Origin of the sequence: Komagataeibacter diospyri, from assembly GCF_006538165.1 — a bacterium.
Lineage (GTDB): Bacteria > Pseudomonadota > Alphaproteobacteria > Acetobacterales > Acetobacteraceae > Komagataeibacter > Komagataeibacter diospyri.
The window spans coordinates 115,344-230,686 of the sequence record NZ_BDLU01000014.1; the positions used below are offsets into that span (position 1 = coordinate 115,344).

A 115,343-nucleotide genomic window follows, 5' to 3' on the forward strand; every position below is an offset into this window, starting at 1 on the left:
TTCGTTAAAACCGATATGGCCCGTATGACCGATCCCGAGCAGTTGCAGGTCAATACCGCCCGCGGCGCGGATCGCGGTTTCGTACCGTGCACAGGCGGCTGTTGCATCATCGGTATCACCGGGTGGCAGGTGCGTCTGCGTTGGGGGAATATCCAGATGGCGGAACAGGTGGTGCTGCATATAGGCGCGGTATGAATGCGCCGTCCGCGCAACGAACCCGCAATATTCATCCAGATTGAACGTCGTGCAATTTGCAAGGTTGACTGGTGCATCATGAATGCGACGGACAAGCCTTCCATAAACCTGTTCCATCGTGCGCCCGGTTGCAAGTCCCAGAACGGCAGCAGGGTTATGCGCGCAGCATGTATACAGCATGTCCGCCACATGAGCGCAGGCGCTGGCCTGATCCGGGGTGATGACAAGTTTCATGAATGCCTCCCGCTGGTTGCATGGACCCATGATGGTACAGGCATAAGCCCGGCACAGGTCAGGCGGCCACCGGACAGGCCATTCGGTCCTCCCGTGATCGTGGGTGCGGATAGCGGCAGTCCGCGCACACTGCGTGCGGCAAGAAAGCCGAAACATTGCGCTTCCAGCGTATCACCGTTCCAGCCAAGATGATCCACTGTTTCGACCGGAACCTGCAATGCGGCCTGCAATCCCTGCATGAGCACAGGATTATGTCGCCCACCGCCACAGACATACCAGCGTGTGGGTCTTGCGGGCAGCGGCGTGCGACGGACAGCTTCGATGGTGAAGGCGGCGAGTGTCGCTGCACCATCCACCGGTGTGCAGGCGGCCACCCGATCCAGGGCCATGGCAAATGTCTGGCGATCCAGTGATTTTGGGGCAGGGCGGGCAAAATAGGGGGCAGACAGCAACTGTTCCACAATAGCCCAGTTGACCGTGCCCGCGCGCGCCAGTTGCCCGTCAATATCGCATGCCGTGCCGGTATGGCACAGTGCCCAGTCATCAAGCAGGGCATTGCCCGGTCCGGTGTCACAGGCATGGATCGTACCGTCCGCATCAATAAACGTAACATTTGCAACGCCGCCGATATTCAGCACGGCAACCGGCCCCGGTACGCCATGCAGCAGGGCTGCGTGAAACCACGGCACCAGTGGCGCGCCTTCGCCGCCTGCGGCTACATCGGCGCTACGGAAATCATGGATGACAGCCTGTCCTGTCGCCCGTGACAGCATTTCCGCATCGCCAATCTGCCATGTCCGGTGGCGATCAGGCGCATGCAGGATGGTCTGGCCATGAAAACCGATCAGGTCGATACCCGGCACAAGGGCCTGTAACTGCCGCACCGCGTTGATATGATGACGGGTAATGTCCTGTTCGACCGCTTTCAGTTCGGGATCATCGAAGGACAGGGTGGGCGCTTGGTCCAGGATGCGGCGCGCGCGCTGACGCAAGTCTGCCGTATAGGGCAGGCTGGTATCCGGTCCCAACCCTGTGATCCGCTCACCATCGGTGTGGATCACGGCGGCGTCCACACCGTCAAGTGACGTACCGCTCATAAGACCAATGACCGTAAGCATAGGCTTCATGCCTGATCCTCGACACCCTGAATTTCACCGCGGTATTATAAAGATCAATGCGATGGAATGAAAATGTGACGTAATCATCCTGTTATGCGGGGCAGGGGAGGGCGTCTCTATTTTTGCATGAAGCAGTGTGTAAGGTTCAGCATGCCTGATGTAGATATTCCGCCATGATCTATGTCATGGCCGCCATATTGCGTAGGTTTTCCTGTTATTACTCATGTTCCAAAGGGAGGTCATGCAGATGAGGCACGATCATGAACCCAAAATAGTTTCCGGTGAAAGGAATGGCCACGCTCCTTAAAGGCTTCGAAGAACGTCAGTTTATAGACTAATAAGTATATTAATAGCAATATCACAGCATGCTTTATATACGACTGATCTGTTTATATATTCGTGCCGGTAATGTTCGTTCTGATATAATAATGTAATTATTGTATGTTCCCTGTGGAATAATGGCTGTTATTTGATTCCCTGATCAGGAAGGGATATAAAGAACTTATGCTATACATGCATGAAAAACATATCAGGAATGCTTCAAAATTATAACAACATGTTATTACGTATAATATATACACCTTTATAAATCAGAACATTCCAAGGGGATCGGGATAAATGAAGGGTGTTGTTTTCAATATTCTTGAAGAAGTCGTGGAAAAGAATCACGGCGCAGAAGCATGGGACGAACTGCTTGACGCCGCCAACGTAGGCGGGACCTACACTTCACTTGGCAGTTACCCCGACACGGACATGCTGGCCCTTGTGCAGGCGGCTTCAGCCCATCTGGGCATAACACCGGCAGAACTGCTGCATCGCTTCGGGCGTGACGCCATGCCCATTCTCAAGGAACGCTACCCCGCACTGTTCAATGCGCATCCCAATTCACGCAGCTTCATCCTGAGCGTGAACAGCATCATCCACCCCGAGGTGCTCAAACTCTATCCCGGTGCCATATGTCCGCACTTCCAGATGAAGGAAAATGCGGATGGCACGCTGGATATGACATACAGCTCCCAGCGCCATCTGATCGACCTTGCGCAGGGATTCATACTTGGCGCCGCCGACGTGTTTGGCGAACGGGCGACTGTCGAACGTTTTCCACCCGGTTCGGACAAGGAAAACGTATTGCGGGTAAAATGGCAGTGAGCGCGCATCCTGCACCGGCGGCAGATACGCCGGATTATGAAGCCCTGTACCAGCGCATCCGGCGGCGCTATGAACGTGAACGCATGGTTCGCAAGGAAGCCGAACGCATTGCGGAAGAGGGCCTGAGCCAGCTTTACGCCCGCAACCGCCAGCAGGCCCTGATGGAAGCCGTGGCGGCACAGGCCAATAGCGGTGCGTCGGTGGAGGATATCATACGCTTCGCCTTTACGCAGGCGTGTGAGATGGGGCCATGGTGCATGGCGCTGGCATGGATGCCTGATGCAGCGGGCAACAGCCGCATGTTCAGGCTGGCCGATCGCTTTTCTTCAGGCCATGAACATGCGGCGGCGGGGCGCGCCATGCCTGTGGGCCGGGACAATGTGCTGTTGCCAAGCCTGTGCGCACGCCTGCAGATCGAGACAGGGCCGCTGTGGCTGGTTGGCGAAGGCACGCGCGCAGGCATGCAGACGGTGGTGCTGGTGCCGGTCATGGTTATGGGCCGTATGGCGATCGTGCTGGAATTTGGTGCACGGTCCCGGCAGGAAGACGATCCGTATTCCCTTGCCATGTTCTCCAACATCGGCCGTCAGCTTTCCCATGTGCTGGAGCGCCGTGAAACCGCCGAACGCCTGCAGTACGAAGCCACGCACGACGCCCTGACCGGCCTGCCCAACCGCAAGGCGTTCCTGGCCCGGCTGGACGCCCTCATGACAGGTGACCGGGCTACGGGCCGCGACCATGCCGTCATGTTCATCGATCTGGACAAGTTCAAGCTGGTGAATGACAGCTTTGGCCACCATACGGGTGATCTTTTCCTGATCGAGATTGTAAGCCGCCTGCGCCGGGTGTTCGAGACGGAGCAGGACTGCTTCATGGCCCGTCTGGGGGGGATGAGTTTACCGCCATCATCAGTGTAGCCCGCGATCGTGCGGCGCTGGGGGATATTGGCACGCGAATCTGTCAGGAACTGGAAGGTGAGATGGTGATTGACGGCCATCATCTGCAGCCATCGGCCAGTATCGGTATTGTCACGTCGGACCATGACCACACATCCTCGGCTGACATCGTGCGCGATGCGGACCTGGCGATGTATGAGGCCAAGCGGCGTGGTGGCGACCGGGTCATCCTGTTCACGCCCGACCTGCTGGCACGCATGCACCATGCCCTGATTTTACAGAGCGAACTGCCAGACGCACTGCAACGCAATGAATTCGTGCTGCACTACCAGCCGATAATGGACGTATCCGACGGGCGCGTGACCGGGCATGAAGCGCTGCTGCGCTGGCGTGACCGTCGTGGCGTGCTGCATGACCCGGCAGCCTTCATCCGCAATGCGGAAGAAACGGGGTTGATCGTGCCCATCGGCCACTGGGTGCTGGAACAGGCCATGCACCATGCGGTTGCCTGCAATCAGGCACAGCCTGCGGGGCAGGCCATTGCCGTGCATGTCAACTTGAGCGCCAGCCAGTTGCGTCTGTCCGAACTGCCTGGACAGTTACGCCAACTGCTGGAGCGGACCGGCGCACGCGCCGAATGGATCGTGCTGGAAATAACCGAGGATGCACTTCAGCCGGACATGGATGCCTCGATCCGCTCCCTTTCCGCCCTGCGTGGTGCAGGGACGCGTATTGCCATAAACAGTTTTGGCAGCGGGCAGAGTTCCCTGTCACATCTGGGCATCATGCCGTTTGACATGATCAAGACTGATCGCAGCTTTGTAAAGACCATGGGCACGCATGGTCATACGCAGGACATACTGCGCCTGATCGCTGACCTGGGCCAGCAGCTGGGCAAGGACGTGATTATCGAAGGAGTCGAGACACAGGCGGAACAGCACAGGCTGACCGCGCTGGGTTTCCGTTACATGCAGGGCTTCCATATCGGCCGCCCGGCCTGAGACGGATGCCGGCAGCACCTGTATGGTGTTACCGGCAGGCGGCCTGTGCCTGTGCTCTTTTGTGCGGCCTGAATATGTTGGCCGTGAATTTTCACCATGGCCCTGGGCAGACCCCACCATGTGCCACGTCGGGATTACCTATCCACGGCACACCAGTCGTTAATGGAAAACAGAAGTTTTGGGTGCTGGCTTTTTTGTAAAGCCAGCACCCAAAAACCGCCTGTCATATTCATATGCAGGCAGTTTTGTCATCAGGCTTTCGCAGCGGTCTTCTGGCAGGTTGTCCAAGGATCGAACGCAGGTTGCCATCATGCGCCCTGAGCAGCGTTTCAATCTGATCGGCGGGAATGCCCGAACAGATCATGACGGCACGTTTGACATTGAACCCCGTGGCATCCAGGGCGTGCAGCGCCTGCTGTTCAGTGCTGCCGGTCAGGCTGCGGACCATGCGGCACGCTCTGTCCCGCAGCTTGGCATTGACCACCCGCATGTCAACCATCTGTCCCCGATAGGCATGGCCCATACGGATCATGAGTGTTGTGGAAATCAGGTTAAGGGCGGCTTTCTGCGCGGTGCCAGCCTTCAGCCTTGTTGATCCGGAAATGACTTCCGGCCCCGTTACCACCGCAATGCCCTGTTCCGCCACGTCCAGCAGCCTCCCGCCACGATTGCACGCGATGCCGATGGTCAGGCTGCCGGCAGTACGCGCTGCCATAATCGCGGCACAGGTATAAGGGGTGGACCCACTGGCCGCGATGCCCAGCACCACGTCATCGGGGCCGGGATTATGGGCCAGTATGTCCGTGCGGGCCACGTCCTCGCGGTCCTCGGCTCCTTCCGCTGCCTGATGGACAGCGTCGTTCCCGCCCGCCAGCAGCAGGACAAGGCGTTCCGGCTCCCAGCCAAAGGTGGGAAGCAGTTCCACTCCATCCTGCATGCCGATCCGCCCGGACGTACCCGCACCGACATAGAACAGCCGTCCCCCCGCCAGAAGCCGGGGCAGGGCGCTGTTCACCGCGCGTTCCAGTTCCGGGGTCGTGGCCCGGACGGCGGCGATGGCGCTCATCTGTGATTCCACCAGCGCATCCAGCACCGAACCGACAGGCCAGATGTCCACATCCGCGTAACGGGGGTCCTGCCCTTCTGTCGCGATGGGCGGGGTAGGAATGTTGTGGTTAAGGGTCATGTAACCTGACTTGCTGCAAGTGAATGAAATAAAGGCATCAGCCCCGGGACGGGATCAGCGCAAGGGCCGCGGCTGTCGCAACATCATGGCGCAGGCGCACGACATTGCCGTGACCATCCGGATGCAGGCGACTGGTCAGGATCACGACATAGCTGTCACTGCCCGGATCCAGCCACAGCGACGTGCCGGTAAATCCGGTATGGCCGAAAGACCCCACGGGAAACCTGTCCCCCCGGGCGGAGGAATAATGCGTGGAAATATCCCATCCCAGCCCGCGCAGGTCGGTTTTGCCCTGTGGCTGCCCTGCGGTGGTCATCAGCATGACGGTGTCGCGTTTCAGGGGATAGGCCGATGGTCTGCCTGCACGGCGGTCCAGCAGCGCCTGTGCATACAGACACATGTCGCTGGCCGTGGAAAACAGGCCCGCATGGCCCGCGACCCCGCCCATCCGCCTGGTCGAGGGATCATTGACCTGACCGCGCAGCATACGGCCCCGTTCATCGGTCTGGGTGGGGGCAATGCGCGCGGACCATGTGGCGGGTGGCAGGAACCGTGACTGCCGCAGGTCCAGCGGCGTCAGGAGGAAACGCGTGGCATAGGCATCCAGCGTCATGCCGGACAGTTTTTCCACCAGGAAACCCAGCGTAATGAAATTGATGTCGCTGTAAACGAACCCGCTGCCCGGTGGCTGCGTGGGGGCAGCCTGCATGGTCAGGTCGAAGGCCGCGTCATGTCCCTGCCACGGGTGGGTCAGGTCCAGGTCGGGCGGCAGGCCGGAATAATGGGTCAGCAGATGCCGGATGGTAATGGTGGATTTCCCCGCGGCGGCAAATTGCGGCAGGTAGCGCGAGACAGGATCATCAAGCCTGAACCGGCCCTGTTCCCATAACTGCATGATACAGGGCGCTGTAATGACCGGTTTGGTCAGGGACGCCATGTCGAACACCGTGTCCCATGTCATGGTCTCAGGGGTCGGGGTTACGACGCGTCTGCCGTACACGGCCCGATGCACGACCTGCTGGTCATGGCCTATGGCGCAGACAACGCCGGGTGCTTCCCCCTGTGTCACGGCCAGCTGCAACCGGCGGTCCACATCATGCATGTCCGGGGCAGGTGGCGGCCCGCCATGCGCATGCGGGGCACAGGCGGTCAGGGTCGCGGCACCTGTCAGCATCAGGACATGACGGCGCTTCAGCCGGGGGGCGGCTGGAAAAACATGCATGTTGCAAAAGATCCGTTGAAAGGCGACATGCCAGATGCCTGATCCATAAACGATACCATCATCCCCGCTGCCATGACAACGATCCGTTCCGCCAGACGGGCCGGGGGCAGCAGGCTGCACGAAAGCGGGAAAAGCCCGTCCGGATACGGTGACATGACCGGGTGGACCGGACCTGTGCGCAGGGCGGGGATTAAACCGTTCCGGTTTCGGGCGGTCCGGCTCTTTCATATGGGAATGCTCTGGCCATATGGTGTGCCTTCATGACGTGATGGAACCGGTATGTCCGCAACTGATCTCTCGATTATCTGTATCTATTGCCTGACCCTGCCCTTTGTTGCGTTTGCCCTGTCGGGGCGGCAGGATTCCGTTTCCACCTATGTCGGCGGCAGGCATGATCTGCCATGGTGGGCCATCTGCCTGTCTCTTGTCGCGACGGAAACTTCCACCCTGACCATCATCAGCATACCCGGCATCGCCTATGGCGGCGGCATGGTGTTTGCGGGACTTGGGGTGGGGTATGTCATCGGGCGCGCCCTGGTGGCGTGGCTGTTCCTGCCGCATTATTTTTCCGGACAGGTGGGCAGCGTATATCAGTATCTGGGCCAGCGTTTCGGGCAGGCGATGGAGCGCACCGTATCCGTCACGTTCCTGGTAACGCGCGTACTGGCCGAAGGAATCAGGCTGTTTGCGGGCATGCTGCCGGTTGCGGCCATCCTGTCCGCCATGGATTTCCCGCTGCCACAATGGCTGGTCATGGTGGCGATTGTCGGGCTGACGCTGGGCTACACGATGCTGGGTGGCCTGCGGGCCGTGGTGTGGTCCGATGCGATACAGCTGGTCGTGTACGTGGTGGGGACGGCGGCCTGTATCGTAATGCTGTACCATCATGCAACGGACCTGCAGATCCATATGCTGCGTCATTCCAACAGGTTCCATCTGTTCCATAAATCCCGCCTGTATTTCCTTGATCCCTATACGCCGTACGCCGCCATGATCGGTGGGGCGATCATGGCCATGGCGTCGCACGGCACGGACCAGTTGCTGGTGCAGCGCGTGCTGGCGGCGCGAACGCTGGCGGATGCCAGAAAGGCGCTGGTGGGCAGTGGTGTCGTGGTTGGCTGCCTGTTTGCCATGCTGTCGCTGGTGGGCATGCTGCTATGGGCGCGTAATGACGAACGCCCGCTTGCCGCCATGGGGTTGCCGACGTCGGACGCGCTGTTTCCTGATTTTATCGTGCATGGCCTGCCACAGGGGCTTGCGGGGCTGCTGGTCGCGGGTCTGCTGAGTGCGACGATGGGCTCGCTTTCCGCAACCCTCAATGCCATGACCAGTGCGACATTGCTGGATTTTTCCACGCCCTGCCGAACCATGGCGCGGTGGGTGCGCCTGTCTCCGCTGGGCTTCGCACGGTTGGTGACCGTGCTGTGGGCGGTCGTGCTGGTGCTGGCCGCACTCGGGTTTGCCCACAGCCATGGCCCGGCGGTGGTATTCGGCCTGTCGGTGGCGTCATGTGCCTATGGGCCGATGCTCGGGGCTTTTGCATTCGCCATGTTCAGTCGGCAGGCGGACAGGCGTGACGTGCTGCCCGCGTTCATCGTGACACTGGCGGTCGTGTGCGGCGCCATGGTTTTCTGGCGGCCGTATGGCCATGCCATCGCCTTTACGTGGCTGGTGCCGCTGGGTGGCGCCATCATGCTGGCCTGCGTGTGGTTCATGCGGGGTATCCGGCAGGGACGGGCGTGACCTGACCCCTCCCTGCCGTGCCCGGCCTGTTCAGATCAGTCCGTAGCGTTCCAGCAGGGTGTCCACTTCCGTCCCGTCCGTCAGGCGCCGGATCAGGGTCGAGGCCGGTATCTTTTTCCCGTCGCGCATTTCCGCTGCCGCCTGCACCAGCATGAGCGCGTCATAGACGCTGCCAAACACTTCCGGCACGGCGCGGTCGATATCCAGCAGCGTATAGACTGCCTCCATCGCAGTACGGACGGAATATTCCGTCGTGAACACCGTATCACGCGGCGTTTCGGCAAACTGGCCCAGGAAGGCGAGGTTGACACTACCATCGGGCACGACCTTTGGCCGGTCGCCCACGGCGCGCGGCATGAACTGCGCCGTGATGAAGGGCATCATGCACGGGTGGGTAATCGCGCCCGTGGCCGCCATGTCGTCAATCCCTGTCTCGGGTACGCCCATGTGGAACAGCCATTCGCGGGTGATTTCCTCGCCCGTGCAGTCCTGCATGGGCTTTTTTACGTAATCGCCCGGCACGTTGCTGAACAGGCCATACAGCCATGCCACCATCTGGCCTTTGGGCTGGCCCTTGAAATGCGGCTGGCGGCTGACGACCCAGCTCATCAGCCACGCGGAATCCGCGATCGTGACCGGTCCCCCCGTTACGGTCCGTCCGGAGAAGGGATCACGTCCCGTCACCTTGTGCACAAGGGCCGGGATGCGGGCATCCAGCGTGGTGACGGTGGCGGATTCCCAGCGTGATTTCGTGGTGTCGCCACAAAACACGTCCGGCTGGCCGAAAGCCGGGTCCTGTGCCGCGATGTTGCGCCATAGCTGCCAGACATTGCCCTGCGCGATCGTGGCGTCTATCGGCGCGGGGGTGTGATGGTCACCCCAGCGGGAGTTTTCAACCATGGAGCCATTGGTGACGAACACCAGATCCCGCGCGCCGACTGCGGTGCCACCTGTCGCGCCATTTTCCAGCCAGTCGATATGGGTCGCCACCTTTTTCACACCCGATGTATCGATGCGCACATTGGTCACCTGCACCCCGTGACGAAACACCACGCCCTGATCGGTCAGCCAAGTGGCCAGCGGCAGGCTGAGGGATTCCTGCTGGTTGAAGCGGGTGAATTTCAGCGTATGCAGGTCCTTCAGCCCAAGGATCTGGTGCACGAAGCGGGCAAGGTAGCGCTTCATCTCGATCGCGCTGTGCCATGTCTCGAACGCGAACATGGACCGCCAGAACAGCCAGAAATTCGATTTCATGAAATCCGCGGACAGGACATCGCTGATTGTCCTGCCATTCAGCTTTTCCTCATCCGTCAGGACAAGGGAGATGATTTCGCGCCGCGCTTTCCCAGTCAGCTTCAGGCTGTTGCGCGCGGGCAGGGGCTGCCCGCGTCCGCACATGGCCCGGACCGGGCTGGAGGACGGATCGACGCGGTTGAGGCGATAGAACTCATCCAGCACCGATGCGCCGGGTACCTCCAGCGAGGGGATGGACCGGTACAGATCCCACAGACACTGGAACTGTTCCTCCATTTCCCGGCCGCCACGGATCAGCCAGCCGGTTTCGGCATCACCCGCGCCATCCAGCGCGCCGCCATTGGCGTCCGATGCCTCAAGGATGGTAATTCTTGACGGTGTCATTCCCGCGTCACGGATCAGGAAAGCGGCTGCGGCCATGCCGCCCAGGCCGCCACCGACAATCCAGGCCGAACGGGTGTCGATCCCGACCGGTTTTTCAGGGCGTACGAAGGCTTCGAAGTTACTGTGGGCATATCTCATGGAAGTTCTGCCTCTTTCTGGGACTGTCCGTGGTCCGGCGGATCATGCCGGATACAAAGTTCTGCTGTATGCAGCTGGCTTCTTTGTGACCGTCGTCGTTGAGATGCGTTAATCCGGCATGCCGGCCCGACCTGCATGAACCGTCCGTTCGCGCGGACACGATGAACGCCGGGGGCGGATGGCATGACACAATATGTCAAAAATGATAGTATCAGGACATGGATCAGGAACATGCGGCCCTTAGGACCATGCAGTGGGGCCATCGCAGCCTTGACCGCATGGAACGCCATAAACAGGGCGTTGCCCTGCGCAGGAAGACAATGCGTGCCCACCATGCGCAATGGCATGCGCCCAGGGGGCGGCCCGATCCGGTTGCCCTGCTGGTCGGGCAGGGGGAAAGCCGGATACGGGATCTGCTGCCGGTGCGTTATGGGCGGATGATGGTATCCCCGTTTGCGTTCCTGCGCGGGGCGGCGGTGGTCATGGCGTCCGACCTTGCGCATACGCCCGTGGCGGGGCCACGCGTGCAGGCGTGCGGGGACTGCCATCTGGCCAATTTCGGCAGCTATGCCTCGCCGGAAGGGAGCCCGGTTTTTGATATCAACGATTTTGACGAAACGCTGCCTGCCCCATTCGAATGGGATATAAAGCGCCTTGGCACGTCGCTGGTGCTGGCCGGACGGGAAGGGGGCCTGTCAGAGCGCAAGGCACGTGACCTGGCGGTATCCATGGCGCGGACCTACGCCCGGGAAATGAAGCGTCTTGCCATGCTGTCCCCGCTGGAAGTCTGGGGCAATCCCATCGACCTGTCCGCCGCGATCGCCACGTTTTCAGACCGGCATGTGCGCAGGCGGGCCGAAACCCTGCTGCGGGCACGGATGGAAAGTGCGCGCTGCCATTACGGCCTGATAGATGAGGAGGGTGCCACACCGTCGCTGCGCGAACATGCGCCGCTGGTCATGCGCCTGCCCGCGCATGAAGATACAATCCGCCATGCCTTTGCCCGCTACGTGGCGACACAGCCAGCCGAACTGGCGGTGCTGCTGGACCGATATGCGTTGCATGACGTGATTTTCAAGGTGGTCGGGATTGGCAGTGTCGGCACCTTCTGCGCCATAGGACTGTTTGCCACGCCGGATGGGGAAACACTGCTGCTGCAGATCAAGGAAGCCCAGCAGTCGGTGCTTGCCCCCTTTGCCGGGGCATCGGTGTTTCATAATCAGGGGCAGCGCGTGGTGGTGGGCCAGCGCATCATGCAGGCGGAAACGGACATTTTCCTGGGCTGCACGCATACCCGGTCCGGAACCGACCCTGCGACATCGGACCTGTCCGGGGCGGGGCGGCAGTTTTACATTCGCCGCCTGAAAGATGCCCGGCTGGCCGCCGTCGGGGCAGATGTTACGCCCGAAGGGCTGGCCGATTATGCCCAATTGTACGGCAGGACGCTGGCCCGCGCACATGCGCGTTCGGGGGATAGTGCATTCATTAGCGGTTATCTGGGTAAGGGGAATGTGTTCTCCGATGCCATAGGCTGTTTTTCAACCCATTATGCGGACCAGACAGAAGCGGACTGGACGGTGTTCACAAAGGCGATCAAGGCTGGAAAAATACCGGTTTCCCATGATGGCGGCATCCTTCACCATCCCATATTGCCCGGGCCGCTCCATCCACCGCCCAGACTGCCCCATCCCCCCTGCGGGCCACCATTCCCGTTGTCATAGGCCGCGCGTGCATTGCGGTCCATGCGTGGGTCGCGGTCCGCACAGGCCGCCAGTGATGTAACAAGGGCAAGGGCCACCAGCAGGGTAAACCGCGGGATCATGGTGGGTTTCATGGGGCTTCCGTTATCAACATGCGCCATCATGGGTTGTATGGATAAATACATATCGCATGCAATGATGCATCGGCGGATGCCAGCCATGAAGCTCCAGTCCCGAAAAGGGGGCCTGCGGCAGACTGAATGACATCATGTGCCGGCGAGGCAGGGATGGCTTTCAGGTTGAGGTTATGTTCCAGATCCGGTGACGCATCCCCATATGGGGCAGGGAGAAGCCCGTCCATGAGTCATGACCCGCAGATCTGGCGCTGCAGCCTGCCTGCCCGGGGAGGGCAGGATTGCGGGATACGTGCCGGTTATGCCAGCACATGCTCCGCAGGTCCGTGGTCTGCTGACTGTCTGGCCCGTCTTCAGGCGAATGCTTCATCCCATGTTCCCAGGGTAGCACCTCGGCTGTATTCGGTCGCCCGGTTTTCGAAGAAGTTGGCGTGTTCAACCGCGTTCATCATTTCATCAATCCATGGCAGGGGATTGCTGGGCACGTCATAAATCGGTTCCAGTTCCAGCCCGATCAGGCGACGGTTGGCGATGAAGCGGATGTACTGCTTGACCTCATCTGCCGTCAGGCCATTGACCGGCCCCATACGGAAGGCAAGGTCGATGAAGCGGTCCTCGTTGGTCACGATCTCACGGCAGGCCTGATGGATCGCATCGGCTACTGCGGGCTTGTCGATCTGGTGGCCGAATTCCTGCATGTATGTCTTGAACAGGCGGGTGATGCTTTCAACATGCAGGCTTTCGTCACGCACGGACCATGTCACGACCTGCCCCATGCCCTTCATCAGGTTATGGCGGGGGAAGTTCAGCAGCATGGCAAACGACGCGAAAAGCTGCAGCCCTTCGGTAAAGCCTGCGAATACGGCCATGGACAGGGCGGTGTTGTAGTGATCATCCATGTTGAAGCGTTTGAGGAATTCGTGCTTCGCGGCCATTGCCTCGTATTCAAGGAAGGCAGCGTACTCGGTTTCCGGCATGCCAATGGTGTCCAGCAGGTGACTGTAGGCGGCCTGATGGATGCTTTCCATATTCGTGAATGCCGACAGCATCATGCGCACTTCGGTCGGTTTGAAGCGGGGCATGTACAGGTCGATATAGGCATTCTCCACTTCGGTATCCTGTTGGGTGAACAGGCGGAAGATCTGGGTGACCAGATATTTTTCCGTCTCGGACAGGTTGTTGTTCCAGTCCTTCACATCATCGCCAAGGGGGATTTCCTCGGGCAACCAGTGCAGGGACTGCTGGGTTTTCCATGCCTCGAACGCCCACGGATAACGGAAGGGCTTGTAGACCGGGCTGGGCGAGAGGAGGTTGGGTGTATCTGTGCTCATGATACCCTCCCTATAACGCAAAATCACGGCTGCGTGGCAAGGGTCCTGATCCATGGGTTTGCCTGGAATATGGTGTAGCGTCGGCATGGGCCTGATGGGATTGGGAAATGTCGCCAAAAAACCGCATGATCCGGGGGCGGACGGTGGGAACGCTATCCGGAAATTGCCATTAGCTGCACGGAAATCTTATCGAACGTGGCGGCGATTCTGAACTTTCAGATTTATGTCATTATCAAACATAACATAAATCATATTGACATTCCTGGCGCAGACGCCCTGCCGTGACAGGGATTGAAACAGCGGCCTGCGCCATGCCAGATTATGGGAACAACAGTTAAAACAGCACGTTAGACACGATTGCCTCCTTAAAATACTGCCGCCCGCATTATGGGGATGGCCAGACCATGGAGCCGCTTCATGAACAGTCCCGATATACCGCAAAACCGCCGGATCGTGCTGGCGTCCCGTCCATCGGGGGCACCGACCCCGTCCAATTTCCGCCTGGAATGCGTTCCGGTTCCCAAAATGGGTGCAGGGCAGGTCCTGCTCCGGACGCTGTGGCTGTCGCTGGATCCCTACATGCGTGGCCGTATGAGTGCTGCCCCATCCTATGCCCTACCCGTTGCCGTGGGTGATGTAATGGTGGGCGGGACCGTGGCCCGGGTCGAACAGTCCGGTTTGGAAGGATTCAGCCCCGGCGATATCGTCCTGTCCTATGACGGCTGGCAGGATTATGCCCTTTCCGACGGGAGCGGTCTTACGATCCTGCCTGCTGGCATGTCCCACCCGTCGCGCGCGCTGGGCGTTCTGGGCATGCCCGGCTTTACCGCATGGTATGGCCTGCTGAAAATCGGTGCACCCATAGCCGGCGAAACCGTGGTGGTCGCGGCTGCCAGCGGCCCTGTGGGGGCCGTGGTCGGACAATTGGCCAAATTACATGGCGCGACCGTGGTTGGTGTGGCCGGCGGGGCGGAAAAATGCCGTCGCGTGCGTGAGGAACTGGGATTTGATACCTGCCTCGATCATCGCGCCCCTGATTTTGCGGCACAACTGGCGGCGGCATGCCCCAAGGGCATAGATGTTTATTTTGAAAGTGTGGGCGGTAAGGTTTTTGATGTCGTCCTGCCGCTGCTCAACACATTCGCGCGTGTCCCCGTCTGTGGCCTGATCGCCCATTATAATGATGGCCTCTATGATAATAAGGACGCTGTTCAGGCATCTGACCGCCTGCCGGCCTTCATGGGGCAGATCCTGATCCGCCGCCTGCGGGTGCAGGGATTTATCATCATGGATCACTACAGCGAATTATATGCCGAATTCCTGCACGACATGCAGCCACTTGTCGAAGATGGAAGAATCCGTGTTTTTGAAGATGTCGTGGACGGTCTGGAAAACGCCCCTCAGGCTTTTATCGGCATGTTGGAAGGAAAAAATCAGGGCAAGCTGCTGGTAAAAGTCAGTTCATAAGCCTGAAAGGGCACAATGCGGGGCTGTCTGAAAAAAGCTTCAGGAAAAACTTTGTTATGGTTTCAGACTGATTTTTCAGGCAGTCTCCAAACACCACATGGCACGGAACAGCTCCACCCGTAATTGTCCCGCTCAGTCCCGTGGCGGGGTATAGTCCTGCCATAACCACAACAGGGCTTCGGGCAGGGTCTGCGCAATTGTCGGGCCGTCCACATGCCCCGCATTGCGTGACAGGACAAACTGGTAGTCATATCCTTTCGCGGCCAGAACGCGCGCCATGTTTTCACTGGCCAGCACCCAGTCATGCATGCCATCGGGCATGGCGGGCGCAGGATAGAACAGATCCCGGTCGCCTGCGGCAAACCAGAACCGGATTGGCTTGTGCGCGGCATCAGGCACCAGGGCCGCCCCCGTCTGGTTGCCTGTCGCCGCAGGGCTGCCCGCCCATGGCGAGTGGTACTGCCACGCCCCGCCCGGCATGGCCGGGTCATGCGGCCATTGCTGGTTGGTCAGCGTCGGGGAATAGGCCAGCACGCGCCGGTACAGATCGGGATGGAACCATGCCATGCCAAAGGCAGCGCCCCCGCTGGAACTGACACCCATCGTGGCCCGACCATCGGGATCATGGGTCAGGCTGACGCCCGCGTACTGCTGGGCCATGGGCAGCACCTCACGTTCGACCCATTCGGCATAGATGCCCGATACCGTGTCATATTCCAGCCCCCGTTCGCTGCCCTGCGCATCCTGCCCGCCCGCGCCAATGCCAATGGCGATTATGGGCGGCAGGCGATGACTGTGGATCAGCGCATCCAGCACCGCGAACAGGTCCCGGCCGGGATAAAAACCATCCGTCCCGCCATCGCCAAACACAATGAATGGCGCTTTGGTGCCGGGTTTGTACTGCGCGGGCACATAGACATCCACCTGCCGTACCCATGGGCCGGAATGGCTTGTGGTCAGGCGCAGGTCTGACGGGTCACCGGGGGCGGAATGGGCCGTATAGATCGCGCCGTTGGGGCAGCCATCGGGATCATCGCGCACGATGCCGGAATTGAACAGGACGCTCTGGCTGGAATTCATGGTAAAGGAGACCACGCGTCCATGCGGCGCGGTACGGGCGGCTGCGAATTCGGGTGCCGCCATATGGGTTGGTCCCAGCACGAAATTGCCATTGGCGGTCTGTGACGGGACAGTGCCATCGGCCAGATCACGTGCCGGGGGATAATGGGCATCATGCGGGTCGCGCCGGGGTGGCCCGACATCAGATGCAAGTCCGGACAGGTCTATGAAGAACGGCGCCTGCGGGTGCGTGGTATTGGCGGCAGGCGGCGTGGGGACATGCAGGGACTGACAACCGGCCACGGCATGCGACAGCGGCATGGCAAGCCAGCCTGCGCAGGCCAGCAGGGGCAAGGAAAACCGGATCCTGATGCCCGCTGCCACCCGTCCGTATCCCGTTTCACGCTGTAAATCATTCATACCCCAGTCAAACACGGGTGCCGATTCATGGCTACCCCCGGTTTCCGGGTTATGCGTAAGGTATTCCCGGGTCGTGGCGGGCGGGAAATCGATGTCCGATCCCGGCCATATTCCCCTGTTCGCAATAGGTTGACCAATGCCGTCCGGCGCATGGCCTGATGTATGTCATTGCGGCAAGATACAACCGATCCCATATCAGAAGGGATGATTTTTCATACGATGCAGGAGAAAACTGTTGGCGCGGCGGTCAGTCATATCCCGGTCGCCTGTCGCATGCGGGGGCATCGGTGCAGGTGCCGGCCGGTTCCGTAATTTTTGTATTTACGGCTATTCCCCTGTATTTTAACTTAATAATCAATGGATACCCGGGGCATTATACAGAATGCCCGGTCATCGCCTTGGTGGTATATAAATACTGAACATAGGACAGATAACCATGCCTATTGACCAGATGCGTAAGAACATGTCGGAAAACGCGGGCTTCATCGCGGCCCTGGACCAGAGCGGGGGATCAACACCGGGTGCGCTGCGGCATTACGGCATACCCGACGGCGCCTACAGCACCGATGCCCAGATGTTTGCCCTCATGCATGAAATGCGGGTCAGGGTCATCACGGCTCCCGCCTTTACGGGCAAGCGGATCCTCGCTGCCATCCTGTTCGAGCAGACCATGAACGGACTGGTCAGGGATACACCTGTCCCCACCTATCTGTGGAAGGAAAAGGGCGTTGTTCCCTTCCTGAAGGTGGACAAGGGGCTGGAAGCCGAAGCGGGCGGCGTGCAGATGATGAAGCCCATCCCCAACCTTGAAGCCCTGCTGGACCAGGCGATCAGCAAGGGCGTTTATGGCACGAAGGCGCGTTCAGTCATTCGCCTGCCCGAACGTGAGGGCGTTGCCGCGATCGTGAAGCAGCAGTTCACCCTGGCCGAACAGATCGCCGCACGCGGTCTTGTGCCCATCATGGAACCCGAAGTCCTGATCAAGAGCCCGGACAAGGCGGGGGCGGAAGCCCTGCTGCATGACGAACTGCACCGTGGGCTTGATGCGCTGCCAGGCGACTATCAGGTGATGATCAAGGTCTCGATCCCCGAAAAGGCTGATCTTTACCTTGACCTGATCAAACACCCCCGCGTGCAGCGGGTTGTGGCGCTGTCTGGTGGATACCCGCGTGATGAAGCGTGCCAGCGGCTGGCCGCCAACCATGGCATGATCGCCAGTTTCTCGCGCGCGCTGCTCGAGGACCTGCGTTACACCATGACGGATGCGGAATTTGACGCAGCCCTTGCAAAGTCGATCGACCAGATCTTCAAGGCATCGACCCAGAAAGTCTGATGATCCCATTCCCTGTCCCCATCAATATGGTGGGGCAGGGTAGATGACAGGCGGCTTCCGGTATGAAGGAAGCCGTTTTGCGTTTGCTTCCGGATTCCTTCTGTGGATTAATAACAACGTTTCTGGTGAAGCTGTTATTATTTTCATCCAGTTTTTTTAACAACCATCATTGTCCATTCTCCGCTTTTTTGCAGCAAGGGCAGGCATTATGTCGTGTTCGTTACATCGTGTCGGCTGCAAAAGCGGCTAGGGTTTTCCTGATCTTCGTGGGCGAACCGTTATCCTCTGCCATGACTTATGATCGGATGGGTGTTTTGCATCTCCCGAAACGCCATGAAGAAGCAGGAAACAATCATGTCGGCTGATCCCCTTTTTTCGCTTGCGGGCAGGCGCGCACCTGTCACCGGGGCGTCACGTGGCATCGGGCAGACCCTTGCGCGGGGGCCGGGCCGGTATGGCACAAAAATCGTGCTGAACGGGCACAATCCCGAACGGCTGGCCGCAGCGCGTGCAGGGCTTGAACAGGAAGGGCAGGACGCCGTAACCGCCCATTTGACGTAACCGATCAGGATGCCGTCATCGCAGGTATTGAAAAAATAGAACATGAGTACGGCCCGATAGATATCCTGATCAACAATACGGGCATCCAGCACCGCGCACTGCTGGAACAGTTCAGCCGGGCAGACCGGGATGCGCTGACTGCCACCAGCCTCAACGCGGTTTTTCTTTGTGGGTCAGGCCGTCGCACGCCACATGCTGCCGCGTGGGCGGAGCAGGATCGTCAATATCTGTCCGGTCCAGAGCGAACTGGCCCCGCCCCGGTATCGCGCCCTATACCGCCACCAAGGGCGCGGTCAAAAACCTGACCAGAGGCATGGCGACGGATTGGGCGCGGCATGGGCTGCAGATCAATGGCCTTGCACCAGGTTACTTCAGGACGGAAATGAATGAAAAACTGGCGGTTGTCAGGGAATTCACCCAATGGTTGTGCCAGCGCACGCCCGCAGGGCGGTGCGGCAATGTGGAAGAACTGATCGGTGCGGCGATTTTCCTGTCGTCGGATGCATCCAGTTTTGTAAACGGACATACCCTGATGGTTAATACGGTATGGCTGCATCCATTTGATAAATAAGAACATATTTTGGGTCTGCCTTTTCCCGGCAAGGCGGCGTTCCCTGAAGATTTTTGAAAAAAGCTTCACCAAACATTTTTCATGATTTCAGACCGCCTCTACAATGCCGTGCGATAGGGGGCAATGCCACGCCCCTCATTATCAATATCCACACGGTGCCCGACCATCGGCAGTGCGCGGTGATGGCAGTTTTCACGCGTGCAGGCACGGCAGCCCGGCCCGATGGGAATAATCATGCGCGGGTCATTCAGGTCCAGCCCGGCGGAATAGACAAGATGCCGGGCATCCGCAATCGAACAGCCCAGAACCACAGCCGTAAGGCGCGGGCGATCAAGGTAGGATATACTGTTACGCCCGACGGTCCGCGCGATATTGAGATAAAGCGCGCCATCGGTCGTCTGTGATAGCTGGACCTGCACCTGCTGGGGTGTGCTGAAGGCACGGAAAATATTCCATAGCGGGCAGGGGCCGCCAAAACGGGATTGGGTAAAACGGTTCGCGCTGAAGCTTTTGAGGATATTGCCCGCGATATCCGTCTTGAGGAAGTAGAAGGGAACGCCCTCGCTTCCGGGCCGCTGCATGGTGCTCAGCCGCTGGCAGGCCTGTTCAAAACTGACCCCGAAATGGCGCTGTAACAGTTCAAGGTCATGGCGCACGTCACGGGCGGTCGACCGGAAACGTTCATAGGGTAGCAGCAGCGCGCCGGCGAAATAATTGGTCAGATAAACACGCGCCAGTCCCCGTGCCTCGCTCTCACGCAGGCGGGAACGGCGGATCGTACGTGCAAATACCCCCTGGTGTTCAATCTGCCCGAGCGCCTGTGCCATCCAGAACGTGCTGCTTTCCGACGGGATGATGCGCGACAGGAACAGGGTGCGACGGCGTCGGTCCATATGCCACATCAGGCCGCGCTGTCCCAAAGCGAGGTCGATTTCGGTGCGGATGCCATGCTGGTCCAGAAGGTAGCGGGTCAGTTGTTCGCCCGGGTTGCCTTCATCCAGCCGCATCCGTTCGGCCTGTCGTTCGGCCGTACGGTCCACTTCATCAAAATAGTTGCGCTGGGCCTGTACCCAGTCATTGACGGCTTCGTATGGTTCCACCCGGTCGGGTGCATCGCGCACGTCGCCACGGTGCGGCGGGCCGGAGCCGATCAGGGGGGCGGCCGCCTGTTCCTGTCGCAACAGATAGGCGCGATAGAGCCGGATGAACTGGGCGCACAGATCAGGTGCGACGCGCATGGCGGCCTGAATGCTGTCCAGCCTTACGGCGTCGGTATCGAATACCGGGTCAGTCAGTATTTCGCGCAGTGCCTGTATGCCGCGTGTTTCTTCAGTATCGCTGAAATAATCCACGCCAACGGAAAAAATTTCACACAGCGTATCAAGCAGGGCCAGCGGCAGGGGGCGGGCGTCATGTTCGATCTGGTTCAGGTAGCTGGCGGATATGCCCAGCCTCTGGGCCAGTGCGCTCTGTGTCATGCCGACATGGTTGCGCTGGTGGCGGACGCGCGATCCGGTGAAGGTCTTGGTGGCGGCTTTTTTCATATTTGCAGTCTTTGCAATCCGCTTCGGTGTGTTCACTCTTTTAAACGGCAAAACCTCTTCCGTCCGCAACCGGGATTTGTCACAGTCCGGATCAACAAAAACAAGAGCAGTAAAGACGAACGCCTGGGTCGGGCAAGAATAAACATAATAACTGCCGTTTCAGGCACCCGACATCCCGGCCGTATCCACGTGCACCGTCGCCGTTGACTGACCGCAGCACCCTGCATGGCGCTTTGCGCTTCCATTGAATGACAAGGAACACGACCATGACCCGCATGATGTATGACGATGTTTCCGTTCTGTCAGCCCCCGCCATGGGGCAGGTATTCCCGCGCATGACCGGCAGTGCGGTTTTTCTTGGCGTTCCGGTGCCATCTGCACATGGACAGCGCGTGCTGAACATTTCTGCCCTGTGCGTGGATCGCCATCTGGGCGATCATGCGGACAGGCCCGCCATATCCCGGCAGGGGACCGGTGCGCAGTCCGTATCCTACCGCGACCTGCATGAACGCGTCTGCCGCCTTGCCAACGCCCTGACGGATCAGGGGGTGCAGCGCGGTGACAGGGTCGCGATCCATCTGCCCCTGATGGTGGAAAGTGTGGTGGCCGTCCTTGCATGCATGCGCATCGGTGCGGTGCATGTCGTGCTGCCAGCCATGCCTGGCGCGATGCCTTTACGTGAACGGCTGGTTGATTGCGCCGCGGTTGCCGTGCTGACCGGCAATGAAACCATCCGCGATACCGATCGTGCGCCGCTGAAAGTCACGCTGGATGAGGCATTGGATACCGCGGGTGCCCGCTGTCGTGTAAAACTGGTGCTGGTTGTCACGGCAGGCGATGCGGATATCACGATGAAGCCGGGACGTGACCATCGGCATGATGCCGTCGTGGACTGGTACGAACCGGATTATGCGCCGGAAGTCATGTATGAGGATGACCCGCTGTTCATGCTCTATCCCGCAGGCAGGGCGGGTCGGCGCCACGGCGTAACGTATACGGCTGGAGAATATGGCCGCCTGACATCCTGCACGATGGACATGCTGTTGCCGCCGGGTAATGCGGGCATTCCCGGCGCGCTTGTGGAAATGGCGTGGAATACGGGACAGACCGCCCTTATCGTAGGGGTGCTGGCAAAAGGGGACACCATCATGATCGATGGGTATGCCCGCACGGCTGCAATATCGGGCAATTGATGAAAATAAAAATTTCTGGGCGCTGCCTTTTTTCAAAAAGGCAGCGTTCCCGCGAACTTTCAGAAACTTTCTTGTGATGTGCACAATACCCCAAGAGTAGTCGTTTCAGATGGTCTTTGGTGAAAGTCGCCCACCCTGACCCTGACCATAGCCGCCCTCCGAAAATGACCATCACGTGCCGCTATCGACAGGGCCATCCATATGCCTCACCGGGCACCGTGCCCGGATGCGGATTTATCTGACCTCCCCCATAAACCCGCCAGCACGACGGACGTTATGTCAATCCAGCCAACAATGCCGACAGGAAACAGGCAGATGGCATGAATGCGATTGTCCAGCTTGCGCTTGCCCGTCCCTATACCTTTGTCGTGATGGCGATCCTGATTGCCATGGCGGGCGTGCTGTCAGCCATCCGCACGCCAGAAGACATCTTTCCCGAAATCGGCATTCCCGTCATTGCCGTGGCGTGGACCTACAGCAACCTTTCACCACAGGACATGTCCGGACGCATCGTACTGCCATTCCAGCGTACGCTGACCACGACGGTCAATAATATCGAACATATCGAAGGACAGTCGCTGACAGGCATCGGGGTCATAAAGATATTCTTCCAGCCCGGCACCGATATCCGCATCGCCAATGCGCAGGTCACCGCCATTGCCCAGACAATCCTGCGCCAGCTTCCCGTTGGCACCACGCCACCGCTGATCCTGAACTACAATGCCTCCACCGTGCCGATCGTCCAGCTTGCCCTGTCGGGTGAGGGCATGACCGAACAGCAGTTGTATGATTACGGTTTCAACTTCATCCGCAACCGGCTGGTCACGGTGCCGGGGGCCGCCATTCCCTATCCCTATGGGGGAAAGGTGCGCCAGATCCAGATGGACCTTGACCCGGCCAAGCTGCAGTCACGTGGTGTCTCGGCACAGGACGTGGGTACCGCCCTGACCAGTCAGACACAGATCACGCCCGCGGGTTTCGTCAAGATTGGCGAATACCAGTATAATTTCAGGCTCAATAATGTCCCGCTTTCGGTTGACCTGCTGAACATGCTGCCCGTGCGCACGGTCAATGGCGCGGTTGTGCGCGTGCGTGATGTGGCTCATGTGCGCGACGGGTCAACCCCGCAGCAGAACGTGGTTCATGTGGACGGGCAGCGTTCGGCGCTGATGACGGTGCTGAAATCGGGGGCGACTTCCACCATCGCCATCGTGCAGGGGGTCAAGGCGATGATCCCCGATGCGACACGCGGGCTGCCGAAACAGCTTAAACTGCGCCCTGTCAATGACCAGTCGCTTTTTGTCCGCGCCGCCGTGGACGGGGTGATGCGCGAAGGGGCGATCGCGGCGGGGCTGACCAGTCTCATGATCCTGCTTTTCCTGGGGTCATGGCGGTCGACGCTGATTGTGGCGACATCCATCCCGTTATCGGTCATGGGGGCGATCGCGGCGCTGTCCATGCTGGGGGAAACACTGAATGTCATGACGCTGGGCGGCCTTGCGCTGGCGGTCGGCATTCTGGTGGACGAGGCGACGGTCACGATCGAGAACATCGAACGCCATCTGGAAATGGGCAAGGATGTGCATGCCGCCATCATTGACGGCTCTGCCGAGATCATCGTCCCGGCCTTCCTGTCGCTGATATGCATCTGCATCGTGTTCGTGCCGATGTTCTACCTGCCCGGGGTTGCGGGTTTTCTGTTCGTGCCGATGGCGCTGTCGGTCATGTTCGCCATGGTAATGTCGTTCATCCTGTCACGCACGCTGGTGCCGACCATGGCCATGTTCCTGCTCCGCCCGCATGCGGAAGGAGAACGGAAAAAGGAAAATGTCTTCACACGTTTCCAGCAGGGATTCGAACGACGTTTTGACAGCTTTCGTGACCGTTACGGTGCATTGCTGGAAAGTATTATGGACCATCGTGGCCGGTTCGTGACGGGGTTCGTGTGTTTTTCGGCACTCAGCCTCGGGCTGCTGCCGTTCCTTGGCCGCAATTTCTTTCCGCAGGTCGATGCGGGCACCATGACCCTGCATGTCCGTGGTCCGATCGGCATGCGGATCGAAGAAACATCGGCCCTGTTCCAGCGGATTGAAAAACAGATCCGCCAGCGGCTGCCCGCGGCTGAACTTGATTCCATCGCGGATAATATCGGCCTGCCCACCAGCGCCATCAACACCGCCTATAACGCGTCAGGCACGATCGGGCCGCAGGATGGCGATATCCTTGTGGCGCTGAAGGAAAACCACCGGCCCACCGAACGCTACATCCGCCTGCTGCGCACCGAACTGCCGCGCCTGTTCCCTGAAGCCACCTTTGCCTTCCTGCCGTCCGACATCACCACCCAGATCCTGAATTTTGGCGCGCCCGCACCGATCGACATTCAGGTTTCAGGCCCCGAGCCGGATGAAACGCGGCAGTTTGCCGGGAAGATACTGCGCGCCATACGGCGCATCGATGGGCTGGTCGATGCCCGCATCCAGCAGCCCGGCCATTATCCCGAACTGCGTTTTGACGTGGACCGCACCCGTATCAACCAGCTTGGCCTGACGGAAGGCGATGTCACCAACGCCATCGCGACCTCCATTGCCGGGACCGTGCAGACCGCGCCCCTGTACTGGCTGGACCCCCACAGCATGGTCACATACCCCATTGCGGTGCAGATGCCTGAATACCGGATCAGTTCGCTGGCGGATATCATCGGTCTGCCGGTGACGGGGGCTTCCGCCACGCAGCTACAGGTGCTGGGGGCACTTGGCACGATTACGCGCGATGCGACCTCGCCGGTTGAGGCCCAGTACAACATCCGCTCCCTGATTGATGTATTCGCGGGTGGTGACGGCCGTGATCTGGGGGCGATCGCCAGTGACGTACAGGCGGCACTGCGCCACCTGGACCATGACCGGCCCAAGACGGTCACCGTTACGCTGCGCGGCCAGTACCAGGCCATGACGACGGCGTTTTCGGGCATGGGGTTCGGACTGCTGGGTGCGATCGTGCTGATCTACCTGCTGATCGTCATCAATTTCCAGAGCTGGACCGACCCGTGCATTGTCGTCCTGGCGCTGCCCGGCGCGCTGGCGGGCATATGCTGGATGCTGTTTGCAACGCAGACGCCGCTATCCGTTCCCGCACTGACGGGGGCGATCATGTGCATGGGGGTGGCGACGGCCAATTCCATCCTTGTCATCACTTTCTGCCGTGAACAGCTGGCGGAACATGGCGACGCCGTCCGCGCGGCGCTGGCGGCAGGGCGCACGCGGCTGCGACCCGTCATCATGACGGCGCTGGCCATGGTCATAGGCATGCTGCCCATGGCGCTGGGACTGGGGGAAGGGGGCGAACAGAACGCGCCGCTGGGCCGCGCCGTGATCGGCGGGCTGATATTCGCCACCTGTGCATCGCTGTTCTTCGTGCCGACGCTGTTCGCCATCATCTATGATCGCCGCGCGCGTCATGCGGCGGATGGGGCGCACGCCCATGCCTGATGCTGCGGTCATGCCGCAGTCAGGGCACAAGCCCCGCCTGCGCTGGATCATTATCGGGGCTGCATGCATTTTCGGCATCATCCTTGTGGTGGGAACGCTCGCCCGCATCCATGCCCGCCACCGGCTGCATGCCAGCAACGTGGCGGCGCTGGTGCCCAGTGTCACCGTCGTGCATCCCGGCGGGAAGGCCACTGATACGCTGGTCCTGCCCGCCATCCTGCAGGCATGGTACAGCGCGCCCGTTTATGCACGCACCAATGGCTACCTGCGGCAATGGTATGTCGATATCGGGGACAGGGTGACGGCAGGCCAGCTGCTGGCGGAAATCGATACGCCCGATGTTGACCTGCAGCTTGCCGGGGCGCGGGCGGCGCTGGGTACCCGGACGGCGCAGCGTGACCTTGCGCGTATTACATCGCGCCGGTGGGATCGGCTGAATGCGCAGAATGCGGTATCCCAGCAGGAAACGGACGAACGTCGGGGCAACCTTGCGGCCAGCGAGGCAACGCGCCATGAAGCCGCAGCCGATGTCGAACGGCTTGAAACGCTTTCGGCCTTCAAGCGCATCATCGCCCCCTTTGCCGGTGTGGTGACCAGCCGCGCCACCGATATCGGGGCGCTGATCGTGGCGGGCACGGCAGCCAGCCAGCCGCTTTTTACCGTATCGGACGTGGCCCGGCTGCGGCTGTACGTGCGGGTGCCGCAGGCCTATGCTGCGCGCATGCGGGAGGGTTTTGATGCGCATTTTACGGTGCCGGATTATCACAACCGGCAGTTTGACGCCCACCTGATCCATTCCTCGGACGCGGTTGATTCCCAGTCTGGCACCATGCTGGTCCAGCTGGTCTATGACAATGCGGAAGCCCTGCTCAAACCCGGCGCGTATGCCCAGATTGCCTTCACGTTTCACGGCTCCGGCCCACAGGCACCGCCCAGCGTGCGCATTCCCGCCAGCAGCCTGCTGTTCCGCCGGGACGGGACCACCGTGGCGGTGGTGGATGGACGCAACCATGTCAGGATACGGCCCGTCTCGATCCTGATCGATTTCGGGACGGAGCTTGAGGTCACGGGCGTGGCACCACAGGACAGGGTCATTACCAACCCGCCGGATGATATCGGGGATGGTGACCCCGTCAGACCGCGCGAGGGCGGACATGGCGCCTGACTGGCGTGTGGGGGTCATGCTCCTCATGTCCCTGCTGTGCGGGTGCAACCTGGCTCCGCGGTACAGGAAACCGGCATTACCCGATATTCCCGCCACATTCAGGGAAACCGGGCCATGGACCCCGGCACGGCCCGCGGACGCCATGCAACGTGGCGCGTGGTGGACGGTCATGGGCAATGACGATCTGAACCGTCTGGAAGACGGGATCGAACACGGCAGCCCGCAACTGGCGGCGGCCGTGGCGCGGTATGATCAGGCGCGTGCCCTTGTCCGTCGCGCGCGGGCCGAATTCTTTCCCCAGATCGACGCGACCGCCAGCGCACAACGCGAACGTGCGCTGTTTCCCGCCACGGGCAATTATTACGAATACCGGGATTACGCATCCGGTGGCACCGTATCGTGGGAGCCGGACATATGGGGACGCATCCGTAATCTGGTCAGGGCGGCGCGGGCCAATGCGCAGGCAGGTGCGGCGGATCTGGCAGCGGTCCGGCTCAGTCTGGAAGGGGAACTGGGAGATGACTATTTCCAGTTGCGCGGGCTGGATGCGCGCATCAACCTGCTGCGGCAGACCATGGCGGCCTATGAGGCGGCGCTGGACCTGACCACGAAGCGTTTTGTCGGTGGGGCAGCGAATGAACTGGATGTCGGCCGCGCCCGGACCCAGCTGACCACGACCCAGTCCCGGCTTGAACAGCAGGTGGCCGACCGTGCCCTGATCGAACACGCCATTGCCGTGCTGATCGGTGCGCAGCCTTCGACCTTTTCCATCCCGTCCGCCACCGACCTTCCGCCCGTGCCGGTCATTCCCGTCACGGCCCCGTCCACACTGCTGGAACGCCGGCCGGATGTGGCGGTGGCGGAACGGCATATGGCTGCCGCGAATGCGCGGATCGGAGTCGCGAGGGCTGCATTTTTTCCCAATATCACGCTGGGCGCGAACGCAGGTTCGGAAACCACGACCAGCGCCCTTGCATCGGCCGGGACGGGTATATGGGCGCTGGGTCCGGCGCTGGCGACACTGGCCATATTTGATGGTGGCCGGCGGTTCGCCAACCTGGCCGTAACCCATGCGGAATATGCGCAGGCGGCTGCGGATTACCGGCAGGCGGCGCTGAACGCATTCCGCGAGGTAGAAGACCAGCTGGCCCTGCTGAACCATCTGGCGAACGCCGCCGCACGACAGGATGAGGCCGTGAGTGCCGCCACACGTACCGACCATCTGGCAACCGTCCAGTATCGGGAAGGGGCAGTGGATTACCTTCAGGTCGTCATCGCCCAGACGGCTGAACTGCAGGCACGCGAAGATCTGATTACGGTCAATACGCGACGCCTTGTCAGCGGGATCGACCTTGTCCGCGCCATGGGGGGCGGGTGGCTGAACAGGTGATACTGCCCGCCGTCAGGGAAAACAGGCGGATTTCCGCCGGGTATTACGGGGCAGGGAATATTTTTTAAAAACATATCCCGATATATCTTGACGTAAGATATATCGGAACGTATATCGGTAAGCATGAAACACAGAAACAGACACGCAGGCGGTCGTAACCGCCAGACTTTCTCCCCCGAAGGCATGGCCGGTGGGGGGGAACCCCGCCGCCATCATGGTCGCGGTGGACATCATGGTGGTGGTCGCCGGGGCGGGCGTCACCGGCTGTTCGATTATGGCGAGATGCGGCTTCTGGTCCTCTCCCTGATCGCGGAGAAGCCGACCTACGGCTACGAACTGATCCGTATGATCGAGGAAAAGTTCGGTGGCAGCTACGCCCCCAGCCCCGGCGTGATTTACCCCACGCTGACCTGGCTGGATGAAGCGGGTTACGCCCGGATTGTCGAAGCTGATGGCCGCAAGAACTACCACATTACGCCGGAAGGCGAGGCGTTCCTGAACGCCAGTCGCGCGGCCCTTGATGAAATCCTGTCCCGCGCCGCGACAGGTGCGACAGAGGGCAGGGGCGGCAGGAAGAATGTTCCGATGCCGGTCATGCGGGGCATGGAAAACCTGCGCACGGCGCTGCGCCTGCGGCTGCGTAACGGTGGCCTTGATACGGATGCCGAGGAAAAGATCGCCACCCTGCTGGATGACGCCGCCCGGGCGATCGGGCAGGTCTGAAACCGGTATCGTCCTGGCCGGGTAATCATCAGGTTAGGAAATACTTCCCATAATCCTGCCATGTATTAGGTCTGTTCCGTACAGGAAGACATGGCGTGATTTATGAGTGATCCAGTCCAGGCCACTCAGTTTCCAGAATATACAGCGATATCTGGAATATTTTCCGGAATAATCCTGCCTCATAAATCCTGATGATTTTTGCGCAGGATATTCCTGATGCTTTTTGTTACATCATCCGGCCTTACATTTTTTGTCATATGACACAATGTTTAAACGGTCGAATTAAAGGATATCATATTATGAAGCGTTCCATTCTTTTCGCACTTGCTCTTGGCGCCTCCCTCCCGCTGGCAGCACATGCCCAGTCCGGGGACTGGAATCAGGGTGGTGAACAGGGCGAACATGGTGGTCGTGGTGGCCATGGCCATCACGGTGGTCGCCATGGCGGCGGCGAAGGCGGCCAGGGTGGCGATTCCCAGGGCGGTGACCGCAACGGTGGCGAGCGTGGTGATCGCGGCGGTGAAGGCCGTGGCGAAGGTCGTGGTGACCGCAACGGTGGCTCTGGCGAGCGTGGCGGCTGGGGCGAACATGGCAACCGCGGCGGCGACAGCCAGAACGGCAACCGTGGTGGCGAAAGCCAGAATGGCGGCTGGGGTGAACACGGCGGCGGTGGTCGCGGTGGTGACCACAACGGCGGCTGGAACCAGAACAACAGCTCCAACTGATTTCCGCCCCACAACGGAAGGCCCGGCTTATTGCCGGGCCTTTATTTTATTATGGGCAGGCGTAATCATATCGCACCCATGAAAAGAAATAAGACAGGGGACGGGACCATGCCATCAAGACGGGATTTCATGGGGGGCATGGGTCTTGGCGCGCTTGTGGCGCTGGGTGCGGTTCCTGTACATGCCGCCATGGCCGCGAAGCCTGCTTTTCGTGCAGGAAGCGGGCGGGCGGATATCGTGTTTCCGGCCAGCCAGTTTCCCATTGACGGGTTTACCGGGCAGCATGATCCGCTGGCCGTGCGTGTCCTGCTGCTTGATGACGGGACAACACGGCTTGCCATTGTCGTGGTGGACCTGACATCCATCTTTGATGACCTGATAACCGCGATCAAGGCCACTGTGACGGATGTCGCAGGCATTGCTGCCCCCAATATCATTGTCAGCGCCAGCCACACCTTTTCAGCGCCGCATGTATTCGCGGCGGGGCAGACGCCGCCGGGTACGGATATGAAGGCCAATGCCGCTGCATGGCAGGCAGTCATACAGGCCGCGCGTCAGGCCGCGACGCGGGCCTTTGCAATGCGACAGCCCGCGCGTCTGGGCGCGGGCGTGGGGACAAGCCGGGTCAGCGTGAACCGTGATGTGTGGACACCGTATGGATGGTGGCTGGGCGCGGATGACGCGGGCGATACGGACCCGACCGTAAGCGTGCTGCGCATTGACCGGCTGGATGGCAGGCCGCTGGCGGTCATGACGAATTTTGCCGTGCAGTCCTCGGTCATGGACGGGTCCGTATCCAGCACGGGCGGCAGGCTCATGACGGCGGATCTTGCCGGTGCTGCGATGCGGCATGTCGAGGCGCAGTACGGCCCTGACGCGACTGCCCTGTTCGTGGTGGGGGCGGCAGGCGATCAGGCACCCTATCTTCAGGCCAGCCGTCCCGTCGTGAATGCGGATGGACAGGCAGGCCGGATTGACATTCACGAAGCCGGCTTCGCGATTGTTGACCTGCTGGGCGCGCGCCTTGGCGCACAGATCGTCGATGTGGCGGGGAAGATCAGGACTGCCGATATGCCGACACTCGACATCCGGCGTGAAAACATACAGGTGGCGTCGCAGGCATTCCCGCCACGGACGGGTCGCGCCACGGGGCCTGTCACCACTTTTGCCTATACGGCCGGGTCACCGGTTTCGCTGCCGGTCGTGCTGGTCCGTATTGGCGACCTGGCGCTGGTGGGCGTGCAGCCGGAACTGGCGGCCGGCCTTGGTGCACGGATCCGCGACCATTCGCCCTTTGCGCATACCATGGTGGCGACTATGATCGATGGCGGGGCCAAATACATGCCCGATGCGCGGAGCTATGACCGCTATACCTACGAAGCACGGAGTTCGTCCTTTGCCAAAGGGGCAGGGGAAGCGGCCTGTGCGCAGATCGCGGCGCTGCTGAAGCAGGCCCGGCCCGCCACCCGCTAACGGCTGCCAGCGGGCATGGGGCGCGGGACCATCCGGGTTGACAGGACCGCCCCGCACGATCAGAACCGTGCCGACGGTTCCCCCTGCGGGGGGATTAAAAGGGAACGGAGTGCGGGTTACGATCCAATGCTCCGGCTGTCCCCGCAACTGTAAGCGGTATGTCCTTGCATTACCGGATGTCATGGTCCGGGCCACTGGAAACTGCGGTTTTCCGGGAAGGTTGTGCAGGATGCCACGCCGTGAGCCAGGAGACCTGCCGTCATGATGGTTGCGACCGGGAACTGTCGGGCGGGGTGTCCTGACGGTGTGGTGTCACGGGCCTTCCTGCGGATCGGAAGCCGTGTGGCGACACGCTCTCGTGGCAACGATGATGTGACCGCGAGACCTGAATTCCATGATCCTTTTTCGGAATCTGCTGATTGCTTCTACCACACTGGTAACAATGGGCGCCTGTGTGGCGCGCGCCGATGATCTGTCCAGACGGGACATGCCGCAAAAGCAGCCCGCCAACCAGTATGCTGTCCAGAACAGGAAATCGAAAGCTGTTGTTTCGCTGGACAACACGGGCCTTCCTGAACTGATCAGCGTCAGTGCCGCCCGTCGGTCGACAAAGGTGGATGATATCGGCACCAGCATGACCATCATCACCGAAAAACAGATCCAGACCCAGCAGCGGCGCAGCCTGACTGATATCCTTGCACGCCAGCCGGGCCTGAACGTCGTGCAGACGGGTGGCCCGGGTGGTACCTCGTCCATTTTCATGCGTGGCAATAACGCCAACGAGGTCAAGGTCCGCCTTGATGGCATGGATATCAACGACGGCAGTTCCTCGACCGGCATGTTTGACGCGGGCGCGTTCGTGACCGATGGCATGGGCCGGATCGAGATCCTGCGCGGTCCGCAGAGCGGCCTGTACGGCGCGGACGCCATGGCCGGCGTCATCGATATCACCACAGCGCAGGGGCAGGGACGATTCAGGCCGTTCGTCCGGATCGAAGGCGGGGGGTATGGGACATTCAACCAGACATTCGGCGCGCGCGGCAGCAGGGGGCGATTTCATTATAATGTGGAATTCTCCCATTACCGCATGAACGGCTTCCATAATATTCCGTCCTATATCGAACGCTACTACGGCGCGGACCGGCAGCAGCGCCATGAAGGCAACCGGAATGACAACCGTGGCGTCAATATCCGGCTGGGTTATGATGTCACCCATAATTTTGACCTGGGACTTACGGCGCGGCTGATACAGGACAACAATCATTCCTATTCGGTGTATGACCTGCAGAGCGAAAATCTGTACGGGGATAAAGGCGTGCGGGAACAGACCACCCAGAACGAGGCCATCGTGCGCGGCACGGCGCATCTTGTGTCGTTCCACGGACTGTTCGATCAGGTGCTTGGCCTTGGTTACATGACCAACCGCAACCGCTGGACGGAAACGGGCACAGCTTACGGCAGTCCGATCAGTCCCGACCCTGATTATTACCGTTCCAGCCGGATGAAGGTGGACTGGCACGGCACGTTCAATTTACGGCAGTATGGACAGCTTCTGATCGGGGCCGAACATTTCCACGATACGTTCAATACCAGCCATACGGCGTCCAGCATGTGGGACAGCGGATATGATACATCCGCCAGCATGGATACGACCGCAGGCTACGGGCAGTATCAGGGCAACTGGCACCATATCCTGTATGGCGCGGCCAATATCCGTTACGACGCCAATTCGCGTTATGGCAACCATGTGACATGGCGCGTGGCCCCCGCGATCCATGTGCCGGGAACCGGGACCATCATAAAGGCCAGTGCCGGTTCGGGTTTTCATGGTCCATCGCTGTACCAGCTATTCGCCAGCCAGGTGGGGGCCGGTTATTCCGAAAAAGGCAATCCGGACCTGAAGGCGGAACAGCTGGTCGGTTACGATGCAGGGGTGGAGCAGAAGCTGCTGCATGATAGCCTGAATTTTGGCGCGACATGGTATGACAGCCGCGTCCGGAACCTGATCCAGTCCTCGCTTTCGATTGATTCGGCATACGACTATAATTACTCCTATGCCAATGTGGCAAAGGCACGGATGTACGGTGTGGAAGCATTCGTGAACTGGAAGGCGCTGCGTGGTCTGGAATTTAACCTCAGCTATACCTGGACCCATGCGCGGGATGAAGCAGACCACAACGAACTGCTGCAGCGTCCCCAGCACAAATTCAATTTCAACACGACATGGACCCCCATCCGCGACCTGACATTTTCGGGAAACATCCTGTATACCAGCGGCTGGCGCGGCCTGCCGGTCATTGGCAGCGAGACATGCAGCACATGTGCCAAAGGGCATGGGTATTTTACTATCGACGTGGCCGCAAATTACCAGATCAACCGTTATGTGTCCGTCTACGCCCGCGCCGACAACCTGCTGGACCACCAGTTCGAGGACCCGATCGGCTACCTGCAGCCCGGTCGCGCCGGTTACGGCGGGTTCATGCTGAATTACTGACGTGAAGGGGGTTATGGCGGGCATTGTCGCGGGCCTTCTTGCCTGTGCCCCGATCGTGCGGGCGCAGTCATTGCCGCGCGTGGTGTCGCTGAATGTCTGTACCGACCAGCTGCTTCTGCTGCTGGCCGGACCCGGTCAGATTACGGGAGTGACGCCGCTGGCGCGCGACTGCTGGAATGCCGTATTGTGTGAACAGGCGCGGCAGGTGCCCGTCCTGCGCCCTACGGCGGAAAATGTCGTGGCGTCCCACCCCGATGTCGTGCTGGGCGGGACCTATACGGCAGCCGTCGCCATTCAGGCGGCGCGCGAGCAGGGCGCGCGGGTTATCGTCCTGCCGCCAGCACGGGCACTGGCGGATATTCCCGACCAGATCATGGTGGTGGCGAACGCCATTGGCGCGCGCAGCCGGGGACGGGCACTGGCTGGGGATTTTGCCCGCCGCCTTGCATCCCTTTCAGCCGCTCCCGGCCCCACCGACCCGACAGCGGCAATTTATGCCGCCAATGGTTTTGTCACCCATGCGGGCTCGCTGCCGGACGACGTTCTGGCCCATGCGGGCCTGCGTAATTATGCGACTGTGATGGACCGGCAGGCATCCGCCCGCTTTTCCATGGAATTGCTGATTGCGCATCCACCCGACCTGCTGGTGCTTGACCGTTCGGGGCAGGGCACGTCCCTTGCCCAGTCCATGCTGGACCATCCGGCGCTGAAACAGGCGTTTGCCGGGCCGCACCGTCTAGATCTGCCCTCACGGCTGTGGTTGTGTGGCCTGCCACAGACGCTGGACAGTGTCGCCCTGCTGCATGCCGCCCGCGACAGACTTGGAACCGTCCGGTGAAACCTGCCCGTAGCAACCTGTTACTGAACATCATGCTGCTGGCGGCGGTAGCGGGCCTGTCCGGTGCGTCGCTCATGTGGGGGGAAACCCGCATCATGGCCGTGCATGCGCTGGCGGACCTGCTGGCGGGGCGGCATACCGCAGGGGCGATTATCGTCGGGCAGTTGCGCCTGCCGCGCATGCTTCTTGCCATCATGGTTGGCGGGACGCTGGGCCTGTCGGGGGCGGTGTTGCAGGGATACCTGCGCAATCCGCTGGCCGATCCCGGTATTCTGGGGGTGTCGGGTGGAGCGGCGCTTGGGGCGGTCAGCGTGTTCTATACCGGCCTCATGCAGGTTTCCGTCGCGGCCCTTCCGCTGGGTGGGCTGACGGGTGCGCTGTGTGCGGCAGTCGTGCTGATGGGGCTGGTGGGGCGTGGTGGCACGCTGGTGCTGCTGCTGGCGGGGGCGGCGCTCAGCAGTCTTGCCGCGGCTTTGACCGCGCTGGTGCTGAACCTTGTGCCCAGCCCGTACGCGTCTTTTGAAATCATGCACTGGCTCATGGGATCGCTGACGGACCGAACCTTTGCCCATGTCTGGATCTGCCTGCCGGGTGTCGTGTGTGGCACGCTGCTCATGCTGTCGGCCGGGCGCGTGCTGGATGCGCTGACATTGGGCGAAGACGTGGCGGAAAGCCTTGGCTTCCGACTGCATGGGATGAGGGGCGTCCAGACGCGTATCGTGCTGGGGGCGGCACTGGCCGTGGGGTCGTGCGTGGCGGTTGCGGGCGCGATCGGTTTCGTGGGGCTGGTGGTGCCGCACCTGTTGCGGCCACTGACGGGGTATCAGCCGTCGAAGCTGCTCGTACCGTCCTTTCTGGGGGGAAGCCTGCTGCTGCTGGGGGCGGATATGATGGTGCGTCTGGTAACGGTGGGGACCGAACTGCAGCTTGGCGTGCTGACGGCGCTGGTGGGTGCGCCGTTTTTCCTTGCCCGTGTCATCATGCTGAAAAGAGGCGTGTCATGACCCTGCTGCAGGCATACGACATTTCATTCAGGCGTGGGGACCGGGCTGTTGTTTCCGGCGCGTCCCTTACGCTGGCGCGGGGGCGGGTTATTGGCCTGATCGGACCGAACGGGGCGGGGAAAAGCACGTTCATGCGCATGCTGGCGGGGTTGCTGGCACCCGATTGCGGGCAAATCACCCTTCTTGGTCATGACATGAACCGGATCACCCCAATAATACGTGCCCGGCAGCTTGCCTTCGTGCCACAGCAGGGTGAACTGCCGCCGCCCATGCCCGTGCGCACGATGGTGGGACTGGGACGCCTGCCGCACGGGCAGGTGAACGGACATGCCGTCCATCATCCGGCGGTGGCGGGTGCCCTTACGGCTACTGGCCTGCTGGAGTTGAGCGCGCGCCCGGCCACGGACCTGTCCGGCGGAGAGCGCGCGCGCATGAACCTGGCCCGCGCGCTGGCGACCGACACGCCGGTCATACTGGCCGATGAACCGATTGCGGCACTGGACCCGGCGCATGCCCTGTCGATGATGCAGCTTTTCCGCCAGCAGGCGGGGCAGGGAAAGGGGATCGTCATCGTGTTGCATGATCTGGTGCTGGCAACCCGGTTCTGTGATGAACTGGTGCTGATGGACAATGGCGCCGTCATCCGTCATGGCCCGGCCACGCAGGTGCTGGATGATGACATCATGCGCACGGTTTACGGGGTGACGGCCCGACGGGTGGACGGTGCCGTCCTGCCATGGGCACTGTGCCGCTGAGCGCTGACACATGGTTTCAGTGATGTGGCAGCGGCCTTGACCGGCAGGCGGGATCGTGCCGCCTGTGGTTTTTTCGCAGAACGCGCCTGTGCCCGCAACAAAGTGCGCCAGAAGGCGTTTCTGGGTGGCGACAGGCAGCCGCTTGCGATGACGTGCTTTCATATGACATATCAAGCCTTTATTGGCTTACCGATGCCAGCCCCTAAAATTAAAGGCCGGAGCATCGTGTGAGTGCCCCGGCCTTTGTTGTGGATATGGGGCCAGCCTTATTTCAGGCCATCCACAAAGGCCGCGATGCGGCGGCAGCCTTCACGCAGGGTATCCGTACCGGTCGCATAGGAAATACGGAAGAACGGGCTCATGCCATAGGCTGCGCCCTGTACGGACGCCACCTGCTGCTCTTCCAGCAGCGCCATGACGAAATCGGCATCGGTTGCGATCAGGCGACCACCGGCCGAGGTCTTGCCCATGCACCCGCTGATATCGGGATAGACATAGAACGCACCCTGCGGCGTATGGCACTGCACGCCGGGAATGGCGTTGAGCAGGCTGACCACAAGATCACGTCGGGCCTGATATTCGGCGGCGCGGTCCTTCAGGAAATCCTGCGTGCCGTTCAGCGCGGCCACGGCTGCGGCCTGCGCCAGCGTGTTGATGCCGCTGGTGGACTGGCCCTGCATGTTGTTCATGGCCGCGATCAGCGCGCGCGGGCCGCCGCAGTAGCCGACACGCCAGCCGGTCATGGCATAGGCCTTGGACACACCGTTGACGGTCAGGACACGGTCCTTCAGCCGCGGCTCGACCTCGGCGATCGTGCAGAAGGTAAAGCCATCATAAATCAGGTGTTCATAGATATCATCGGTCATGATCCAGACCTGCGGATGTTTCAGCAGGACGGCGGCGATGGCTTCCATGTCCGCGCGCGGGCAGCACGCGCCGGTGGGGTTGCCGGGGAAGTTCAGGACCAGCCATTTGGTCTTTGGCGTGATTGCGGCTTCAAGCGCTGCGGCCGACAGGCGGAAGCCCCCTTCGGCCGGGCAGGGCACGGATACGATGGATGCCCCGGCAAGGCGGGCGATATCGGCATAGCTGATCCAGCTTGGCGTGGGCAGGACCACTTCGTCACCGGGGTTGATGGTGGCCATCATGGCGTCATAAATGATCTGCTTGGCGCCGTTGGCCACAAGGATTTCATCCAGCGCGTAATCAAGGTGGTTTTCACGCTGGAACTTGCCCTGCACCGCCTTTTTCAGCGCGGGCTTGCCATCCTGTGGCGGATATTTGGTGTCACCCGCGCGGGCTGCGGCAATCGCGGCATCCACGACATGTTCGGGGGTGGGGAAATCGGGTTCGCCCGATGACAGGCTGACGATCTTCATCCCTTCCGCCTTCAGCGCCGACGCCTTGTCGGTCATCGCGGCGGAAGCCGAAATCCCAATTCCATTCAGTCGATCCGCAAACCCAGGCATCAGACGCTCTCTCCACTTTTACTCATGCAACAGGACACATGCTCACACCGCATCGTAAATCGTTTCGACACGGGTTAGATACCGACGAAAATGATCTGGCCCCATACAACAATACTATGAAAGCCCGATGGCCCTCATCCCGCCTGCCCATCCATGCGGATCGGGTTGCGCACCATGACCAGTGACAGCCCGGCCGCAATAACCAGGGCGGTGGCGCACATGTACCATGCCATGTCAAAACTGCCGGTCCACGCCACGATATACCCGGTCAGGATGGGTGAAAGCAGCCCCAGCGAGTTGCTGCATGTCAGCGTTACACCCGTAACTGCCCCCATTTTCTGGCCATCTTCCACCATATCGGTCAGCAGTGCAGTATTGGCGCCATTGGCCGCCATAAGGCAGGCCAGCGCGCCGGACAGCACCAGCAGGATGGGCATCATGGTATGGAAATGCGGCAGCAGTCCGATCGTGGCCGCACCGATCAGGCAGGTGACGACAACAAAACGCCGGTAGGGCGGATGAATGCCATTACGGAAGACAAGGTGTTCCAGCACCCGCCCGATAATGACCGCGCCAATGGCCGCGACCAGATAGCACAGGGCTGTGCTGTTGCCCGTACCGGTGGTATTGATGTGCAGTTCATGGATCAGGTACAGCGGCATCCATGACATGACCAGAAAGTTCAGGTAATTCTGCGTGCACTGCACCACCAGTATCCCCAGGAAGGAAGATGAGCGGAACAGATTTCTGATTTCACGCAGCGTAATGGGCCTGCGCGGGACGGCATCGGCCTTGCGGGCCGGGTTGCGGTAAACCAGCCACCACACCAGCGCCCACGCAATGCCCACCGCGCCCAGCGCCATGAACTCGCACCGCCACCCGAAAAAGGTAATCAGGTACGCCCCCGCGATCGTGCCGCCAGCCAGCCCGAGTTGCATGCCCGTCAGCAGCACGGTCATGACCGACCCGCGTTCGCGCGGCTGCGCCCAGTTGCGCACTACGGTGGCCCCCACGCCAAAGGTCGGTGCCTCACCAACCCCCAGCAGCACGCGTGTCAGCAGGAACTGCGTGATGTTCTGCGCCATGCCGCCCAGCAGCATGGCGAACGACCATACCCCCACGGCAAGGCTGCCAATGGCGCGGGCACCCACCATGTCGAGCACAATGGTCGAAGGCAGGTTGAGCAGGAAATACGACCACAGGAAACTGGATGAAACCCAGCCCATCTGCACCGGTGTGAGGGAAAACTCCCTGCCCATCGACGGCAGGGCGATGGACAGCGCGGCGCGGTCGCCATAGCTGATGGCGTACATCAGGAATACAAGGAAGAAGAATACGTAGCGGGCAGGAATTGCACGCCCGCTTCGTGCGTTGGTGGTCGTTTCACCTGTTGTCACGCTGTAGGACTCCTGGTGTGCCGTGAATTACGATGAGGAACGGGCCATCACGCACAGGCCGTGCTTCATGGCGGGGTGCCGGTAGCCGCGTCCATTGTGCCTTCCGCCACGGCTTTCTGTTTTGCGGGGCGATCGTGACGCAGCATCCATACGCCGGACCCGATGATTAGCAGTCCGCCCATCACCATGGCGACGCCGGGTATTTCACCGAACCCGAACCACCCGATCAGCGCGGCCCACAGCAGCCCGGAATAGGCAAAGGGGCCAATTGCGGACACCTGTGCCGAGGCAAAGGCCTCGGTCTGCAGAACCTGCGCGATCCCGGCAAACGCGCCCACGGCGACAAGGCATGCGGCTTCGGTCACGCCGGGCGTGGTCCAGATGATGGGCAGGGGGAGTGCCGTCATGAGCGTCATGAGGATCGCCTGCCACAGCGCGATGGTCGTGCTGGATTCCGTGGCCGAAAGCTGGCGGATCTGCATGGTGGTCAGTGCACCCACTGCCCCCTGCGCCAGGGCTACGGCGTAGGCCCAGCTGGGTACCGCGCTGCTGGCACCATGCAGCAGCCCCTTGCCAAGGGCGACCACGACCACGCCTGAAAACCCGAGGCAGACCGCGACCCAGCGCTGCAGCGACGGCCGTTCATGCAGCAGCGGGATGGACAGCAGCACCAGAAACAGTGGCTGCGTGTAGGACAGGACCTGCTGTTCGGCCAGCGGCAGGCGGGTTACGGTAATCACCACCATGATCATGCTGATCAGCCCAACGACCGACCGCAGGACATGCCCGCCAAAATGACTGGTTTTCAGTACAATGCCCGTGCGCGACGCGATCAGTAGCACGAAGGGTAGGGAAAACAGGTTGCGGAAGAAAATGATCTCCAGCGCGGGCAGTGTCGATCCGGTCAGTTTCTGCAGGGCATTGAGGGCGGCGGTAAAAAATGTCGCCGATGCCAGAAGAAGGGCGCCACGTTTCAGGTCATGCTTCATTTTGTCCGTACCTCAATGCACGACATGGACGGGAGCGCGCTTCATGAAGGGTCAGTCCGGTCGGTCCCTCACCTGTTTCACGTTACGGTAACGTAACGCATGGGGCGCATCCCGGGTTATAGGAGTTCGTTGCGGTGCAATAAGAAATTCTTATGGATGATGGGACGCAATCAGTCCCCAAGCTGGCAGGCAGGCGTCAGCACGCCGCCACTGGCCTCGATTTCCGCACGGATGGCGCGCGCCAGTTCCAGCGATCCGGGCGTGTCGCTGTGCACCAGTATGGACTGGGCCTTCACCGGCAGGCGCTTGCCGTCAATGGTCGTGACCGACCCGTCCTGCAGGAACTGCTTCACGCGCGTCCGCACCCCCGCCATGTCATGGATGACAGCGCCCGGCTGCCCGCGCGGGACCAGCGTGCCCGCCGTGGTATAGGCCCGATCCGCCAGGAACAGCGTCCGTGCCCGCAGCCCGGCTTTTTCCGCCGCGCGTTCGGTCGCCTGGCCGGGCATGCAGAATACGCTCAGGTTGCGGTCAAGGGCTGCAATGGCACGGGTCAGGCGCAGGGCAAGGGCTTCATCGGCGTTGGCCATGTTGCCGAATGCGGCGTGGTAGCTGACATGGGTGACACGGTGGCCATGGCGTGCGGCAATGCCCTGCAATGCGCCGATCTGGTAGCACATCATGGATTCCATATCCGCGTCCGACACGGCCATGTTGCGCCGTCCGAAGCCCATCAGGTCCGGCAGGCCGGGATGGGCGCCGATGCCCACACCCTTTTCCTTCGCCAGTTGCACTGTGTGGTCCATGATGGCGTAGTCACCGGCGTGGAACCCACAGGCGATATTGGCCGAGGATACGGTATCCATCAGCCCGTCATCATCAGCGATGCGCCAGCGGCCAAAGCCTTCGCCCATGTCGGAATTGAGGTCGATCTTCATGCCTTGTCTCCAGACTTGATGCCAGCACGGCAGCGGGCGGATGTGCGGTAATGGGCAACCATCATGCGCAGGTCATCCAGATAGGCGTTGACCGGCTGCATGGCCGCGACACCTTCGGCAAAGCTGCATTCATGGAAGCGGATATGCGTGCCGATGCGCGCCTGCGCCAGCCGCCACAGGTCCGCTTCGATCACGGTGACGATGCGGGGGTAGCCACCCACGGTATTGGCATCGGCCAGTTGCACGATCGGCTCCCCCGCCGGTGGCACCTGCACGATACCGGCAATCACACCGTAGGATCGCAGTTCAACCCGGTGATTCAGTTCCAGCGGCGCGCCCGACAGGCGGTAGCCCACGCGGTTGCTCTGCGGTGTGATGCGCCATGGGGTATCCCACAGACGCTGCCGGGATTCGGGAGTGAACAGTTCGTAATCGGTCGCTGGCATGGCGCGCAGATGGATGACCTTCGCATCGTCCTCGCTTGCTACGGCATCCAGCACCGTTGCAGGCGGCACGGCGCCGTAACCCGCAACATCCAGCGTGGCTCCCGTGGTCTTCAGCATATCGCCTGTTTCCAGCGGTCGACCGTCCAGCCCACCAAAACCGCCACGCAACTGCGTGCTGCGCGACCCCAGCACCACAGGCACCTCAATCCCGCCCGCAATACAGATATACCCGCGCGCGCCGGTTCTGGGGGCGCCTACACGCAGCACCTGTCCTGCCGCCACCGTCTCGACCGTCCATGGCAGGATGGTGCGGCCATCAACTTCGATTGCGGCATCAATACCCGTGACTGCAAAGCTGGCCGGTGCATCAAAACGCAGGACGAAAGGATAGGTCTGCAATTCGATACAGGCATCGTCCATCTGGTTGCCCAGCAGGATATTGCCCACCTGCAGGGCGATGGCGTCCATTACGCCCGACGTGCCCACGCCAAGGTTGCGGTAACCGGGACGGCCCAGATCCTGCACCGTGTTCAGGGCGGATGTTTCAAGGATGGTCATCACAGCTCGATGCTTTCGGGATAAAAGCGGATGCGGTCGCCAATGGCGAACAGGGCAGGCGGCTGCTTGTGGGGATCAAACAGGGTTATGTCGGTATACCCGATGGAATTCCACCCGTTCGGTCCGGTCAGCGCGGAAATGCCCGCCTGCATGCCGCCAATGGTGACGGTCCCGGCCAGCATGTTCAGCGACGGTACGGTCTTGCGCGGTGTTGCGATACGCGGGTCCAGCCCATGCAGGTAGCCAAAACCCGGCGCGCTGCCTATGGCGCAGACCGTGTATTCACTGTCGTGGTGGATGGCGATCACCTCTTCGGGGGGCAGGCCTGCATGGGCGGCAACAGTGGCCAGGTCACCACCCAGTTCGCCACCATAGCGCACGCCGATTTCAAACAGGCGGCCTTCGATATGCCGTTCGGGCAGGGTGTCCCACGCATGGCGCAGCCAGTCAGCCTCTTCCTGCGGGCGGTCGGGCGGGGCCGCGAAAATCAGCATGAGGTTGGTCACGCCGGGAATGAGTTCGCACACATCAGGCCGTGTCCGCGCCGCGTCCATCAGCGACCATATCCGGCGCTGGTGGGCCATGGTGAAGTCCCCCGGCGCCTCGAACAGCATGGCGCGGGTGCCGATCATGCTGATGGTGGGTGCTGCACGGGTGTCGCGCGCCACGTCGTTCTTCATATCCGTGTTCAAAATACACAGTCCCTGGAACAGTGCTGGTCATATTCCGGAAAATGGCAGGACCCGGTACGGGGCCTGAACCATAACAATACAGGTTTCGCAGCATCTGGTGCCACCCCGGCAAGTATGGCCGTTTGCGTAACGATGACCAGTGCGATTCTGGTTGTATGGCTATTGGATAATCTTATGGCTCAGAACCATAGCCGGGCCATCGTATATTGTTATGGCGTAAGAACGAAGTGCTCTTGGCACATGTTGACTGCGCCCGTTAGCATGAAGTGAATAGCTGAGCATCCGGTAACCGCTGTGGGTCCGGGTGGGATTAGTTTCTCTGTTCAGGATCGGGTTTTCTTACCATGAGCAACCAGCCGTACCGTACCGCCCTCGTCACCGGCGCATCTTCTGGCATTGGCGCGGAAATTGTCCGCCGCCTGTCCAGGGAAGGGATCGAAGTGCATGCCCTGGCGCGTGATGCGGCGCGACTGGAAGCACTGTCGAAGGAAACCGGCTGTGTCGTGCATGCGGTCAGCGTATCCGACCAGAAGGGGATCGAGGCGCTGGTCAACGGGCTGGAGATCGATATCCTCGTCAACAATGCCGGGCAGTCGCGCACGGGCAACATCACCAGCACCACGCCCGATGATATTGACGCGCTGGTTGACGTGAACCTGCGCGCGGTGCTGCAGCTTACCCGGCTGGTGGTCGCGGGCATGATCGAGCGTGACCGCGGGCATATCGTCAACATCACCTCCATTGCCGGACATTATGCCTTTGCCGGTGGCAACACGGTCTATCATGCAACGAAGGCTGGCGTGCATTCGCTGTCGCAGCAGCTGCGCTGTGACCTGTTCGGCCACCGCATCCGCGTGACCGAGGTCTCGCCCGCGCGTTGCGAAACCGAAGTATTCGGCCGCCTGATCGGCAACATGGAAGAAGCGAAGAAGCGTTTCTTTGATGAATATGAATCCCTGCTGCCCGAGGATATCGCCAATTCCGTCGCCTTTGCCGTCATGGCGCCGCAGCGCATGAATGTCAGTTTCATGGAAGTGCTGCCGACCATGCAGGTTGTGGGCGGCCTGAATTTCGCCAAGAAGACAGCCGGCGCGGCGTAAGACCAGTGGATCTCACGCATGTCAGGCGGCTGATCGACCTTGTGGCCCATGCCCCGGTCACGGAGCTTGAGGTTGAGGAAGGTGGTTGTCGTATCCGTATCACCCGTGGTGGTGGAACGCAGCCGGTCGTCCCGCCTGCATCCGGCGCACCGGCTGTAAACCCGGTCAGTGCGCCGGTGGTGGCCGCATCAGAACCGCCACCCGTGATGGAAGCCGTCATTACGGCCCCGTCCTATGGTGTGTTCCATCTCTCGCCGTCTCCCGGGGCTGCCCCTTACGTTACCGCAGGGCAGGCCGTGACGGTCGGGCAGGAAGTGGGACTGGTCGAGGCCATGAAGGTGTTCAACGCCGTCCGCGCCACACAGGCTGGCACGATTGCCGCCGTGCTGGTGGAAGACGGTACTGAAGTGGAGGCAGGGACCCCCCTGTTCCGGCTGGCATGAGTGAGACCCCACGTTTCAACCGGGTGCTTATCGCCAATCGTGGCGAGATCGCGCTACGTATCCAGCGCGCCTGCCGCCAGCTAGGTCTGGAAACGGTGGCGGTGTATTCCGAAGCCGATGCCGACAGCCGCCATGTGCATGAAGCCGATATCGCCCTGTGTATCGGCCCGGCAGCCGCGGCGCGCAGCTACCTTGATGCTGACGGTCTGCTGCTGGCGGCCCGCCTGACCGGGGCGCAGGCCGTTCATCCGGGTTATGGCTTTCTGTCGGAAAACGCTGATTTTGCCGATGCGGTGGAAAATGCGGGCCTGACCTTCATCGGGCCGACGGGTGCGTCGATCCGCATGATGGGCGACAAGATTACCGCCAAGCGCGCCATGCGCGACGCCGGCGTGCCGTGCGTGCCCGGGTCGGACGGGCCGCTGCCTGCTGACATGGATGCGGTCAGAGCCATTGCGTTGCAGGTGGGCTTTCCCGTTATCGTCAAGGCATCGGGCGGGGGCGGCGGGCGCGGCATGCGCGTGGTCGAGCGCGAGGCTGATCTCGCGCAGGCGGTCACACTGACCGCCAAGGAAGCCCAGCAGGCATTCGGCAACCCGACGCTCTACCTCGAACGCTTCATGCAGAAGCCGCGCCATATCGAGATACAGGTCCTGTGCGATACGCACGGCACTGCACTCTGGCTGGGGGCGCGCGACTGCTCATTGCAGCGTCGTCACCAGAAGGTGCTGGAGGAAGCATCCGCCCCTGGCATTGCGCCGGAGACGATTGCCGAAATTGGCGAACGCTGTGCCGAGGCCTGCCGCCGCATCGGCTACCGTGGCGCGGGTACGTTCGAATTTCTGTATGAAGACGGGGTATTCGCCTTTATCGAAATGAATACCCGCGTTCAGGTCGAACATCCTATTACGGAAGAAACGACGGGCCTCGACATCGTGGCCGGGCAGTTGCGCGTGGCCCAGGGCGCGCCGCTGGGTATCGCACAATCAGACGTTCCGTTGCTGGGACATTCCATTGAATGTCGCCTGAATGCCGAAGATCCGTTCACCTTCATGCCCTCGCCGGGTACCATCACGCGCTGGGACCTGCCTGGCGGGCCGGGTATCCGGGTCGATACGCATGTGGTGGCGGGCTATACGGTGCAGCCCTATTATGACTCGCTGATCGGCAAGATCATAAGCCATGGCGCAACCCGCGCCGAAGCCATTGCACGAATGCAGGTGGCGCTGGCGGAAATGAAGGTGGAAGGGGTGTCAACCAACATCGCCCTGCACCGTGACCTGCTGGCGGACCCGGATTTCCAGCGTGGCGGGGTGGATATCCACTATCTTGAACGCTGGCTTGCGCGGAGGACGGCCCCATGAACAACCGGTCCGAACAGCTGGTGCCCCATTTTGACCGGCTGCCAGAACCCGAACAGATAGTACAGATGGCGACATGGCTGGCACAGGCGGGGCTGGACAGTCTGGAACTGACGAATGAGGCAGCGGGACTGAAGCTGCGCATTCGCGCGGAACAGGTGGCCACGATCCTGCCCACAGCGCAGGCTGCGGCCCAGCAGGCGGATGTCGGGGCAGGGGATGTGGCGGTAAAGACGCCGTATTTCGGTCACCTGTGCCTGACCCATCCATCGAGCGATACGCCCTTTGCACCGGTAGGAACAAAGGTGGTGCAGGGGGAGGTGGTCGCACTTCTGACACTGGATAGCCTGCAGGTGCAGGTTACCGCGCCGGTGGCAGGCACGGTAGTAGACATCGTGGGGCAGCCCGGCGCGCTGGTGGGATATGGCGCGACAGTCATGCAGATCCGGCCCGACTGAGACACGTCGGCCCGGAAGTGGTCGCCTGCCGGGCAACAGTATTCGGGGCGTTCCGGCATGCCGCTTTATTTAAAGTGACATGCGGGCAGCGTGCGCGAAATTTCGTGTGTAGTGAAGTATTGTGGGCGTTGGTCCGGCATTGCTCCGACAGGATTGCTTTGCCCAGCCTGAACAGTCAGGTCAGGAAACATCCGCAAATCATAAGGATGGTCCTGGTGAAGGTTTTTTCAGGAAGCTTTGAAGAACACTTTTTTTTTGAAAAACAGCGGTAACCAGAGCTTTTATTATTTCATCAATGGGTTGTTTCAAGACAATCCTGTAACGTGCATAGGCCGAAATGATGAATATGCCCCCTCCGGCACAGGACGCAGCATTCTGCAATTCCACAGGCCAGACCAGCCCCGTGGGGCCGGAGACGGGATTGCCCGTGCCTCGCGTCGAGCGTGACCTGCTGGGGGAGGTTACCATTCCCCCCGGTGCCCTGTGGGGTGTGCATACAAAGCGCGCGCTTGATAACTTTCCCATAAGTGGCACGACAATCGGGACGTTCGGGGAACTGGTGCAGGGGCTGGTGACTGTCAAGCAGGCAGCGGCACGGGCCAATCTTGCGTTGGGTTATCTGGACCCCACACGCGCCGATGCCATTGATCGGGCATGCCAGATTATACTGGAAAATCCCGCCTACCGTGCGCAGTTTGTCGTGGACGCCATGCAGGGTGGGGCGGGTACGTCTACGAACATGAACGCCAATGAGGTCATTGCCAATGTGGCCCTTGGGCTGCTGGGGGAAAAGCCGGGCGCCTATTCCGTGCTGCACCCCAATGACCACGTCAACATGGCACAGTCCACGAATGACGTATATCCAACAGCACTCAGGCTGGGTCTGTTGCTGGCGGTTGACCCGCTGGTGCGCGCCCTGGAGGGGTTGCATGTGGCGCTGGACGAAAAGGCGGAAGCCTTTGGTGCTATCCTGAAGGTCGGCCGCACGCAGCTACGTGACGCCGTGCCCATGACGCTGGGGCAGGAATTCGGTGCTTTCCGCACGGCCATTGCTACCGAAATCACCAGCATCAAGACTCATGTCACGGCGTTCGGGCAGGTCAATCTGGGTGGCACGGCCATCGGAACCGGGCTGAATACCGATCCGCATTATGCATCGACCGTCATGACGGAACTGCGCAGCCTGACCGGGCGGCCCATGGCCATCTCGCCGGATATGATCGCGGCGACATCGGATGTAGGGGTCTTTGTGCTGTTTTCCGGTGTGCTGAAACGCCTGGCGCTGAAACTGTCGAAGATGTCCAGCGACCTGCGCCTGCTATCCAGCGGGCCGCGGACGGGACTGGGCGAAATCGTGCTGCCAGCGGTGCAGGCAGGGTCATCCATCATGCCAGGCAAAGTCAATCCGGTCATACCCGAAGCCGTCAATCAGGTGGCCTATCTGGTCGCGGGTCATGACATGACCATTACCATGTGCGCTGATGGCGGACAGTTACAGCTTAATGCGTTTGAACCGATGATCGGCTACTGCCTGTTTACATCCATCAGGATATTGCGCGCCGCCATCGAAACCCTGACAACGCGGTGCATCAACGGCATTTCAGCCGACCGGGCGCGGTGCCAGTATCTGTCCGATATCAATATTGGCATCATTACCGCGCTGGTGCCGGTGCTGGGTTATGATACGTGTTCGACCATTGCCAGGCGTGCGCTGGCGGAAAACCGCAGGGTGACGGACCTGATCGTAGCGGAAAAACTGCTTTCGCCCGAACGGCTTGCGGCCCTGCTGCAGGCTGATGCGCTGACCGGTCCCAATGTGGGGCGGCAGGCGGGCTGATCCCTCAGCCGAAAGGCTGGGCGCCCGGCCAGTTGTGCGAGGCCGCCATGGCCTTGGCCAGTTCAATGAGCAGTTCGCGCACCGCGACAGATGCTTCCGTTTCGGGAATGATTTCAGGAATGCACAGTGACACGTCTTCCTGAATGACCGGGTTGCGCAGTGGATAGATGCGCGAGCGGCCTGGCACGACAATACGGCTGGCGACGGACCATGGCAGGATGGTGCTGCCAATACCTTCCTCTATAGCGCCCTGCAGGGTTATCAATGCCTCGATTTCGGCCACGATGCACGGTTCAAGCTGCTTGCGCATGAAGGCCATGTCCACGCTCTTGCGGACAAAGTTATGCTTGGGCGGCAGGAGCAGGGGCGTATCGGCTATGTCCACCAGCTGTACTGCGCCGGTTTCATCCTGCTGGAATTCCAGCCCGTGTGGCGCGAGCAGGAAGAATTCTTCCTTCATCAACGGGGTAAATATAACGCCCTTTATTGGTCCCGCGCCATGGATCACCGCCATGTCCAGCCGCCCGGTCATGATGAGTTCACTATAGATATCATCAAAACTTTCGGTCAGGTGCAGCGTTATATCGGGCAGGCACGCGCGCACGCGCTGCAGCAGCTTGACCGAAAGCGTGGACCCCGCGCTGTAGGGAGACAGCCCGACCGACACCTTGCCCACCAGCGGCCCGGCCCCCTGGGTTATTTCAACCATGGCCCGGTCGAACTGCTTGGTCAGGGTCTGCGCGTGCCGGTACAGTTCCGATCCGGCCGTAGTGGGTGTCACACCACTTTTGCTGCGGATGACCAGTTTCTGCTTGAAGGCGTTTTCAAGTGTGGCCAGTTGCTGGCTCAACGCGGGCTGGGCAATATTGAGCAGGTCAGCCGCCCGGGAAATGCTGCCCAGATCGATGATTTTAATAAAAGCCTGCAGTCGCCGTATGTCCAACTGGAACTCCATAAATATTATAGGCTTTGGCTTTATTGCATTGATAATAGGGATATTTCTGAAATTGTCAATATATTGTCATGTAAGGGCATAACGTTTCGAAAAATTCATGCCTGGTTCAGGCGCGGTGCCTTCGCGACAGTACGGTCCGTTGCAAAACACGTTGCCTGATACTTGCTGTGTATAGTGTCAAAAACGCGACACGTTCCAAAACCCGAAACGTTTTCAATTATATAATTCATCAGATCCAAGTAAGAGCCGCCGCCAGCCCCGAACATATCAATAATCCATATGACGCCACATCGTAACGAATGCGCATCATAACCTTGCACATATTCGTTACCAAACGTCCGGTCGAGTTTCAGGGGGGGAAGGCAGATGTCAGGCCTATCAAAGCGGAAGTTATATCTGGTAGCCGGGGTTGCGTTCGGTACATTCGTACCGGTTGCGGGTGAAGCCGCGACGGCAGCCATCTCATCCCCTGATAAACATTACAGGGTTGCCCCCACCAGAAAAACGACTGTCGTAAAGCATGCCACGCCCACGGCGCTGCGTGCGTCCAGCCAGCCGGAAGTAATCCATGTGGGTGGTCATCAGACCAACTCCATTTTTTCACCGGGTGCCGCACGTCATAGCACCACGCAGGTGACGGTCGTGACCGGTGCGGAACTGCTCAAGACCGGCCAGACCAATGTCCTTTCCGCGCTGGCGCAGGCCAATCCCGCCATCACCACAGCAGCCCTGCCCGGTGGCGGCGCAAGTTCCTTTGTCCAGACCATGCAGTTGCGCGGGCAGTCGCCCGATGACACGCTGATCCTGGTGAACGGCCATCGCCGCCACATTGGCGCCAACTTCAATTCCAACGCGGGTACCAACTGGGGCAGTGAGCCGGCCGACATTTCGCTCATTCCCATCACGGCGATCGATCATATCGAGGTCATTACCGAAGGGGCATCCGCGCTGTATGGTCAGGACGCCATTGCGGGTGCGGTCAATATCGTGCTGAAGCGCGATACGCATGGCGGCACCATCAATTTCAAGAACAGCGGGTATTACGCGGGCGACGGTCAGGCGCTTGACGGTTCGGCCAGCTATGCCATGGCGCTGGGCAACAAGGGTGGCTACCTTGATCTTGCGGCACAGGTTACCCACCAGCTGCCCACGACACGGGGCGGGGATTTCTACGGCACCCTGTTTGCCGATCCCACGCGCAACGCAACCGCGGACCGTAACGTGCAGCGCGGGCTGGGACTGCCCAAGAGCACGCTTGAGACGCTGAGCGAAAACATGTCCATTCCCGTGGCGCACGGGTTCAGTTTCTACAGCACGTCCACCTTCTCGCACCGTCGTGCCAACGTGCCTGAAACATACCGCGCCAATTCGGGGGCTGATGAATGGATCAATCCGTCGCTCTACCCCAATGGTGACCAGCCCTACATCACCATGGACCAGTATGATTTCGAGACGGATAACGGCATTCGCGCGCGCAAATTCGGTTTTGCGTGGGATGCGTACGTAACTTACGGCCGCGACCAGCAGAAATACGGCACCAAGGATTCCGAAAACGCCACGATGTCGGGTGGGTCCTACGTGTATGACCCGACGCAGACATCCTTTTATGATGGTGAGTCGATTTCGTCCGAACTGACGACAGGGCTGCGGGGATCGCGTTCGTTCCACACGGGGCTGCTGCCGCGTGACATCAACCTGAAATTCGGCGCGGAATATCGTCACGACACTTTCCAGATGACGCAGGGTGAAACCGCGTCATGGGGCGGGCAGGGTGCGACCGATCACCCTGGTAACGTGCCCATGGCGGTCACGAACCAGAACCGTGACGTGTATGAAGGTTTCGCCAACCTTGATTTCTATATAACCAAGAAATGGGAATGGACGCTGGGCGGCCGCGTTGACAGCTACAACAACCTGGCCACTGTCGAGACCGGGTCCGTCGGCACGCGCTACAACTTCAGCAAGCGCTGGGCCATCCGCGCCAACATCAATTCTGGCTACCGTCCGCCTACGCTGGGTGAAATGTCCTATTTCTATTCAGCGCCTTATCCCGGTTACACCGTGGATCAGGTGCCAGCGAACAGCGCTATTGCCAAATACCTGGGCGCGGGCAACATGAAGGGCGAGTATTCGCGCAGCTACACGATCGGGCTGGATGCAACGCCTGTGGATGATTTTCACATCACGGGTAATCTGTACTACATTGCGATCAATGACCGTCTGGGCAGCACCCAGTCCTATTCCGTCGACCCGAATGACGCCACGTTGCAGAAACTGCTGGCGGCGGCCAATATTTCCAGCGCAACATCCCTGTCATACTATGCCAACCTGTATAATACCCAGACGTTTGGTGGTGACCTGAGCGCGGATTACACACTGCATACGCATCGCTTTGGCAAGTTCCGCTTTGCCATGGGCATCAACTTCTCCGATAACGAAATCCGTTCCGCCCGCAACAACCTGGTGAACGAATACACCAAGGAAATGGTCCTGCATTCCGCGCCCAAAAACCGGGAGCAGATCAGCGTGAACTGGCAGTACAAGAAATGGTCGGTATTCGTGCAGGAGATGCGTTATGGCTCCATCACCTACATGGCGGCCCCGACCGGCGCCGGCGCCGTGCCGTTTGAACAGAACCCGGCCTTCATCACCAACCTGGAAGTGGACTACAAGCCTGTGCCGCGCTGGACCATCGGTGTAGGCGCCAACAACCTTGGCAACAAATACCCGACCCGCATTTCCAGCGCGATCGCCAATTCGCAGCAGGGCCTGGCAAAATACGCATCCTACTCACCCTACGGGTTCAATGGCGGAATGTATTACGTCAAGACATCCCTCGATTTCTAAAACGCACCCTGACCTGCAGGCATCGCTATAGACAGACGGCTCCCTTTCCTGATCAGTCGGGAAAGGGAGCCGTTGCTCTTTCCCCAACATATCGCATGGTCCTGTAGCGTTGATGGACGTTACCAACCGGGAAACGCCATGCGGGCAGGGAAGTGGGATAATGTGTAACCTTTATGCGATGACGGACAGCCAGCAGGCCATCCGTGAAGCGGCACGGGTCATGACGGACCGCACCGGCAATCTTGCAGCCCTGCCTGATATCTGGCCCGACACCCAGGCCCCTGTCGTGCGCAATGCGCAGGGTGGGCGCGAACTGATCATGGCGCGCTGGGGCATGCCAACCCCACCGGGTTACCTGAAGGGACGCAAAGTCGACCGGGGAGTGACCAATATCCGCAATCCGGCCTCGACATGGTGGAAACGCTGGGAAGGGGTTGCGCATCGCTGCCTTGTGCCACTTACGGCCTTTTCGGAACCGGAACGTCTGTCCGACGGGACCAGCAGGCCGGTCTGGTTTGCTCGCAGCGATGGGAGACCACTGGCCTTCTTTGCCGGTATCTGGTGCCAGTGGACATCGGTCCGCAAGCTTGTGGATGGCGAGACCACGGACACCCTGTTCGGGTTCCTGACCACGGACGCCAATCGGGTGGTTGGCGCGATTCACCCCAGGGCCATGCCTGTCATCCTGACCCGGCCGGAAGAACTGGATATCTGGATGAATGCGCCAGCCCCGGAAGCCCTGCGGTTACAGCGGCCACTTGCGGATAATGTGCTCAGGATCGTGCCTGCACCCGCACAACATGGATAATGTCATCAAGCCCAGCCTGTTTCAGAAGCCTGCAAATTATAAAGAAGTGTTTTGGTGAAGCTTTTGTCAAAAAGCTTCAGAGAACACCGCGTTCTATCCCCCTTCATTTTTCCGTCGGGTTTCAGCGCCCTTCCGTGCCGAGGCGGCGCGTTCTTCCGCTGGACGATGGGCTGAGGCCGCCCCGCCAATCCTGCCACCCTTGCGGGCGGGATCGTGTGTGACGGCGTGGCCCCTGCCTGAGCCGCTTTTCTTTCCGCCCCCCGTTTCCTTGTTTACGGTGGCCCAGGCGCGTCGTTCTGCCTCGTCCTTGCTGACGCCACGTGCCTCGTAGTTGTCTTCGATATGTTCGGCCTGTCGCTTCTGCTTGTCCGTGTAGGCGGACTTGTCACCACGCGGCATGATCCAAGCTCCCGTTCCGTATGATTGGCGGACCTTGCGCCCGGTATGTGATGCAAGGCCTTCCCGGGGATAATGCCAGGTAATGGAAAAAGTTTTCCTGCCCCGTCCATCATGGTTCCTGCCCGGCATGCATGGATCCGGTCCTGCCGGTCATCACCTGCAATCATTGGTCAAAGGGCGTCCGGGTGCGATAGGCGGCACTGTTGTTTCGGGGTGGAAAAACAGGGATTTTCATGTGTCTGTTACATTTTGCAAGACGGGTATCTTACATTGCAAATGCTCTTCTATCGCTATTGCAGGTCAGGGGGTGTAGAGACATCTTTCATCCAGATGGAAGATCCATATGACGACCATTCGCCGGAATAGTACCATTTCACCACAGATGGGACCGTCCGTCCGCATGTGCCCTGCCACTGATCGGGGAGGCCGTTTCAATCTTGAAGAGGAGGCTGATCAGGGGATTTCATCATAATGACCGATACCTGCAAGGTCCTGATGATCTTCCCCCGCTTTAACGCCAATTCATTCTGGAACTATCAGGAGGCCTGTGATCTGGCCGGCGCACGCTACCCTGCGGCACCGCTTGGCCTGATTACCGTTGCGGCCCTGCTGCCCGAAAACTGGGAAATCCGGCTGGTCAACCGCAATACCGAACAACTGGATGACGCGGATTTTGCCTGGGCCGATATCGTGATGACCGGCGGCATGCTGCCTCAGCGTAACGATGCCCTCCACATTATCGAAATGTGCCGTGCCTGTGATAAGCCCGTTGTGATCGGTGGCCCCGATGTCACATCCAGCCCGGCGCTTTACAGTGCTGCGAATTTTCAGGTTCTGGGCGAAGCCGAGGAGATCATGATCGATTTCATCGCCGCCTGGCGGCGCGGCGTGCGGCAGGGCGTGTTTGAAGCGCCGATGGGCAAGACCGATGTCACAAAAAGCCCGCTGCCCCGCTTCGACCTGCTGAAGCTGGACCAGTACCTGCATGTCGGTGTCCAGTTTTCGCGTGGATGCCCGTTCAGTTGCGAATTCTGCGATATTATCGAACTCTACGGCCGGGTGCCGCGCACCAAGACCAATGCACAGGTCATGGCCGAACTGGATGCCCTGTATGCCCTTGGCTATCGCGGGCATGTGGATTTTGTTGATGATAACCTGATTGGCAACAAGAAGGCGCTGAAGAAATTCCTGCCGGACCTGAAGCGCTGGCAGAACGAGAAGAATTTCCCCTTCGAATTTTCGACCGAGGCTTCGATCAACCTGGCGGACGATCCCGACCTGCTGCGCAGCCTGTCCGATACGAATTTCTTCGCGATATTCGTGGGCATAGAAAGTCCGGATACAGACTCCCTCGTGCTCATGCAGAAAAAGCAGAACACAAGGCGCAGCCTGCAGCAGAGCATCGAGACGATCCACAGGGCCGGGATTTTCGTCAATGCAGGCTTCATCGTGGGTTTCGACAGCGAAAAGGGCAGCGTTGCTCCGGGCATGATCGCATGTATCGAGGATACGTCGATCCCGGTCTGCATGGTCGGTCTGCTTTATGCCCTGCCCACCACCCAGCTGACGCGCCGCCTTCTGGCCGAGGGCCGTCTTTTTTCCGGCAGCGAACAGACGCAATCGGGTGACCAGTGCACGGCAGGACTGAATTTCGAGACAAAGCGTCCGCGTCGCGACGTGCTGAACGATTACAGGACAGTGCTTGCGGCAATCTATGATCCGGTCGCCTATTTCGGCCGTGTCCGCAGGCTTGGCCGGATGCTCGGGCGCAAGCGTACACACCGGATGATAAAGGGCGACCTGCGCAGCTTTGTCCGGCTTATGTTCCGTATCCATCGTGCGGGACCGGGCACGGCCGGGCAGTTCTGGCGCATGATGCTGGACTGTGCCCTGCATAACCCCAAAGCACTGCCATATGTGGTGATGACAAGCGCGCTGTACCTGCATCTTGGCCCGTTTTCGCGACAGGTCATTGCCGAGATCGACCGCGAGATCGCGGATGTGGACCAGGGCCGCTGGCACGCGCCGCCCGTCATGCACCCTGTCGCGGCGGAGCTTGTGCCCGCCTGATCCGGTCTGGCGCGGGTGTAGAAACCCGCTGCCAGCGAGGCAAGGAAATCAGCCTGCCTTCACCGCAGTTGAAGCTTGGGGGATAGTGTAAGGCATCACTGCTTGAGGATGGGCAGGATCACTACGTCCATCCCTGCTTGCAGCATCCCATAATGTGCGGTCAGGTGCAGCGAGGAAGAATTGTACGGGGCAAAGGCCAGAACGACTTCACGGAAATTCCATACATACGGACAGATTTCCATGGTCTTAGACGGACGGGTGCAAGCTTATCCCTACCGGGACTATCACGCGTCACATTGATTTTACGAGGGTCTGACCGAAGCCGAGTGGTGGGCGCAACAGGGATTGAACCTGTGACCCCTACCATGTCAAGGTAGTGCTCTACCGCTGAGCTATGCGCCCAATCGGCTTCGGTGAAATGGCTTTTACTTGCCCTTTCAGGGGGATGCAACCCCTGTTTTGAAAAAAATCGCATTGACCGCCAGGTGCTGGCCTGCCCCTATGACGGGCATGTACTGTGCTGCCTTCCCGCCTTTGCCCATACAGGGCCATTTGTCGCTGTTGCGTGCGGAAAAAACGCCGTGACGGACCCCGCCGTGCCGCCGTTTCATATCCATCACCCCGATGGGGCCGTGACGCCCGTTATTGTGGCGTCACCCCATTCGGGCCGGAATTATCCGCCGGAATTCCTGCGCATGTCCCGGTTGGATGCGCGCGCCCTGCGCCGCAGCGAAGACTGTTACGTGGACCAGCTGTTCGCATCCGCACCGGAGCGGGGGGCGACATTGATGCACGCAACCTTTCCCCGTGCCTATTGCGATGCCAACCGGGAAGCATGGGAACTTGATCCCACCATGTTCCGTGAAAAACTGCCTGACTGGTGTAACACAACCAGCCGCAAGGTAAGGGCGGGCTTTGGCACGATTGCGCGCATTGTTTCCCATGACGGGCCGATCTATCCCCGCCCGCTGCCCTTCAGCGAGGCCGAAGCCCGCATCCGCACCTGCTGGCAGCCCTATCATGATGCGCTGGCAGCCCTGGTGGCCGACAGCGTGGCGCAGCATGGCTGCTGCATCCTGCTGGACGCTCATTCCATGCCCGCGCCAAAGGGGCGGGGCATGCAGCCGGATTTCGTTCTGGGGAATGCATGGGGCACGGCGTGTTCACCGCAACTGACGACGCTGGTGGAACAGGTGCTGCTGGCCCACGGGCACAGCGTGGCGCGCAATGTCCCGTTTGCCGGGGGGTACGTCACGCGGCATTACGGCAGGCCACGACGGGGTGTACAGGCCCTGCAGCTGGAAATCAGCCGGACGCTCTACATGGATCAGGATACGTTGGCCCCCCATGCGGGCTTTGCAGTGTTACAGGCTGTGCTGGGGGATCTGGTGGACCGTCTGGTGCAGTATGGCGGCATGCTGGGACAGCAGGCGGCGGAATAAAAAAGGCCGGGCGTGACACCCGGCCCCCTGTCGCATATCAGGCAGTCTTGGTAGGTACCGTGCCCTGTGGCGTCTGGGTATTGACGGCTTCGGGCAGCAGGTGGGCCAGAACCGGCAGGATGGTGGCGGCCGGCAGGCCGGTCTTGTCCACCATGGCCTGTACCTGCTGGCTGCTGAGCAGGCTGCGCAGTTCATCGGTGGAAATGGGCAGGTTGTGGCCATCACCGATCCACGAGCGCACCTTGTCCCCCAGCCCGGCCTGTTCCGCCTGCGCCACCAGCGTGTTCAGGGTGTCAGCCGTCAATAGCTGCGACAGGTAGGAATGCACTTGCTGTGACAGGCCCGATGCGCCAGCCAGGTCGCTCAGCTTGCCCATTACATCATTGAAGATACCGCTCATTCTGCTTTCTTTCCCGTCTCTCGTATGTGTGGGGTCTCGACTATACTACACGACATACAGTTATAGGAAATTTATATAAAACAGACCAAAAAAAAGCGGTGCATATGCACCGCTGAGTTTAGGGAGGAAACGTCCAAGAAGCAGTTGCACAAGGCAGCCTGCTTCCAGCCTTTATGATTGTCATCACAGGGTTGTGTCAACAAAAAAAGCGGAGCTTACTGACGCGCCTGATACATGTGCCATGAAAGTAACGTTTTTGCGTCCGTCATACCGATATGCGGCACCGCCGACAGGTCAATGACATGCAGATGAATATATTCATGTTCCCGCGCAAGGCCGGTCTGGCGGTCGGACAGGGTCCGGGTCAGTGTCTCATTTATGTGCAGTTCGGCATAATAAAGACCGATCGCTTCGTCACATCCCCCGGGTGACAGCCAGACATCGGTCAGCTTCACCAGATCCTGCGCACGGACCTGCAGGTCCGCACCGACTTCTTCTGACAGTTCACGCAGCGCCGTGCTGGTGAATGCACCACCATCCAGCATCCCGGCGGGCAGTGCCAGCAGGTCAGGCCGCGCCACGGGCACCCGTGCCTCACACGTCAGTACGGTGCGGTCGGGATAACCGGGGCATTTCAGCACCAGCAGCACCGACACGGAATCCCCGCGCAGCAGGGCTATGCCGGGCACGCGGTGGCCATCATGCAGGGCATCGGCCTCGACCAGTATGAACCCCATGCGCTGTGCATCAAACGCGATGGCGTCGCGCACCAGTACGTGACGCAGGCTAAAACGCGCGCGCATCCCGTCATACCACCGTCGGAAATGCGGGGCCGCCAGCACCCGCGCCTGAAGGCCCGCATCAATGCCGGGGACGAAGGAAATGTTGTCCATCTGGGTCATGGTTTCCGGTTCCTGTCGGTTGCGCGCCGGAAACAGGCCCGGCTGCTAGCCCTGCGTGAATATGGCGTCCATGATGGCCGCCACCCGGTTGCGGTAATCCTGTGGGGCATGTTCGGTCGCGATGCGTGTCAGCGCATTGTCCCGCACCGTGTCCCATAATGCCTGGTCATGATACAGGCGGACGACCTGCTTCGCAAAATCCGCCGGGTCCGTGATGCTGGCGCACAGCATGTCCTGACCGTCGCGCCAGCCCGCCTGCTGGCATAGTAGCGGCGATCCCACCACCGGCAGGCCATTGGCTGCGGCTTCATGCAGTTTATAGGCAATGCCTGCGCCATAACGGGTGGGGGCCACGAATACGCGGTGGTGGTCATAAACCGGGGCAGTATCCGCAACGCGACCCAGCATGCGTACGTTGGGATGGTGGCGCAGGGGGCCAAGGTCAACGCGCGGGCTGGTATGACCACACACACTGAAGCGGATATCCGCCCCCAGCTGCGCCACCAGCAGGGGCAGGACCCGCCCACTGAACCACGCCAGTGAATCAAGGTTGGGTGACGCCATGTCATGCACCGCGCCAAGAAACAGGATATCCCGCCGCGCTCCCCATCCGGGCCCGGTGGGACGCGGCACCTGCACGTGTCCGAGGACGGAGACATTATCAAATCCGGCACCGCGCAGCAGGTCGGCCTCCGCCGCGTTGACCGCCACCACGCGCTGCGCCAGAAACAGGGGACGCAGTTCGTCCTCCAGCCGCGCGTCCAGCGGGCGGGAAGGGGTGATGGCGTGCAGGCGGTCATAGGCCACGTCCCGGCAGGCGGCCAGTGCCTCGGTATCGACCACGATCCGGCTGGCGGGAATGCAGGATGCGGCATCGTTCAGGATACTGGCCACACGGGCGGCATTATGGGTGCGGGCGATCCATATCGCATCGAAACACCCGCTGCGCGCGCGCAGGAAATCAGGCAGGTCGGGCAGTTCGCGGTCGTGGATGACCTCCACATCCTCAGGGAAGGCCGCAGCCAGTGTCGGGGCATCCTCGATCGGGCGGAAGATGGGATAGACCGTGACATGGTAGCCAAGGCCAGCCAGCGTGGTCACGATGTCATTCGACCGGGTAAAGCCCGAACCAAGGTAGCGCAGCGGCAGCCTGTCCTCGATAAACAGGATGTGCCGCCCGCCATCCGCGTGGCGCGCGCGTGCCTGTGACGGGTCATGGCGCAGCAGCCTGCGCCGCAGCGTAGGGGCATGGCGACGGGTGAACAGGTTACTGTTGCGCGCGATCAGCCGCGACGCGCTGGCCCTGTCCGACGTGCCACATTCATAATGCACAAGGCATACTGCAGGGTCATACAGGATCCGGTAGCCCAGCGCGCGGATGCGCACGCACAGGTCTGTTTCCTCGAAATAGGCGGGGGCGAAGCTTTCATCAAAACCGTCCAGCACCTGCGCCACCTCGGTCCGGACCATCAGGAATACGCCCGAACAGAAATCCACCGTGCGCACGAAACCAGCTTCGGGCACGCAGGGGTGGGCGTCGCGCATGTAGCCCTGTACCGACCCGTCACGCCAGATCATGCTGCCCGCTTCCTGCAGCATGCCGTGCGTGCGGATGACGCGGCCACCGACCGCCCCCGTGGTGTCATCCGCCATAAGCCGCGACAGGGCGTTTGCAATCGCGCCGTATTGCAGGTCCACATCGTTATTGAGGTACAGCACGGCAGGTGCCTTTACCCGGCGCAGGGCGGCGTTGCATCCGCGCACGAAGCCGATATTGCCCGCAAAGCGCAGGATTTCGATTCCGCGCACATGGTCCTCGATCCGGGCTACGCCATCACGCGATCCGGAATCCACCAGCAGCACCTGGATCGACCCGTGATAATTCGCCCGTAGCGAGGCAAGGGTAGACATGGTCAGTTCAAACTGGTTGTGCGCCACGATAATGACGCTCAGGGCAGGGGGCGTGGCGGCCGTGAAATCAATCCCGCCATTCAGCAGCAGCGGCAGGCGGGCGGTACACATGTGGCGGAACAGGGCGCGGGCCTGATCTTCCGTGACTGATGGGGGGGGCGCGGGCTTCAGGTCAGGACGGGCGGCAAGGTAATGGCCCAGCCCGTCACGCGCGCGGCGTCCGGCAATATCAGCCTGCACGGTGGGGTCGCGCATATACTGCGCCAGATCCAGCGTTGAACATGGCTTGCGCTGTTCATACACCCCGTCACCCAGAAAATGGGCATAACCATTGCGCAGAGCCCCTGCCTCGATCGCGGTCAGCACGTCGGGGTTGACCATGGTGTAAAAGGATTCGGAAAAGAACGGTCCTGGGTCGAACGCCCGTGGTGTGGTGTTGCACAGATAATGGTGCAGGGCGCTGCGCCACAGTCCCTGCGTAATTTCAGCATGGGATTCGGGGTAAGTCTGCACGTACCATTCCGCATCGAAATACAGCGACAGGCTGCGACACGGCAGGGCGTCCATGCCCCGGCGCAGATAATCGGAAAAGGGGCGCTGCGTGCTGCCCTGGTCACATTCCGCCAGCAGGGCGACACAGGTTTCAGGATCGAAAAAGCATGACCCGCTGCGCATTTCCCCATCACCCGTGCGCAGGTAATGGTCATAGGCATTGCGGTACCCGCCCGCATCCAGCGTTGCGGGCGTTATGTCAGGGTAGGCAGCCAGATAGGCGCGTTCGTCAAACAGCCAGTGTGGGTTGTGGGTGCGCGCGCCGGCGTTCAGGTAATGGTCGAATCCGCTGCGCCATGTCCCCGCCGCCACCTGTGCCGCGACGTCGGGATAGGTGGCGCGGTACCATTCCTCATCAAAAAAGGGATTGGGGGAATGCCCCAGCGCCGCGCCGTGCGCTTCATGGAATTCGCGCACCTGTCCGGCGGGAATATCCATAAGGTCCAGCATCGCCGCATAACGGGCGCGGTACCATGCGGTATCGAATGTGGCCCACCCATCAGCCATTTCCGTATTGTCCGAGGAAACAGCCATCGTGCATCCTGTCCCTGTTCTGTTCAGGGACGGGTTATGGACAGCAAAGGTTAATTTTTGATTGGTTCCGCCGGGACGGGGGCTGCGGAAATATCAGCCACCCGTGCATTCGCCGCCTTCTGTACATCTGCGGGGGCAATGCGTACCACCAGCCCCTGGTCGCCCGCGTTGATATAGACATGCGGGCATGCCATGGCGTCTGCCGACAGGATAACAGGTAACTGGTGTTCCTGACCGAACGGGCTGGTCCCGCCGGAGCGGAAGCCGGTCAGTTCCGCCGCTTTTTCCGGACTCATCATCCGCGCGTTGCGACCGTCGAACAGGGCCGCGACCTTCTTGAAATTCACCTTGTGGTCAGCAGGCACCACCAGACACGCCGGTATCCTGCGGTCCACTTCCACCACCAATGTCTTGAGTACACAGCCCGGGTCCGCCCCGATGGACTGCGCCGCCTGTATCCCGATCAGCCCGCCGCCGGGGGCGTATTCATAATCATGCACCGAAAAGGGCATGCCGCTGGCAGTCAGGAATTCTGTGGCTTTTGTCTGTTTCGTCACGTGCTGCTCCTGGCCCGTCGCGGGATTGCCCGCGTTTCCTGCCACCAAGGATAAAATAGCACCTGGTGCCATGCAAGCCTTTGCCTGCATGGATCAGCGGTGCCGCATCGACCGCCACAGCCCCGGTACCGCCAGCAACACCAACCCGCTCCCCATGAATATCAGCACCCCCATGCCGTACATCCGGTAGCCTGCGCCCCCCATGATCCCACCCAGCACGAAACAGGTAATGATCGCGCCATGCAGACGCAGCCGTTCGCGCACCCGTGCCGCATCGGGGGCGAGCAGCCACTGGCCCAGCTCCATGCCAAGGTCAGTCAGCATGCCGGTCATATGGGTGGTGCGTACCCGCGCGCCGGAAATATGGGTGACGGTGGCATTCTGCAGTCCCATCAGGAAACCCAGCCCGCAGCCCAGTCCACCTGCTTCCATCCATGCGGGCAGCGCCCGCGACAGGATGCCAAGGGCGATCAGCAGCGTGCCCTCCAGCACAATGCTCGCGGCATGGACCGCGCGCACGCCCCGCCTGCGACCCATACCTACCAGCAGTGCCGCAATACACCCGCCCGTGGCAAACGCCACCAGCACGCCCATGCATGACAGCACGGACACCATACCCCTGTCGCCCACGCCAACAGCCAGCGCCGACAGGTTGCCGGTCATGTTGGCGGTGTAATAGCCGACAGCCAGAAACCCCGCTACATTGACCGCGCCCGCCGCCGCCGCCAGCGTGCAGCCCAGGCGCAGGTCAGTGCCGATACTGCGTGTTGCCCCTTCGTGAACCAGCATGCCCCTTGTTCCATTGATGGCGGGAGGGTCCCCGCACAGCATGATGGTATCCGCCACAGGGTAGGGGAAATGCAACCCGCAACCTCCATGTCAGGATATAATGTGGCACGACCCGATCACATCATGGCGAGGGAAAGGCGGTATGGTGCGACGAAATGCAACCATGAGTTGCCGTTCTATTACATGTAATAGATATTTATTATAGATTTTTTGACGTGAAAATACTGTATACACAAATATACAGACAGAAGGATATCCGTTCCAGAACAGCCATATTTCCACAACCGGAAATATGACCGGATCAAGGTAGTGCGCGATCGGGAAATGTTATGAAACATATGCCATCCGATCGTGGATTCATTTATATTTATTAATAAAATGGTTACAGAAAATCACAAATGAACAATACCCCGTCCCGGTTTAATCTGTCACATGACTTTATAATATTTGTTTACATGGCCTGTTCAGTGTAGAGTTATAGGAAATTATACCTATAATCGATATGATGACAGACTTTGTTCTTATGATGTAATCAGGTTTTAACTGACAATTAATTTTATGGACCTATCTGGATAAAAGAGCATATCTGCCGAGGGGAGGAAGAGTCCTTACCTTTTTTGGTGTACATAAATGAGGATTCTAGTTAATTGTTTGTAATCAATGCAACCATAAGGTGCAATTCAATGCATCTGATGCATTGAATTTTCACAATCCGAGGTTGTTTTAGCTGTCATTTCTCAACCTGCGCGCATCTATACATATGGACAGGCACGCATGATGATGGCATGTTCCAAAAAAAACACTTAAATAATTTACTTAAATAGTGATTGATTCAATATTCAGGTTTCCGGTTTCCCGCTGTGTCGGATTTCCCCCATCCCACATGCATCGGGGGTGGAACAGTATGGTTAAGTAATGATTGATATTCTGATATGTGATGCCCACCTGTACATTGACCGCGAATGGGAAATTCCCGACGGCTGGATCGCCATTGAAAAGGATCGCGTCCATTCCGTCGGCGGTTCCGGACAGCCACCCCCTCCGGCCGCGCGCGTCATCAGCGCGCGCGGCCGGCTGGTCACGCCTGGCCTTGTCAATGCACACCACCATATGTTCCAGAACCTGACGCGGTCCTACGCTCCCGTCACGCGGATGCGGCTGTTTCCATGGCTGCAGACGCTGTACCCGCTATGGGCCGGACTGGACGCGGATTCCGTATATGCGTCCAGCTATGTCGCCATGGTGGAACTGCTGATGGGGGGATGCACCACCTCCATGGATCATATGTTCATCCATCCCCGCCCCCGGCTGATTGATGAACAGTTCCGTGCTGCGCGTGAAATCGGCTTTCGCTTTTATGCGACCCGCGGCAGCATGACGCGGGCACAGGAAGATGGCGGCCTGCCCCCCACCGGTCTTGTGCAGGACGAGGATACGATCATGGCTGACTGCGAACGGCTGGTCAGCACGTACCATGACCCCGGTCCTGGCGCGATGGGACGGGTGGCGCTGGGCCCGGTATCGCTGTTTTCGGCGTCCGAACGGATCATGCACGAATCCCTGGCCATGGCTGAACGCCTCGATCTGCGCCTGCACACCCATCTGGCCGAGGATATGGAGGAAGATGATTACTGCCTGAGTCTGTACGGATGCACCCCTACCGAACAGTTCGAACGCATGGGCTGGGCCAGTCCGCGCACGTGGGTGGCGCATTACATCTATCCCTCGTCCTCGGAAATCGACCGCATCGCTCGCGCGGGGGTCAGCGTGGTGCAGTGCCCCAGTTCCAACATGATGATCGGTGGCGGCTGCGCTGATGCGCTGGACATGTGTGAGCGCGGCATCCATGTGGGCCTTGGCTGCAACGGGTCGGCCACGACGGACCATGCTTCCATGTGGATGGAAACGCGCAACGCATTGCTGCTGGGCCGCATAAACCATGGCCCCCAGGGCATGGGTGCGCGTGAGGCGCTGGATATGGCGACCCGTGGCGGGGCGGCCTGCCTGGGCTGGGAAGACGAGATCGGGCACCTGCGCCCCGGTGCCTGCGCCGACCTTGTGATCTGGCATGCAAGTGATGTCGCGCTGGCGGGCGCGCTGACCGATCCGGTCGAGGCATGGCTGCGCTGTGGCCCCACCGTGGCGGGCACTACCATTGTGGCCGGGAAGGTACTGGTGGAAAACTGCGAACCCACGATGGCGGATCTGGGTGAGGTCCTGCGTGAACATGCGCGACAGGCCCGGCGCATACAGCAACTCGACTAGACCACTACCGGAAGAAGACGCCCCTGCCGCAGATGTTGACGTGGCAGGGACAGGTGGGCGGCCACATGCCTGCGGGCGGTTGTTTTCTTTCGCCAAGCTGGCGGTCTGCTGCGCATTGTCCCCCTTGTGTCCGGCACGCGCATGGTTACCATGCATGTCGGGCATACGGTTAACCGGACAGCCCCGGAAGGGGCAGTCGCGCATCTTCCGCCCATTGCCAAAGGACAACATGCATGATCCTGCCGCGTCGGCAGCTTCTGGCCACAGCGGGGGCAGCGTTTTCTACCGGTCTTCTGCCCCGGCATGGATGGGCAGCAGGCTCCATCACTACCGAACGGCTTCTGGCGGGACTGGCCGCCCCTTATGCCAGCGTGCCGCCCATGCCCCCCGTAGCGGAGGAAGACGCCCTGCTGGCGCTGGGCTATGTCGGTCCCACCAGCGATGGTGGCTGGACCGAAATGCACCATGTGGCGTTGCAGGCCGTACGCCGTACCTTTCCGAAGCTGCGCACGGTCTATGTGGAAAGCGTACCGTATTCCGCTGACGCCACTCGCCTGTTGCGTGAATTCGTGGCCGAGGGCGCGCAACTGGTCCTGACGGGCGCAGATTATGGGGATTTCCTGACGGATGTGGCGGTCCGTGCGCCGGAAACCGCCTTCATGCAGTGCGACGGGCGACCGCTGCGCGGTAATGTCAGCTGGTATTATATCGCGCACTGGTATGTCAGCTATGTGATCGGGGTGGCGGCGGGCCTGCTGAGCAGGGATGGGAAGCTGGGCTTTATCGCCTCCTTTCCGCTGCCTTCGGCTTATGCCGGGGCCAATGCAACGCTTCTGGGCGCGCGCAGCGTCAACCCCGACGCCACCATGCAGGTCATCAGCATCAACGCCTGGTTCGATCCGCAGGCCGCCATTCAGGCGGCCAATGCGCTGGCGGACAAGGGGTGTGACTTCCTGTTCGGCATCATGGACGAAGCGGGCTACCTGCATGTGGCGCAGGAACGCGGGCTGTGGGCGGCCATGTGGAACAAGGACATACGGCAGTTCGGGCCGGATGCGTATGTGGCGTCGGTCGTGCTGGATTTCACGCAGTTCTATATCGCGCAGGTGCGCGCGCGGCTGGCGGGCACGTGGCGGCCGGTCCCGCAACTGCTGATGATGGGACAGGGCGTGGACCGCGACCCGTGGGGCCAGCGCGTGCCGCAGGCCGTGCGCGACCGGGCGGATGCCGTGCGCGCACGGATCATGGGAGGCTGGTCGCCGTTCAGTGGCCCCATCCGTGACCAGCATGGCACCCTGCGCGTGGCCGAGGGCGCGGTCATGAACGATCTTGACCTGTATGACTGGAACTGGGCGGTAGATGGGGTGAGCGGCCTGCCGTAGCCGTTCATGACCGGCCCGCATGACACCACCAGCCTGATCAATGGTTGTGCATGACTTCTTTTATTTTAAAAAGGAAAGGTAATTATATCAGACCGGAGCGGTTTTTTTGAGTGATATCAAACTTTTCCAGATCAGTGATAACAAGGCGAGCGAGCTGTCTGGATCATCCGCACCGCTTGAACGGGCATTGCAGACCCTTTTTGAGAAAAATCTGGATGCGTTACTGGGTGTCCGCTTTCTGGCGTCCGAATATTCCACGACGCATGGCGGCCGGATGGATACGCTGGGGCTGGATGAAAACTGTTATCCTGTTATCATCGAATACAAAAGAAACATAAATGAAAATGTCATCAATCAGGGTTTGTTCTATCTCGACTGGCTGATGGATCACAAGGCAGATTTCCGGCTTCTGGTACAGGAAAATCTGGGAAAGGAAAAAGCCGACGCCATTGAATGGAGCGCGCCGCGCCTGATCTGTATCGCCGCCGATTTCACGCGTTATGACCTGCATGCCATCAAGCAGATGGGACGAAATATCGAACTGATCCGCTACAGGCGGTTTGGGCAGGACCTGCTTATGCTTGACCTGCTGACAAGTGTTTCGTCCAATGTCAGCCAGCCGGTATCACACACGTCCATGTCAATGTCGGATTATATTCCGACTTCTTCGGGTGGAACAAAGAGCCCTGCGCGGCACAAGACAAATTCGGAAAGTCTGGCAGATGCAGGGGAAGCCCTTACAAATCTGTATTCAGATACGGTAGCCTATCTGCTGTCACTGGGTGATGATGTCACACAGAAAACCCTGAACTGTTACTTTGCATTCAAACGCATAAAGAATTTTGTCTGTCTGGAGGTAAAGCCAACCCTTAGTGTCCTCCGGCTGTTCCTGAAAGTCGATCCGGATACCATCACGTTGGAAAAAGGCTTCACGCGCAACGTCAGGAACAAGGGACATTTCGGAACGGGCGACCTTGAGGTCACGCTTCGTACCCCCCACGATTTGGATCGTGCCAAACCCCTGATTGAAAAATCATACGAAAGTTCCTGACCCAACGATACCAGAGCAGCGCGGACCTGTGTCAGGCCGCTGTTTATTCCGGCCCAGGCACCTTCCGTCCCGCCACCCATACGGTATGTATGTTGGGCCTGCCGATATTGCACAGGATCTGCTGTACCACATCTTCCGCTGCGCTGTCCGGTTCGCCATGGGTGGGGGGCAGGATGTTGCTGCCGGGAGCGGCGCGGTCGATCAGGATGGCATCAAATGCCTGGCCGGTCGCGAACTGACCGGCTTCAATACCCAGTGCCGCGGTGCCGCCACGGGTGGCGAGCCACAGGGCATTGGTAAAGGTCAGGCGTGAACCGGGCGCGCCACGCGCTGCTGCAGGCCGGTCGGGATCGGTGCCGCTGTCCAGCATGCGGGCGGCTGTCACCGCCATGGCGGCATTGACCGCGACGGATGGGGAATACCCACCCGAAATATCCGTGCCCAGCCCGACATGTACGCCCGCCTGCCACGCTGCGCGCAAGGGCAGCACCGCGCCCGCGAAATAGGCGTTGGAAATGGGGCAATGGGCGATGGCCGCGCCGCGCGCGTGGACCAGCGCCATGTCATCCGCCGTCATGAAACACGAATGGGCCAGCACCGTGCTCCGGCGCAGCAGGCCAAAGCGTTCCAGTGCTACGGTATCGTTCACGCCGGTCCGCTGGCGGACATAGTCATGTTCCCAGTCACTTTCGGAACAGTGTGTCTGGATCAGGCAGCCTTCCGCCGCCGCCAGGTCGCCCAGTCCCCGTAACAGGCCGTCAGTGCAGGCGGGGATAAAGCGCGGCGTGACCATGGGGCGCACAAGCCTGCTTTCGTTGCCCGGCAGGGCCCGCACGGCATGGATGAAGCGGCGGGTTGCCGCCAGCGCCTGTTCCACGCTGGCATTGCGATAGGTGGGTGGGCACAGCGCCGGGTCATCCATCGCCACCAGCCCGACATGGGCACGCAGGCCGTGGCGCAGGCAGGTGCGCGCCAGCAGCAGGCTGCTTTCTTCATGAATGGTGGCGAAAAATACGGCAGTGGTGGTGCCGTTGGCCAGCAGGGTGCGGACCATTTCATCATAGACCGGGGCGGCAAAGGTGGGATCGGCAAAGCGGGCTTCCAGCGGGAAAGTCCGCTGTTCCAGCCATTCACGCAGCGGCAGGTCCAGCGCCCGACCCATCTGTGGCCATTGCGGAGCATGGACATGCAGGTCCGCAAATCCTGGCATGAGCAGTTGCGTGGACGAAAGTGTATGCACGACCATGCCATGACGGTCGGCATGGTCCAGAATCTGTGCCGCCATGGGGGTACTGGCTTCATGTCGGGCAATAATCATGCCATCCGCGCCGACATGCACCACGCTGTTCGCCATGGTGGCCCGGTCGATGGCAACCGGGTTGATGACATGACCGCGGATAACGAATTCATCCATGCTGCAGCAGGATCCCCATATTACGAAAACGAATTATTATTTCCGTAAAACCCCGCCCTGCACAGCCCAAAAATCACACCCGCCCGCCCATATGGGGCGGAAAGGGGCAGGTGTGCGGGCAAACTCGACAGCCACGGAAAAAATCATTGAAAATACAGGGGGAATGCGGATCTCCCAATTTTTTCCACAGGGTTATCTTTCTCCCTATCCCCGGAATCTGTGGATAAAGCGGGGCGGTTGCCCGAATGCCAGCAAACCCATATCCCTGAGAATAACCTGCTGATAAATGATAAAAATTTCTGGAAGCCTCTTTTTGAAAAAAAACGGCGTATTCCGAAGCTGTTTGGAAACAGTTTCACCAAAAAAACCAGGTGATTTCTTCAATCAGTGTCAATGATACCGGCAGGGCTGGTTGATGACCGGCTCATTAGCGGACTGGATAACCATTAGCGTCACTGGCCCTTTGCCGACATTGCCTGCGTCATGCCCCTTCTGGCCCCGGTACCGGCCGGTTTCCATGGGACGCACGCCCTGATCCTCGCCAAACAGGATATCGCCCGGCCCCATTTCCACCCGCGTGCCATCCATGGCGCGAACATACCACCGGCCCTGCAATGGCACGATCCACTGCGGCTTGGGGTCGGGGTGCCATGTACCGTTCCAGTGCGCGGGCTGCACCGTCACCATAACGGTCGCGACCTGCGGTTCCATCGGGTCCTGCCATTGCGGTCCTGCGGGCGGAGACATGCTTTTGAGGAAGAAGTCATGCACCGGGCAGGTGGTGATGTGGCTGATCCCCCTGTCATCGGTCCATAAATGTCGGTACGACCGCTGTGGTGGTCCGGGCTGCGTGGTATCAGGCAGGACGGCGGGTCGGGGGGATGCAGGGGGCACGGCGGCCATGACGGGTACAGTACCCAGCAGGGTGACAAGGGCGGTGGACAGTGCGGTGGCGCGCGGGAACATCGGGGGCCTCCGTAACAGTTGAAGAAAAAAGGGGCATGGTCAGTGCATGGGGGCGGCGTTCCCGTAGGTCAGGCGGTATATGGCGCCCGACAGGTCATCGCTGATCAGCATGCTGCCATCGGGCAGGGGCAGGACATCGGCCGGACGGCCCCATGCCCGCTGCCCCTGCCGGAAGCCGCTGACCAGTACGGTGGGCGGCTGTGGCCGGTTTTCCGCGTTAAAGCTGACACTGACCACCTGATAGCCCGATAGCTGGCTGCGGTTCCATGACCCGTGTTCGGCAATCATCAGGCTGCCGTGATAGGCTGCGGGAAATGCCATGCCTTCATAAAACCGTAGCCCAAGGGCCGCGACATGGGCACCCAGCAGCAGGGCGGGAGGGGTGAATTCGCTGCATGGATGCTGGCTGCCAAACTGCGGATCGGGCACGTTGCCCTGATGGCAGTAGGGATAGCCGAAGGACTGCCCCGATACGTCCACCCGGTTCAGTTCATCGGATGGCACGTCATCGCCCATGTTGTCGCGGCCGTTATCGGTAAACCACATGACCCCGGTGCCCGGTTGCCACGTGAAACCCACCGAGTTACGGATACCGTACGCAACGTCGTGGCGGTCCGTGCCATTGGCGTTCATGGAAATGATGCGCCCGAATTCGTGGCCCACGTCACATATGTTGCACGGCGCGCCAATGGGGACATACAGGCGGTTATCCGGCCCGAAGGCGATGAATTTCCACGAATGGTCTCCGGCGCGGTAGGGCAGGTCATCGGCCACGACCTCCGGCTTTGGCGGCGCATCCAGATGGTCCTCGATATCGCGCAGCACGACAATGCGCCGCATGTCGGACACATACAGGTCACCATCGTGGTAGGCCACGCCCACCGGCAGGTCCAGCCCGTGGGCGATGGTCTGCACCCGCACCGTACCCCCATCATCAACCCCGCTCAGGGCATAGACGTTGCCCGCCGCCATGCTGCCGACGAATATGGTGCCGCGTGCGCCACGTGCCATTTCACGCGCACTGGGCACATGGTCGGACACCACGCTGACATGAAATCCCGGTGGCACCTGCAACAGGTCCGTGCGCGGGGCCGCCATGGCAGCCATGGCCGGGACCAGCAGGGCCGCGACAGTGGCGGCGGTCCGCATGAAGGCTGCGGGGATACGGGGCATCGGGTTGCTCCCTGGTGCGGCGGGCATGGTCACGAGACAAGCTGGCGGATACGTTCGGCCAGCGCCGTGGCGGAATACGGCTTGCGCTCCACCGGGACATCACGCAGGTCGGGAGGGATCATGGTGCGGTCGGCATAGCCGGTGGCGAAAATGAAAGGCACGCCGCGCGCACGCAGCATATGCGCGATCTCGATCGAGTTTTCATCGCCAAGGTTGACATCCAGTATCGCGACATCGGGCACGCGGGTGCGGATGGCGGTCAGGGCTTCATATACCGATGCTACGGTGCGGACCTGCCCCAGATTGCTTTCCTCGATCGCCCATTCGGCTTCCATCGCAATCAGGAACTGGTCCTCAACCAGCAGGATATCGGCGTCGGTCACTTTCTTCTCCTTTCCCGGCGTGGGGGACGTGGCGGGGGTGGCCGCGTCCTGCGCCTGTACTGGCGGGGCGGGGTTTACGTGGCGGGCAGGCAGGTCCAGAACCACCTCCAGCCCGCCAGGGCTGTAGTTGACGTGCGCGCGTCCCCCCAGTTCATGCGGGAAGCCACGCTCGATCAGGACGGAGCCGAAGCCCCGGCGCGCGGGGGGCGCGATACCCGGTCCCCCGCTTTCGCGCCATGAAATACGCCACCCATCCGCCACCGCATCATGCGACCACGTAATATCCAGCCGCCCACCCGCATGGGCCAGCGCACCATATTTGACGGCGTTGGTGGCCAGTTCATGCACCACCAGCGCCAGAACCGACAGGGCGCGGCCCGTCAGCCAGACGGGCGGCCCGTCGCAGGTGATGAAACAACGTTCGCGATAGGGGGCAAGTTCCGCATCCAGCAGCGCGCGCAGCAGGCCGCCGCCCTCGCTGCGCACCGCCTGGTCATGTGCCAGCGCCAGCGCGCGGATGCGCCCGCGCAGCCGTTCGGCATGGCCTTCGACCGTGCCGCCGGGTTCCAGCGGCTGGCTGACCAGCGACTGCACCACCGACAGGATGTTCTTGACGCGGTGGTTCAGTTCCTCGTTCAGCATGCGCTGACGCAGATCGGCGGTGGCGCGTTCGTTCAGCTGCAGCTGGTGGTACGCGCCCATCACCTCGATCAGGGCGGAACGGACAAGGGTCGCCGCCTCCATGTCGTCACTCGACCATGGCAGGCATTCGCCCATGACCTGCTGGGTCCAGATGGCAAAGCTGGTGCGCGGGCCGAAATACCCGTCCTCGGCCTGCTTGCGGGGGCGGGCAGTGGGGTCCGCGCCCCATTTCAGGGTGCGGACCACCTCGCGCCGGAACACCAGCAGGTAGTCGCCCGGCTGCGAGGAAATCGGAACGACCATCACCCCTGCCGCCTGCGCCGCGTAATCCGCCGCCATGGGAATATGCGCCGCAAGCCGGGTGGTATGCCAGATCTGCGCGCCAGCATGCGTGCGGGCCAGCGCCAGCAGGTCGTCCATCGCTCCGGGCGGGGGATGCGCGCCATGCAGAGTCCATTGCCCCCCGACCCACAGCGCCGCCCCGTCGCACTGTACGAATGACAGCATGTCCGTCAGGTGCGACGTAAGGTAGGCGGGCATGTCCGCCACCGGGGCCGCCCCCTTCAGCAGCGTTTCGATCAGGGCATGCGTCTGCCGCGTCATGGCCAGGCGCTTGGTGCGCAGCAGGTTGGTGATCTGCAGCGAGAGGAATTCGCCAAACATGCGCGCCACGATACGATGGCTCATGTTCATCACGCGCGCGCTGTAATGGTGCCCTGCGATCATGCCCCACAGCCGCCCGTCCACCATGAGCGAGACGGACACGCACCCCGCCACCCCCATCGTGCGCAGGTAGTCGGCATGGCTGGTGGTGGCGGCCCGCAGGTGGGCGTGCGACAGGTCGGGGGGCGGCATGCCAGGGGGCGAGATGATGGGAATGGGGGTACCGTCCACGTCACCGATCACGCGGATCAGGTTGGTGCTGTACAGCCTGCGGGCGGGATCGGGAATGTCGCTGGCGGGAAAATGCTGTCCCAGGAAGCTTTCAAGGTTGGGGACGTGATATTCCGCCGCGACTTCGCCCGATCCGTCCTCGGCAAAGCGGTAGAGCATCACGCGGTCGTAATGCAGCACCCCGGCAAACAGCCGGACCACGGTGCGGAACAGGCGGTCGAAATCCGTGATTTCGCGTATCCGGTCGATCATGGTGCGCAGCAGCGACAGGTGCGCGCCATCCCCATCCGGGTCGGCGGAAGGTTCCCATTCCAGCAGGATATCCGACCCGGCGGTATGGATGGCAATGTCATAGCGCCTGCCATCCGGCGCTTCCTGCCCGAAGACAAGGGCGGGCCGGCGGTGGGCTTCCCCATGGGTGGCAAGGGCGTTGCGGATGCTGTGGGTGGCCTGCCGCCCCACGACATCGCGCAGCAGCAGGCCTCCTGTCAGCCCTTCGCGCCCGAGACAGCGCGGCGCATTGGCGGACCAGCGCACGATGCGTTCCAGCCGCGCGTCACATGCCAGCAGCCACCCGTGGGGCTGGATATGGTCGATGGCCATTTTCATGATGCCGCGCGCGCCCCGGGCAGGGGGACGGCATGCGACAGCCCGGAAATGCCGGTTGCCATCACCTCCGCCTGATCGGCCCGTGTCAGTGTCATGCCTGCTCCTGCCATGGCCGGGGCGGGTGCAGGCCGCACCGTGCCAGCCGGGGTTACGCCGCCCCGCATGGTCCCGGCGGGGGCGCATGATGGAAGGCAGGACAGCATACCCCCATGCCACGTGGCGCGACAGCTTACTTTTACACACCTCACTTTTATGTAAATTCGCGCGGCCATCACCTGTCCCGCCCATGGGCTGCCCTGCAACAGGGGTGAATACATGAATGCATAATACAATATTTTATATTTACTTCCATATACCTTTTCTTAACCCCTTCATGTGCATGAAACATCATGCTGGCTGTCGCTTATTGCAGTGCCCCGGACGGTTTCGGACCGGGGTCACATTTCAGCTTCATCCCCGTTCGTTTCCAGTCAGCAGGAGACCAGCAGCCCGATGCCCCGCGACATGATAGATGACATGCAGGTAACCGTCCTTCCTGCACTGGAACAGACCATCCTTGGTGTTGTCCTGATTGATGAAAACAACACCGTAACCTTTTTCAACCGTGCGGCGGAAAGGTTGTGGCACTGCGCGCGCCAGGACGTGATCGGGCGCAACGTCAACGTGCTGGTGCCGCGCAACATCCGTTCCACTCATGACGACCTGATCCGCCACAACCGCGAAACCGGGATCAACAAGATCGTCGGCACCAGCCGCGAGGTGCTGGTGGAACGGCTGGATGGCACCAGTTTCTGGGCCAACCTGTCGCTGTCGCGCATCGCGGTGGATGGCAAGATCGGCTATATGGCGCTGATCCGCGATATTTCACAGGAAGTGGACGACCGCGAAAAGATCCGCCTGCTGTCGCTGGTGGTGCGTGAAACCGACCGCGGAGTTGCCATCCTGGACCCGGAATTCCGCATCATCTATGTCAACCGCGCTTTCAGCGACATGTTCGGTTTTGGCCCCGAACGGGTGACGGGGCATGGCCTGTCTGTCATTCTGGCGGGGGATACGACGGATATCGGCATCCTGAACAAGCTGCATGAAGGCGCGCGCAACGCCCGTGGCTTCACACTGGAAATCCGCGCCCGTCACGCCAGCGGCCGCGACATATGGGTATCGGCGGCGATGAACCCCGTGTTCAGCGAAAGTGGCGAGATCGAGAACATTGTCGTTGTCCTGACCGACATTACCGAACAGCATTTTCTGGACAGCCTGCAGCGCGACACGCTGGAGGCGATATCAAGTGACCTGAGCCTGCATGAAGTCATGGACTTCATCTGCCGCCGCATCGAACACTACATTCCCGACGTCATGCCCGCCATCTACCTGGTGGAAAAGGACGAACACCTGAAATGCAAGGGCCGCGCCAGCCTGCCGCTGTCGCTGGTCAAGCTGTATGACACGCTGCCCATAGGCGACGGCGCCGCATGTTCAGGCATTGCCGCCGCCACCGGCAACGTGACCGAATGTAGCGACATCGCCCATGACCCGCGCTGGCAGCACCTGCGTGAACAGACGCTGCATAACGGCATCAAGACCGCGCGCGCCACCCCCATCATCCTGCGCAACAACCGGGTGGCGGGGGTGTTCACGTGCTATTCACGCACCGACATGCTGCCCGATGCGGCCTGCCAAAAGGCGGTGGCCACCAGTCTGCACCTGTGCACGCTGGCCATTGAACGGCACGAGGCGAAGGAACACATCAACCGCCTGTCGGATTTCGATCTGCTGACCAGCCTGCCCAACCGCCGCTGGCTACGTCAGAACATGGCCCGCATGCTGCGCCGCCACGTGCGCGGCAACCTGATGCTGCTGACCGTTGGGGTGGATAATTTCAAGCATATCAATGATGTGTTCGGCCATACGGCGGGCGATGAACTGATTGCCCATATCGCCAGCCAGCTGCGTGACGTGCTGACCATTGATGACACGCTGGTGCGCAGCGGGGGGGACCAGTTCACTATCGTCACCAATGGCGAACAGCAGCATGCCTCCACGCTGAGCGCCATGATCCTGCGCGTGCTGGGCCAGCCCACCCATATCGGCGCAGTACCGGTCAGTCTGTCCGCCAGTCTGGGTGTGGCCGTCCACCCCGAAAATGGCGAGGACGGGGACACCCTGCTGAAAAACGCCGAAACCGCCATGTTCCAGGCCAAGGCGAATGGCGGCGGGCATTGCTGCTTCTTCAGCCCGCGCATGAACCAGCAGGCCAGTGACCGGCTGATCCTGGCTGCGGCCCTGCGCGACGCCATTGCCCACGACCGGCTGCGCCTGTTCTACCAGCCGCAGGTCCATGCCCGTAGCGGCCAACTGTATGGGGTGGAGGCGCTGTCACGCTGGATCGACCCGTCACTGGGCTTCGTTTCCCCCGCGCGGTTCATTACCGTGGCGGAGGAAACCGGACAGATCGAGGCCATTGGCAAATGGTCCCTGCGCGCGGCCTGCATGCAGATGGCGCACTGGATGCGCGATGGGGTGGATGTGCCGGTGGTGTCGGTCAACCTGTCGCCGCTGCATTTCCGTGATGAAACGCTGCCCGAATTCGTGGACAAGCTGCTGAAGGAAACCGGTATTCCGCCCGAACGCCTGACGATCGAAATTACCGAAAGCACCATGATCGACAATTACGAACGCACCATCCGCGTGGCGCAGAAGCTGCGGGAAATGGGGGTTGGCATGTCGATGGATGATTTCGGTACCGGGTTCTCCAGCCTATCCAACCTTGCGGGCCTGCCGGTGAACGAGGTCAAGATCGACCGGAGCTTCATGACGGGTCTGGAAAGCATTGAGAAGGTCCGTGCCGTGGTCATGGCCGTGGTCCGCATTGGCCAAAGCCTTGGCATGACCGTGGTGGCCGAAGGCGTCGAGCACGAGGAACAGCGCCGTCTTCTAGCGGAAATGGATTGCGACGTGCTGCAGGGCTACATGTTCTCCAAGCCGCTGCCGGCGGAAGAACTTGCGGCATGGTTTTCCGCCTATCAGCCTGAATCCTGACGGTTTTCAGGGCGAAAAGAAATCGGATATCCCAGCCCTGACCCCATAGACTGTTTGAAAATCCTGCCTGGGGGATATCCTGCAGGTTGCAAAGACGTGTTTGGGGAAGCATTTTTCAGAACACTGCCTTTTCTGAAAAAAGGCGGCCCCCAACAATTTTCAGGTTATTTTTTAGAACATCTTTCAGGGCGATGACGCACAGGAATGGCTGCGCCCTGCCACCTTCGTGATCCGCAACCCGCCATGGCCGTGACCGGGCAGAGCGTCGGGCAGGGTAATGCTGATGCCGTGAATACTTCACGCATGTGCTGCCTCGCTCCCTTTCCCCACCAGACCTGCGACAGAATTATCCGTCGTCGCCCGTGCCGCCACCGGCGACAGGGCAGGGGACAGGCCAGTGCCCGGCAGAGGCATGGAAAACCGAAATCCGTGCCGGTCACATCATCCGCGCATTCGGTAATTTTTTTCCTGCATTGATATGCGGCCGGTCTGAATTTCCCGTTCGTTGTCAGTCCGTATCGTCGTGCCGGGATGGCTGCGATATATCCGACAGGTTATGGCATCCGCCGCGCCAACGCGGTAACACGCACATACAGCGTCAACTTATGCGAACAGGGAAAGCCGCACCGTGAACATTGATGGCCATATCGTCCTGCCAGACCGGGTCATGCCGGGTCGTGTCGTGTTCGATACCTCAATTACTGATGTGCGGCCCCTGTCGCACAATGTGCCCGACCGCTACATCCTGCCCGGTTTCATTGACGGCCATGTTCACGGTGGCGGTGGGGCCGACACCATGGATGGCCCGATGGCGATCCGGAACATGGCCATGTTCCATATGGCGCAGGGCACCACCACGCTGCTACCCACCACCATGACCGCCCCATGGTCGGACATCACCGAGACCCTGTATGCGGTAGCCGATATCCTGCGCAACGGTGCCTTTGGCGGTCCCAGCATTCCCGGCGCGCATCTGGAAGGGCCCTTCATCAATCCCCACCGGCGTGGCGCGCAACCCGCGCATACCCTGCCGCCCACGCCCGCGCGGGTCAGTGCAGTGATCCGGACCGGGGCGGTAAAGCTGGTGACGCTGGCGCCGGAAGTGGAACATGCCGATACCGCCATCCAGCAGTTCGTGCAGGCGGGCATACGGGTCAATATCGGCCATACGCAGGCCGATCATGAACAGGCCGAACGCGCCATCTGTCGCATATGCGGCGGCGGGGGCGTGGCTGGTGGCACGCATATGTTCAACGCCATGCCGCCGGTCATGGCGCGCGCGCCGGGGCCGGCCACGGCGCTGATGTGCAGCGAGGACGCCTATGCCGAGATGATTTTCGACACTCATCACGTTCATCCTGCCCTGTTCCGCCTTGCGCACCGGGTCATGGGGCGACGGCTGGTTTTTGTGACCGACGCAATGCGCGCCACCGGCATGGGTGATGGCCCCAGTTCGCTGGGGGGGCAGGATGTGATGGTGCTTGACGGCGTGGCGCGCCTGCAGGACGGGACGCTTGCGGGTAGCGTGCTGACACTGGATCAGGCCGTGCGTAACGCCATACAGGCCGGGGCGTCCCTGCCGCAGGCAGCGGCCCTGGTCAGCACGCATGCCGCCAACTGGCTGGGACTGCATGACCGTGGCGTCATCATGCATGGGCGTCGCGCGGACATGGTGGTGATGGGACCGGATCTGATGGTACAGGAAGTCTGGGTCGCGGGCCGCCGTAGCGCCTGATACAGATAAAAGTTTGTGGTGAAGCTTTTTTCAGAAAGCTTCGAAGAACGGGGCACCCAGAGACTTTTATTATTTTCTGTCAATCAATTATCGCCTGCCGATCCATGTCCATCACCGACATATGACCTTGAGTGACCGCACGACACGGACAGGAACGGCCTGATGCTGCATCTGGCACGGACTGCTACATGTGACAGCGGAAATGCGCAACGCCGACGGTTACGATCACGGGGCGCATTTCCGCTGGCCCGATGGGGTGGAGCGGCCTAATACTCATTCCCGCTGCATCAACGGATCAAGGATCACTTCAGGCCCGATGGCCCCCGATATCGCTTACCATTCCCTCAGGGCCGTCCCATGTCCCGGCTGGAACTGACAACGTGCCAGGAACGCGCGCTGGCGGAGATCCTGACCGCGCGCGAAACCTGCGCCACGCATCTGCTGACCGGTTATGCCGGGACGGGCAAGACCACGCTCATGCAGCGCGTTGCCCGTGCGTTGCGCAAACAGGGGGCAGAGGTTGTCTTTACCGCCGCAACCCACAAGGCCACTGCCGTGCTGAAGGCGCGCGTGGGCAACCTTGCCCCCTGCCGGACCATCCATAACGTCCTGTCGCTGCAGCCCGGCACGCAGGATGGCGGGCGTGAGGTGCTGCAGCGCGCCGATCGGCCCGAACCGATCACGGCCGATGTCATCATTATTGACGAATGTTCCATGGTGGGGTCGGAACTCATGCGCTGGGTGCGCGAACTGGTGCCCGACCGTTTCGTGCTGTTTGTGGGCGATCCCGCACAGCTGCCGCCAGTGGGGGAGGCGATCAGCCCGTCCTTCGCCATCCGCTCGGCCTCGCACCTGGAAACGGTGGTACGGCAGGCGGCGGGCAACCCGCTGGTCGCCGCTGCGACAACCATACGCGAAAGTCAGGGCGGCCCGCTGGACTGGTCATGGTGCCGCGCCAATCACCACGGGGGGGCCGGCCTCTTCCTGCCCCGTGAACCCGATACGTGGATGCAGCGTGCCTTCACATCCGATGGATTCCGCACCGACAGCGATGCGTTCCGATACCTGTGCTGGACCAATGCACGGGTGGAGGCGGTCAACCGCATGGTGCGCCGGTGGGTGTATGGGGGTGAGACACCAACCCCTTTTGTCGCGGGTGAACGCGTGATTGCCCGCGCGCCGGTCATGGATGTGGAGGGGCGGCGCGTTGTCGTCGCCACCAATGAGGAAGCGGAAGTCATTGACATCCGCCCCACCATCCTGCGCCATGCCTTTCCCGCCACGTCAAAGGTCGCGGGCTGGACCACGGAACTGCCGGTGCATGACGTGGTGCTGCGCACCCTGACGGGGGAGGAAGTGCCCGTGCCGATCCTGCGGCCCGGCGCGGACATGGCCGGTGTCGAACGCCGCCTGCGGCGCGAGGCGGCGGAAGAACGCGCGCGCTGGCAGCACCGTTTCGTATTCCGCCGCGGTATCGGGCGGCTGCAGGCGGTCTATGCCATGACCGTGCATACCGCACAGGGCAGCACGTTCGGGCGCGTGTTCGTGGATATAGGTGACATCACCCGCCGGGCCGCGACAAACGTGCTGGAAACGCAGCAACTGCTATATGTAGCGGCGACGCGCCCGTCCACCGCCCTGATCCTGACGGGTCTGCCTGGTCATCCACCCCCAGGAAAGGGCTGAGACCGGCCCATCCTCGTGCGCCGGAATATCTCGTGTCGAACGATTTTATGGATATTGATACGTCGGACAGATAGAAAATATTTCAAACTGTGTATTGATGCCGCGCGGTCGACGCTCAACATATGTTGATATCATAAGGAGTTATTCACCATGAGCGAACATCGTGTTCCCCATGCCGCCGGTTCCATCCATGATCTGGTACGCAAGGCCACCCATTCTCCCGCCATCATGACAAAGGCGGAAACCATCCGTCTGGCCGAACACGTCCTGAAGGGTGGCGAGCACGCCACGGAAGAAGAGCAGGCCATCGCCAGGCAGGCAGCACTGGATCCCGAAGGTGTCAATGCTGCTGAAATCGCGCTTCTGGGCAAGTGTGCAGCAGCGAAAAAATAAGTCGCCGGTTCTGACATGACGACAAAGGGGCGGGTACGCAGGGCGCGTGCCCGCTCCTTTGCGTTTCCGGGCCGCATCCGCATGTAACTGACCCGATGGATTGCATCACCCCATCGAACCGGTGCGCAAACATCATGCTCTTCCGGTTGTACCCCCGTGCAGGCATCCGCACCATTTAGCATCCGTATTGCGCAACCTGTTGAGACGACTCTCTCGGCACGATCCGTTTTTTTTGCCCATGACGGGAGGATTTACTACGATCCGATGGTCGCGAGATCGTGTGCGGCATAGGGCACCCTGACACGTGACCGTGATTTTGACCGACCGAAGGCAGTTTTTTTCATATGCCTGCAGCATATCGTACCAGAATATTCCAAAACAATTCATGACACTTTCATGAATTGTTAAATTATCCATGCGATATTCATGGCTCATGCTCACCGCGTGAAAGGCATACCGATCAGCATGCGCCAGGCCACCTGCAAGGTATTGGCTGGCGTAAGTAAAAATAGAAAATCGTGACCGCCTGTCCCGATACGGGGGGCACCATTATTTGACCAGACCGGCCTTTTACACTGACCACGCGGGTGTAGGCAGGCCGCCCGACCCCCATCCTTACCGGATAGGGACACCGGGCACCCAGATCGCACCGGGCGCATTGAACCCGGTTGCAACAGGCGAGGCAACCGTACTGGCACCGTACCCAGCGGGCAACATGCTCCTGCGGTGCAAGGGGAGACGAACTGCGCGATTCATTCCCGGACGGGGCGCGGAAAACCGGGGCAGGCATCCGATAGCCACCGGCCGGAAACGGTAATGTAACCGTAACCTGGCCTGGTTCATGGCGTGGACGGGATGGGGGACGTATCTAGCCCGTACCGCTCATGTCCGGCAGTGCAGGCTGGCGGCCCGGACCACACCATTGCAGGTGCGTTGTGACACAAGTCCGTGTAGCGGAATACTTACAGCGCAGGCTGCAGCAGTCATCCGACAGTTACACAAAAATATAAGGCGTACGGGAAAATAAACAATTCCGTTTGTTTATTCTGCATATATTTTACAAATTAACTTATGGCGAAAATATGTCTTTAATCAGAACTGTCGCAGTCCTGTCGGGAACAGAAAAAGATAAAAATGTCCTTAACGCAGCCTCATAATCCTTTAGCCGGAGCGGAACGCCATTATGCGGACCGGCAGGAATTCATGACGGAAAGTACGCCCGCCAGCATGCATTTCCATGTGGTGAGTGGCGGGGCGCGCCTGTTCAAGTCACTTCCTGACGGACGGCGGCAGATTATCGGTTTTGCCCATAAGGGGGATGTACTGCCCGCCTATCCCTGTAATCATTATGGCTACAGCGCCGAGGCCATGCGTACGCTGCGGGTGGTGTGCATGCCGGCACCCTACCTGCGGCACCTGCATGAAACGTCACCCGACGCATGCGCCGCATCACTGCATACCGCCCGCCAGCTACTGATCGGGCTGCATAACCGGCTGCTGATGCTGGGGCGGCAGACGGCGCGCGAACGGCTGGCCGCCTTCCTGATCGGGCAGGGGACCCGCATGGGACAGAATGAACTGTGGCCCGTCGACCCGGCCATTTCCCGCACCGACATAGCCGATTTCCTTGGTCTGACCACCGAAACTGTCAGCCGCCTGCTCAGCACGTTCCACCGGGAGAAGCTTATTTCCCGGCAGCGGCGCGCCATACACATCCTCGACCTAGACCGCCTGCGCGCGATCGTGGCCCATTCCGAATGACAGCGAAGAAAGACAGCCCGCAGATGCCCGAGATCACAGCCCTGACTACCGAAATCCTGTTGCCCGCGCTGGAACAGGCAATCGACGCCACGGTCATCATCGGCCAGGATAACGAGATCATTTTCTACAATCAGGCGGCGGAATCATTATGGGGCATTCCACGCGCCGATGTCATGGGCCGTAACGTGGACTGCCTGGTGCCCGTGCGCCTGCGCCATGAACATGACCGTTATATCGATCGCAATCGTGAAAGCGGTCACAACCGCATTGTCGGCACGTCGCGCGAAGTTGAATTCACGCGCGCGGATGGCGAATATATCTGCGGTGAACTGTCACTGTCGAAGGTACAGATCGATCAGGACGGCCGGAAGCTGACCTATTACATGGGCGTGATGAAGAACGTCACGGAAGAAAGCCAGCGCCGCAAGATCCTGATCCTGCAGAACGATGTGCTGCAGGCACTGGCCAGCGACATGCTGATACAGGATATCGGTGAACTGATCTGCCGCAAGGTCGAAGCCTTCGTGCCCAATTCTGTCGCCGCCCTGCTGGTGCTGGATGATGCGCAGCCGTGGCGGGTGATCTGCACGTCCGCCCTGCCGCCGCGTATCCGCAATGCGCTGGAAACCACCGTGCCGTCCCCTTCCGATGTGGAAAAGCTGAAGGCCAACGCGTCCTATACCGGTCGGCTGGTGTGGGACAATTACCAGTCCATGTGCCGTTCACTGGGGCTGCAGTCCTGTTACGCCGCCCCCGTGCTGGCGGGTGACGGACGGATAACGGGCATTTTCGCGCTGTACCTGCGTGAACCCAACCAGCTTGGCGCATGGCCACAGCGGCTGGTCGGGTCGTGCCTGCCGTTCTGCGCGCTGGCGCTGGAACAGCATGCCACCAAGACGCACATGACCCAGCTTGCGCGTTATGATTCCCTGACCGGCCTGCTGAACCGTGGCGCACTGCACCGGGTAATGGAAGACATCATTGCCCAGCCGGGCAACCGGACGCTGGCGATCTTCATGCTGGATATCGACCGTTTCCGCGATATCAACGACGCGCTGGGTCATGTCTATGCTGACCAGTTCCTGGTCGAGATCGCAGCCCGCATCCGCTCCATCGCCCGTGATGATTACGTCATCAGCCGCTCCGGCGGGGACGAATTCGTGGTGGTGGTGCCCGACTGCGAAGGCAAGCGGATCGAGGAAATCGCCCAGCAGCTTCTGGACACCATCGGCCGCCCGCTGCAGATCGGCCAGAACACGCTCTCCATTTCATGCTCGATCGGCATAAGTACGTTCCCGTCCAACGGGCCGGACAGTGAATCGCTGCTCAGCCATGCCGACACCGCCATGCGTCAGGCCAAGGAAGACGGGCGCGGCATCTTCCGCTTCGCCAACCTGGAAAAGAACCAGGTGGCGCAGGACCGGCTGGTGCTGGGCTCCGCGCTGCGTGATTCACTGGCGCAGGGTATGCTGCAGCTGCATTACCAGCCGCAGGTGCGCACGCATACGCTGGAACTCAGCGGGGTGGAGGCCCTGTCGCGGTGGCACCATCCGCATCTTGGTAACATCTTCCCCTCCCGCTTCATTGCCGTGGCGGAGGAAACCGGACAGATCGAGGCCATTGGCCGGTGGTCACTGCTGGAAGCCTGCCGCCAGATCGTGAAATGGGACCGCGACGGCATCCATGTCCCCACGGTTGCGGTCAACCTGTCGGCGGTGCATTTCCGTAACCGCGCGCTGCCTGAACACATCGCAACCCTGCTGAAGGACCATGACCTGAAGCCTGCCCGCCTGACGGTGGAAATCACCGAAAGCGTGATGATGGACAACAGCCGCGATACCGAGGAAGTGCTGCAATCCATCCGCAACCTTGGCTGTGGCCTGTCGATGGATGATTTCGGCACGGGGTATTCGTCCCTGTCGCGGCTGACGCGCCTGCCGCTGACGGAAATCAAGATCGACCGCAGCTTCATCAACGACTTTGAATACGACACCAACGCGCAGGCGGTGACCATGGCCGTGATCGGCATCGGGTCGCGCCTGGGCATGACCGTCGTGACCGAAGGGGTCGAGACGGAACAGCAGCGCGAACTGCTGGAAAAACTGAACTGTGACGTGATGCAGGGTTACCTGTTTGCCAAGCCGCTGGCCCCGAAGGACCTGGAACAGTGGGTCCGCAAGGGGGGCGCCCCTGCCGTTATCCGTAACATCGAAGCTGCCCGCGCCAAGGCGCGCGCTGCCGGGGCGTCATCCTCCCAGCCATTAAAGAATACCGAAAAACAGCCTGCCCCCACCACAGAGGCAACCGCCACCGCAGCCACGAAGTCCCCCGCTGCCAAAGCCAGGTCCTGATCCATTCAAGGCGAAAGACGGAGCAACGCCATGTCACTCAAACACGATGATCGCCTGCGCGCGCTAACCCACAAGGATTCCGATTTCTGGGCCGATGTGGTGGACAATGTCCTGATCGTCGCCATTACGGATGTGCGTGGCGTGATTACCTACGTCAATGACCGCTTCTGTGAGATCAGCCGCTACCCGCGTGAGGAACTGCTCGGCTCGACGCACCGGATCGTCAATTCGGGGTATCATGATGCCAGCTTCTTCAGGCAGATGTACCGCACCATCCGGTCTGGGGAAATCTGGCGCGGCAACATATGCAACCGTGCGAAGGACGGGACGCTGTACTGGGTGGCGACGACCATCATGCCCAAGCACAACTCGCTTGGCGCGGTCGAGGGCTATGTCGCGACCCGTTTCGAGATTACCGAGTTGATGAACACCCGTGACCGGCTGAAGTCACTGGCGGCGACCGACCCGCTGACGGGACTGTTCAACCGTGGCGGCTTCAACACCGTGCTGCAGGCGGCGGTGGAGGAGAAAGCCCGCAACATCACCCGTGAAATCATGCTGGTCATGTTCGACCTTGATGGTTTCAAGCAGATCAACGACATTCACGGTCACCATGCCGGCGACGTGGTACTGAAAACCATTTCGCACCGGCTGCTGGAACTGGTCAGCCCGCAGGACGCGGTATGTCGGCTGGGTGGGGATGAATTTGCGCTTATCCTCAACCACACGCTGCTGGCCACGCCGCTGGACACGATGCTGGAACGGCTGCTGGCGGCGCTTGAAGCGCCGATCGAGGTCGGCAATACCATGGTCAACGTATCGGGCAGCATTGGCGTATGCCCGATCGCCAGCCAGGAAAGTGCTGAATCCCTGCAGAAAAATGCGGATATCGCGCTGTATGCCGCCAAGCGCGCGGGCGGCCATCAGTCGCGGATGTTCGACATCACCCTGCACCAGCATGCCCTTGAGCGCGCTCAGATCCTGACCGATGCGCGTGATGGCGTGGAAAAAGACCAGTTTGAACTGTATTACCAGCCGATCCTGAACCTTGCGACCGGCAGGTGCGACCAGATCGAGGCGCTGCTGCGCTGGCACCACCCCATGCGCGGACTACTGGCGGCGGAAAGCTTCCGTGACGTATTTCTTGATGCGACACTGGCACAGGCCATGAGTCCGCGGCTGGTGAAGTCGTTCCAGAATGACATGCGGCTGTGGAATACCAGCCTTTCAAGTTATCCCAACCTGACCATTAATCTCTCGCGGCTCGACCTGCTCAATATCGGGTTCCAGAACGATCTGGAAGCCGAGATAAAGCGGCAGGGCGGCACCGCCAGTGATTATGTGCTGGAAATATCCGAAAGCGTGCTGGCGGGACGCCGGTCGGATCGCGTGCTGCTGCGGTTGCAGGAACTGGCCAATCTGGGCTTCCAGCTGACACTGGATGATTTTGGGCAGGCCACGCTGCCGATCGCGGTGCTGCGCGATATCCGCTTCACGCAGGCCAAGATTTCACGCCACCTGGTGGTCAATATCGAACACAGCCAGGCGGCGCGCGACGTGATTGCCCATCTGACGGGACTTGCCCATGCCTTCGGGCTGAGTGTGACCGTAACCGGGGTGGAAACCAAGGGGCAGATGGATATCCTGACTGCCATGAAAGTGGACAGGATTCAGGGTTTTTACATTTCTCCCCCTATTTCTGCCGCAAATCTGGTGTTGGCGGAGCACATCCTTGCGCCAGATCATTCCGAAGTCGCGTTGCAGGCGTCATGAGGTACCATGCGCCTGACACTTTATACGGATTATTCCATTCGCACCCTCGTCTACCTGGGACAGAATCCGGGCAGGCGCGTTGCGATTCAGGAAATTGCCGATGCCCACGGAATTTCACAAAGCCACCTGGTCAAGGTGGTCAACCGCCTGTCCAATAATGGCATCGTCCTTGCGCGGCGGGGCCGCAGCGGGGGGCTGGAACTGGCGGCGGCGGCACATGAGATTTTCATTGGTGACATCGTAAGGCTGATGGAAGCCGATCTGAATACGATCGTGACCTGTGTACCGGGTAAAGGGCAGCCCTGCATACTGGTGGATGCCTGCCGTCTGCGGGGCCTGTTCGCCAAATCACTGAACGCCTTTATGGCCGTACTGGACCGTGTGACCTTGCATGATCTCATAATGGAGCATAAAAAATATTAATTCGTGGCAAGAAGAATAATTCTTGATTTTTTATTTGCATACCGCATAGAGATTAATTTGGAAACGGAACAAAATCGGCTCCTTTATATCGGTTCGTTATAATCTATGCTTATGATGTGATAAAAATAAATTATGTGACAGGCGGCAGTGTGGTTTCCTGTTGCAGTGCGTACCAATACGGTCTTTTTTACCCTATGGTAATATCGTCACCATGTCTGACCACAGGATATCCATGTCCTATCTGTTGCAACACTGGACCATGCCTACCATTCGGGCCGGGAACCGTTACATCGCCATGACAGGTCTATATGATAACCGGAATGGGGAGGCCGTAAACAGCATATCATGCGTCTGACCCTTCATACTGATTACGCCATTCGCGTGCTTGTCTATCTGGCGTGCAATGCAGACAGGCGCGTATCCGTGCACGAGATTTCCAGCCATCACAACATTTCCCATAACCATCTGGTCAAGGTCGTCAACCGCCTGTCCAACGAAGGGGTAGTGCAGGCGCGTCGTGGCCGGTCGGGTGGGCTGCAGCTGCCCCGCCAGCCACAGGACATCATTATCGGGGATATCGTACGCCTGATGGAAACGGACATGCTTTCCGTCGTGTCGTGCCAGCCAGAAAACGGCCAGCCCTGCGTACTGGCGGACATGTGCCGCCTGCGTCGCCTGCTGTCCCAGTCACTGGAGGCCTTCCTGCATGTGCTGGACCGCACAACGCTGCACGATATCATACCAGACAGGATATAACCGGTTCGGAATGATGCAATGGAGCATTGCCGCCAACGAACTATATATGGTATTATACAATCAATACATATAGTTCATTCCATTCTGTTGATAATATAAATTTATTAACAGATAAATATTTTCCATACATGCAAAATTATGTCTTTTGTAGTTGAAATAACAACAATCCTGCAGTTTCCTGCGTACAAACACGGAAGAACGCCATATCTGACAAGCCGGAATTCAGGCCCTATACCCATCCCGCCGGTAGGTGGGGGCGGCGAACGCCACCGCACGCGTGCAGATGGAACAGAGCGTACTGGTCAAGGGGGGCGCGCGCACTTCTGTTCATGAATTACCCGGACGGCTTCAATTGCCCAGGCTGCGCATGGCCGGACCCCGATCGTGAAAAGACGCTGAAGATGTGGGCCGCCACAACGCCGCGGGATAAGCTGTGGGGGGGGGCGGATTGCGGACGGCATGGATTTTGGGCGCGGGTTCTGCGTGATTGCCAGCCGGTGTTCGTATGAAAGGATGCACAAGGCGATCATGGCGGGCATGCCGGAACTGGTGGCGGTAACAGCGCCCACGGCGCGCGCGTTGTGGGTAGCGGGAGGGATGCGGGGCCGTACCTGATCGCATCCGCGCGCGATAGCTCCGTAATGGTTCCCCATCTGGTCATGGATAAGTAAAAAAAATATTTCGTGTGCAAGCACAGCAGGTCTGGATTCCAAATACGTCATGCTGGGACCTGTTTTCTGGCGGAATACTTACAACCCTGAAACAATAGTAATAAAGTCGTGACCAAGCTCGCGATTTCGTTTTTTCGCGTTTAACAGGCGCGGGATTAGCCTCCGCTGCATGATACTGGAGGAACATCCATTATGTCTGCTTTTATGAAACCGCAGAGCGCCGCAGGATGGGCGACGCTTTTACTTGCGGTCATCATCATCCTGCTGGGCCTGCCACTGGTATACATGGGCGCTGAACTCGCGTTCCTGGGTGGCTCGCTTTATTACGTCGTCTGCGGTCTGGTGGTGACGGCCGCGGGTGTGCTGATGGCCATGGGTCGGCCCGTGGGCGGCCTGCTTTACCTTGGGGCCTGCGCCTTTACGTGGCTGTGGGCATTCTGGGAAGTGGGCTTTGACGGCTGGGGACTGCTGCCGCGCGTATTCGGCCCAACCCTGCTGGCCATTGGCGTGGCGCTGTGCCTGCCGGTGCTGCGGCGTGCTGACCACGCACGCACAACCCATGTGCGGGAGGTCGCATAATGTCCAATACTCCAATGCTGCGCACCCTGCTGCTGGGTGCCACCATCATTGCCGGTACCGCAGGCGCAGGTGCCCTGGCGCAGGTGCCTCCTGCCGACCAGCCACCCGGTAGCGGCAATGCCACCGTTGCCCCCGGCACGCCCACTCCGCCGACGGACGCGTTTTCCGCCCCGTCGCCCAACAGCCCGCAGGCGCCGGGCGTCAACGCCGCCAACATTCCCGACGGCCCGCCTGCAGAACCCAGCGAGGCCACGCCGATGGTCGAGCAGGTTACGGCCAGCCCCGCGCATGATGACTGGCCCGGCTACGGGCGCGATGACCGGGCGACGCGTTTCTCGCCACTGGACCAGATCACGCCGTCCAATGTCAGCCACCTGAAACGTGCCTTCATCTACCATACCGGCAGCAAGCCGGGGCCGGGGCAGGTGAACAAATGGGCTGCCGAGACCACGCCCATCAAAGTGGGTGACGGGCTGTACATGTGTTCCGCGCTGAACGACATGATGCGTATCGATCCGGCCACGGGCAAGGAAGTCTGGCACTTCCACGCCAATGAGAAATACGAGAGCATTCCGTATACGGCGGCGTGCAAGGCGGTGGTGTACTACACGTCCTCCACCGTGCCTGAAGGCGAGCACTGCCACCACCGTATCCTCGAAGCCACGCTGGATGAACGCCTGATCGAGGTGGACAGCGAGGACGGCAAGGTGTGCGAGGGCTTCGGCTGGCACGGCATGGTCAACCTGATGAAGGGGATGGGTGAATCCGTGCCCGGATTCGTGGCCGAAACCGCGCCGCCGCCGATCGTCAATGGTGCGATCATCACCAATCAGGAAATCCTTGACGGCCAGCGCCGTTGGGCGCCGTCGGGTGTAATCCGTGGATATGACGCCGAAACCGGGCGCTTCCTGTGGGCATGGGATGTCAACCGTCCGCATGAACATGGCGAGCCGAAGGAAGGCGAGCATTACAGCCGTGGCACCCCCAATTCCTGGGCCGCGATGATTGGTGACAACGCGCTGGGGCTGGTTTACGTGCCTACCGGCAACTCGGCCGCTGATTACTACAGCGCCATGCGCAGCCCGGAGGAAAACAAGGTGTCCTCCGCCGTTGTCGCGATTGACGTGAAAACGGGCGAACCGCGCTGGGTGTTCCAGACCGTGCATAAGGATGTGTGGGATTACGACATCGGGTCGCAGCCTACGCTGATGGACTTTACCAAGCCTGATGGCAGCACGGTGCCCGCGCTGATCATGCCCACCAAGCGTGGCCAGACCTTCGTGCTGGACCGCCGCACGGGTGAGCCGGTGCTGCCGGTGGAAGAACGGCCCGCGCCTTCGCCAGGCATGGTGCCGGGTGATACGCGCGCCCCGACGCAACCATGGTCGGTCGGCATGCCGCGTCTGGGCTTCGCGCCGCTGAAGGAAGCTGACATGTGGGGCATGTCCCCCATTGACCAGCTGTACTGCCGCCTGAAATACCGCCGTGCGCATTATGTGGGTGAGTTCACGCCGCCCAGCATCGACAAGCCGTGGCTGGAATATCCTGGCTATAATGGTGGATCTGACTGGGGCAGTGTCGCGTATGATGAAAAGACCGGCATCCTGATCGCCAACTGGAACAACACGCCCATGTATGACCAGCTGGTCAGCCGCAAGAAGGCGGACAAGCTGGGGCTGATGCCGGTGGATGATCCCAACTACAAACCCGGCGGCGGTGGTGCCGAAGGGGCAGGGGCCATGGCGGAAACGCCGTATGGTATCGTCGTCTCGCCGTTCTGGGATGAATATACGGGCATGATGTGCAACCGGCCGCCCTATGGCATGATTACCGCCATCGACATGCACACGCAGAAGGTACTGTGGCAGCACCCGCTGGGTAGCGCGCGTGCCAATGGACCGTTCGGTCTGCCCACCCACCTGCCGCTGACCATAGGTACGCCCAACAACGGTGGCCCGGTCATTACTGCTGGTGGCCTGATCTTTGTTGCGGCAACGACCGACAACATGATCCATGCCTTCGACATCCATACTGGCCGTGAAGTCTGGAACGATGTCCTGCCCGGTGGCGGACAGGCAACGCCCATGACGTATGAATACAAGGGCAAGCAGTACGTCGCCATCATGGCCGGTGGCCACCACTTCATGATGACGCCGGTCACTGATGACCTGGTGGTCTATGCTCTTGATAACGTGAACTGACCTTACCCGTCATATTCGGGCTGACCCGACCGGGGCCGCATCGTTGCGGTCCCGGTTTTTTTATGCGCGCCTGCGGCATGCTGACGATTTATTATGAAATAAAATAACGTAACATATATTTATTCATTAAATGAGATTGACGGATTGTGACAATTTTATGTAGGCCGGTTATTCAATGCATAAAAATGGATGACGGCAATTAAGATTCATAAAAGAGCATTGTATATCTCTATCATTGGTATCATTTACTTTTTGTTAGAGTTTTACATTGCATGTCATTCAGACGGTAACCATCCGTATCACTTTGTAATACAGACATGCCTTCTGCCGCTTCTGTTTTTTAACTTTGGCCGCATTGGCAGCATGTGTCTCAACACCACGTTCGTGGTTCTGCTGGTCAGTAATTTCTATATTGCCCGTCTGTGTCAGGTTGTAACCGGCAACACGCTGGATGCGATCATGGGTACGAACCGGCACCTGACCATATCCATGATGGGTACGGTGCCCTGGCCTGCCTATGTGGCGGCGGCATTCATGCTGGCGGCGGTGGCCGTGCTGTCATGGCGGCTGGGGCGGTGGGACCGGCGCGCGGTCATGATCGCCATGGTGCCGCTGGTGCTGACGGGGGCCTATAATACATGGAAGCTGTATGCCACATGGCCGTTCCGCACCGCGCAATGGAACGATATCGGGGGGCTGGACTATATCGCGGCCAACCTGCGTGACCATTCGCCGGGGGTGGTGGGAAACGCAACCTACTTCATCATCATGACGGCTGAACGGGCGGTGGACAAACGCTTTGTTGTCCGGCCTCACCCCAATACCGACCCGCAGGTGACCGGACGGCATCCGGGCAGAGTGCATAACATCATATTTGTCATGGGGGAGTCCTCGCTGGCGTCGCGCTATGGCATATATGGCTACGACAGACAGGACACCACGCCCAACCTGCGTAACATGCAGGCGCGGAAACAGATATGTGTACTGGAAAAAGCCCATTCCAATGCCAACCTGACCCGTTATGCCGTGCCCATGACATTTTCGTTCCAGATCCCCGAAATCCGGGAAAAGCTGTTTCAGGAAAAGAACCTGATCGAAATGGCGGGCGAAAATGGGTACAAGACCTTCTGGATCGCGTCACAGCCGGGGGAGGGACCATATGCCCGCCCGTATGGCTACCTGTCTGAATACAGCGACTATACCACCCGCCAAGATTATAATAACGAAATCAACGGCGTGAACTGGAAAGATGAGTCCATCATGCCCGTGCTGGCGGACAAGCTGCGGGATCCCGCACCGTACAAGCTGTATGTCGTGCATATCATGGGCAACCACCAGCAATATTCGGACAAGGCGACCAGTGACGATATCGCAGCCCTTCCACATGCGGATGCATATGACCAGAGTATTCACCACACTGATGAGTTCGTTCGGCGGATCATGGCCATGGCCGCGTCGCAACTGGGTGATTACACGCTGATCTATACATCCGACCATGGGGAAGTCGTAGGCATGGGCCACGGTTACCAGTATGCCGGTTATGACCAGTATATCATTCCCATGATCATCCATGACACCAATGGTGTGGGCAATTATTGCGACATGGCTGAACAGATGCGTAACCGCGACGGGTATTATACCTCCATCATGAACAAGTACCTGCTGCTGGACATGCTGGGGTATGATGTGGACCCTGCCGCCATGGATGCGGTACGCAACAAGGACCATGTGCTGCATTCGGATTCCAAAATATACGATTACAGCAATCTGCCGACTGAACGGAACCGGCACTGAAGCAGCCACGGCGGGCCGGGGATAAAATGGTTTGTAGCGGATAATTTATTATAAAAACAAATGAATGCACGTTAGTTTATTTTAATAATGCGCTTGATATGAGCGGTTTTGTTACATATACACGCCTGATTGTGTCAAAATATGTAAAACGGACTGCGGAAAATTTATAATAAAAAAAGAACGCTTTTCATTTCTATAATCAGTATTATTTACTTTTTCATAGAACTGTATATTGCGCGTCATTCAAATGGCAGCCATCCGTGGCATTTTACGTTACAGATGAGCCTGCTGCCGCTCCTGTTCTTCAGTTGTGGCCGCATTGGCAGCATGTGCCTCAACACCGTGTTCATGGCGCTGCTGATCCTTGACTTCTATATTGCGCATGACTGTCAGTTGATAACCGACGGTACGCTGGATGCGATCATGGGTACGAACCGGCATGAAGCCGCGTCCATGCTGGGCACCGTGCCGTGGTCCGCCTATATCGCGGCCGTGCTGGCGCTGGGCCTGGTGGCGGTCCTGTCATGGCGGCTGGGTCGGTGGAACCGGCGCGCGGTCATGATTGCCATGGTGCCGCTGGTCCTGACGGGGGTCTATAACAGTTGGAAGCTGTACGCCAACTGGCCTTTCCATACCGCGAAATGGACCGATATCGTCTATCGCAGATATATTGCATCGGACCTGCGTGACCACGCACCGGGGGTCGTTGGGGACGTGACGTATCTTGCCATCATATCGACGAAATGGGTGAAAGACAGGCGCTTTGTCGTCAGGGCGCATACTGTCACTGACCGTCAGGTCATCGGTCGACATGCAGGCAGGGTGCGCAACATCGTCTTTATAATGGGGGAGTCCTCGCTGGCGTCGCGTTATGGCGTGTATGGCTACGACAATCAGAATACTACGCCCAACCTTCAGGAAATGAAGGACAGGAAACAGATCTGCGTATTGGCGAAGGTCCATACCAATGCCCCCATGACCCGTTATTCGGTGCCCATGAGTTTTTCATTCCAGACGCCGGAAATACGCGAAACGCTGTTTAACGAAAAAAACATAATCGAAATGGCGCGTGACAACGGTTACAAGACTTTCTGGATTGCGTCACAGGACGGGAAGGGACCATATGCGCGCCCGTTCGGCTATCTGTCTGAATACAGCGACTATACCACCCGTCAGGATTATAATAATGAAACCAACGGCGTGAACTGGAAGGATGAATCCATCATGCCTGTGCTGGCGGACAAGATGCATGATCCTGCGCCGTACAAGATGTATGTCGTGCATATTATGGGCAGCCACCGGAAATATGACGACAAGGTCACCCCCCGCGATGTGCAGGCCCTGCCCAACGCCGACACGTATGACCAGTCCATCCACCATACCGACAGCATCGTGCAGCAGATCATGTCCATTGCGACATCGGAACTGGGTGATTACACGATGATCTATACCTCCGACCATGGGGAAATCGTGAATGTAGGTCATGGGTACCAGTATGGTGGTTATGACCAGTATATCATTCCCATGATCATCCATGACGCAAACGGTGTGGGCACCTATTGCAACATGGCTGAACAGATGCGCAACCATGACGGGTATTATACCTCCATCATGAACAAGTACCTGCTGCTGGACATGCTGGGGTATGATGTGGACCCTGCCGCCATGGATGCGGCACGCAGCAGGGATCATGTGTTGCATGCCGATTCAAAAGTATACAATTACAATAACCTGCCAACCGAGAAAAACTTATGGTGACCAGATGCCGGTTTTGATCCAACAGACTATATGAAAATGAAGAAAGGGTTTTTAGGCGCTGCCTTTTTGAAAAAAGGCAGCGTTCTCTGAATCTTTTTAAAAAAAGCTTCTTATAATGTGCAGGATGTCTCGAAGGCAGGCTTTTTAAACAATTCCAAGGAACCCGTTCCCATGTCACCTGATCCCACCCGTCCACGGTGCCAATGGGCGCAGACGGATGCAATGATGATGGCCTATCATGATAACGAATGGGGCCAGCCAGTGCATGACAGCCGTCAGTTATGGGAAATGCTGGTATTGGAAAGCTTTCAGGCCGGGCTGTCATGGCGCACGATCCTGAAACGGCGCGAAGGGTTCCGCCGTGCCTTTGCCGGGTTCGATCCCGACAGCGTGGCCCGTTTTGGGAATGCTGACATCACGCGCCTGCTGGCCGATCCGGGTATTATCCGCGCACGCGCCAAGATTGTCGCCACCATTGGCAATGCCCGCGCCTATATCGCCATGCGTGACCGGGGCGAGGACTTCGCCACCTTTGCATGGGGCATGGTGGGCCATGTGCCCGTGCATAATCCCGGACCGGTTCAGGCGTCATCTCCCCTGTCACACGCCATGTCCACCGCATTGCGGGCGCGGGGTTTCCGTTTCGTCGGTCCGGTCACGGTCTACGCCTGGATGCAGGCCGCCGGGATGATCCACGACCATGAACCCGGGTGTTACAGGCATGTATTGCCTGCTGGCGAATAACCTACATGCTCTGGTCAACCGCCTTTTGTTTCCAGCACTTCGGTGCCATTTTTCCACGCCTGCTGTCCGGCGACCATCATGTCGGCGCCATGGGCCGCAAGCGCAATGCCGCCAACCTTGCCAGGCAACTTCAGGGGCAGCCATCAGGCCCGCGGCACCGGCCATTTCCGCAGCACCAATGCCCATCGTGGCCAGACCTTCGGCCCGGGTGATACTTTCGTGGCCTGGCAGGTATCGCCCGGACGACACTGACGAGTTGACGTTCGCTCATGGTGAATATCAAGGCGGGGTGCTGCTTGATATCTGTGAAATACAGGCACAAAAAAAGCCCGCCACGCCGGGGAAAACCCCTTGGCGGGCGGGCCAGTCAGGCGGCACGCATGTTGCCGCCATTTTTTAGGGGTTGCTTGTTATTCGCCAGCCACCCGCTGCTGGGTGGTGGCATCTGTCTGGCCCATCTGCTGCCAGCCCGCGCGGGCGTTCAGCGCGCGGTGGCGGATGGCCGAAGGCAGCAGATCGCGCAGGATATTCATCGCCGCGCGTTCCGACAGGCCGGTCTGGTTGGAAAAGCGTTGCAGTTCCGCCGGCCTGAACAGGGCATGGATGGTGCTTTCATCCGCGACCGACGTGTTGTCACGCTCCTGCCATGTGCGGATCAGCGGCAGCATGCCCAGTTCCTGCGCGCGATGTTCCAGCATGCTGGGCTGGTCCGGTGCGGGCAGGGGACCAAGAATATCGTTCAGCACCGACAGTGCCCCCGAACGGTCGCCCTGTGCGCCGGTCAGGAAATCACCGATGGCGGTAGTCATGTTGGAGATGTTTCCAGTCAGGCTTCGTGAGATTTTCATGTGAGCCTCCGAACGTCGGCGGGGTGGCCGGGCCTGTGCCACGTCATACCCCCGGAGTTTGCGGGACGGCGTCATTTACCCTGCACGGTGTCCCGGCATGCAGGTGAAAGATCGGCAATCCGGCGTTGCATGCAGGCTTCGACCAGTCTTGTATCCGGTATGTCCAGCGGGCATAGCCGCAGGGCATCGACCTTGCACGCCGCGACCTGTTGCGGTGTGCCGGGATCGGCGGAATATGCATTCGCCGGTAGTGCCGTTCCCAACCCTGTCACGATCGGGAGGGCGCAGAAAACGGATCGCCTCATTATCTGTCCTCCTGTCTGTTTTCCAATGGGGTGGTATGGGGCAAACGTGGACTGTCGGCATGGGTTTGCCGCTATCATGGCCGCTGCGGACACATTGGTGTGACCTTGGGAATGCCCGCCCGGCCGGACCATGAAACGTCAGCCCCGCGGCACTACATGCGCGGCGTGCCCGGTGCCGCTGGTCCCTGGCTGTCCGCCGATCGTGGGCCGGATATGCCATGGCTGCCTGTGGCATTCGCGCCCGGCGCGCCTGCTTCGGCATGATTTTCACCCGCGCACGAAATGCAGAAATCTTCCCCGATCTTTCCATGGCTACACCCGGCCAGTGGTAGTGCAAACCCCAGCATAAGGGGCAGCAGGCGACGGGTCGCCCTGATACGGGGCAGGTGGTTCATGGGCACGGCTGGCACGTTATCCTCCATCTGTTCTGGGGGAGGAACGGCACAGCCGCGCAGGGGTTGCATCCTACCACATGGGCGGCGGCGGCATCATCGGGGGTGGGGGCGGTGGTGGGGGGCCGTAAAACCGCCCCATCCGCATGGGTGGCGGCGGCGGTGGTGGCGGGGGCGGCGGCGGATAACGCCGCATGTAGTGCCGGTGATGCGGTGGCCCCCATGCCGGTCCCCATGGCCGTGCCCATGCACCGACAGGCAGGGCTACGATAGCCACCATGCCTGCAATCAGGGTCCCCTGCCGCAGCGCGCCGCGCAGGACGGAAAGGACAGAAGGGAAATTATGCGGTTTCATACCAGTATGACACACTGTCAGTTGGGCAGCAGTAGGGAAATATCAGGGCACAAGATGACGGTTTAATGGCCGCGAGGCACAATCGTCCACCCCGCTACCTGCCCGCCGGGTGGCAGGCGGCACAGGCCGGTATGCCCATTATCACTTACCTGCCATGTCCCGCCCCGGCGCGCGCAGTCCGCGGGCGGAGGCGTGCGTCGGGCCATGAGCGCGTCATCACACGCGCCCAGACCCAGAAGCGCTGCCAGCGCCACGCCACGCAGGGCGGCAACCCCGATCATGCGCGCGGAGGGCATGTCATGGCGTGGTGGTGGCGTGATCCCGGCGGAACAGCACCCATTCTTCCATCACCGTGCCATCGGGCAGGTGGCACCAGCCTGTCACGCCCTGCGATGTGGTGCGCATTTCCACCGTGCCGCCACGCTGCTGGCAGTAAACCGAGGCCGGATTGGCCATGCCGATGCGCGATGCATGCGCCGGGGTATGATGGCCGGTCGCGCACGCGCCCAGCAGCACGATACCGCCAAAGGCCACGCACCGCGCCAGCCGCCGCATGAAGGGAAAGGAATATGTCATGGAGCCTGTTCGCCTTGCCTGTCGTGTTGCACATGTCACTGCCGCCATCAGGTATCAGCAAACGCCTGATGGTGCCAGCATGCGATGCCATCGGCGCTGGTCAGGATGCGAACAGTGGGGACAGGGCGTTTCCGTGACCCAGCGCACGCAGCATGCTGCACAGGGATGATCCATCACCGCGCTGTATGTCACACGGGGGCGGCCTGCCGCGTCGTACCACATCAGCCAGTCAACCGTGCCTGACCCACCGGCCACGTATTCCATCCACAGTGTGTCCCCCGTATCCGCCCGTGTCACCAGTGGCGCAGGCGGCACGCTGCTCCGCGCATGGCCTGTGCCATGGGGGCGACCCGATGACGGATGGCTGCTGGGTCTGCCCTGGCGGCCAACGTTCGCACAATCGCGGCTGGTCGTTTTTGATGTGGGGCGTGTGGCTGATGGGTCCGGTTGGCCAGCGTAATCCTGCCCCAGCGGATACCGGACGGTTTCTACGGCAGTTTCGTACCCGATGTTTTTCTTGACCCGCGGACAGGCCCATGACCTGTCAGTCAGCCTTTGTGGGTATTGCGCCCGAATTGGGGGGTGCTGCTGTTCCGGGAATACGGGGCGCGTGGACTGGGGCGTGTTTGTTACCGGCGACGGGTTGATGCACGGCGGAATCTGGGCCTTCCATGTGTGTGGCTGCTGTTCAATGGACTGGCGTTGATGCTGGCGATTCTGAGTGCGGTTTGCGGGGGCAGGCGGGGTTGTGGATCGAACCCCTTCTTGCCAACGCTCTTATTGCCATCGTCTTCACGATTGGGGCGATAGGCCGCACGGCCCCGTCATGCAGGATGTGGTCGAGCGGCGGCGGGGGAGCGCCTTTGCCGAAGACCAGCATGACCTACGAATGTTTTTCCAGGTCTTTACATGGATCCGGACGGGCTATTTCTTTATCAGGGGTAGTGCCGTCCGAACGGGCACGCCTGCTAGAAAACATCATTGGTCCGATCAGCTTGCTGGCCATGATCCTGATCAGCTTTCAGGAGAAGGCGCTGTTTCAGTCTGGACGACGTGCAGGCCCGGTCTGTGCGCCCATAAGTCGCGTAAACGATTACGTTTTTTTTTGAAGAAAGAACGCGTGGCGCAGTCTGTTTTCAGGCCATGTTGTTATGTTTCAGGCAACAGGCTGACAGCCTTCATCCATTCACCGGTATGGTCAGCACGGCACCCGGATTTTTGGTGGTTTTTGAAAGCTCCATCAGGATCTGCAGCATTGTAAATCCAAGTTTGCTGGGAAAATCGGTATCCGATATATAATAGAATTTGTTATTGTATTTTATTGATACAAAAGAAAGGCGTGGCCGTTCATTACTGACATGAACAAAAACCGTTGGCTTTGTATTGCGTCCTATCAGGATGATCTTGGGAAGGGTACGCCCTGAATCAATATCTTCCTGCGGAACATCGATCTGGTAGGCAATCTGCCCTAAAACGCCCAACATTGTACGGGTAAGCAGCCTGATCTGGCCATGTTGCGGCCTTCCCGCTCCGTATATGACTTCGACACGTTCATCTTTCGGACCCATTTCAAAAAAGCGCCGTGTTGACTTCACAACTTCGGCCAGAAGGGGGTCCGTAGTCGATGATACCGTAAGGAATACCCGGTCAAAAGCCGGGGTTTTTCCTGGTATTTCCTCGCTATGTTCAAGTTGTATGCCCAGAAGGCCCGCAATCTGCAGCCGACGCAGGTCATAGATCAGCTCGAAAAATTCAGGCGAACCCCGGCCAACGTCGCCCCCGATGGAGCCCGCGTTATTGATAAGATTGACTGACTGGACCGACAGGCGGAACAAAATATCTATGGGCAGTCCCCCCATGGCCAGGGGCAGCAGGCTACCCGGCGGAAGCGGGCGCAGGAAACTCTGCGCATAGGCATCACCCGTAACAGGCTGGAATGTAAAAGTCGGACTTTCCTGTATCTGCGCCCCGATAGCGCCCGCGGGCCTGATCGGATTGGAGTCCGAGCCAACGCCGATGGAAATATTGCGCTGCAACTGGTAGCCGGAAATCAGCTGGGTCGTGTCCAGAAAGCCCGGCGTGTCGGCATATCTCAGCCGGACGACATTAAGGAGTGTCTGTTGTTTGGAAGAGCCAATCAACGCCTGAGAATAGTCAAGTTGATCATGGTCCAGTCTCTGGGAGCCAACGCCATAACATCCACCCAGCAATAAAATGAGCGGCACCACCATAATTTTTTTCATAACAATAGAACTCTACATTTCTTAATATGACGTATTATCTTGTATTTTCACTGCTTTTCGATGGTGGTCGGGCGACTGACTTCATGAACTGACCTGATGATACCCTGTCATGGTAACACGTGACTTTCTTGAATTGTAACGACATTGATTTTTATCTGGCAATGACGATAAGCACAATCGCCGTCATTTCATACATATTTTTCAATAATATAAGACAGATACCCCAGAACGGCACCCCGGCTGCCGAAGTGTAAGGCATTATTAAAATAACGTAAGTTATACTGAATCTATATGCAGCCATGCCAAACGGCCATGAACCCGTGCCCCGTTGTCGTCGGTTTCGGGGGAACTGCCCCGCCATACCGGACAGGAGAGACATCAGGCCGGACGCTGGCGCACAGCATGCCCTGAAACCGGGAGGATACAAAATGTGTCAGATGTGAAGAATGCAAATATGGTCTTGGGCGCGCTGCCTGTTTCAGCCGCAGGCATGGCAGATGAAAACAATTTCCATGGGGGTAGGTGTTATTATATAATAATGCGTTATCTGACCGGCACGGCTTCATCATATCCTGTGCAGGGGAGAGAATTTCGCGTATTGAACAGGATTGCACGGTTGGCTAAAATTTCCCGTAAGGTGTCTCGTACCATGAGTAAACGCTTTTTCGCCTTTGTTCCGGCACTCCTGCTGACTGGCCAGGCGTATGCAACAGACGTGAAGCTGCCCGATAATACCCCGGCAAGCGTGACCGTCCAGACACCCTGCACAAGCGAGAGCTACAGGGAATACGAAACCTGCATTTCCGCTATCCTGAGCCTGCCATCCAACCGTGGTGGCGATATCGATATCAGGGCGATCGAGAGCTTACTGCCAAAAGACATCCAGAAAGCCGCCATCATAAGCGGGATCACGGCAGCACCGGTCGTGCCAATGACGGTGTCGTTAAAACATTATGATGACAGGAATATCATCTGGTCATCAACGGATACGCCACTCGATCATATCATAATTCCAAATAACGGAACCTATCAGGTCGTACTGACCACTGCTGATGGCGGAAAGACATGGGGCATTCGGGTCATTATCGAACAGCCGGGATCGATTGATCAATAAAATACAAGTAACTTATTGATAATTATTTTTTTAAATATCATAATTTCAGTGAGTGAAAACAATATATCCTGAATTCCTGTGTGCGGGGCAGGATGCGCATGCCGGTCATATTGCCATGCAATACGGTCCTGATGCCTGCATTACCGAGTAAGATCCCGCACCTGCGAGCAGGCCGCCCGGATGGTTGTAAAAAGTTCTGCACTGATCCCGGCAGGAGGATGCCGGACCGACCACGCCCGGTGCGACAGGATGCGCATTCCACACTGCATGGATGCCCATAGACCGGTCGATTGCACCTTCTGTTCCGGCGCAATGCCACGGCAGGGCATGTGCCCGCTGAAAACAGTCGATCCACATGCATGGCATTCCGCTGGCCTGATGCCGCCTCGATATTTCGTTATTAAAAAAAAATGATATATATGGGGCGACAGCCGGTCTGGGCATGGTTTCCCTGTCCCGGCCTGTCACCACAAAAGCTGAAGGTCGCATGGATACGCATACAGAAAGGGATACCGGCATGCAGGGTTTTCGTTCCGGCCGGAGCATGCCGGTCAGTTCCGCGCGGTGCAGGCGAAGGGCAGGTGGCATGCAACTGCCCACCGTCGCGTTTTCAGTGCTGCTGGCCTGCACTGCCGTTTTGCCGGGATATGTGCATGCCGCACCAGCGCATACGCAGACCGTAGCCCCCTTCAATCCCCTGCGCGGGGACCGGGGCTATGGATGGACCGGACAGACGCGGTCCGAGGTGCTGGGTACGCATGGCATGGTGGCGACCAGCCAGCCACTGGCGGCGGATATCGGGCTGGATATCCTTAAACGCGGTGGTAATGCCTTTGACGCAGCGATCGCCACCGCCGCCGCCATCAACGTGGTCGAACCGGAATCCGCCGGGATCGGGGGCGACCTGTTCATGATCGCGTGGGTGGCAAAGGAACATCGACTTGTCGCGCTGGATTCCGCCGGGCATGCGCCATCGGGAGCGACGCCGGAACGTTTTAGCAGCCGGGGCCTGAAGGAAGTTCCGTACACAGGCATTGAATCCGCCGTGGTGCCCGGCACCGTGGCCGGGTGGGACGCCATCCGGGCCCGTTATGGCACCATGTCGTTCCGTGACACGCTGGAACCCGCCGCCCGCCTGGCGGAAGACGGGTTTGGCGTGACCGAAAGGGTGGAAGCCGAGTGGGAGGAATATGCCAGCCTGCTGGGCAAGGATCACGATACGGCGTCGGTTTACCTGCCGCATGGCAGACCACCGGGACTGTATGGTGTATTCCGCAACCCCGATCTGGCCCGTGCATTGCGCCTGCTGGAAACCGGGGGGGCTAATGCCTTCTACCGGGGACCGATCGCGGATGCCATCGTGAAGAAATCACAGGCGCTGGGCGGCACATTCACGCCCGCGGATTTCGACCGGGTCAGACCGCAATGGGTCAGGCCGCTGACCACGTCCTATCGTGGGTACGACATTTATGAAATGCCACCCAGCACACAGGGCGTTGCCGTGCTGGAGGCCCTGAATATCGTTGAACAGTGCGGGCCCAAAATCGGGATCAATCCGCGCGGGGAGGGGCCACGTTCCCCACTGTTCTGGCACCTGCTGATCGAAGCGAAGAAAATCGCCTATGCCGACCTGCGGCAGTATGTCGGGGATCCGGACTTCGTGTCCGTGCCGACCGCGAAACTGACCAGCAAGGCCTATGCCCGGTCACAATGTCCCCGGATCAACCCGCGCCATGCCTCTACCATTACGGCGGATCGCGACCCGGTGGGGGGCACCGTGTACCTGACCACGGCTGACCGCGAGGGCAATGTCGTCTCGCTCATATTCAGTGTCTATGACGAATTCGGCTCTGGCGTAACCGTACCCGGCTATGGCTTCCTGCTCAACAACCGTGGCGCGCAGTTCAGTCTTGATGAAAAAAGCCCCAATGTCATCGCCCCGGGCAAGCGGCCGTTCTATACGATCATTCCCGGCTTTGTGCTGAAGGGGGGCAGGCCGTTCCTCAGCCTCGGCGTGATGTATGGCGACCAGCAGGCGCAGGGACAGTTGCAGGTGCTGGAAAACATGCTCGACCTCGGAGCCAACCCACAGGCCGCATCCGACGCCGCACGGTTTTCTCATTCACAGTCCAGCAACCATGTCGTGCTGGAATCCGGACTGTATCAGGCTGTCGGCCCCGCGCTGAAGGAAATGGGGCATGAAGTGGATGAAGGCAACGGCCTGATCATGGGCGGTTATCAGGCAATCATGATCGACCCCCATTCGGGCGTGTATCGCGGTGCGTCCGACCACCGCAAGGATGGCGCAGCCGCAGGGTATTAGGCGGCCCCGCATTTACATGGCGCATTGGTAATGCAGAGTGACCCCGGCCGCACCGGAATGGCGATCCCGGTGCGGCGACAGGCCCTGAAAGCTGCGCATAACTCCCTGTCTGATAAGGAAGTTTCACGCGATCTTAAGCAGGAATCCCTTTGTCATGTGTCGCTGACTACATATGCGTATATAGACAGACACAGCCGATAGCCCACCATTCCGACATGCCGTCACATGCCTGCGGGCCAATCCGGTTCCGAATGCAGGGATGACTGTAGGCTGGCTGACAGAATAAATAGGGCTATTGTGCACCGTGCTTTACCAGATCATAAATCCGTACACGGAAGAAACGCCAAGAGACAGTCTGAAAAGTCAGTCCAGGAAGCATCCTGCAATCATAAGGAAGTTTTGTGGTGAAGCTTTTTTCAGAACGCGTCAAGAAATGCTGCCTTTTTGAAAAAAGTCAGTAACTATCGAAAGTATAAATAAGAATCTCTACGTTCTACATGCCTTAAAGCGTATAACCGATCAGAATTTTTCTGTTTATTCTGTAATTTTTACAAGTTGCTCAAGTCTGCTTTCGGAACGTAGTATTGTCGAATTGTGTTTCCGAAAAGAAGGCGATTGCTGTCCGTCTGCTTGTATGCGCAGGCAGTCAGCCCCGGCAACCTCCACCATCCGCCACCCATACCGGGGCCGCCAGCGCATTGCGCGATGCATCAACAGGTGCTTAACCTGCGGCATGACACGCACCCCCACGGGCGCCCGGCACGCGCCGGCACGCAGCACACGCCGTCCTGTCCATACGGGCCATGCCGCACGCGGCGGGATTGTAATGGCGCTTGTGCTGCTGGCCGGGTGCGCGGGGCCGGTTACAGTACGGCATGTGTCGCTGGTTCACAGCTATCGTGACAGCGCGCGCACTGCATTGCAGGGTGGCAGACCGGGCGATGATACGATGATCGTGCTGCGCCGCCACGGGTTGCTGCCCGCATGGCGCAGTGATCCTGACCGGGCCATCGCAACCCTGCGCACGCAGGCGAAGGACCATGATGATGAGGCCGACGTGCTGTTCGCGCTGGCGGAACTCAGCTACCGTCAGGGCCTGCGCCACCACCATGTGCAGGATTTTCTTGCGGCGGCGGTCTATGCCTATGCCTTCCTCCAGCCCGGGCAGGCGGACAGCCCCAGCCCGTATGATGAACGTTTCCGACAGGCATGCGACCTGTACAACCTTGGGCTGACAGCGGCCTTTCCAGCCCCGGTCAATATCACGGCGCAGACCCGCGCCCTGCCGTTTGGTGATATCGTGCTGGATGCCGACCCAGCGCAGCTGCGCTGGCACGGGCGGCTGCTGGAACGCCTGCAGCCCACGGCGACGCTGGGGGTTGGCGGCATACCCAATGTCTATCGCACCCCTGGGCTGGGTGAACCCCTGACCGCGCTGGCCCGTCCAGATCCTGCATTCGCGCCGTCGCCATCCGCGCCCTCTGTCCCGCATGACGCGAAACACCTGACCCAGCCTTCCGCCGTAGCCGATCTGACCGGCCCCGCGCATGACGATGCCCTGCGCGCCATCGCCACCCCCGCGCCGCATGACGGCGACACCCGCACCAGCGGCGACCCCACAGGCAGCGGAGCCAGCACCACAGGTGATGGCAGCTTCAGCGTATCGGACAGGCTGCGCGTGCCTGCCAGTCTGCTACTGGAAATGGACGACCCGCGTGCGCAGGCGCTGGGTACGCACCTGACCGGGCGGCTGGTGCTGCGGGTGATGGATGAAAGCCCGGACACCCCCATCGGCCATGCCCGCGTGCCCGCCGAATATGACCAGACCGCCGCCCGTGCGCTCAGCCTGGTGGATACCGCGCTGTGGACAAAGGAATATCGCGGTTTCTTTGACGGCACGACCTATGACGGCACGCGCCCGCGCCTGATCGCCATGACGCCGCACCGCCACGGCAACATGCCGGTGGTGTTCATACACGGCACCGCGTCCAGCCCGTACCGCTGGGCCATTATGGTCAATGACCTGCTGGAAGACCGGCGTATCCGTGACCATTTCGATTTCTGGTTCTTCTCCTACGCCACATCCAACCCCATCCCGTATTCGGCATGGCAGCTGCGGCATGCGATCACGCAGGCGGTGGACAGTCTGGGCGGGGTGAAGGCGGACCCGGCGCTGGGACATATCACGCTGGTGGGACACAGCCAGGGCGGACTGCTGGCGCGCATGCTGGTCATCAACCCCGGTGACCGGCTGTGGGACGGCACTGCCGGACGGCCACTGTCCTCGTTCCATCTGAACGACAGCACGCGCGACCTGGTGCGCGAAACCATGTTTCCCACCGCCATGCCCGAAATCCAGCGCGTGGTGTTCATTTCCACCCCGCAGCATGGCAGCTACCTTGCGGCCATGTCCATCGCACGCCTGGTCGGCAGCATGGTCAGCCTGCCGGTGCGCGTGACCGAAACCGCGCGCGACATCGTGACCGGGGCAGGGGACAGCACGCACCTGAACAACCGCGTGCTGCGGCTGGGCAGTGTGTACGCCATGTCACCCCGCAGCGCGTTCATGCGTACGTTGCCCACCATACCCATGGCCCCCGATGTGCAGGCCAATTCCATCATTCCCGTCTGTGGCAACCCGCGCGACCTGGCCCATGCCGATGATGGGGTGGTAACTTATGAAAGCGCGCACATCCCCGACGTGCAGTCCGAACTGGTGGTCCGTAATTCCGAACACTCCACCCAGTCCAACCCCGCCACCATAGCCGAGGTCCAGCGCATCCTGCTGCTGCAGCTGGCCCAGAACCCGCTGCGGGACATGCCCCCGGCGGCAGTCCCCGGCACACCCCGCCATGCGCGGCGGACCGTGGTGGCGCGGCCATGACATGCCCACATGGACAGGATGCCGCCACCAATGGGACAGGTGGGCATGCGTCACATGGGCCACCCGACCGTCCCGCCAGGCCGTGCGGGTGGCATCGGATGCGGTACTGGGGCACCCGTGCGTTACAGGGGGCGGCCCTGCTGCCGGGTGTGGGAGCGCTGTATTATTCCACCGTTGAACCCGATGCACTACGGCTGGGGCTGTCGATGGCGTTTCCCGCCATCATGGTTTGCGCGCGCTGGCTACGCCCGACGGGCCTGATCTTTCCGGTGCGGGTGATGACGGTGAGCGCGCTGGCGATCTGGTACGTGACCGACCCGCCGCGCAACGACCGGGTCTGGGCGGGTGAATACGCCGTCCCGGCCGATGCATGGCGGGTGGGGGATGTGGTGCATGTCCGAAACGTGCGCAATTTCCGCTATCGCACCGAAACCGATTACATTCCGGCATGGTATGACGCGACGTATGACCTTAACCGGCTGGACAGCGTGGACCTTGTGACCTCCTACTGGGCGGGGGAGGCGATTGCGCATGTGTTTCTCAGCTTCGGGTTTTCCGATGGCAAGCATCTCGCCATGTCCATCGAAACACGCAGGCAGGCCCGTTTCCCCTATTCTACCATTGCCGGGTTCTTCCATCATTACGAACTGTTCTACGTCACCGCCGATGAACGTGACCTGATCGGGGTGCGCACTGACGTCCGGCGGGAACGGGTGTACCTATACCGCCTGAACATCGCGCCCGAAGTGCGCCAGCGCCTGTTCCTCAGCTACGTTGGCGCGATCCATGACATCATCTACCGCCCGGTATGGTACAACACCCTGACCGACAACTGTACTACTGGCATACTGGCGCGGGCAGGGGCGCGGCTGCGGTACCGGTTTGACTGGCGCGTGATCCTCAGCGGTCATACGGCGGCCATGGCGTATGATATGGATCTGCTGGGCCCGTATGATCCGAAACGTTATCCCGGTTTTGCAGCGGTGCATGACGCAAGCCGCATCCACCGCTCACAGGATGCAGTGATCGGTCCCGACTATTCCGCCGCCATCCGTGCAGACCTGCCCCCGCCGGAGAGATCGCAGCCCTGACCCCGAGGCCGGGGTCCACCGCGCACCATGGGCGATACGGCCCCGTGATTCTACATGCGGCATTCCCGCCTATTCCTGATGTGAGGGGCACGGACATGGCCCCTGCTATCGGTGCAAAACCATAGAAAGTCCGGACGGGCCTGTTATCGGCATGCCGTGACAGGTAGGCGGGGGTGCGTACGCGTCGGTTTAGACAAATATGTACAAATTAATGCTGCAAAGTGGAAAAACCTGCCCGCCATTTATGGACCGGATGGTAACAAAAAAAATGCCATACGCTTTTGTTCATTACGATTTATAATATGGAGCGCCCGGCGAATTTCCTGATAAAGATGAAAAATTACTATCGTGAACTTGGCCAGATGTTCGGTCCGGACTTCGTGGCAAAAAGCTTCGTCATAGCGTTTGTGTTCGAAGGCCTGATGATTACCGTCATCACACAGCCGAGCCGACTGTCGCATCCATTCACGATAGTCATGACCATCGCGATGTACACGATCGGTTCCCTACTGTTCCTGTTTACCAAGGCGGGATGGGAAGCCTTCAAGGACCTGTTCGCAAGCAACAGTATCGTGTTCATGCCCGCGCTTTTCCGGGCACTGCCTGCATTCCTTGTAAACGCCAAGCTGTGGACATCATCCATATTCCTGGAGACAAATAACGATCCAGACCAGACTGGACGGTGATATTGCATATCGCACCAGATCCAAACTTATGATCATGGTTATTACGTTTCATTACCTGATTGCCTTGCCCATCCTATCCATAATCATGATGATAAAAGGGGTACGGGGCCTGATTATCCGCAGGCCCGTCATCAACGCCCGGATACAGGCTGCCCGGCCGGACAGATACTTCAACACCCTGATTGAAGAACGCCTGCAGCCGCTGATGAAACAGCCGATCATCACCGGTGAATGCACCCTGACCGATAACTACCCCAATGCGCTGATGTTTGATGGTCATGAAATCATGATCATGGAGAAGGGGGATCATGTCATCGCGTGCCCTGATGAAATCGCAGATGTGCTGTTTGACGTTCCTGAAAGCGAGGAAAAGCAGAGATATGAATTCTGGGATGGCGGGAGGATCGGCACGATCACCGCGTGCGAAACCGCATTGTCCAGCATCCGTAACCAGCGCAAGGGCCGCGAGGCCGGCATTACGTTTGAAATGAACGATCCCGACCACACGCAGATATTCTATCGCACCGGGCTGGGCGACGGAGCGGTGGAAACCTGCAGAAAATGGGATGTGCTGCTGAAAAAGGCGGGCACATGCCCGTAATGCGGCCAGTGTCGCGCATGCGGGTTGCAGGCAGGCGATGATAGGCCCATCATCCGCGCCAGAACGAACCGTGGAGACGCCCCATGCCAACCCTGTTCACGCCGCTCAAGGTCGGTGCGCTGACCCTGCCCAACCGCATTGTCATGGCGCCGCTGACGCGCCTGCGCGCAGGCGCCGGGCATATTCCCAACGACCTGATGGCCGAATACTATGCCCAGCGCGCGCTGGCGGGACTGATCCTGTCGGAAGCGACGCCGGTCACGCCACAGGGCATCGGGTACGAAGGCGTCCCCGGCATCTGGACAGATGCGCAGGCGGAAGGGTGGAAGAAGATCACATCTGCCGTACACGCGGTGGGTGGGCGCATTTTCATGCAGCTGTGGCATGTCGGACGAATTTCGGACCCGTATTTCCTGAATGGGGAAGCCCCGGTTGCCCCCAGCGCGATTGCGGCCAGGGGGCATGTCAGCCTGTTGCGGCCGATGCGAGATTACGTCACCCCCCGCCCCCTGCGCACGGAAGAAATCCCAGGCATTGTGGATGCCTTCCGCCATGGCGCGGAACTGGCGAAGGTGGCCGGGTTTGATGGGGTGGAAATCCACGGCGCGAACGGTTACCTGCTGGACCAGTTCCTGCAGGATTCCACCAACCACCGCACCGACCAGTATGGCGGATCAATCGAAAACCGCGCGCGGCTAATGCTGGAAGTGACCGACGCCGCCACTGCCGTGTGGGGCAGTGACAGGGTGGGAATGCATCTGTCACCGCGCTGCGACCTGCATGACATGGGGGATTCCAATCCCGCCGCAACGTTCGGCTATATCGCCACCGAACTGGGTCGACGCGGAATCGCCTTCATATGCGCGCGTGAAGCCGAAGGGCCGGACAGCCTTGGCCCGCAGTTGAAGAAACTGTTTGGCGGCGTGTATATCGCCAACGAAAAGTTCACCGGGGCCAGCGCCGAAAAAGCCATTGAGGCCGGACGCGCCGACGCCGTGGCCTTTGGCCAGGCCTTCATCGCCAATCCCGACCTGCCCGAACGCCTGCGCGCGGACGTGGAGCTTACGCCACCGGACCCGTCCACTTTCTACACCCATGGGCCGGAAGGCTATATCGACTATCCCACCATGGGCGCGGCGGGAGACTGATATTGCCGTTTGACCGATAAAAACAAAAGTTTTTGGACGCTGCCTTTTTTTAAGGGCAGCGTCTTTCGAAGCTTCTTGGAAAAAGCTTCACCAAAAACTTCTTTATGATCTGCACGATATCCCGGCTGCCAACACCATCATGTGAGGAGCCGCTTTTGCGATTGCATGCCGTTCTACCCGTTCTGCATCATGTCGCCGGCCAGCTGCAGGGAAGGGACAGGCATGATGTATATGAACCGGTTCATGCTGCATGCCCTTGTCGCGGGGGGACTGTGCGCCAGCATTCCTGCCCATGCGCAGGGGCATGTGGTCATGACGCCCAAGCTGGACTGGATGACGGCGGCGCATCTGGCGATCGAGGCCGTGGATGCGTGTGCGAAGCAGGGATATTCCGTGACCGCGACCGTGGTGGATACGACAGGCCACCAGCAGGCCGTCATCAAGGGCGATAGTGTGCCGTTGCAGTCGCTGTCGGTGTCCTATCGCAAGGCCTATACGGCCTATTCCTATGGCATGGCCTTCAACATGGATACCACCAGCGCGCTGATCGCGGCCAAGGTGACGGGACCGGCCAACGGGGCGCTGAATACTATTCCCGAAGTCCTGTTCGTGCCCGGTGGGGTCACGTTGCGCCGGGCGTCGGACCATGCCGTGCTGGGCGGGATTGGCGTGTCCGGCGCACCGGGCGGGGAAAAGGACGAAGCCTGCGCACAGGCTGCCGTGACGAAATACCGCGCGGATTTTCAGTAATGTGCCCCACCGGCGGACGGCATGCGACCACCGTGGCGCGACAACCGCACCAGGTTGTTGTCAGTATATGACGGGATGCCGACAGCCATGAAACAGGACAAGCGTGCATATGTGCGCGGCGGGTTCAGAGCCTAATTAAGGGATTTCGACAAATTTAGCAGGAGTATCCGGATTTTTCGTCTATTGCCCGACAAGAGATGCATGTGATGGCATGGTCCGGGCGGTAGCCAGCGAGAATGGACATTCCTGCCCACCCGGCACATCTGTACAACTCACGCCTTACCCTGATGATTCCCATCAACAGGGGATAGCCCGAATGGTATCAGGTTGAATGCAGACCGGTCTTGGCATACCATTCTTCCAGTGATCCATCAAAAATGGCGATATGTCTGAAACCTTCAAGTTCCAGTCCGAGCGCCAATCCGGCTGCATTGATACCGCCCCCACAATACAGAACAATATCGTCGTCTTTTTTCAGATTGAGCCGCTCCGTCTCACGTCTAATGGCTGCGGGATCAAGCTTGCCGGCATCATCAAGCAGACCACGATATGGAAGGTTGTAGCTGCCCGGTATGGAAGCGCAATGTGCGTCGCTATTTGAATTCGTTATTGTCAGGGCACATATAAGATGTGCCGGTCTACGTCCCTGAACAATATCGACCACTTCAGGAAATGACGTGAAACTTCGCGGTGCAATCGGTGTGGGTATCCATGATCCGGTCTTGGGATCAGCCGGGATGCCGTATTCCAGGGATCCTCCCTGTTTTTGCCATTCTGTCAGGCCACCGTTCAGTACGGCCACATTCTGATGACCATATACCCGTAAAATCCACCATATGCGCGCAGCCCAGGCGCCGGTCAGGGCATCATAGATAACTATTCGATTATGTGGATGCAGGCCAAGTTTTCGTGCGGTTATCCCTAATTGGGTAATGCCGGGACAGGTAAATGCAAAGCGGGCGCTGGGGGCGGAAAAGCCGTTGAACAGGTCCGCAAACCGCGCACCGGGGATATGTCCTCCATGCTGGAAACATGCTTCACCCGGTTGATAGGTTACGCTGCCATCCGTTTCTACCTGGCGAACGACGCGGGCATCCAGAATTACAAGATCAGGACTTTCAAGCCTGCTCATCAGCCAGTCAACGGATACAAGAAGTGGTAGATCACTATTTGTCGTATGTGTCATGATGACGGATCCTGTTCCACGATATGGGATGTTATTAGAAACCAGCACTGATGGAACCAAAATAAGATCGTGGCGATCCCGACATGATCGATTGATAGTCACCGCTGAGCGGATTTCCGTTTTCGCCCATCTGTGCGACATATTTTGTATTGATCAGATTGTAGACGTTGAAACCAACAGTCACGTCCCGTATCAGGCCATAATTCCCAAAACGATAGCGTGCGCCAAGATTTGTCATCCAGTAGCTGGGGACCCAGGTATCGTTCACGTAACTCAGATAACGGCGGGAAATGTAATTGGCGTCAAAATAAGCTTCCGCCCCATGATAGGCATATGAAATCCGTGCCTTGTACATAAGTTCAGGGTAATTGACGACTTTCTTTCCCTTCAGCGCATAGGAAACGCCGCTGCTGGCGACGTTCTGGCCATAAACTGAATGATTGTAGCTGATACTGTTTGTAATCGATAATCCTGCAACTGGCTGGACAGTCAGGGCGGCATCCAGACCATTCATTGTCACGCTACCGACATTGATCAGGGTCGAGACTGGCGAGATGATCGAACCCGACGTCAGGGATTGCAGGCGGTTGGAAAAATCAACATGGTAAAGGTCAAGTGAGGCACTGAGCAACTTCGAAGCATAGCGATAGCCAATGGTGTAATCCCAGTCCGTTTCGGGTTTGAGTCTATTATGAATCTGCTGGAATGTCTGCTGGTTGGTAACGCCCCAGGCAGATCCATATTCATATGCGCCGTAATCGTACGCCCGCATGTTTTTTGAAATATCAAAATAGACTTCATGATGCGGCAGAAACGTCCACAAAGCATTGAAGTGTGGCAGGGCAGGGGCTGCCGATGTCAGTGAACCACTGGCCAGCATCGCCTGACCGGTATAGGCGGCATCGTTTTCCTTGGCACCCCCATGTGTCGTGACAAGCAGCGATTTGAATCCGGCCTGCAGTCGAAGTGAAGCCAGGATCTGGAAGACATCTTCCAGATGGAACTGGAAAGTATTCGTATTGTATTGCATGCCCCAGTTCTGCTGAAATGGTGTCCCGAAGCGGTTGGCAAGTGGATTGATCGGGCTGCCCTGTCCCAGCAGGGGTTCCTGATACATGAATTCACCAATGGAATTGGAATTGTTTTCGTACCAGACGCCACTTTCAAAATGGTGGCGGCCGAACCGATATCTGACGGTGGAAGTCAGGCCAAAACGCCGGGTCTGTGGCTGGATGACCAGTTCGGACAAGGGGGCGCCATTTGGCGACGGCAGATAGGGGTCAGTCCAGGTGGACCACTGTCTGGACCCATGTCCATACACGGTTGTCAGCCAACGGATATGCTTGTTCAGTTTGAAATCGAAATTCAGGCCACCAAGATATTCGCTGGATAACGTAACCCCGTCATAATAGGAGACATCCGTAGCGCCCGGATAATTTTGCAAGTTTTTGGGAAAGATACCCTGAGCCGCGCGGTAGGCCGCTGTATAGTTGGGATAATAAAAATCGTTCCGCTGCCCCAGGCTGGACAGGATATCCAGCGACTGATCGGCGTAAGAGAAATAGGCCTGTTCATCCCAATCGAAGAAGGCAGATATCTGGCTTGATTCGCCGACAGGCTGGACAAGCTTCGCATTCAGCTGCTGATTGAACTGATTACCGCTGCCTTTCCACCTGCTCTGGTCGGATCGGACATAGGACACATAGAATTTCGTGCCGGAAGGATTTAATTTTCCACTATCGAACCGTACGAAGGTCCGGAACGTGTCGCGACTTCCGAACATCTGGGAAACCTTTCCCCCCATACGGTCGGCAGGGTCACTGGAGAAATACTGGATGGCACCACCAAGATTTGTCGTTGCAGGGGTCGCGACCATCCCGCCACCGTCCGAGACGGTAATATGGTCAATATTCTCCGATGTGATGGCAAAATTCGCCAGTAGTCCATTATAGGTATTATATTCCTGGGCACCAAGCGGTACGCCGTCAAGTGTGACGCCAAGCTGGGCCTGTGTAAAACCGCGCATCCAGAGGTTTGATCCCCAGCTTTCATTCCCCAATGCATCATCGGATACAAAATTGAGTCCCGGAACCTGATTGAGCATCTGCATCGGGTTGGTGCCGGGTGCATAATGACCAAGGGAATTCTGGGTTATGACTTCGAGCGCGCCACCTGCCTGATGTCGGATCGCAGTGACCACGACGTTCTCACTTTGTGGCGTAGCCCTGTCTGCAGAATGTACGGCGGCATGTGGTCGGGCAGTTGAATCCGATTCAGATTTTTTACCGGCAAGGCTGGGGCGCGCGGTCGGTGACGGTTGGGGATGAGATGATATGGTCTCGGCGTTTGTTTCCCCTACGGCAAGAATGGACAGGAAAAACAAGAATGTGCCCGGGCGATATGTCTGTTTCATCTGATATGGTCCCGCAATTCATAACAGGCTGCATAAATCAACGGAATATACCGTGGATATATATTAACCCTCCCAAAACAATACGATCATAATAGTTTTTTAAAATAGATTGTTGTTATGCACGCTGATAGTCGACATGAATTATGAAGTGCATATATTCGTGTCAGAACTCATTCGGACAATTGCCGTGCTCCGCCGCTGCGGACGCGGAATATCTGTTTTGTGGTGGGCAAGCCTGTTCAAAAGCCCGTTTTTTTCGAATAATTCCGCGGATCGGGTCGATGGAATCCGTCGCTCTGCTGGTGTGCCGGGCCGGTCAGCATATCAGTGGCGTAGACAAGGGTACTGGTAGGGTGTCAATGGACTTCAATGCCATTGACGGGCAGAAGAGGGGTTGCCTTCGCGGCCATCCTGTTCATGCGATACTATCCACAAACCCCGGCATATTCTGCAAAAGGCGGCGGCAGTCGCGGTAACTGCTCCCTACCGGTAATCTGGCATGACAATATCGGGAGCTCTTCCGGAATACGCTGGAGCCCCCGGTGTTGATGGTATCCTGCCTGTTTTCTTAACGTATTACATAAGTAATAAATAGATGATTGCATTATAATTTGGCAATTATGGGCAGATGAACCACAATATCAATTATCAGCCAGACATGAGAGCGCATCGACGAATTCCATTGTAAAGGATGCAGGCCCCCGGGCCCGTTCAGCCGCCCGTTCTGCTGCGATGGCATAAGCTGCGTGTGCAACCGTGGCTGCTTCCAATGGTGTCGCGGCAACACGAAGCAGTGCAGCGACCAGCGCTCCCAGACTGCATCCGGCTCCTGTGATACGTGTCAGCATCGGTGAGCCGCCCGGAACCAGCCTGACCGATGTACCATCCGTAATGTGATCAACCGGGCCGCTGATCGCAACCACTGCACCGGAACGGCAGGCCAGGTCGCGCGCGGCAGCCAGCGCAGCCGCGGGAGAGAGCGTGGCCTCAACACCTTTTGTGCCGCCAGCCCCCCCCGCCAGTGCCATCAGTTCGCTTGCGTTGCCGCGAATGACTGCCGGGCGGTAGGTCAGCAGTTGCCGGATCACGTTGTCGTAGGTCTCCGCCCCAGCCCCCATGGCGACCGGGTCCAGCACCCATGGAATGTTCTTGTCCCGCGCGATGCGTGCAGCAGCAAAAAGCTGCTCCGGCGGGTCTGTTACCTGTGCTGCTGCGTTTATCCATATAGCGTCAGCGTTGCTGGCAAAAATTTCGACAGCCGATGGAATCGCCCCAATCGCCGTTACGGCACCAGCAGCCAGCAGGACGTTGGCGCTGAGGGTCGCCGCGATATAATTGGTCTGCCCATAGATGAAAGGTTTGCGCACGGGTAGGGCTTGCCAGGTCTGGCGGACGTTGTCGTGTTCCCATGTTACATGTTTCATCAGGGGACTCCATTCATCCGGGCGGCACTTTGCGGGACCCGGTCGCGCCATGCGCCGCGCGCTGGTCGAGCCAGACCCAGATGGTTGCGCAGGGTCGTTCCTTCGTATGCTGTCCTCACCACATTTCGTCGTCGTAATTCTGGCAGCAGCAGTGCGATGATATCTTCAAACGCACCGGGTACATGGGTTGGAATGATCATGAAGCCATCTGCCGCCCCCAGTTCCTGCCATCTGATCATCGCATCGGCTACCTGCTGTGGAGTGCCGACCATGTTGCCCTCACTGCGCGCGCCATACCATTTGCCCAGTTGGCGCAGGGTGGCGTTCTCACGCTGTGCAAATTCAACGATTTCGCGATAATGCCCATCAATGCCAACCTCATCGAGAGGCGGCAGGGGACTGTCGAGATCATATTGCGTCAAATCGACATTGATATGGTAGGCAAGGCGTGAAAGGCCCGCTTCGGGCAGGACGAGGTCCTCGGCGATCTGTTTTTTGCGCAGCGCGTCTTCTTCGGTCGTCCCCACAATAATGCAGGTTGCGCAGAGGATTTTGAGCTGATCGGGATCGCGTCCGTAAGCGGTAGCCAAGGATTTCATGTCGGTATAGAAAGCAATGGCCGATTCAAGGGATTCATGGCTGCAGAAGATCACGTCTGCCCAACGGGCCGCAAAATCACGCCCGCGCGATGACGCGCCAGCCTGAACGAGAACAGGGTAACCTTGCGGTGGTCGCGGGACAGCTAACGGACCACGCACCTGCACGTAAGTGCCGCAGTAGGACACGTCTGAGACTTTTTCCGGTATTCCGAACTGCCCCGTC

General features: G+C 59.7%; 92 protein-coding genes, 1 tRNA gene, 3 pseudogenes and 1 riboswitch (2 of these 97 cut by a window edge). Of the genes and pseudogenes, 58 read left to right on the forward strand and 38 right to left on the reverse strand.

Translation table 11 applies throughout. The annotated features are described in order from the left end of the window. A protein-coding gene (locus MSKU9_RS02570) for a glucosamine-6-phosphate deaminase (RefSeq protein WP_162853794.1) crosses the window boundary here: on the reverse strand, window positions 1-429 show its 5' portion. It extends 348 nt beyond the left edge of the window; 429 of the gene's 777 nt are visible here — the first part of the coding sequence; its start codon is at window positions 427-429; its stop codon lies off the left edge, out of view. Next, window positions 426-1,556: an anhydro-N-acetylmuramic acid kinase gene (locus tag MSKU9_RS02575; protein ID WP_227002329.1), complete on the reverse strand. Its 1,131-nt coding sequence runs from the start codon at window positions 1,554-1,556 to the stop codon at window positions 426-428. The genes MSKU9_RS02570 and MSKU9_RS02575 overlap by 4 nt, the downstream gene beginning before the upstream one ends. Before the next feature lie 609 nt (window positions 1,557-2,165). Here MSKU9_RS02575 and MSKU9_RS02580 point away from each other — a divergent pair. The 3 genes and pseudogenes from MSKU9_RS02580 to MSKU9_RS02590 all read left to right on the forward strand — a co-directional run bounded on the left by MSKU9_RS02580 (window position 2,166) and on the right by MSKU9_RS02590 (window position 4,593). Next, on the forward strand, window positions 2,166-2,696 hold the full coding sequence (locus tag MSKU9_RS02580) for a heme NO-binding domain-containing protein (protein WP_141259783.1): 531 nt from the start codon (window positions 2,166-2,168) through the stop codon (window positions 2,694-2,696). 566 nt (window positions 2,697-3,262) lie between these two features. Next, a pseudogene (locus MSKU9_RS18460) lies at window positions 3,263-3,762 on the forward strand (diguanylate cyclase domain-containing protein); the annotation flags it as partial. Between the two features lie 87 nt (window positions 3,763-3,849). Next, window positions 3,850-4,593 (forward strand): EAL domain-containing protein, encoded by a 744-nt coding sequence (locus tag MSKU9_RS02590; protein WP_227000589.1) that lies wholly within the window; start codon window positions 3,850-3,852, stop codon window positions 4,591-4,593. Window positions 4,594-4,822: 229 nt separating this feature from the next. Here the strand turns inward: MSKU9_RS02590 and MSKU9_RS02595 are convergent, their stop codons facing one another. After that, complete coding sequence (locus tag MSKU9_RS02595; RefSeq protein WP_141259786.1) at window positions 4,823-5,779, reverse strand: N-acetylmuramic acid 6-phosphate etherase; 957 nt, start codon at window positions 5,777-5,779, stop codon at window positions 4,823-4,825. 37 nt (window positions 5,780-5,816) lie between these two features. Beyond that, window positions 5,817-7,001, reverse strand: coding sequence for a serine hydrolase domain-containing protein (locus MSKU9_RS02600; RefSeq protein ID WP_141259787.1), 1,185 nt, complete (start codon window positions 6,999-7,001; stop codon window positions 5,817-5,819). Window positions 7,002-7,280: 279 nt separating this feature from the next. Here MSKU9_RS02600 and MSKU9_RS02605 point away from each other — a divergent pair, with 279 nt between their 5' ends. After that, window positions 7,281-8,744, forward strand: coding sequence for a sodium:solute symporter (locus MSKU9_RS02605; protein WP_141259788.1), 1,464 nt, complete (start codon window positions 7,281-7,283; stop codon window positions 8,742-8,744). Window positions 8,745-8,774: 30 nt separating this feature from the next. Here MSKU9_RS02605 and MSKU9_RS02610 read toward each other — a convergent pair whose 3' ends face one another. Further along, window positions 8,775-10,520: an oleate hydratase gene (locus MSKU9_RS02610; protein WP_141259789.1), complete on the reverse strand. Its 1,746-nt coding sequence runs from the start codon at window positions 10,518-10,520 to the stop codon at window positions 8,775-8,777. 218 nt (window positions 10,521-10,738) lie between these two features. On the opposite strand from MSKU9_RS02610, the gene MSKU9_RS02615 reads away from it, so the two are divergent. Further along, window positions 10,739-12,241: a DUF2252 domain-containing protein gene (locus MSKU9_RS02615; RefSeq protein WP_141259790.1), complete on the forward strand. Its 1,503-nt coding sequence runs from the start codon at window positions 10,739-10,741 to the stop codon at window positions 12,239-12,241. Here MSKU9_RS02615 and MSKU9_RS18465 read toward each other — a convergent pair. Together MSKU9_RS18465 and MSKU9_RS02625 are read right to left on the reverse strand one after the other, a co-directional pair. Then, a complete protein-coding gene (locus MSKU9_RS18465) occupies window positions 12,157-12,354 on the reverse strand; it encodes a hypothetical protein (RefSeq protein ID WP_227002330.1) in 198 nt (65 codons plus the stop codon). The genes MSKU9_RS02615 and MSKU9_RS18465 overlap by 85 nt on opposite strands. A 353-nt stretch (window positions 12,355-12,707) precedes the next feature. After that, window positions 12,708-13,685, reverse strand: coding sequence for a ribonucleotide-diphosphate reductase subunit beta (locus tag MSKU9_RS02625; protein WP_141259791.1), 978 nt, complete (start codon window positions 13,683-13,685; stop codon window positions 12,708-12,710). Window positions 13,686-14,102: 417 nt separating this feature from the next. Between MSKU9_RS02625 and MSKU9_RS02630 the strand changes: the two genes are divergently transcribed. Continuing rightward, on the forward strand, window positions 14,103-15,152 hold the full coding sequence (locus tag MSKU9_RS02630; protein ID WP_141259792.1) for an NADP-dependent oxidoreductase: 1,050 nt from the start codon (window positions 14,103-14,105) through the stop codon (window positions 15,150-15,152). Window positions 15,153-15,284: 132 nt separating this feature from the next. Here MSKU9_RS02630 and MSKU9_RS02635 read toward each other — a convergent pair whose 3' ends face one another. Further along, entirely contained in the window at window positions 15,285-16,565 is a 1,281-nt protein-coding gene (locus tag MSKU9_RS02635; RefSeq protein WP_227002331.1) for an alpha/beta hydrolase, read from the reverse strand. Between the two features lie 502 nt (window positions 16,566-17,067). On the opposite strand from MSKU9_RS02635, the gene MSKU9_RS02640 reads away from it, so the two are divergent. The 3 genes and pseudogenes from MSKU9_RS02640 (at window position 17,068) to MSKU9_RS02650 (ending at window position 19,096) form a co-directional block, all read left to right on the forward strand. Next, window positions 17,068-17,964 (forward strand): fructose bisphosphate aldolase, encoded by an 897-nt coding sequence (locus tag MSKU9_RS02640; protein ID WP_141259793.1) that lies wholly within the window; start codon window positions 17,068-17,070, stop codon window positions 17,962-17,964. A 62-nt stretch (window positions 17,965-18,026) separates the two neighbouring features. Beyond that, window positions 18,027-18,329, forward strand: a complete 303-nt coding sequence (locus tag MSKU9_RS02645; RefSeq protein ID WP_141259794.1) for a hypothetical protein — start codon at window positions 18,027-18,029, stop codon at window positions 18,327-18,329. Next, window positions 18,319-19,096, forward strand: a pseudogene (locus tag MSKU9_RS02650) (SDR family NAD(P)-dependent oxidoreductase). Before MSKU9_RS02645 ends, MSKU9_RS02650 begins: the two are co-directional and overlap by 11 nt. Window positions 19,097-19,194: 98 nt before the next feature. On the opposite strand, the gene MSKU9_RS02655 reads toward MSKU9_RS02650, so the two are convergent. Then, a complete protein-coding gene (locus MSKU9_RS02655; RefSeq protein WP_141259795.1) occupies window positions 19,195-20,640 on the reverse strand; it encodes a helix-turn-helix domain-containing protein in 1,446 nt (481 codons plus the stop codon). A 266-nt stretch (window positions 20,641-20,906) separates the two neighbouring features. Between MSKU9_RS02655 and MSKU9_RS02660 the strand changes: the two genes are divergently transcribed. The 11 genes from MSKU9_RS02660 to MSKU9_RS02710 all read left to right on the forward strand — a co-directional run bounded on the left by MSKU9_RS02660 (window position 20,907) and on the right by MSKU9_RS02710 (window position 35,885). Next, window positions 20,907-21,833 carry an AMP-binding protein gene (locus MSKU9_RS02660; protein ID WP_141259796.1) on the forward strand — a complete coding sequence of 309 codons (927 nt, stop codon included), beginning with the start codon at window positions 20,907-20,909 and terminating at the stop codon, window positions 21,831-21,833. A gap of 320 nt (window positions 21,834-22,153) precedes the next feature. After that, window positions 22,154-25,318 (forward strand): efflux RND transporter permease subunit, encoded by a 3,165-nt coding sequence (locus MSKU9_RS02665; RefSeq protein WP_141259797.1) that lies wholly within the window; start codon window positions 22,154-22,156, stop codon window positions 25,316-25,318. Next, window positions 25,311-26,483, forward strand: a complete 1,173-nt coding sequence (locus tag MSKU9_RS02670; protein ID WP_141259798.1) for an efflux RND transporter periplasmic adaptor subunit — start codon at window positions 25,311-25,313, stop codon at window positions 26,481-26,483. Before MSKU9_RS02665 ends, MSKU9_RS02670 begins: the two co-directional genes overlap by 8 nt. Beyond that, a complete protein-coding gene (locus tag MSKU9_RS02675) occupies window positions 26,440-27,873 on the forward strand; it encodes an efflux transporter outer membrane subunit (protein WP_227002332.1) in 1,434 nt (477 codons plus the stop codon). Before MSKU9_RS02670 ends, MSKU9_RS02675 begins: the two co-directional genes overlap by 44 nt. A 123-nt stretch (window positions 27,874-27,996) precedes the next feature. Further along, window positions 27,997-28,596, forward strand: a complete 600-nt coding sequence (locus MSKU9_RS02680; protein ID WP_193557612.1) for a PadR family transcriptional regulator — start codon at window positions 27,997-27,999, stop codon at window positions 28,594-28,596. Between the two features lie 299 nt (window positions 28,597-28,895). After that, window positions 28,896-29,321: a hypothetical protein gene (locus MSKU9_RS17850; RefSeq protein WP_154670661.1), complete on the forward strand. Its 426-nt coding sequence runs from the start codon at window positions 28,896-28,898 to the stop codon at window positions 29,319-29,321. A 108-nt stretch (window positions 29,322-29,429) separates the two neighbouring features. Continuing rightward, entirely contained in the window at window positions 29,430-30,794 is a 1,365-nt protein-coding gene (locus MSKU9_RS02690; protein ID WP_227002333.1) for a neutral/alkaline non-lysosomal ceramidase N-terminal domain-containing protein, read from the forward strand. A 57-nt stretch (window positions 30,795-30,851) separates the two neighbouring features. Then, window positions 30,852-31,069: riboswitch (cobalamin riboswitch) on the forward strand. Window positions 31,070-31,188: 119 nt separating this feature from the next. After that, the gene (locus tag MSKU9_RS02695; protein ID WP_141259799.1) at window positions 31,189-33,288 is read left to right on the forward strand and encodes a TonB-dependent receptor plug domain-containing protein; all 2,100 of its coding nucleotides are present in this window, start codon (window positions 31,189-31,191) and stop codon (window positions 33,286-33,288) included. 13 nt (window positions 33,289-33,301) lie between these two features. Next, window positions 33,302-34,126: an ABC transporter substrate-binding protein gene (locus MSKU9_RS02700; RefSeq protein ID WP_141259883.1), complete on the forward strand. Its 825-nt coding sequence runs from the start codon at window positions 33,302-33,304 to the stop codon at window positions 34,124-34,126. Next, complete coding sequence (locus tag MSKU9_RS02705) at window positions 34,123-35,130, forward strand: FecCD family ABC transporter permease (protein ID WP_141259800.1); 1,008 nt, start codon at window positions 34,123-34,125, stop codon at window positions 35,128-35,130. The genes MSKU9_RS02700 and MSKU9_RS02705 overlap by 4 nt, the downstream gene beginning before the upstream one ends. Then, window positions 35,127-35,885: an ABC transporter ATP-binding protein gene (locus tag MSKU9_RS02710; RefSeq protein WP_141259801.1), complete on the forward strand. Its 759-nt coding sequence runs from the start codon at window positions 35,127-35,129 to the stop codon at window positions 35,883-35,885. The genes MSKU9_RS02705 and MSKU9_RS02710 overlap by 4 nt, the downstream gene beginning before the upstream one ends. A gap of 266 nt (window positions 35,886-36,151) precedes the next feature. Here MSKU9_RS02710 and MSKU9_RS02715 read toward each other — a convergent pair whose 3' ends face one another. The 6 genes from MSKU9_RS02715 to pxpB all read right to left on the reverse strand — a co-directional run bounded on the left by MSKU9_RS02715 (window position 36,152) and on the right by pxpB (window position 42,362). After that, complete coding sequence (locus tag MSKU9_RS02715; RefSeq protein ID WP_141259802.1) at window positions 36,152-37,354, reverse strand: pyridoxal phosphate-dependent aminotransferase; 1,203 nt, start codon at window positions 37,352-37,354, stop codon at window positions 36,152-36,154. A 134-nt stretch (window positions 37,355-37,488) separates the two neighbouring features. Continuing rightward, complete coding sequence (locus MSKU9_RS02720) at window positions 37,489-38,751, reverse strand: MFS transporter (RefSeq protein WP_141259803.1); 1,263 nt, start codon at window positions 38,749-38,751, stop codon at window positions 37,489-37,491. A gap of 65 nt (window positions 38,752-38,816) precedes the next feature. Then, entirely contained in the window at window positions 38,817-39,740 is a 924-nt protein-coding gene (locus MSKU9_RS02725; protein WP_141259804.1) for a DMT family transporter, read from the reverse strand. Window positions 39,741-39,910: 170 nt separating this feature from the next. Next, window positions 39,911-40,678, reverse strand: a complete 768-nt coding sequence (locus tag MSKU9_RS02730) for a LamB/YcsF family protein (protein WP_141259805.1) — start codon at window positions 40,676-40,678, stop codon at window positions 39,911-39,913. After that, window positions 40,675-41,685 carry a 5-oxoprolinase subunit C family protein gene (locus MSKU9_RS02735; protein ID WP_141259806.1) on the reverse strand — a complete coding sequence of 337 codons (1,011 nt, stop codon included), beginning with the start codon at window positions 41,683-41,685 and terminating at the stop codon, window positions 40,675-40,677. Before MSKU9_RS02735 ends, MSKU9_RS02730 begins: the two co-directional genes overlap by 4 nt. Then, entirely contained in the window at window positions 41,682-42,362 is a 681-nt protein-coding gene (gene pxpB, locus MSKU9_RS02740) for a 5-oxoprolinase subunit PxpB (protein ID WP_141259884.1), read from the reverse strand. The genes MSKU9_RS02735 and pxpB overlap by 4 nt, the downstream gene beginning before the upstream one ends. Window positions 42,363-42,718: 356 nt before the next feature. Here pxpB and MSKU9_RS02745 point away from each other — a divergent pair, with 356 nt between their 5' ends. From MSKU9_RS02745 to MSKU9_RS02765, 5 genes are all read left to right on the forward strand, one after another. Continuing rightward, entirely contained in the window at window positions 42,719-43,474 is a 756-nt protein-coding gene (locus tag MSKU9_RS02745; protein WP_141259807.1) for an SDR family oxidoreductase, read from the forward strand. 5 nt (window positions 43,475-43,479) lie between these two features. Next, entirely contained in the window at window positions 43,480-43,917 is a 438-nt protein-coding gene (locus MSKU9_RS02750; RefSeq protein ID WP_141259808.1) for an acetyl-CoA carboxylase biotin carboxyl carrier protein, read from the forward strand. Then, entirely contained in the window at window positions 43,914-45,281 is a 1,368-nt protein-coding gene (gene accC / locus MSKU9_RS02755; RefSeq protein WP_141259809.1) for an acetyl-CoA carboxylase biotin carboxylase subunit, read from the forward strand. The genes MSKU9_RS02750 and accC overlap by 4 nt, the downstream gene beginning before the upstream one ends. Beyond that, window positions 45,278-45,736: an acetyl-CoA carboxylase biotin carboxyl carrier protein gene (locus MSKU9_RS02760; RefSeq protein ID WP_141259810.1), complete on the forward strand. Its 459-nt coding sequence runs from the start codon at window positions 45,278-45,280 to the stop codon at window positions 45,734-45,736. The genes accC and MSKU9_RS02760 overlap by 4 nt, the downstream gene beginning before the upstream one ends. A 337-nt stretch (window positions 45,737-46,073) precedes the next feature. Next, entirely contained in the window at window positions 46,074-47,573 is a 1,500-nt protein-coding gene (locus tag MSKU9_RS02765) for an aspartate ammonia-lyase (protein WP_370685907.1), read from the forward strand. Window positions 47,574-47,577: 4 nt separating this feature from the next. On the opposite strand, the gene MSKU9_RS02770 is transcribed toward MSKU9_RS02765, so the two are convergent. Then, window positions 47,578-48,516, reverse strand: coding sequence for a LysR substrate-binding domain-containing protein (locus MSKU9_RS02770; protein WP_162851902.1), 939 nt, complete (start codon window positions 48,514-48,516; stop codon window positions 47,578-47,580). A 378-nt stretch (window positions 48,517-48,894) separates the two neighbouring features. Between MSKU9_RS02770 and MSKU9_RS02775 the strand changes: the two genes are divergently transcribed. Both MSKU9_RS02775 and MSKU9_RS02780 read left to right on the forward strand, forming a co-directional pair. Next, complete coding sequence (locus MSKU9_RS02775; RefSeq protein ID WP_141259813.1) at window positions 48,895-51,375, forward strand: TonB-dependent receptor plug domain-containing protein; 2,481 nt, start codon at window positions 48,895-48,897, stop codon at window positions 51,373-51,375. A 160-nt stretch (window positions 51,376-51,535) separates the two neighbouring features. Beyond that, a complete protein-coding gene (locus MSKU9_RS02780; RefSeq protein ID WP_141259814.1) occupies window positions 51,536-52,183 on the forward strand; it encodes an SOS response-associated peptidase in 648 nt (215 codons plus the stop codon). A 93-nt stretch (window positions 52,184-52,276) separates the two neighbouring features. Here the strand turns inward: MSKU9_RS02780 and MSKU9_RS02785 are convergent, their stop codons facing one another. Further along, window positions 52,277-52,582 carry a plasmid stabilization protein gene (locus MSKU9_RS02785; RefSeq protein WP_141259815.1) on the reverse strand — a complete coding sequence of 102 codons (306 nt, stop codon included), beginning with the start codon at window positions 52,580-52,582 and terminating at the stop codon, window positions 52,277-52,279. A gap of 471 nt (window positions 52,583-53,053) precedes the next feature. Here MSKU9_RS02785 and MSKU9_RS02790 point away from each other — a divergent pair, with 471 nt between their 5' ends. Beyond that, the gene (locus tag MSKU9_RS02790; protein WP_141259816.1) at window positions 53,054-54,652 is read left to right on the forward strand and encodes a B12-binding domain-containing radical SAM protein; all 1,599 of its coding nucleotides are present in this window, start codon (window positions 53,054-53,056) and stop codon (window positions 54,650-54,652) included. A gap of 327 nt (window positions 54,653-54,979) precedes the next feature. Here the strand turns inward: MSKU9_RS02790 and MSKU9_RS02795 are convergent. After that, window positions 54,980-55,054: transfer RNA gene (locus MSKU9_RS02795), tRNA-Val, on the reverse strand. A gap of 179 nt (window positions 55,055-55,233) precedes the next feature. On the opposite strand from MSKU9_RS02795, the gene MSKU9_RS02800 reads away from it, so the two are divergent. After that, a complete protein-coding gene (locus MSKU9_RS02800; protein ID WP_227002334.1) occupies window positions 55,234-56,094 on the forward strand; it encodes an N-formylglutamate amidohydrolase in 861 nt (286 codons plus the stop codon). A gap of 37 nt (window positions 56,095-56,131) precedes the next feature. Here the strand turns inward: MSKU9_RS02800 and MSKU9_RS02805 are convergent, their stop codons facing one another. The 5 genes from MSKU9_RS02805 to MSKU9_RS02825 form a co-directional block, all read right to left on the reverse strand. Beyond that, complete coding sequence (locus MSKU9_RS02805) at window positions 56,132-56,494, reverse strand: YidB family protein (RefSeq protein WP_141259817.1); 363 nt, start codon at window positions 56,492-56,494, stop codon at window positions 56,132-56,134. A 215-nt stretch (window positions 56,495-56,709) separates the two neighbouring features. Further along, on the reverse strand, window positions 56,710-57,396 hold the full coding sequence (locus tag MSKU9_RS02810) for an NUDIX domain-containing protein (RefSeq protein WP_141259818.1): 687 nt from the start codon (window positions 57,394-57,396) through the stop codon (window positions 56,710-56,712). Between the two features lie 45 nt (window positions 57,397-57,441). Further along, the gene (locus MSKU9_RS02815) at window positions 57,442-60,393 is read right to left on the reverse strand and encodes a glycosyltransferase (RefSeq protein WP_141259819.1); all 2,952 of its coding nucleotides are present in this window, start codon (window positions 60,391-60,393) and stop codon (window positions 57,442-57,444) included. 50 nt (window positions 60,394-60,443) lie between these two features. Further along, window positions 60,444-60,950 carry a YbaK/EbsC family protein gene (locus tag MSKU9_RS02820; protein ID WP_141259820.1) on the reverse strand — a complete coding sequence of 169 codons (507 nt, stop codon included), beginning with the start codon at window positions 60,948-60,950 and terminating at the stop codon, window positions 60,444-60,446. Window positions 60,951-61,043: 93 nt separating this feature from the next. Then, window positions 61,044-61,739, reverse strand: coding sequence for a YoaK family protein (locus MSKU9_RS02825; RefSeq protein WP_141259821.1), 696 nt, complete (start codon window positions 61,737-61,739; stop codon window positions 61,044-61,046). A 915-nt stretch (window positions 61,740-62,654) separates the two neighbouring features. Here MSKU9_RS02825 and MSKU9_RS02830 point away from each other — a divergent pair. The 3 genes from MSKU9_RS02830 to MSKU9_RS02840 all read left to right on the forward strand — a co-directional run bounded on the left by MSKU9_RS02830 (window position 62,655) and on the right by MSKU9_RS02840 (window position 66,437). Then, window positions 62,655-64,004: an amidohydrolase family protein gene (locus MSKU9_RS02830; protein WP_141259822.1), complete on the forward strand. Its 1,350-nt coding sequence runs from the start codon at window positions 62,655-62,657 to the stop codon at window positions 64,002-64,004. 233 nt (window positions 64,005-64,237) lie between these two features. Then, window positions 64,238-65,386: a BMP family ABC transporter substrate-binding protein gene (locus MSKU9_RS02835; RefSeq protein ID WP_141259823.1), complete on the forward strand. Its 1,149-nt coding sequence runs from the start codon at window positions 64,238-64,240 to the stop codon at window positions 65,384-65,386. A 106-nt stretch (window positions 65,387-65,492) separates the two neighbouring features. Continuing rightward, the gene (locus MSKU9_RS02840) at window positions 65,493-66,437 is read left to right on the forward strand and encodes a DUF5655 domain-containing protein (protein ID WP_141259824.1); all 945 of its coding nucleotides are present in this window, start codon (window positions 65,493-65,495) and stop codon (window positions 66,435-66,437) included. A 43-nt stretch (window positions 66,438-66,480) separates the two neighbouring features. Here the strand turns inward: MSKU9_RS02840 and MSKU9_RS02845 are convergent, their stop codons facing one another. The 5 genes from MSKU9_RS02845 to MSKU9_RS02865 form a co-directional block, all read right to left on the reverse strand. Continuing rightward, window positions 66,481-67,851, reverse strand: a complete 1,371-nt coding sequence (locus MSKU9_RS02845) for an amidohydrolase family protein (RefSeq protein ID WP_141259825.1) — start codon at window positions 67,849-67,851, stop codon at window positions 66,481-66,483. A gap of 390 nt (window positions 67,852-68,241) precedes the next feature. Continuing rightward, entirely contained in the window at window positions 68,242-68,817 is a 576-nt protein-coding gene (locus tag MSKU9_RS02850; protein ID WP_141259826.1) for a cupin domain-containing protein, read from the reverse strand. 39 nt (window positions 68,818-68,856) lie between these two features. Beyond that, complete coding sequence (locus tag MSKU9_RS02855) at window positions 68,857-69,990, reverse strand: PQQ-dependent sugar dehydrogenase (protein ID WP_141259827.1); 1,134 nt, start codon at window positions 69,988-69,990, stop codon at window positions 68,857-68,859. A gap of 29 nt (window positions 69,991-70,019) precedes the next feature. Continuing rightward, window positions 70,020-72,518, reverse strand: coding sequence for an HWE histidine kinase domain-containing protein (locus MSKU9_RS02860; RefSeq protein WP_141259828.1), 2,499 nt, complete (start codon window positions 72,516-72,518; stop codon window positions 70,020-70,022). Continuing rightward, window positions 72,515-72,721 (reverse strand): hypothetical protein, encoded by a 207-nt coding sequence (locus tag MSKU9_RS02865; RefSeq protein WP_141259829.1) that lies wholly within the window; start codon window positions 72,719-72,721, stop codon window positions 72,515-72,517. Before MSKU9_RS02865 ends, MSKU9_RS02860 begins: the two co-directional genes overlap by 4 nt. Window positions 72,722-73,010: 289 nt before the next feature. On the opposite strand from MSKU9_RS02865, the gene MSKU9_RS02870 reads away from it, so the two are divergent. The 16 genes and pseudogenes from MSKU9_RS02870 (at window position 73,011) to MSKU9_RS02945 (ending at window position 94,182) form a co-directional block, all read left to right on the forward strand. Further along, window positions 73,011-75,557 (forward strand): EAL domain-containing protein, encoded by a 2,547-nt coding sequence (locus MSKU9_RS02870; RefSeq protein ID WP_141259830.1) that lies wholly within the window; start codon window positions 73,011-73,013, stop codon window positions 75,555-75,557. A 628-nt stretch (window positions 75,558-76,185) separates the two neighbouring features. Beyond that, entirely contained in the window at window positions 76,186-77,292 is a 1,107-nt protein-coding gene (nagA, locus tag MSKU9_RS02875; protein WP_141259831.1) for an N-acetylglucosamine-6-phosphate deacetylase, read from the forward strand. 357 nt (window positions 77,293-77,649) lie between these two features. After that, complete coding sequence (locus MSKU9_RS02880; RefSeq protein ID WP_141259832.1) at window positions 77,650-78,978, forward strand: ATP-dependent DNA helicase; 1,329 nt, start codon at window positions 77,650-77,652, stop codon at window positions 78,976-78,978. Window positions 78,979-79,128: 150 nt separating this feature from the next. Further along, the gene (locus MSKU9_RS02885; RefSeq protein WP_141259833.1) at window positions 79,129-79,371 is read left to right on the forward strand and encodes a hypothetical protein; all 243 of its coding nucleotides are present in this window, start codon (window positions 79,129-79,131) and stop codon (window positions 79,369-79,371) included. A 1,134-nt stretch (window positions 79,372-80,505) separates the two neighbouring features. Continuing rightward, a complete protein-coding gene (locus MSKU9_RS02890) occupies window positions 80,506-81,132 on the forward strand; it encodes a Crp/Fnr family transcriptional regulator (protein ID WP_141259834.1) in 627 nt (208 codons plus the stop codon). Window positions 81,133-81,155: 23 nt separating this feature from the next. Next, the gene (locus MSKU9_RS02895) at window positions 81,156-83,483 is read left to right on the forward strand and encodes an EAL domain-containing protein (protein ID WP_141259835.1); all 2,328 of its coding nucleotides are present in this window, start codon (window positions 81,156-81,158) and stop codon (window positions 83,481-83,483) included. Window positions 83,484-83,513: 30 nt separating this feature from the next. After that, on the forward strand, window positions 83,514-85,256 hold the full coding sequence (locus tag MSKU9_RS02900; RefSeq protein WP_141259836.1) for a putative bifunctional diguanylate cyclase/phosphodiesterase: 1,743 nt from the start codon (window positions 83,514-83,516) through the stop codon (window positions 85,254-85,256). Between the two features lie 6 nt (window positions 85,257-85,262). Continuing rightward, a complete protein-coding gene (locus tag MSKU9_RS02905; RefSeq protein WP_141259837.1) occupies window positions 85,263-85,679 on the forward strand; it encodes an RrF2 family transcriptional regulator in 417 nt (138 codons plus the stop codon). 345 nt (window positions 85,680-86,024) lie between these two features. Then, the gene (locus MSKU9_RS02910; RefSeq protein ID WP_141259838.1) at window positions 86,025-86,435 is read left to right on the forward strand and encodes an RrF2 family transcriptional regulator; all 411 of its coding nucleotides are present in this window, start codon (window positions 86,025-86,027) and stop codon (window positions 86,433-86,435) included. A gap of 203 nt (window positions 86,436-86,638) precedes the next feature. Then, a pseudogene (locus tag MSKU9_RS18470) lies at window positions 86,639-86,836 on the forward strand (oxidoreductase); the annotation flags it as partial. Window positions 86,837-86,894: 58 nt separating this feature from the next. Then, window positions 86,895-87,050 carry a formate dehydrogenase accessory sulfurtransferase FdhD gene (locus MSKU9_RS02920; protein ID WP_227002335.1) on the forward strand — a complete coding sequence of 52 codons (156 nt, stop codon included), beginning with the start codon at window positions 86,895-86,897 and terminating at the stop codon, window positions 87,048-87,050. Window positions 87,051-87,298: 248 nt separating this feature from the next. Next, entirely contained in the window at window positions 87,299-87,685 is a 387-nt protein-coding gene (locus tag MSKU9_RS02925; protein WP_141259839.1) for a glycerol dehydrogenase, read from the forward strand. Window positions 87,686-87,699: 14 nt separating this feature from the next. Beyond that, window positions 87,700-89,886: a pyrroloquinoline quinone-dependent dehydrogenase gene (locus tag MSKU9_RS02930; RefSeq protein ID WP_141259886.1), complete on the forward strand. Its 2,187-nt coding sequence runs from the start codon at window positions 87,700-87,702 to the stop codon at window positions 89,884-89,886. A 363-nt stretch (window positions 89,887-90,249) separates the two neighbouring features. Next, window positions 90,250-91,680: a phosphoethanolamine transferase gene (locus tag MSKU9_RS02935; RefSeq protein WP_162515711.1), complete on the forward strand. Its 1,431-nt coding sequence runs from the start codon at window positions 90,250-90,252 to the stop codon at window positions 91,678-91,680. Between the two features lie 279 nt (window positions 91,681-91,959). Beyond that, window positions 91,960-93,438: a phosphoethanolamine transferase gene (locus MSKU9_RS02940; RefSeq protein ID WP_141259841.1), complete on the forward strand. Its 1,479-nt coding sequence runs from the start codon at window positions 91,960-91,962 to the stop codon at window positions 93,436-93,438. 171 nt (window positions 93,439-93,609) lie between these two features. Beyond that, a complete protein-coding gene (locus MSKU9_RS02945) occupies window positions 93,610-94,182 on the forward strand; it encodes a DNA-3-methyladenine glycosylase I (protein ID WP_141259842.1) in 573 nt (190 codons plus the stop codon). 410 nt (window positions 94,183-94,592) lie between these two features. Here the strand turns inward: MSKU9_RS02945 and MSKU9_RS02955 are convergent, their stop codons facing one another. The 3 genes from MSKU9_RS02955 to MSKU9_RS02965 all read right to left on the reverse strand — a co-directional run bounded on the left by MSKU9_RS02955 (window position 94,593) and on the right by MSKU9_RS02965 (window position 95,745). After that, on the reverse strand, window positions 94,593-94,991 hold the full coding sequence (locus tag MSKU9_RS02955) for a hypothetical protein (RefSeq protein ID WP_227000568.1): 399 nt from the start codon (window positions 94,989-94,991) through the stop codon (window positions 94,593-94,595). Between the two features lie 110 nt (window positions 94,992-95,101). Then, window positions 95,102-95,335, reverse strand: a complete 234-nt coding sequence (locus MSKU9_RS02960) for a hypothetical protein (protein ID WP_141259844.1) — start codon at window positions 95,333-95,335, stop codon at window positions 95,102-95,104. Between the two features lie 152 nt (window positions 95,336-95,487). Continuing rightward, window positions 95,488-95,745 (reverse strand): hypothetical protein, encoded by a 258-nt coding sequence (locus tag MSKU9_RS02965; protein ID WP_227002336.1) that lies wholly within the window; start codon window positions 95,743-95,745, stop codon window positions 95,488-95,490. A gap of 48 nt (window positions 95,746-95,793) precedes the next feature. Between MSKU9_RS02965 and MSKU9_RS17855 the strand changes: the two genes are divergently transcribed. Then, the gene (locus MSKU9_RS17855; RefSeq protein WP_154670662.1) at window positions 95,794-96,000 is read left to right on the forward strand and encodes a hypothetical protein; all 207 of its coding nucleotides are present in this window, start codon (window positions 95,794-95,796) and stop codon (window positions 95,998-96,000) included. A 144-nt stretch (window positions 96,001-96,144) separates the two neighbouring features. Here the strand turns inward: MSKU9_RS17855 and MSKU9_RS02975 are convergent, their stop codons facing one another. Together MSKU9_RS02975 and MSKU9_RS02980 are read right to left on the reverse strand one after the other, a co-directional pair. Then, the gene (locus MSKU9_RS02975) at window positions 96,145-96,378 is read right to left on the reverse strand and encodes a hypothetical protein (protein WP_141259846.1); all 234 of its coding nucleotides are present in this window, start codon (window positions 96,376-96,378) and stop codon (window positions 96,145-96,147) included. Window position 96,379: 1 nt separating this feature from the next. After that, window positions 96,380-96,658, reverse strand: a complete 279-nt coding sequence (locus MSKU9_RS02980) for a putative hemolysin (RefSeq protein WP_141259847.1) — start codon at window positions 96,656-96,658, stop codon at window positions 96,380-96,382. A 235-nt stretch (window positions 96,659-96,893) separates the two neighbouring features. On the opposite strand from MSKU9_RS02980, the gene MSKU9_RS18345 reads away from it, so the two are divergent. Continuing rightward, a complete protein-coding gene (locus MSKU9_RS18345; RefSeq protein WP_193557613.1) occupies window positions 96,894-97,118 on the forward strand; it encodes a hypothetical protein in 225 nt (74 codons plus the stop codon). A gap of 718 nt (window positions 97,119-97,836) precedes the next feature. Here the strand turns inward: MSKU9_RS18345 and MSKU9_RS02990 are convergent. Then, the gene (locus tag MSKU9_RS02990) at window positions 97,837-98,901 is read right to left on the reverse strand and encodes a hypothetical protein (RefSeq protein ID WP_141259848.1); all 1,065 of its coding nucleotides are present in this window, start codon (window positions 98,899-98,901) and stop codon (window positions 97,837-97,839) included. A 430-nt stretch (window positions 98,902-99,331) separates the two neighbouring features. Here MSKU9_RS02990 and MSKU9_RS02995 point away from each other — a divergent pair, with 430 nt between their 5' ends. The 8 genes from MSKU9_RS02995 (at window position 99,332) to MSKU9_RS03030 (ending at window position 109,498) form a co-directional block, all read left to right on the forward strand. Beyond that, complete coding sequence (locus MSKU9_RS02995; protein ID WP_227002337.1) at window positions 99,332-100,015, forward strand: hypothetical protein; 684 nt, start codon at window positions 99,332-99,334, stop codon at window positions 100,013-100,015. 586 nt (window positions 100,016-100,601) lie between these two features. Next, window positions 100,602-102,338, forward strand: coding sequence for a gamma-glutamyltransferase (gene ggt / locus MSKU9_RS03000; RefSeq protein ID WP_227002338.1), 1,737 nt, complete (start codon window positions 100,602-100,604; stop codon window positions 102,336-102,338). Window positions 102,339-103,071: 733 nt separating this feature from the next. Beyond that, window positions 103,072-105,222, forward strand: coding sequence for an esterase/lipase family protein (locus tag MSKU9_RS03005; RefSeq protein WP_141259850.1), 2,151 nt, complete (start codon window positions 103,072-103,074; stop codon window positions 105,220-105,222). Then, window positions 105,219-106,313 (forward strand): Lnb N-terminal periplasmic domain-containing protein, encoded by a 1,095-nt coding sequence (locus tag MSKU9_RS03010; protein WP_193557614.1) that lies wholly within the window; start codon window positions 105,219-105,221, stop codon window positions 106,311-106,313. The genes MSKU9_RS03005 and MSKU9_RS03010 overlap by 4 nt, the downstream gene beginning before the upstream one ends. Before the next feature lie 332 nt (window positions 106,314-106,645). Further along, window positions 106,646-106,999, forward strand: a complete 354-nt coding sequence (locus MSKU9_RS03015) for a hypothetical protein (protein WP_227002339.1) — start codon at window positions 106,646-106,648, stop codon at window positions 106,997-106,999. A gap of 34 nt (window positions 107,000-107,033) precedes the next feature. Next, complete coding sequence (locus tag MSKU9_RS03020) at window positions 107,034-107,600, forward strand: hypothetical protein (RefSeq protein WP_227002340.1); 567 nt, start codon at window positions 107,034-107,036, stop codon at window positions 107,598-107,600. Between the two features lie 83 nt (window positions 107,601-107,683). Beyond that, window positions 107,684-108,748 (forward strand): alkene reductase, encoded by a 1,065-nt coding sequence (locus tag MSKU9_RS03025; RefSeq protein ID WP_141259853.1) that lies wholly within the window; start codon window positions 107,684-107,686, stop codon window positions 108,746-108,748. A 231-nt stretch (window positions 108,749-108,979) separates the two neighbouring features. Beyond that, the gene (locus tag MSKU9_RS03030) at window positions 108,980-109,498 is read left to right on the forward strand and encodes a GlcG/HbpS family heme-binding protein (RefSeq protein ID WP_370685908.1); all 519 of its coding nucleotides are present in this window, start codon (window positions 108,980-108,982) and stop codon (window positions 109,496-109,498) included. Window positions 109,499-109,820: 322 nt separating this feature from the next. Here MSKU9_RS03030 and MSKU9_RS03035 read toward each other — a convergent pair whose 3' ends face one another. From MSKU9_RS03035 to MSKU9_RS03050, 4 genes are all read right to left on the reverse strand, one after another. Beyond that, the gene (locus MSKU9_RS03035) at window positions 109,821-110,684 is read right to left on the reverse strand and encodes a sulfurtransferase (protein WP_162515713.1); all 864 of its coding nucleotides are present in this window, start codon (window positions 110,682-110,684) and stop codon (window positions 109,821-109,823) included. 34 nt (window positions 110,685-110,718) lie between these two features. Next, entirely contained in the window at window positions 110,719-113,097 is a 2,379-nt protein-coding gene (locus tag MSKU9_RS03040; RefSeq protein ID WP_141259855.1) for a TonB-dependent receptor domain-containing protein, read from the reverse strand. 641 nt (window positions 113,098-113,738) lie between these two features. After that, the gene (locus MSKU9_RS03045; RefSeq protein WP_141259856.1) at window positions 113,739-114,521 is read right to left on the reverse strand and encodes a hydroxyethylthiazole kinase; all 783 of its coding nucleotides are present in this window, start codon (window positions 114,519-114,521) and stop codon (window positions 113,739-113,741) included. Beyond that, window positions 114,521-115,343, reverse strand: partial view of an LLM class flavin-dependent oxidoreductase gene (locus tag MSKU9_RS03050; protein ID WP_141259857.1) — the 3' portion only. 551 nt of this gene lie beyond the right edge of the window; 823 of the gene's 1,374 nt are visible here — the last part of the coding sequence; the start codon falls outside the window, past its right edge — the gene reads right to left on this strand; the stop codon is at window positions 114,521-114,523. The genes MSKU9_RS03045 and MSKU9_RS03050 overlap by 1 nt, the downstream gene beginning before the upstream one ends.

Excerpts from the sequence above, each read along its gene's own strand:
- MSKU9_RS02855 (WP_141259827.1), bottom strand. The coding sequence starts at position 69,990 with ATGCCCCGTATCCCCGCAGCCTTCATGCGGACCGCCGCCACTGTCGCG.
- MSKU9_RS02655 (WP_141259795.1), bottom strand. The coding sequence starts at position 20,640 with ATGAAAAAAGCCGCCACCAAGACCTTCACCGGATCGCGCGTCCGCCAC.
- MSKU9_RS03005 (WP_141259850.1), top strand. The coding sequence starts at position 103,072 with ATGACACGCACCCCCACGGGCGCCCGGCACGCGCCGGCACGCAGCACA.
- pxpB (WP_141259884.1), bottom strand. The coding sequence starts at position 42,362 with ATGAAGAACGACGTGGCGCGCGACACCCGTGCAGCACCCACCATCAGC.
- MSKU9_RS02895 (WP_141259835.1), top strand. The coding sequence starts at position 81,156 with ATGCCCGAGATCACAGCCCTGACTACCGAAATCCTGTTGCCCGCGCTG.
- MSKU9_RS02725 (WP_141259804.1), bottom strand. The coding sequence starts at position 39,740 with ATGAAGCATGACCTGAAACGTGGCGCCCTTCTTCTGGCATCGGCGACA.
- MSKU9_RS02930 (WP_141259886.1), top strand. The coding sequence starts at position 87,700 with ATGCTGCGCACCCTGCTGCTGGGTGCCACCATCATTGCCGGTACCGCA.
- MSKU9_RS02880 (WP_141259832.1), top strand. The coding sequence starts at position 77,650 with ATGTCCCGGCTGGAACTGACAACGTGCCAGGAACGCGCGCTGGCGGAG.
- MSKU9_RS02810 (WP_141259818.1), bottom strand. The coding sequence starts at position 57,396 with ATGACCCAGATGGACAACATTTCCTTCGTCCCCGGCATTGATGCGGGC.
- MSKU9_RS02865 (WP_141259829.1), bottom strand. The coding sequence starts at position 72,721 with ATGCTGTCCTGCCTTCCATCATGCGCCCCCGCCGGGACCATGCGGGGC.
- MSKU9_RS03040 (WP_141259855.1), bottom strand. The coding sequence starts at position 113,097 with ATGAAACAGACATATCGCCCGGGCACATTCTTGTTTTTCCTGTCCATT.
- MSKU9_RS02885 (WP_141259833.1), top strand. The coding sequence starts at position 79,129 with ATGAGCGAACATCGTGTTCCCCATGCCGCCGGTTCCATCCATGATCTG.
- MSKU9_RS17850 (WP_154670661.1), top strand. The coding sequence starts at position 28,896 with ATGAAGCGTTCCATTCTTTTCGCACTTGCTCTTGGCGCCTCCCTCCCG.
- MSKU9_RS02990 (WP_141259848.1), bottom strand. The coding sequence starts at position 98,901 with ATGAAAAAAATTATGGTGGTGCCGCTCATTTTATTGCTGGGTGGATGT.
- MSKU9_RS02815 (WP_141259819.1), bottom strand. The coding sequence starts at position 60,393 with ATGGCTGTTTCCTCGGACAATACGGAAATGGCTGATGGGTGGGCCACA.
- MSKU9_RS02850 (WP_141259826.1), bottom strand. The coding sequence starts at position 68,817 with ATGTTCCCGCGCGCCACCGCACTGTCCACCGCCCTTGTCACCCTGCTG.
- MSKU9_RS02775 (WP_141259813.1), top strand. The coding sequence starts at position 48,895 with ATGTCAGGCCTATCAAAGCGGAAGTTATATCTGGTAGCCGGGGTTGCG.
- MSKU9_RS02845 (WP_141259825.1), bottom strand. The coding sequence starts at position 67,851 with ATGGATGAATTCGTTATCCGCGGTCATGTCATCAACCCGGTTGCCATC.
- MSKU9_RS02670 (WP_141259798.1), top strand. The coding sequence starts at position 25,311 with ATGCCTGATGCTGCGGTCATGCCGCAGTCAGGGCACAAGCCCCGCCTG.
- MSKU9_RS02675 (WP_227002332.1), top strand. The coding sequence starts at position 26,440 with ATGGTGACCCCGTCAGACCGCGCGAGGGCGGACATGGCGCCTGACTGG.
- ggt (WP_227002338.1), top strand. The coding sequence starts at position 100,602 with ATGCAACTGCCCACCGTCGCGTTTTCAGTGCTGCTGGCCTGCACTGCC.
- MSKU9_RS02765 (WP_370685907.1), top strand. The coding sequence starts at position 46,074 with ATGATGAATATGCCCCCTCCGGCACAGGACGCAGCATTCTGCAATTCC.
- MSKU9_RS02730 (WP_141259805.1), bottom strand. The coding sequence starts at position 40,678 with ATGAAGATCGACCTCAATTCCGACATGGGCGAAGGCTTTGGCCGCTGG.
- MSKU9_RS02825 (WP_141259821.1), bottom strand. The coding sequence starts at position 61,739 with ATGCTGGTTCACGAAGGGGCAACACGCAGTATCGGCACTGACCTGCGC.
- MSKU9_RS02615 (WP_141259790.1), top strand. The coding sequence starts at position 10,739 with ATGGATCAGGAACATGCGGCCCTTAGGACCATGCAGTGGGGCCATCGC.
- MSKU9_RS03035 (WP_162515713.1), bottom strand. The coding sequence starts at position 110,684 with ATGACACATACGACAAATAGTGATCTACCACTTCTTGTATCCGTTGAC.
- MSKU9_RS02665 (WP_141259797.1), top strand. The coding sequence starts at position 22,154 with ATGAATGCGATTGTCCAGCTTGCGCTTGCCCGTCCCTATACCTTTGTC.
- MSKU9_RS02640 (WP_141259793.1), top strand. The coding sequence starts at position 17,068 with ATGCCTATTGACCAGATGCGTAAGAACATGTCGGAAAACGCGGGCTTC.
- MSKU9_RS03015 (WP_227002339.1), top strand. The coding sequence starts at position 106,646 with ATGAAAAATTACTATCGTGAACTTGGCCAGATGTTCGGTCCGGACTTC.
- MSKU9_RS02945 (WP_141259842.1), top strand. The coding sequence starts at position 93,610 with ATGTCACCTGATCCCACCCGTCCACGGTGCCAATGGGCGCAGACGGAT.
- MSKU9_RS02955 (WP_227000568.1), bottom strand. The coding sequence starts at position 94,991 with ATGACTACCGCCATCGGTGATTTCCTGACCGGCGCACAGGGCGACCGT.
- MSKU9_RS02870 (WP_141259830.1), top strand. The coding sequence starts at position 73,011 with ATGCCCCGCGACATGATAGATGACATGCAGGTAACCGTCCTTCCTGCA.
- MSKU9_RS02830 (WP_141259822.1), top strand. The coding sequence starts at position 62,655 with ATGATTGATATTCTGATATGTGATGCCCACCTGTACATTGACCGCGAA.
- MSKU9_RS02590 (WP_227000589.1), top strand. The coding sequence starts at position 3,850 with ATGCACCATGCCCTGATTTTACAGAGCGAACTGCCAGACGCACTGCAA.
- MSKU9_RS02625 (WP_141259791.1), bottom strand. The coding sequence starts at position 13,685 with ATGAGCACAGATACACCCAACCTCCTCTCGCCCAGCCCGGTCTACAAG.
- MSKU9_RS02630 (WP_141259792.1), top strand. The coding sequence starts at position 14,103 with ATGAACAGTCCCGATATACCGCAAAACCGCCGGATCGTGCTGGCGTCC.
- MSKU9_RS02900 (WP_141259836.1), top strand. The coding sequence starts at position 83,514 with ATGTCACTCAAACACGATGATCGCCTGCGCGCGCTAACCCACAAGGAT.
- MSKU9_RS02780 (WP_141259814.1), top strand. The coding sequence starts at position 51,536 with ATGTGTAACCTTTATGCGATGACGGACAGCCAGCAGGCCATCCGTGAA.
- MSKU9_RS02790 (WP_141259816.1), top strand. The coding sequence starts at position 53,054 with ATGACCGATACCTGCAAGGTCCTGATGATCTTCCCCCGCTTTAACGCC.
- MSKU9_RS02905 (WP_141259837.1), top strand. The coding sequence starts at position 85,263 with ATGCGCCTGACACTTTATACGGATTATTCCATTCGCACCCTCGTCTAC.
- MSKU9_RS02715 (WP_141259802.1), bottom strand. The coding sequence starts at position 37,354 with ATGCCTGGGTTTGCGGATCGACTGAATGGAATTGGGATTTCGGCTTCC.
- MSKU9_RS02575 (WP_227002329.1), bottom strand. The coding sequence starts at position 1,556 with ATGAAGCCTATGCTTACGGTCATTGGTCTTATGAGCGGTACGTCACTT.
- MSKU9_RS02920 (WP_227002335.1), top strand. The coding sequence starts at position 86,895 with ATGGATTTTGGGCGCGGGTTCTGCGTGATTGCCAGCCGGTGTTCGTAT.
- MSKU9_RS03025 (WP_141259853.1), top strand. The coding sequence starts at position 107,684 with ATGCCAACCCTGTTCACGCCGCTCAAGGTCGGTGCGCTGACCCTGCCC.
- MSKU9_RS02710 (WP_141259801.1), top strand. The coding sequence starts at position 35,127 with ATGACCCTGCTGCAGGCATACGACATTTCATTCAGGCGTGGGGACCGG.
- MSKU9_RS02910 (WP_141259838.1), top strand. The coding sequence starts at position 86,025 with ATGCGTCTGACCCTTCATACTGATTACGCCATTCGCGTGCTTGTCTAT.
- MSKU9_RS02605 (WP_141259788.1), top strand. The coding sequence starts at position 7,281 with ATGTCCGCAACTGATCTCTCGATTATCTGTATCTATTGCCTGACCCTG.
- MSKU9_RS02960 (WP_141259844.1), bottom strand. The coding sequence starts at position 95,335 with ATGAGGCGATCCGTTTTCTGCGCCCTCCCGATCGTGACAGGGTTGGGA.
- MSKU9_RS02835 (WP_141259823.1), top strand. The coding sequence starts at position 64,238 with ATGATCCTGCCGCGTCGGCAGCTTCTGGCCACAGCGGGGGCAGCGTTT.
- MSKU9_RS02595 (WP_141259786.1), bottom strand. The coding sequence starts at position 5,779 with ATGACCCTTAACCACAACATTCCTACCCCGCCCATCGCGACAGAAGGG.
- MSKU9_RS02660 (WP_141259796.1), top strand. The coding sequence starts at position 20,907 with ATGACCCGCATGATGTATGACGATGTTTCCGTTCTGTCAGCCCCCGCC.
- MSKU9_RS02860 (WP_141259828.1), bottom strand. The coding sequence starts at position 72,518 with ATGAAAATGGCCATCGACCATATCCAGCCCCACGGGTGGCTGCTGGCA.
- MSKU9_RS02610 (WP_141259789.1), bottom strand. The coding sequence starts at position 10,520 with ATGAGATATGCCCACAGTAACTTCGAAGCCTTCGTACGCCCTGAAAAA.
- MSKU9_RS02940 (WP_141259841.1), top strand. The coding sequence starts at position 91,960 with ATGAGCCTGCTGCCGCTCCTGTTCTTCAGTTGTGGCCGCATTGGCAGC.
- MSKU9_RS02600 (WP_141259787.1), bottom strand. The coding sequence starts at position 7,001 with ATGCATGTTTTTCCAGCCGCCCCCCGGCTGAAGCGCCGTCATGTCCTG.
- accC (WP_141259809.1), top strand. The coding sequence starts at position 43,914 with ATGAGTGAGACCCCACGTTTCAACCGGGTGCTTATCGCCAATCGTGGC.
- MSKU9_RS02980 (WP_141259847.1), bottom strand. The coding sequence starts at position 96,658 with ATGACATATTCCTTTCCCTTCATGCGGCGGCTGGCGCGGTGCGTGGCC.
- MSKU9_RS03010 (WP_193557614.1), top strand. The coding sequence starts at position 105,219 with ATGACATGCCCACATGGACAGGATGCCGCCACCAATGGGACAGGTGGG.
- MSKU9_RS02935 (WP_162515711.1), top strand. The coding sequence starts at position 90,250 with ATGTGTCTCAACACCACGTTCGTGGTTCTGCTGGTCAGTAATTTCTAT.
- MSKU9_RS03030 (WP_370685908.1), top strand. The coding sequence starts at position 108,980 with ATGAACCGGTTCATGCTGCATGCCCTTGTCGCGGGGGGACTGTGCGCC.
- MSKU9_RS03020 (WP_227002340.1), top strand. The coding sequence starts at position 107,034 with ATGGTTATTACGTTTCATTACCTGATTGCCTTGCCCATCCTATCCATA.
- MSKU9_RS02700 (WP_141259883.1), top strand. The coding sequence starts at position 33,302 with ATGGCGGGCATTGTCGCGGGCCTTCTTGCCTGTGCCCCGATCGTGCGG.
- MSKU9_RS18465 (WP_227002330.1), bottom strand. The coding sequence starts at position 12,354 with ATGAAACCCACCATGATCCCGCGGTTTACCCTGCTGGTGGCCCTTGCC.
- MSKU9_RS02680 (WP_193557612.1), top strand. The coding sequence starts at position 27,997 with ATGAAACACAGAAACAGACACGCAGGCGGTCGTAACCGCCAGACTTTC.
- MSKU9_RS02975 (WP_141259846.1), bottom strand. The coding sequence starts at position 96,378 with ATGCCCTCCGCGCGCATGATCGGGGTTGCCGCCCTGCGTGGCGTGGCG.
- MSKU9_RS03045 (WP_141259856.1), bottom strand. The coding sequence starts at position 114,521 with ATGAAACATGTAACATGGGAACACGACAACGTCCGCCAGACCTGGCAA.
- MSKU9_RS02890 (WP_141259834.1), top strand. The coding sequence starts at position 80,506 with ATGTCCTTAACGCAGCCTCATAATCCTTTAGCCGGAGCGGAACGCCAT.
- MSKU9_RS02745 (WP_141259807.1), top strand. The coding sequence starts at position 42,719 with ATGAGCAACCAGCCGTACCGTACCGCCCTCGTCACCGGCGCATCTTCT.
- MSKU9_RS02785 (WP_141259815.1), bottom strand. The coding sequence starts at position 52,582 with ATGCCGCGTGGTGACAAGTCCGCCTACACGGACAAGCAGAAGCGACAG.
- MSKU9_RS02760 (WP_141259810.1), top strand. The coding sequence starts at position 45,278 with ATGAACAACCGGTCCGAACAGCTGGTGCCCCATTTTGACCGGCTGCCA.
- MSKU9_RS02805 (WP_141259817.1), bottom strand. The coding sequence starts at position 56,494 with ATGAGCGGTATCTTCAATGATGTAATGGGCAAGCTGAGCGACCTGGCT.
- MSKU9_RS02645 (WP_141259794.1), top strand. The coding sequence starts at position 18,027 with ATGAAGGAAGCCGTTTTGCGTTTGCTTCCGGATTCCTTCTGTGGATTA.
- MSKU9_RS02690 (WP_227002333.1), top strand. The coding sequence starts at position 29,430 with ATGCCATCAAGACGGGATTTCATGGGGGGCATGGGTCTTGGCGCGCTT.
- MSKU9_RS02580 (WP_141259783.1), top strand. The coding sequence starts at position 2,166 with ATGAAGGGTGTTGTTTTCAATATTCTTGAAGAAGTCGTGGAAAAGAAT.
- MSKU9_RS02925 (WP_141259839.1), top strand. The coding sequence starts at position 87,299 with ATGTCTGCTTTTATGAAACCGCAGAGCGCCGCAGGATGGGCGACGCTT.
- MSKU9_RS02695 (WP_141259799.1), top strand. The coding sequence starts at position 31,189 with ATGATCCTTTTTCGGAATCTGCTGATTGCTTCTACCACACTGGTAACA.